90 protein-coding genes and 1 other RNA gene (2 of these 91 running past the window's edge) are annotated in these 115,343 nt (G+C 36.7%); 50 read left to right on the top strand and 41 right to left on the bottom strand.

Annotated features, from left to right (window positions below):
- Positions 1 to 1,671, bottom strand: partial view of a WG repeat-containing protein gene (locus tag QM481_RS07465; RefSeq protein ID WP_283381281.1) — the 5' portion only. 195 nt of this gene lie to the left of the window's left edge; the window shows 1,671 of its 1,866 coding nt (coding positions 1–1,671); it begins with the start codon at positions 1,669 to 1,671; its stop codon lies off the left edge, out of view.
- 429 nt (positions 1,672 to 2,100) lie between these two features.
- Between QM481_RS07465 and fabG the strand changes: the two genes are divergently transcribed.
- The 15 genes from fabG (at position 2,101) to trmD (ending at position 17,691) form a co-directional block, all read left to right on the top strand.
- Positions 2,101 to 2,847, top strand: a complete 747-nt coding sequence (gene fabG, locus QM481_RS07460; RefSeq protein WP_166549048.1) for a 3-oxoacyl-[acyl-carrier-protein] reductase — start codon at positions 2,101 to 2,103, stop codon at positions 2,845 to 2,847.
- A gap of 286 nt (positions 2,848 to 3,133) precedes the next feature.
- Positions 3,134 to 5,218, top strand: a complete 2,085-nt coding sequence (locus QM481_RS07455; protein ID WP_283381280.1) for a vWA domain-containing protein — start codon at positions 3,134 to 3,136, stop codon at positions 5,216 to 5,218.
- A 560-nt stretch (positions 5,219 to 5,778) separates the two neighbouring features.
- Positions 5,779 to 7,182, top strand: a complete 1,404-nt coding sequence (gene leuC, locus QM481_RS07450) for a 3-isopropylmalate dehydratase large subunit (RefSeq protein WP_283381279.1) — start codon at positions 5,779 to 5,781, stop codon at positions 7,180 to 7,182.
- Between the two features lie 70 nt (positions 7,183 to 7,252).
- A complete protein-coding gene (locus QM481_RS07445; protein ID WP_283381278.1) occupies positions 7,253 to 7,606 on the top strand; it encodes a four helix bundle protein in 354 nt (117 codons plus the stop codon).
- Positions 7,607 to 7,667: 61 nt separating this feature from the next.
- Positions 7,668 to 8,264, top strand: coding sequence for a 3-isopropylmalate dehydratase small subunit (leuD, locus tag QM481_RS07440; protein ID WP_283381277.1), 597 nt, complete (start codon positions 7,668 to 7,670; stop codon positions 8,262 to 8,264).
- A 114-nt stretch (positions 8,265 to 8,378) separates the two neighbouring features.
- The gene (locus QM481_RS07435; protein ID WP_283381276.1) at positions 8,379 to 9,875 is read left to right on the top strand and encodes a hydroxymethylglutaryl-CoA lyase-like TIM-barrel protein; all 1,497 of its coding nucleotides are present in this window, start codon (positions 8,379 to 8,381) and stop codon (positions 9,873 to 9,875) included.
- Between the two features lie 95 nt (positions 9,876 to 9,970).
- Complete coding sequence (locus QM481_RS07430; protein WP_283381275.1) at positions 9,971 to 10,342, top strand: four helix bundle protein; 372 nt, start codon at positions 9,971 to 9,973, stop codon at positions 10,340 to 10,342.
- Between the two features lie 84 nt (positions 10,343 to 10,426).
- Complete coding sequence (gene leuB, locus QM481_RS07425; protein WP_283381274.1) at positions 10,427 to 11,497, top strand: 3-isopropylmalate dehydrogenase; 1,071 nt, start codon at positions 10,427 to 10,429, stop codon at positions 11,495 to 11,497.
- Positions 11,498 to 11,642: 145 nt separating this feature from the next.
- A complete protein-coding gene (locus QM481_RS07420; RefSeq protein WP_283381273.1) occupies positions 11,643 to 12,527 on the top strand; it encodes a DUF2279 domain-containing protein in 885 nt (294 codons plus the stop codon).
- A gap of 124 nt (positions 12,528 to 12,651) precedes the next feature.
- Positions 12,652 to 13,644, top strand: a complete 993-nt coding sequence (locus QM481_RS07415) for a Smr/MutS family protein (protein ID WP_283381272.1) — start codon at positions 12,652 to 12,654, stop codon at positions 13,642 to 13,644.
- A 37-nt stretch (positions 13,645 to 13,681) separates the two neighbouring features.
- On the top strand, positions 13,682 to 15,094 hold the full coding sequence (locus tag QM481_RS07410) for a DUF4403 family protein (RefSeq protein WP_166549035.1): 1,413 nt from the start codon (positions 13,682 to 13,684) through the stop codon (positions 15,092 to 15,094).
- A 73-nt stretch (positions 15,095 to 15,167) separates the two neighbouring features.
- Positions 15,168 to 15,564: RNase P RNA component class A (rnpB, locus tag QM481_RS07405), an RNA gene on the top strand.
- A gap of 232 nt (positions 15,565 to 15,796) precedes the next feature.
- On the top strand, positions 15,797 to 16,318 hold the full coding sequence (locus QM481_RS07400) for a 30S ribosomal protein S16 (RefSeq protein ID WP_166549034.1): 522 nt from the start codon (positions 15,797 to 15,799) through the stop codon (positions 16,316 to 16,318).
- Between the two features lie 140 nt (positions 16,319 to 16,458).
- Entirely contained in the window at positions 16,459 to 16,986 is a 528-nt protein-coding gene (gene rimM, locus QM481_RS07395) for a ribosome maturation factor RimM (RefSeq protein WP_166549033.1), read from the top strand.
- An 18-nt stretch (positions 16,987 to 17,004) separates the two neighbouring features.
- Positions 17,005 to 17,691, top strand: coding sequence for a tRNA (guanosine(37)-N1)-methyltransferase TrmD (trmD, locus tag QM481_RS07390; protein WP_166549032.1), 687 nt, complete (start codon positions 17,005 to 17,007; stop codon positions 17,689 to 17,691).
- Between the two features lie 895 nt (positions 17,692 to 18,586).
- On the opposite strand, the gene QM481_RS07385 is transcribed toward trmD, so the two are convergent.
- From QM481_RS07385 to QM481_RS07375, 3 genes are all read right to left on the bottom strand, one after another.
- Entirely contained in the window at positions 18,587 to 19,540 is a 954-nt protein-coding gene (locus QM481_RS07385; protein ID WP_283381271.1) for a hypothetical protein, read from the bottom strand.
- Between the two features lie 242 nt (positions 19,541 to 19,782).
- Positions 19,783 to 21,285, bottom strand: coding sequence for an alpha,alpha-trehalase TreF (gene treF / locus QM481_RS07380; protein ID WP_283381270.1), 1,503 nt, complete (start codon positions 21,283 to 21,285; stop codon positions 19,783 to 19,785).
- Positions 21,286 to 21,313: 28 nt separating this feature from the next.
- Positions 21,314 to 22,576: an MFS transporter gene (locus QM481_RS07375; RefSeq protein ID WP_166549029.1), complete on the bottom strand. Its 1,263-nt coding sequence runs from the start codon at positions 22,574 to 22,576 to the stop codon at positions 21,314 to 21,316.
- Between the two features lie 300 nt (positions 22,577 to 22,876).
- On the opposite strand from QM481_RS07375, the gene QM481_RS07370 reads away from it, so the two are divergent.
- On the top strand, positions 22,877 to 23,722 hold the full coding sequence (locus QM481_RS07370; RefSeq protein WP_166549028.1) for an AraC family transcriptional regulator: 846 nt from the start codon (positions 22,877 to 22,879) through the stop codon (positions 23,720 to 23,722).
- A 4-nt stretch (positions 23,723 to 23,726) separates the two neighbouring features.
- Here the strand turns inward: QM481_RS07370 and QM481_RS07365 are convergent, their stop codons facing one another.
- Both QM481_RS07365 and QM481_RS07360 read right to left on the bottom strand, forming a co-directional pair.
- Complete coding sequence (locus QM481_RS07365) at positions 23,727 to 24,824, bottom strand: serine hydrolase domain-containing protein (protein WP_283381269.1); 1,098 nt, start codon at positions 24,822 to 24,824, stop codon at positions 23,727 to 23,729.
- Between the two features lie 3 nt (positions 24,825 to 24,827).
- On the bottom strand, positions 24,828 to 25,052 hold the full coding sequence (locus QM481_RS07360; protein WP_095162737.1) for a hypothetical protein: 225 nt from the start codon (positions 25,050 to 25,052) through the stop codon (positions 24,828 to 24,830).
- 213 nt (positions 25,053 to 25,265) lie between these two features.
- On the opposite strand from QM481_RS07360, the gene QM481_RS07355 reads away from it, so the two are divergent.
- Entirely contained in the window at positions 25,266 to 26,564 is a 1,299-nt protein-coding gene (locus tag QM481_RS07355; RefSeq protein WP_283381268.1) for an acetyl-CoA hydrolase/transferase family protein, read from the top strand.
- A 68-nt stretch (positions 26,565 to 26,632) separates the two neighbouring features.
- On the opposite strand, the gene QM481_RS07350 is transcribed toward QM481_RS07355, so the two are convergent.
- The 3 genes from QM481_RS07350 to QM481_RS07340 all read right to left on the bottom strand — a co-directional run bounded on the left by QM481_RS07350 (position 26,633) and on the right by QM481_RS07340 (position 31,901).
- Complete coding sequence (locus QM481_RS07350; protein WP_283381267.1) at positions 26,633 to 27,904, bottom strand: sterol desaturase family protein; 1,272 nt, start codon at positions 27,902 to 27,904, stop codon at positions 26,633 to 26,635.
- A gap of 469 nt (positions 27,905 to 28,373) precedes the next feature.
- Positions 28,374 to 29,099 carry a DUF6515 family protein gene (locus QM481_RS07345; RefSeq protein ID WP_283381266.1) on the bottom strand — a complete coding sequence of 242 codons (726 nt, stop codon included), beginning with the start codon at positions 29,097 to 29,099 and terminating at the stop codon, positions 28,374 to 28,376.
- Between the two features lie 369 nt (positions 29,100 to 29,468).
- The gene (locus tag QM481_RS07340) at positions 29,469 to 31,901 is read right to left on the bottom strand and encodes a zinc-dependent metalloprotease (protein ID WP_283381265.1); all 2,433 of its coding nucleotides are present in this window, start codon (positions 31,899 to 31,901) and stop codon (positions 29,469 to 29,471) included.
- A 154-nt stretch (positions 31,902 to 32,055) separates the two neighbouring features.
- Here QM481_RS07340 and QM481_RS07335 point away from each other — a divergent pair, with 154 nt between their 5' ends.
- From QM481_RS07335 to QM481_RS07315, 5 genes are all read left to right on the top strand, one after another.
- Complete coding sequence (locus QM481_RS07335; protein WP_283381264.1) at positions 32,056 to 32,961, top strand: EamA family transporter; 906 nt, start codon at positions 32,056 to 32,058, stop codon at positions 32,959 to 32,961.
- Between the two features lie 254 nt (positions 32,962 to 33,215).
- Positions 33,216 to 34,136, top strand: coding sequence for an alpha/beta hydrolase (locus QM481_RS07330; RefSeq protein ID WP_283381263.1), 921 nt, complete (start codon positions 33,216 to 33,218; stop codon positions 34,134 to 34,136).
- A gap of 96 nt (positions 34,137 to 34,232) precedes the next feature.
- Positions 34,233 to 35,417 carry a class I SAM-dependent methyltransferase gene (locus tag QM481_RS07325; protein ID WP_283381262.1) on the top strand — a complete coding sequence of 395 codons (1,185 nt, stop codon included), beginning with the start codon at positions 34,233 to 34,235 and terminating at the stop codon, positions 35,415 to 35,417.
- 223 nt (positions 35,418 to 35,640) lie between these two features.
- A complete protein-coding gene (locus QM481_RS07320; RefSeq protein ID WP_283381261.1) occupies positions 35,641 to 37,230 on the top strand; it encodes a glycosyltransferase family 39 protein in 1,590 nt (529 codons plus the stop codon).
- Between the two features lie 103 nt (positions 37,231 to 37,333).
- Positions 37,334 to 39,007: a hypothetical protein gene (locus tag QM481_RS07315; RefSeq protein ID WP_283381260.1), complete on the top strand. Its 1,674-nt coding sequence runs from the start codon at positions 37,334 to 37,336 to the stop codon at positions 39,005 to 39,007.
- A gap of 137 nt (positions 39,008 to 39,144) precedes the next feature.
- Here the strand turns inward: QM481_RS07315 and QM481_RS07310 are convergent, their stop codons facing one another.
- From QM481_RS07310 to QM481_RS07280, 7 genes are all read right to left on the bottom strand, one after another.
- The gene (locus QM481_RS07310; RefSeq protein WP_283381259.1) at positions 39,145 to 39,852 is read right to left on the bottom strand and encodes an SDR family oxidoreductase; all 708 of its coding nucleotides are present in this window, start codon (positions 39,850 to 39,852) and stop codon (positions 39,145 to 39,147) included.
- 104 nt (positions 39,853 to 39,956) lie between these two features.
- Positions 39,957 to 41,213 carry a serine hydrolase domain-containing protein gene (locus QM481_RS07305; RefSeq protein WP_283381258.1) on the bottom strand — a complete coding sequence of 419 codons (1,257 nt, stop codon included), beginning with the start codon at positions 41,211 to 41,213 and terminating at the stop codon, positions 39,957 to 39,959.
- A gap of 79 nt (positions 41,214 to 41,292) precedes the next feature.
- The gene (locus QM481_RS07300; RefSeq protein WP_283381257.1) at positions 41,293 to 41,577 is read right to left on the bottom strand and encodes a putative quinol monooxygenase; all 285 of its coding nucleotides are present in this window, start codon (positions 41,575 to 41,577) and stop codon (positions 41,293 to 41,295) included.
- A 375-nt stretch (positions 41,578 to 41,952) separates the two neighbouring features.
- Positions 41,953 to 42,438 carry a YchJ family protein gene (locus QM481_RS07295; RefSeq protein ID WP_283381256.1) on the bottom strand — a complete coding sequence of 162 codons (486 nt, stop codon included), beginning with the start codon at positions 42,436 to 42,438 and terminating at the stop codon, positions 41,953 to 41,955.
- 178 nt (positions 42,439 to 42,616) lie between these two features.
- Positions 42,617 to 44,071: an APC family permease gene (locus QM481_RS07290; RefSeq protein ID WP_283381255.1), complete on the bottom strand. Its 1,455-nt coding sequence runs from the start codon at positions 44,069 to 44,071 to the stop codon at positions 42,617 to 42,619.
- A 162-nt stretch (positions 44,072 to 44,233) separates the two neighbouring features.
- Positions 44,234 to 45,055, bottom strand: coding sequence for a universal stress protein (locus QM481_RS07285; RefSeq protein WP_283381254.1), 822 nt, complete (start codon positions 45,053 to 45,055; stop codon positions 44,234 to 44,236).
- A gap of 71 nt (positions 45,056 to 45,126) precedes the next feature.
- Entirely contained in the window at positions 45,127 to 45,879 is a 753-nt protein-coding gene (locus QM481_RS07280; RefSeq protein ID WP_283381253.1) for an LOG family protein, read from the bottom strand.
- A gap of 308 nt (positions 45,880 to 46,187) precedes the next feature.
- Here QM481_RS07280 and QM481_RS07275 point away from each other — a divergent pair, with 308 nt between their 5' ends.
- Complete coding sequence (locus QM481_RS07275; RefSeq protein WP_283381252.1) at positions 46,188 to 46,769, top strand: murein L,D-transpeptidase catalytic domain family protein; 582 nt, start codon at positions 46,188 to 46,190, stop codon at positions 46,767 to 46,769.
- Between the two features lie 38 nt (positions 46,770 to 46,807).
- Here QM481_RS07275 and QM481_RS07270 read toward each other — a convergent pair whose 3' ends face one another.
- The 4 genes from QM481_RS07270 to QM481_RS07255 all read right to left on the bottom strand — a co-directional run bounded on the left by QM481_RS07270 (position 46,808) and on the right by QM481_RS07255 (position 54,261).
- Positions 46,808 to 47,788, bottom strand: a complete 981-nt coding sequence (locus QM481_RS07270) for a PDDEXK nuclease domain-containing protein (RefSeq protein WP_283381251.1) — start codon at positions 47,786 to 47,788, stop codon at positions 46,808 to 46,810.
- Between the two features lie 285 nt (positions 47,789 to 48,073).
- Positions 48,074 to 49,576, bottom strand: coding sequence for a L,D-transpeptidase family protein (locus QM481_RS07265; RefSeq protein WP_283381250.1), 1,503 nt, complete (start codon positions 49,574 to 49,576; stop codon positions 48,074 to 48,076).
- Between the two features lie 157 nt (positions 49,577 to 49,733).
- On the bottom strand, positions 49,734 to 51,038 hold the full coding sequence (locus QM481_RS07260) for an amidohydrolase family protein (RefSeq protein ID WP_283327409.1): 1,305 nt from the start codon (positions 51,036 to 51,038) through the stop codon (positions 49,734 to 49,736).
- Between the two features lie 148 nt (positions 51,039 to 51,186).
- A complete protein-coding gene (locus QM481_RS07255; protein ID WP_283381249.1) occupies positions 51,187 to 54,261 on the bottom strand; it encodes an amidohydrolase family protein in 3,075 nt (1,024 codons plus the stop codon).
- A gap of 324 nt (positions 54,262 to 54,585) precedes the next feature.
- On the opposite strand from QM481_RS07255, the gene QM481_RS07250 reads away from it, so the two are divergent.
- The 15 genes from QM481_RS07250 to QM481_RS07180 all read left to right on the top strand — a co-directional run bounded on the left by QM481_RS07250 (position 54,586) and on the right by QM481_RS07180 (position 74,372).
- Complete coding sequence (locus QM481_RS07250; RefSeq protein WP_205691039.1) at positions 54,586 to 55,167, top strand: RNA polymerase sigma factor; 582 nt, start codon at positions 54,586 to 54,588, stop codon at positions 55,165 to 55,167.
- A 361-nt stretch (positions 55,168 to 55,528) separates the two neighbouring features.
- Positions 55,529 to 55,795, top strand: coding sequence for a hypothetical protein (locus QM481_RS07245; RefSeq protein WP_166553847.1), 267 nt, complete (start codon positions 55,529 to 55,531; stop codon positions 55,793 to 55,795).
- Positions 55,796 to 55,868: 73 nt separating this feature from the next.
- The gene (locus QM481_RS07240) at positions 55,869 to 58,913 is read left to right on the top strand and encodes a SusC/RagA family TonB-linked outer membrane protein (protein ID WP_283381339.1); all 3,045 of its coding nucleotides are present in this window, start codon (positions 55,869 to 55,871) and stop codon (positions 58,911 to 58,913) included.
- A 58-nt stretch (positions 58,914 to 58,971) separates the two neighbouring features.
- Positions 58,972 to 60,651 (top strand): RagB/SusD family nutrient uptake outer membrane protein, encoded by a 1,680-nt coding sequence (locus QM481_RS07235; RefSeq protein ID WP_283381248.1) that lies wholly within the window; start codon positions 58,972 to 58,974, stop codon positions 60,649 to 60,651.
- A 290-nt stretch (positions 60,652 to 60,941) separates the two neighbouring features.
- Positions 60,942 to 61,982: a DUF6807 domain-containing protein gene (locus tag QM481_RS07230; protein ID WP_166553849.1), complete on the top strand. Its 1,041-nt coding sequence runs from the start codon at positions 60,942 to 60,944 to the stop codon at positions 61,980 to 61,982.
- A 451-nt stretch (positions 61,983 to 62,433) separates the two neighbouring features.
- The gene (locus tag QM481_RS07225; RefSeq protein ID WP_283381247.1) at positions 62,434 to 62,880 is read left to right on the top strand and encodes a DUF2147 domain-containing protein; all 447 of its coding nucleotides are present in this window, start codon (positions 62,434 to 62,436) and stop codon (positions 62,878 to 62,880) included.
- A gap of 132 nt (positions 62,881 to 63,012) precedes the next feature.
- A complete protein-coding gene (locus tag QM481_RS07220; protein WP_283381246.1) occupies positions 63,013 to 63,681 on the top strand; it encodes a 3-keto-disaccharide hydrolase in 669 nt (222 codons plus the stop codon).
- 526 nt (positions 63,682 to 64,207) lie between these two features.
- The gene (locus QM481_RS07215) at positions 64,208 to 64,930 is read left to right on the top strand and encodes a glycosyltransferase family 2 protein (protein ID WP_283381245.1); all 723 of its coding nucleotides are present in this window, start codon (positions 64,208 to 64,210) and stop codon (positions 64,928 to 64,930) included.
- A gap of 134 nt (positions 64,931 to 65,064) precedes the next feature.
- A complete protein-coding gene (locus QM481_RS07210) occupies positions 65,065 to 66,300 on the top strand; it encodes a Dol-P-Glc:Glc(2)Man(9)GlcNAc(2)-PP-Dol alpha-1,2-glucosyltransferase (protein ID WP_283381244.1) in 1,236 nt (411 codons plus the stop codon).
- A 92-nt stretch (positions 66,301 to 66,392) separates the two neighbouring features.
- The gene (locus QM481_RS07205; RefSeq protein WP_283381243.1) at positions 66,393 to 69,218 is read left to right on the top strand and encodes a T9SS type A sorting domain-containing protein; all 2,826 of its coding nucleotides are present in this window, start codon (positions 66,393 to 66,395) and stop codon (positions 69,216 to 69,218) included.
- Between the two features lie 166 nt (positions 69,219 to 69,384).
- Positions 69,385 to 69,966 carry a peptide deformylase gene (locus tag QM481_RS07200; protein ID WP_283381242.1) on the top strand — a complete coding sequence of 194 codons (582 nt, stop codon included), beginning with the start codon at positions 69,385 to 69,387 and terminating at the stop codon, positions 69,964 to 69,966.
- 186 nt (positions 69,967 to 70,152) lie between these two features.
- A complete protein-coding gene (locus QM481_RS07195) occupies positions 70,153 to 70,884 on the top strand; it encodes a 3-keto-disaccharide hydrolase (protein WP_283381241.1) in 732 nt (243 codons plus the stop codon).
- 20 nt (positions 70,885 to 70,904) lie between these two features.
- Entirely contained in the window at positions 70,905 to 72,419 is a 1,515-nt protein-coding gene (locus QM481_RS07190; RefSeq protein ID WP_283381240.1) for a Gfo/Idh/MocA family protein, read from the top strand.
- Positions 72,420 to 72,467: 48 nt separating this feature from the next.
- Positions 72,468 to 73,169 (top strand): galactosamine-6-phosphate isomerase, encoded by a 702-nt coding sequence (locus QM481_RS07185; RefSeq protein WP_283381239.1) that lies wholly within the window; start codon positions 72,468 to 72,470, stop codon positions 73,167 to 73,169.
- A gap of 39 nt (positions 73,170 to 73,208) precedes the next feature.
- Positions 73,209 to 74,372 (top strand): exo-beta-N-acetylmuramidase NamZ family protein, encoded by a 1,164-nt coding sequence (locus QM481_RS07180; protein ID WP_283381238.1) that lies wholly within the window; start codon positions 73,209 to 73,211, stop codon positions 74,370 to 74,372.
- A gap of 56 nt (positions 74,373 to 74,428) precedes the next feature.
- On the opposite strand, the gene QM481_RS07175 is transcribed toward QM481_RS07180, so the two are convergent.
- Positions 74,429 to 75,388, bottom strand: coding sequence for a helix-turn-helix domain-containing protein (locus QM481_RS07175; protein ID WP_283381237.1), 960 nt, complete (start codon positions 75,386 to 75,388; stop codon positions 74,429 to 74,431).
- Between the two features lie 124 nt (positions 75,389 to 75,512).
- On the bottom strand, positions 75,513 to 76,340 hold the full coding sequence (locus tag QM481_RS07170; protein ID WP_283381236.1) for an SDR family NAD(P)-dependent oxidoreductase: 828 nt from the start codon (positions 76,338 to 76,340) through the stop codon (positions 75,513 to 75,515).
- Positions 76,341 to 76,681: 341 nt separating this feature from the next.
- Here QM481_RS07170 and QM481_RS07165 point away from each other — a divergent pair, with 341 nt between their 5' ends.
- From QM481_RS07165 to ilvD, 3 genes are all read left to right on the top strand, one after another.
- Positions 76,682 to 77,551 carry a DUF4261 domain-containing protein gene (locus QM481_RS07165; protein ID WP_283381235.1) on the top strand — a complete coding sequence of 290 codons (870 nt, stop codon included), beginning with the start codon at positions 76,682 to 76,684 and terminating at the stop codon, positions 77,549 to 77,551.
- 349 nt (positions 77,552 to 77,900) lie between these two features.
- Positions 77,901 to 78,488 carry a Crp/Fnr family transcriptional regulator gene (locus QM481_RS07160; protein WP_283381234.1) on the top strand — a complete coding sequence of 196 codons (588 nt, stop codon included), beginning with the start codon at positions 77,901 to 77,903 and terminating at the stop codon, positions 78,486 to 78,488.
- A gap of 6 nt (positions 78,489 to 78,494) precedes the next feature.
- Positions 78,495 to 80,183 (top strand): dihydroxy-acid dehydratase, encoded by a 1,689-nt coding sequence (ilvD, locus tag QM481_RS07155; RefSeq protein ID WP_283381233.1) that lies wholly within the window; start codon positions 78,495 to 78,497, stop codon positions 80,181 to 80,183.
- Positions 80,184 to 80,244: 61 nt separating this feature from the next.
- Here the strand turns inward: ilvD and QM481_RS07150 are convergent, their stop codons facing one another.
- On the bottom strand, positions 80,245 to 81,933 hold the full coding sequence (locus QM481_RS07150) for a DUF262 domain-containing protein (protein WP_283381232.1): 1,689 nt from the start codon (positions 81,931 to 81,933) through the stop codon (positions 80,245 to 80,247).
- A 350-nt stretch (positions 81,934 to 82,283) separates the two neighbouring features.
- Here QM481_RS07150 and QM481_RS07145 point away from each other — a divergent pair, with 350 nt between their 5' ends.
- The gene (locus tag QM481_RS07145; protein ID WP_283381231.1) at positions 82,284 to 82,895 is read left to right on the top strand and encodes a Cap15 family cyclic dinucleotide receptor domain-containing protein; all 612 of its coding nucleotides are present in this window, start codon (positions 82,284 to 82,286) and stop codon (positions 82,893 to 82,895) included.
- Between the two features lie 161 nt (positions 82,896 to 83,056).
- Here QM481_RS07145 and QM481_RS07140 read toward each other — a convergent pair whose 3' ends face one another.
- The 5 genes from QM481_RS07140 to QM481_RS07120 form a co-directional block, all read right to left on the bottom strand.
- Positions 83,057 to 83,911, bottom strand: coding sequence for an SDR family oxidoreductase (locus QM481_RS07140; RefSeq protein ID WP_283381230.1), 855 nt, complete (start codon positions 83,909 to 83,911; stop codon positions 83,057 to 83,059).
- A 383-nt stretch (positions 83,912 to 84,294) separates the two neighbouring features.
- On the bottom strand, positions 84,295 to 85,179 hold the full coding sequence (locus QM481_RS07135) for a helix-turn-helix domain-containing protein (RefSeq protein ID WP_283381229.1): 885 nt from the start codon (positions 85,177 to 85,179) through the stop codon (positions 84,295 to 84,297).
- 107 nt (positions 85,180 to 85,286) lie between these two features.
- Positions 85,287 to 87,701 carry a TonB-dependent receptor gene (locus QM481_RS07130; RefSeq protein ID WP_283381228.1) on the bottom strand — a complete coding sequence of 805 codons (2,415 nt, stop codon included), beginning with the start codon at positions 87,699 to 87,701 and terminating at the stop codon, positions 85,287 to 85,289.
- A 9-nt stretch (positions 87,702 to 87,710) separates the two neighbouring features.
- Entirely contained in the window at positions 87,711 to 88,922 is a 1,212-nt protein-coding gene (locus tag QM481_RS07125; RefSeq protein ID WP_283381227.1) for a PepSY-associated TM helix domain-containing protein, read from the bottom strand.
- Positions 88,923 to 89,067: 145 nt separating this feature from the next.
- The gene (locus QM481_RS07120) at positions 89,068 to 89,514 is read right to left on the bottom strand and encodes a hypothetical protein (RefSeq protein WP_283381226.1); all 447 of its coding nucleotides are present in this window, start codon (positions 89,512 to 89,514) and stop codon (positions 89,068 to 89,070) included.
- Between the two features lie 202 nt (positions 89,515 to 89,716).
- On the opposite strand from QM481_RS07120, the gene QM481_RS07115 reads away from it, so the two are divergent.
- Positions 89,717 to 90,382, top strand: a complete 666-nt coding sequence (locus QM481_RS07115; protein WP_283369093.1) for a CAP domain-containing protein — start codon at positions 89,717 to 89,719, stop codon at positions 90,380 to 90,382.
- A 511-nt stretch (positions 90,383 to 90,893) separates the two neighbouring features.
- On the top strand, positions 90,894 to 92,324 hold the full coding sequence (locus QM481_RS07110; protein WP_166553815.1) for an MBL fold metallo-hydrolase RNA specificity domain-containing protein: 1,431 nt from the start codon (positions 90,894 to 90,896) through the stop codon (positions 92,322 to 92,324).
- A gap of 125 nt (positions 92,325 to 92,449) precedes the next feature.
- On the opposite strand, the gene QM481_RS07105 is transcribed toward QM481_RS07110, so the two are convergent.
- Both QM481_RS07105 and QM481_RS07100 read right to left on the bottom strand, forming a co-directional pair.
- Positions 92,450 to 93,256: a glycine-rich domain-containing protein gene (locus QM481_RS07105; RefSeq protein WP_283381225.1), complete on the bottom strand. Its 807-nt coding sequence runs from the start codon at positions 93,254 to 93,256 to the stop codon at positions 92,450 to 92,452.
- Positions 93,257 to 93,731: 475 nt separating this feature from the next.
- On the bottom strand, positions 93,732 to 95,051 hold the full coding sequence (locus tag QM481_RS07100; RefSeq protein ID WP_283381224.1) for a gluconate:H+ symporter: 1,320 nt from the start codon (positions 95,049 to 95,051) through the stop codon (positions 93,732 to 93,734).
- Between the two features lie 469 nt (positions 95,052 to 95,520).
- Between QM481_RS07100 and QM481_RS07095 the strand changes: the two genes are divergently transcribed.
- From QM481_RS07095 to QM481_RS07080, 4 genes are all read left to right on the top strand, one after another.
- Positions 95,521 to 96,474 carry an acetyl-CoA carboxylase carboxyltransferase subunit alpha gene (locus tag QM481_RS07095; protein ID WP_166553813.1) on the top strand — a complete coding sequence of 318 codons (954 nt, stop codon included), beginning with the start codon at positions 95,521 to 95,523 and terminating at the stop codon, positions 96,472 to 96,474.
- Between the two features lie 119 nt (positions 96,475 to 96,593).
- Positions 96,594 to 97,214 carry an HAD family hydrolase gene (locus tag QM481_RS07090; protein WP_283381223.1) on the top strand — a complete coding sequence of 207 codons (621 nt, stop codon included), beginning with the start codon at positions 96,594 to 96,596 and terminating at the stop codon, positions 97,212 to 97,214.
- The gene (locus QM481_RS07085; RefSeq protein ID WP_283381222.1) at positions 97,204 to 98,391 is read left to right on the top strand and encodes a site-2 protease family protein; all 1,188 of its coding nucleotides are present in this window, start codon (positions 97,204 to 97,206) and stop codon (positions 98,389 to 98,391) included. Before QM481_RS07090 ends, QM481_RS07085 begins: the two co-directional genes overlap by 11 nt.
- Before the next feature lie 171 nt (positions 98,392 to 98,562).
- Complete coding sequence (locus QM481_RS07080; RefSeq protein ID WP_283381221.1) at positions 98,563 to 99,129, top strand: 1-acyl-sn-glycerol-3-phosphate acyltransferase; 567 nt, start codon at positions 98,563 to 98,565, stop codon at positions 99,127 to 99,129.
- Between the two features lie 67 nt (positions 99,130 to 99,196).
- On the opposite strand, the gene lpxB is transcribed toward QM481_RS07080, so the two are convergent.
- Positions 99,197 to 100,303 (bottom strand): lipid-A-disaccharide synthase, encoded by a 1,107-nt coding sequence (gene lpxB, locus QM481_RS07075; RefSeq protein WP_283381220.1) that lies wholly within the window; start codon positions 100,301 to 100,303, stop codon positions 99,197 to 99,199.
- Between the two features lie 77 nt (positions 100,304 to 100,380).
- On the bottom strand, positions 100,381 to 100,800 hold the full coding sequence (locus QM481_RS07070; protein WP_095162818.1) for a 6-pyruvoyl trahydropterin synthase family protein: 420 nt from the start codon (positions 100,798 to 100,800) through the stop codon (positions 100,381 to 100,383).
- An 800-nt stretch (positions 100,801 to 101,600) separates the two neighbouring features.
- Here QM481_RS07070 and rfaD point away from each other — a divergent pair.
- On the top strand, positions 101,601 to 102,566 hold the full coding sequence (gene rfaD, locus QM481_RS07065) for an ADP-glyceromanno-heptose 6-epimerase (protein WP_166553808.1): 966 nt from the start codon (positions 101,601 to 101,603) through the stop codon (positions 102,564 to 102,566).
- Positions 102,567 to 102,827: 261 nt separating this feature from the next.
- Here the strand turns inward: rfaD and QM481_RS07060 are convergent, their stop codons facing one another.
- The 4 genes from QM481_RS07060 to QM481_RS07045 all read right to left on the bottom strand — a co-directional run bounded on the left by QM481_RS07060 (position 102,828) and on the right by QM481_RS07045 (position 107,363).
- Positions 102,828 to 103,838, bottom strand: a complete 1,011-nt coding sequence (locus tag QM481_RS07060; protein WP_283381219.1) for a glycosyltransferase family 2 protein — start codon at positions 103,836 to 103,838, stop codon at positions 102,828 to 102,830.
- A 119-nt stretch (positions 103,839 to 103,957) separates the two neighbouring features.
- Positions 103,958 to 104,326 (bottom strand): hypothetical protein, encoded by a 369-nt coding sequence (locus QM481_RS07055; RefSeq protein ID WP_283381218.1) that lies wholly within the window; start codon positions 104,324 to 104,326, stop codon positions 103,958 to 103,960.
- 102 nt (positions 104,327 to 104,428) lie between these two features.
- A complete protein-coding gene (gene hemL, locus QM481_RS07050) occupies positions 104,429 to 105,721 on the bottom strand; it encodes a glutamate-1-semialdehyde 2,1-aminomutase (RefSeq protein ID WP_283381217.1) in 1,293 nt (430 codons plus the stop codon).
- Positions 105,722 to 105,755: 34 nt separating this feature from the next.
- Positions 105,756 to 107,363 (bottom strand): ABC transporter substrate-binding protein, encoded by a 1,608-nt coding sequence (locus tag QM481_RS07045; protein WP_283381216.1) that lies wholly within the window; start codon positions 107,361 to 107,363, stop codon positions 105,756 to 105,758.
- A gap of 131 nt (positions 107,364 to 107,494) precedes the next feature.
- On the opposite strand from QM481_RS07045, the gene QM481_RS07040 reads away from it, so the two are divergent.
- On the top strand, positions 107,495 to 107,944 hold the full coding sequence (locus QM481_RS07040; RefSeq protein WP_283381215.1) for a GNAT family N-acetyltransferase: 450 nt from the start codon (positions 107,495 to 107,497) through the stop codon (positions 107,942 to 107,944).
- Positions 107,945 to 108,098: 154 nt separating this feature from the next.
- Here the strand turns inward: QM481_RS07040 and yidC are convergent, their stop codons facing one another.
- From yidC to QM481_RS07015, 5 genes are all read right to left on the bottom strand, one after another.
- Positions 108,099 to 109,946 carry a membrane protein insertase YidC gene (gene yidC / locus QM481_RS07035; protein ID WP_166552422.1) on the bottom strand — a complete coding sequence of 616 codons (1,848 nt, stop codon included), beginning with the start codon at positions 109,944 to 109,946 and terminating at the stop codon, positions 108,099 to 108,101.
- A 454-nt stretch (positions 109,947 to 110,400) separates the two neighbouring features.
- Entirely contained in the window at positions 110,401 to 112,053 is a 1,653-nt protein-coding gene (gene pyrG, locus QM481_RS07030) for a CTP synthase (protein WP_166552421.1), read from the bottom strand.
- Positions 112,054 to 112,231: 178 nt separating this feature from the next.
- The gene (locus QM481_RS07025) at positions 112,232 to 113,446 is read right to left on the bottom strand and encodes a glycosyltransferase (protein WP_283381214.1); all 1,215 of its coding nucleotides are present in this window, start codon (positions 113,444 to 113,446) and stop codon (positions 112,232 to 112,234) included.
- 151 nt (positions 113,447 to 113,597) lie between these two features.
- Complete coding sequence (locus QM481_RS07020) at positions 113,598 to 114,887, bottom strand: aminopeptidase P family protein (RefSeq protein ID WP_283381213.1); 1,290 nt, start codon at positions 114,885 to 114,887, stop codon at positions 113,598 to 113,600.
- An 18-nt stretch (positions 114,888 to 114,905) separates the two neighbouring features.
- A protein-coding gene (locus QM481_RS07015; protein ID WP_283381212.1) for a class I SAM-dependent methyltransferase crosses the window boundary here: on the bottom strand, positions 114,906 to 115,343 show its 3' portion. Its footprint extends 330 nt past the window's final position; 438 of the gene's 768 nt are visible here — the last part of the coding sequence; the start codon falls outside the window, past its right edge — the gene reads right to left on this strand; the stop codon is at positions 114,906 to 114,908.

Genomic DNA, 115,343 nt, shown 5'->3' with positions numbered 1-115,343 from the left:
AACGCCTTTTGAAGCTACAGCTAGTCCATTACTAAATGGTTCAAGTGACTGGTATTCAGGATTTACTTGGATTTTCCCTTTTGCGTCTACATATCCGAATTTTCCCTCTGCATTTTGCACTAAGAAATAATCTTCTTTAGAGGGTGCAAATGATTTGAACTGACATTTGGTGATATACTTACCTGAAATGTCTAAAGTTCCCCATAAACCATCTAGTTTTACGAAGAGAATTTGTCCTTGGGCAGTCGTTTGAATACTCTCAAAAGGCTCTGGTGTGATTACCTTAAAATCGTCTTCTCTTACTAAGATAACCTTTGCATTTTTGCCTTTATCCTCTGTCCTAAATGTCTTGATGACATTCATATTTTGCATAATAGAATCTGTAACTGCATAACTGATTTTTCCAGCATCAGGGTATTTTGTTACAGGTTGTACAATAATACCTCCATTAATATCGATGACTTTATCTGCCTTGCAAGTGCCAATCTTACTGCCTTTCGCATCTAAATTACAACTCACGATTTCTTTTACAACCAAAAGACCTTTCTTGTTGATTTTTCCAACGGACTCATACATCAACGGGATTACTTCCTTGCCTTGTAGATTGATAAAACCAAATTTTACTCCTTTACCATCCACGATTTTGCTAACAGAAATAAGGTCAAATTCGCCTAAACTTCCAATGGAGTTAAATTGAGGAGTAATAATAGGTACAAAATCCTTATTGATAAGTCCTAACAAATTATTCTCGTCTTGAACGATTGCCAACCCTCTCGAATCAAAATCACTTATAGCTTTAAAAGGTTTACTCACCTGTAAATTTTGCGTATTGAAAATCTGTTGCTTATTTTCTTCAATACCTTTGATAAAACCCTGTGTATCTGCATCAGTGAGAATACCATATTCTGGTTTTAGAATAATATCTCCATTAATTGTGGCTACTCCGAATTTATCTCCAATTTTCACTTTCATCAATCCTTCTTTGCCAATAGGTGCAATCAAATCAAATGAAGGAATAGGAGCTTGTTTATCTCCTAATTTCATGATACCCCATTTGTTGTTCAATTTAACCGCCAAACTTGTTGGACTGATAACCGTCATATCGTCATAAAATGGAGAAAGATAAGTGCCCGTTTTATCAAAAGAGTTATCAATAATTGAATATTTACCACTTGCTATTTTAACTAAGCTAAATCCATTGGATAATGCCTTTGCAGAAACTACATTTTCAAAAACATCACTCTCCACACCATTATTATCTACAAAGAACCAATTAAATTTTTTGACAAGCGCCTTACCACCATTGAAAGGCTCAGCATCTTCGTATTGAGAAGGAATAACCTCTTCGCCACAAAGATTTAAGAAACCCCATACTTGGTCTTTTTTAATACGCGCCATTCCTTGACGATAGTTTTCAACAAAACCATATCTGACATTACTTCTTAGCCTATCGAGTGGAAATGCCAAAATGTCTTTACCATCCAAATCTTTTGAATTTACGAGAGGAACTCCAGATTTGTTACTGAAGCACATTTGGGCGTTAGCATTTTTGACTCCATCTTTATTTTGTGCCACAGTAGACATGGTAAAAAAGACCATAATCGCTGAGAGAAATCTGGATAGTGGGTAAGTATTAAATCGTGAATTTTGTGTTACAAAATAAGTTTTCATAATAATGTCTTATACAAAAGCAAGGTATAAATTAAGAGTTTGTTAGATTAATGAATATAAAATCGCACACATTTCATGCCATTATCCCTAATAACAAGATTTATGTAAGGTACTTTATGTGCATCGAAGAAAATGCCGCAAATATTTAATAAATGTTGGTGCGGTTTTAAAAGAGAATTGTTGAATACAATAGCTAAGTGAAGTGAACGGCGGTATCAGAAGCTTCAAAAATAAAATGTTTTAACAGATTTTACAATAAAAACCTCTTCAAAAGTAAACGAATTACTATAGGTAAAGTCACCTTATTCTCCTGATTTATTTTGTCATCTTATTTGGTTCTGCTATTTTTGGGATTCAAAAAACTTGGATGTGTCTGGCAGTCTGACATTTGTCGGTAAGCATTCATTTTCATTAAATTATTCAACAACAATGGGTTTACTAGAAAATAAAGTAGCTTTAGTAACTGGGGCTTCTAGAGGTATCGGACGAGCAATTGCTACTCGTTTTGCTCAAGAAGGAGCTCAAGTAGCTTTTACGTATTTGTCATCAGTAGAAAAAGGACAAGCTTTGGAAGCTGAATTGGCCGCTTTGGGTATCAAAGCGAAAGGTTATCGTTCTGATGCTTCTGATTATCAACAAGCAGAAGACTTGATGAATCAAGTTGTTGCCGACTTCGGTAAAATCGATGTTTTGGTAAACAATGCTGGTATCACAAAGGACGGTTTGTTGATGCGTATGACTGAAGAACAGTGGGATACTGTAATTCAAGTAAACTTGAAGTCGGTATTTAACCTGTCAAAAGCAGCTACAAAACCAATGATGAAAGCTAAGTCTGGTTCTATTATCAACCTTACTTCGGTGGTTGGTTTACGTGGTAATGCTGGTCAAGCTAACTATGCTGCCTCTAAAGCTGGTATCATCGGCTTTACAAAATCAGTTGCTTTAGAATTAGGTTCTCGTAATATTCGTTCAAATGCTGTGGCTCCTGGTTTCATCGAAACTGAAATGACTGGCGAATTGAACGCTGCGGCTACCGAAGAATGGAAAAAATCAATTCCTTTGAAACGTGGAGGTCAAGCTGAAGAAGTGGCGGACGCTTGCGTATTCTTAGGTTCAGATATGTCTCGCTATATCACTGGTCAAGTATTACAAGTTGACGGTGGTATGTTGACGTAGGAAATACCCAAATCCTGCTAAAAAAAGCAATAGGTTTTCAAATTCGAATATCTATTGCTTTTTTGTTTTTACCTTATTTTAAAAGTATTCTTACCCTAAATCACCATTTGTCGGGCTGTAACTTTGCAAAATCTTCCTTTTTAGGTTATTTTGAGTAAAATATCAATTGTGGAACGTCGTTTGCTTGATAGACGTGTTACTTTTCCTATTCCTAAAATGTGGTCAAATGACTGAGGCTCGTTGTTTGCTAACGGACATTGTGAGTTTTGCCTAGTACTTTGTTTCTATGAAATTCGACTTTTTATTTCAATCATCTCCTTGGTTTATTTTGCTCTGCTTGCTAGCAGGGGCGATTTATGCATTTGTTTTATACCAAATTTCTCCAACTCCTTGGAACAAATCTACCAATCGTGTATTGGCGGCTTTTCGCTTTATTGGAGTAAGTTTAATTTGCTTGCTGCTACTCAATTTCTTGATTCGCCAAATAACCCAATCTGTTCAAAAACGTACTTTAGTACTAGCGATTGATAATTCGCAATCAATGGGAATTGCCAATAAGCAAATTTTGAGTGGAGTACTTTCTCAATTGGAATCATTGAAAGAAAAATTGCAAGAAGAAGATTTTGAGATTTCATGGACAACGTTGGATGGACAAAATCCAGAAAAGGCAACTGATATTCAGTTTAATCAAAAAAGTACGAATCTTTCAAGTTTACTCTCTGGAATCAAAAATGCCCAAGAAGGAAATAATCTTTCAGATGTGGTGCTATTGACAGATGGTATTGTCAATGAAGGGATTAACCCTAGTAGCGAAAAGTTTACGTTTGCTGTGCATACCGTTGGGCTTGGTGATACTATTCCTAAAAAAGATATTGCTGTAAAGTCCATCTATACCAATAAAATTGCCTATTTAGGAAATAAATTTCCTATTCAGGCAGATATTAGCTCGTATGGTTTTCAGGGAAAGACGGTAAGTATTTATCTAAAACAAGGTGGAAAAACGTTAGAGAAACAAGTCATTAATTTTCAGCAAAAGGATGACCTTAAAACTGTTTCGTTTAATACTTTAGCTTCGCAAAAAGGAGTGCAACACTTTGTGGTTCAGGTAGATGTACTTGGTGGCGAGTTTAGTAGCAAAAATAATCAACAAGATGTCTATGTGGAGGTGATTGACGGAAAAGAGAAAGTCTTGTTGATGGCACTTTCGCCACATCCAGATATTAAGGCCATTAAAAGTATGTTGGATAAGAATGAAAATTTTGAAATAGATGTCAAAATTTTGACCGAAAATCCATTTCCAGATTTGTCCAATAAAAATTATGACGTGTTGATTTTACATCAGTTGCCTGATTATTTCAATTCATATTCAAATATCTATAAACCATTACTTGATAAAGGAATACCAACGTTGTTTGTGTTGGGAAACCAAACGGGAACAACTTATCTCAATCAGTTGAATCAAGTAATGCGTATCAATTCTCAAGCAGGTCAGACCGATAAAGTAACAGGATATTACAATGGGAATTTTAAATCACTCAATTTTGAAGCTGAGTCTTTGGACTTAATCAAACAGTTTCCACAGGTTTCGGTACCTTTTGGAGACATTACTCTATTGCCTAATTCGGAGGTAATTCTTTATCAGAAAATAGGTTCATTACAAACACAGAAGCCATTATTTGCCATTAATACGGGACCGAAGAAATCTGCTATTTTTGCAGGAGAGGGTATTTGGACTTGGCGTTTAGAGGAATTTGATTTGACCGAAAAGCAAGAATTAATAGATGATATATTCTTGAAAGTAGTACAATTCCTATCTGCTAAAGACGATAAACGTAAATTGAGAGTTTATCCCATTTCAAACGAGTTTTTGTTAAGCGATAAAGTTGTTTTTGAAACAGAGATATACAATGGTATTTATGAAAAAATGTATAATATCCCTGTAGCACTCGAATTAAAAGATGAAAAGGGTCGTGTCAGAAAATATAACTATACACCATCTGCTGATAACTCGAAGTTTGAAATTAGTGCCTTGCCTGCGGGCGTGTATCAGTACAAAGCCAATGCAAGTGTGTTGGGTAAAAACGAGCAAAGTACAGGTGAATTTATCGTAAAGGATTTACAAGTAGAATTAAGTAATACTACTGCGGATTTTGATTTGTTACGACAATTATCGGCGCAAACAGGAGGGAAGTTTTTACCAGCCAGTCAGCTTGTACAGCTCGAAAAACAAATTTTAGCGCACAAAGCCCCAGAAAAAATCGAAGCCAACGAAGATCTTAAAGAGTTTATCAACCTCAAATGGGTATTCTTCTTAATCATTGCTTTGCTTACTACTGAATGGGTTGTGAGAAAGTATATGGGAGGGTATTAGTTAGTAATGTAGAATTGTGAGTTGTGAATTTTAAATTTTACTTAATACTATCTTGTATGGTTATTTGAATGGAAAATATCTTCTGCGATATGATTAATTCATTAAGGAAATACTTTCGAATAAATTAATTTTTGAATGATGGGTTTGTTTACAAATTCTTAAAAAAGAAGCTCTCTCAAGGAGCTTCTTTTTTTGTTTAAGATTTTGAAAGATAGAGTTTTACCTTTGGCGATATTCAGGGATTTGAGTAGTTGTCAGTTATAAGTATTTTCACTTAAAATAAATAATTTTAGTCAAATGGATACATTTGGTCTAAAATCGCTATAGTTTGAACTCATGGCGTTATGAGTTATTGGATTATTTTGTGGTAATTTGTTGTGTGATTCAGAGGAATACCCAAATCTTATTTGGTTTTTTCTTTAAATTGCCATTGGTTCTTAGTTTTTGAAGAAAATTATCCTGATTTATATTTTGAAAATAGACTAAATCATGCGTTTTTCTACCTAAGACCTACCGATTATTCTCTATTAGTTACATATTATTTTTTTACAATAAAGTTTATGAGTAATTCAGCAAGTACCTTGTTCGACAAAGTGTGGGATGCACACGTTGTTCGCAAAATTGAAGATGGTCCAGACGTATTTTTGATTGACCGCCACTTCATTCACGAAGTAACTAGCCCTGTAGCGTTTTTGGGTCTTGAGACAAGAGGCATTGGTGTGCTTTATCCAGAAAGAACATTCGCTACTGCTGACCATAACACTCCAACGATCAACCAACATTTGCCAGTTGAAGATCCACTTTCTGCTAATCAGTTGAAAGCATTGGAAACAAACTCTGTAAAATATGGTATCTCTCACTGGGGATTAGGAAACCCTAAAAACGGTATCGTACACGTAGTAGGACCAGAAAATGGTATTACTCTACCAGGTATGACTATTGTTTGTGGTGACTCGCACACTTCAACACACGGTGCATTTGGTGCTATTGCATTTGGTATTGGTACATCTGAAGTTGAGATGGTACTTTCTTCGCAATGTATCATGCAGCCTAAGCCTAAGAAAATGCGCGTTACAATCAACGGTACATTAGGTAAAGGTGTTACGCCAAAAGACGTTGCTTTATTCATTATCTCACAAATTACAGCATCAGGAGCTACAGGTTATTTTGTAGAGTATGCTGGTGAGGTATTCGAAAATATGTCAATGGAAGGTCGTATGACTGTGTGTAACCTTTCTATCGAAATGGGTGCTCGCGGTGGTATGATTGCTCCTGATCAAACAACATTCGATTACTTAGAAGGTCGTGAGTTGGCACCAAAAGGCGAAGCTTGGGAAAATGCTTTGGCTTATTGGAAAACTTTGAAGACAGACGAAGGTGCTACATTCGATTATGAATTGACATACGACGCTTCTCAAATCGAGCCTCAAATCACGTATGGTACAAACCCTGGCTTGGGTACAGGTATCACACAAAAAATCCCTACTGCATCAGCAGTAAAAGATGGAGAAGCTTCTTACAAGAAGTCTTTGAACTATATGGGATTTGCTGAAAATGAGGAAATTATTGGAAAACAAGTAGACTACGTATTCTTAGGAAGCTGTACAAACGGTCGTATCGAAGACTTCCGTGCATTTGCTTCAATCGTAAAAGGACGTAAGAAAGCTGATAATATTACTGCATGGTTGGTGCCAGGTTCTCACATTGTAGAAGCACAAATCAAAGAAGAAGGTATCTTAGACATCTTGACAGAGGCAGGTTTCTTGTTGCGTCAACCAGGATGTTCAGCATGTTTGGCTATGAACGATGATAAAATCCCAGCTGGCAAATATGCGGTAAGTACTTCAAACCGTAACTTCGAAGGTCGTCAAGGTCCAGGTTCACGCACACTATTGGCTTCGCCATTAGTTGCAGCAGCTGCCGCAGTTACAGGTGTTGTTACTGACCCTAGAGAGCTAATGTAATTGTAGCTTTCGGCTGTAGGCTTTCAGCAATGAGCAAATTTTCTACACTTTTATAAAATACCATGACAAAATGAGGGATTTTAGAAAACTTCATATTTGGAAACAGGCACATGAGATATGTTTGGTGATTTATCAGGAATCACAAAACTTTCCAGTAGAAGAAAGATTTGGAATAACCTCTCAGCTAAGGAGAGCCGCGGTTTCTGTCCCTAATAATATCGCCGAAGGTTGTGGTACGATAGGAGAAAAAGAATTTGCTCGATATTTAAAAATCGCTTACAGTTCAGCTTCTGAGATAGACTATCTATTGCTACTATGTTTTGATTTAGGGTTTTTATCCAACTCAAAATATGAGCAATTATTTTCTAATCTCACTTCGCTGAAAAAACAGATTTTTAGTTTTATTACAAAATTAAATGCTTAAGGGAAATTGGTGTTGAACTTCTGCTGAAGGCCGACAGCTAATACCCAACAGCCCTCAAAAAATGGCTTACGATAAATTTCAAATATTAACTTCAACAGCGGTTCCATTGCCATTAGAGAACGTGGATACGGACCAAATTATTCCTGCTCGCTTTTTGAAGGCGACAAAACGTGAAGGATTCGGAGATAACCTTTTCCGTGACTGGCGCTACAATGGAGACGATACTCCAAAGCAAGATTTTGTACTAAACAACCCAACTTATTCAGGTAAAATCTTGGTTGGTGGTCGTAACTTCGGGTCAGGCTCTAGCCGTGAACACGCTGCTTGGGCTATCTATGACTATGGTTTCCGTTGTGTTGTTTCTAGCTTTTTTGCAGATATTTTCAAAGGTAATGCTTTAAATATCGGTATCCTTCCAGTACAAGTTAGCCCAGAATTTTTGGACAAAATCTTCCAAGCTATCGAAGCAGATCCTAAGGCGGAAATCGTAGTGGATCTTCCAGCGCAAACAATCTCTATTGCTGCAACTGGAGAAAGCGAAAGCTTTGCTATCAACGGATACAAGAAACATAATATGTTGAATGGTTTTGATGACATCGATTATTTACAATCAATGAAAGAAGAAATCAAAACATTCGCAGAGAAGAGTTTGTACTAATATAGCACATGGCTATCGGTCATCAGCCGTCGGCATCAGCTTAATTTTTTGCTGAAAGCCGATGGCTGATGGCTGATAGCTATTAGCCATCAGCTAATGAGACATATCGAAATTATGGACACTACTCTCCGTGACGGAGAACAAACCAGTGGTGTATCTTTTTCCGCTTCTGAAAAACTAACAATCGCTCAACTACTTTTACAAGAAGTTAAAGTTGATAGAATCGAGATTGCTTCTGCGAGAGTGTCCGAAGGTGAATTTCAAGCTGTAAAAAAAGTTACAGAATGGGCTTCCGAAAATGGATTTATCGATAAAGTAGAAGTATTGACATTTGTCGATGGCGAAACCTCAGTCAATTGGATGTTGGAAGCGGGAGCTAAGGTAATGAACTTACTTACCAAAGGCTCTCTTAACCACCTAACCCACCAACTCAAAAAAACACCTGAGCAACATTTTGCTGATATTGCAAAGGTTATCGAACTCGCTGGTTCAAAAGGTATTGCTTGTAATGTTTATCTCGAAGATTGGAGTAATGGTATGCGTAACTCTCAGGACTACGTCTTACAATACCTTGATTTCTTGACAAAACAACCCATCAAAAGAGTCCTTTTGCCAGATACTTTAGGAGTCCTAACTCCAAGAGAAACTTTCGAGTATATCGATTTGTTGGTGAAACGCTATTCAACTACGCATTTTGACTTTCATGCACATAACGACTACGATTTGAGTATCGCCAATGTGATGGAAGCCATCAAAGCGGGTGCTCATGGCTTGCATTTGACTGTCAATGGGATGGGCGAACGTGCTGGAAATGCACCTTTGTCGAGTGCCATTGCAGTAATTAATGACTTTATGAAAGAAGAGGCTACAACCTCTGTCAACGAAAGTTCATTATATACAATTAGTAAATTAGTCGAAACTTTCTCTGGATTCCGTATTCCTGTCAACAAGCCTATTACAGGTGAAAACGTGTTTACTCAAACTGCGGGTATTCATGCCGACGGTGATAACAAGAAGAATCTTTACTTCAACGACCTAATGCCAGAGCGTTTTGGTCGTGAGCGTAAATATGCTTTGGGAAAAACGTCAGGTAAAGCTAATATTGAGAAAAATTTGCAAGAATTAGGAATCAAATTAGCGGATGCCGACCTCAAGCTGATTACTCAACGTATTATCGAATTAGGCGATAGAAAAGAAGTGGTAACACGTGAAGATTTACCATACATTATTTCTGACGTACTCGATAGTAATACCATCGAAGAAAAAGTTGTCGTCGTGAATTATGTTTTGACACATTCTAAAAACCTCAAACCTTCTGCTACTGTACAAGTACAAGTAGGTGAGAGAATTTATGAGGAAAGTGCTCAAGGAGATGGTCAATACGATGCATTCATGAATGCCTTGAAGAAAATCTACTGTGTTAAGGGGATTTCATTGCCTAACCTAACCGACTATGCAGTACGTATTCCTCCTGGTGGTAAAACCGACGCCCTTTGCGAAACCATTATTACTTGGGATCATAAAGGTAAAGATTTTAAAACCAGAGGACTAGATTCAGATCAGACTGTATCAGCCATCAAAGCTACTCAGAAGATGTTGAATATTATTTAGTTAGGTTCAAAGTGAATGAGGTACAAAGGCACAAAGTGTTTTTTAGGCTTCAAGTATTACCAATATTATTTTCAGATTAGCATTTATTCTACCCTATGACACAAATAAAAAGTTTTAGAGATTTATTGGTTTGGCAAAAATCAATGAGTCTTGTAACTAGTATATATCAACTTACAAGAGATTTCCCTCATGCAGAAATGTTTGGACTGACTTCTCAATTACGTAGAGCGAGTATTTCTATTCCAAGTAATATTGCAGAAGGATATGGACGAAATACTTCTAAGGATTATCTTCGATATTTGCAAATTGCACTTGGGTCTTTGTACGAAATGCAAACTCAACTTGAGATAGCCAGTAACCTACATTTTCTTGATATTGTTGATTTTAAGAAGATGATAAGTTTGTGTCTAGAGATAGAAAGAATGTTAACAAGCTTAATTGCTAAAATAAGAGCTAAAATAGCTTGATATATAAATTATAGTTAAATCTAAATTAAGGGATTACCCACTTTGTGCCTCTGTGCCTTTGTAACTTATCCCTAAAATTATAAAATGAAAAAGCATATCTTAGTCGTTCCCGGTGATGGCATCGGACAAGAAGTTACCGCTGTAGGTAAAAAAGTTTTAGAGAAAATCGCTGAGAAATTCGGTCATGAATTTACTTATGACGAAGCACTTATCGGTCACGTAGCTATCGAAGCTACTGGTGAACCTCTTCCAGCGGAGACTTTGGAGAAAATGCGTGCTTCGGATGCTATCCTTTTTGGTGCGGTAGGTCACATCAAATATGATAACGATCCACATGCAAAAGTTCGTCCTGAGCAAGGATTGTTGAAAATGCGTAAAGAGTTAGGTTTGTACGCAAACTTACGCCCTATCAAATTGTTTGATGAGTTATTAGAAGCATCAAGCATCAAGCCTGAAATCTTGAAAGGAGCAGATATTTTGTTCTTCCGTGAGTTAACAGGTGATGTGTATTTCGGTAAAAGAGAGCGTATCGAAGACGGAAATTCAGCTTATGATACGATGATTTACAGCAAATACGAAGTAGAACGTATTGCTCGTAAAGCATTTGAAGCTGCGATGACTCGTGGTAAAAAATTGATGTCAGTTGATAAAGCAAACGTATTAGAATCTAGCCGTTTGTGGAGAGAAACCGTACAAGCAATTGCGCCAGAATATCCAGAGGTAGAAGTAACACACCAGTTTGTGGATTCATGTGCAATGATGTTAATCAAAGATCCAAAGCAGTTTGACGTGGTAGTAACAGGTAACTTGTTTGGTGACATTTTGACTGATGAAGCTTCTCAAATCGCTGGTTCGATGGGTATGTTGGCATCTGCTTCAGTAGGTGACAGTACAGGTGTATATGAGCCAATCCACGGTTCTGCGCACGACATCGCTGGTAAAGGTATTGCTAACCCAATGGCTTCGGTATTGTCAGCAGCTTTGTTGTTGGATATTTCTTTTGGCTTGAAAGATGAAGCTAATGTTATCATTAATGCCGTAGACCAAGTGTTGAAAGCTGGTTTCCGTACAGGTGACATCGCTACAAAAGATACTCCTAAAGATATGATTTTAGGAACAGATGCAATTGGCGAAGAGATTTTGAACAGAATCTAATTCTTAGTCATTAACATCTTTTTATATAAAGGGGCTGAAGATTCAGCCCCTTTTCTTTTTATATAAGTTTACCACACATAAAGTGTTACGATTTGGGAGAAAACTAAAAATCCCTGTAGCTTTGCGCATTATTAATGTTGAAGCTATGGTTTTTCGCTCTCTCAAATATTTTTTCTTAGCCTTCTTTATTGGATATTATCCACTTTTCGCCCAGTCGGATACACTGCATCATCAAAGATTACGAAATTTAATTTTGGCTGAATCTGTAGCTTATACAGGAGCAATTGTAGGGTTAAGTTCGGCTTGGTACGGAGAAAAAGCGCAGGGTTTTCGCTTTTTTGATGATAATTCTGAATGGCTTCAGATTGATAAATTAGGGCATTTTTATACCAATTATCATTTGACTAGAGTTAATGCGCAAGCCTTCAGGTGGGCGGGCTTATCTCCACAAAAGGCAGCATTATGGGCAGGTATTTCTAGTTTAACTTTCATGACAACCATCGAAATACTTGATGGCACTCAGCCTGATTATGGATTTTCATGGGGCGATATGACGGCTAATATTTTTGGTCCGAGTCTTTATGTTGGACAACAATATTTATGGGGTGAAACTCGAATACAGCCCAAGTGGTCATTTCATAATACCAGCCTTGCTAGTCAAAATCCTAAACTTTTGGGCAAATCAATGAGTGAACAATGGCTCAAAGATTACAATGGACAAACCTATTGGTTTTCTGGAAACATCAGTAGTTTTTTGCCGAAACCAAGCACGTTTCCCAAGTGGCTCAATCTGGCTGTAGGTTATGGAATTCAAGATATGGTCAATGCAGAAGTAGCTAAGAGCCAGCAAAATGGATTTTTTCCTTACCGTCAATACTACTTGGCTTTAGACTTTAATTTGAGTCATATTAAAACAAAATCAAAATTTTTGAATAGCCTTTTATTTCTTGTAGACCAAATCAAAATTCCTGCGCCAACACTTGAGTTTAGCACGAAGAAAGGAGTAATTTTTCATCCGATCTATTTTTAAAATGAACCAACATCTTAGAAATAGGATTTAAGAGAAAATAACATTTCGTTACCCAAATTGTCTGTAATATTGTATAAAAAATAGATAGCAGCGCTATCATTCAACCAACGAAAACAATTTAAAAATGAATATAGGTGATAGAGTTCGTCTTGTACACGGACGTGAAGAAGGAATAATAACTAAAGTCTTACCCAATAATATTGTAGAAGTAGAGATTGAAGACGGTTTTCGTATTCCTGTAAAAAGGAATGAAGCTGTTGTAATTTCGGAATTAGAGCAAAAGGTATTCAAAGCACCAGTTGCTTCAACACCGACTTTTGAGCCTCAACGCTCTATTTATGACCGTGTAGGTCCAACTACTTCTGACGTCTTGTCAAACAAAGGCATCTATATGGCTTTTGTTCCTGTCAACGACCGTGAACTTTCTCAGTATATTATTAACAATACAGATTGGGATTTGCCGTTTATGCTATCGGTAGGTACTGATCCACATCATAAAGGCCTAGCTTCGGGGATATTGAAGCCCAAAACACAACAAAAAGTACAACATGTTTTAGTACCTGAGTTTGAAAATTGGGGAACATTTACTTTCCAAGCATTTTATTATCGCCCTGCGTTTATGCAGTTGAAACAACCTTTGATAAAGTCGATTAAGTTTAGAATTAATACATTTTTCAAGAATAAACAAAAGGCCCCAATTCTAAATCAAGAGGCACACCTGTTTCAACTAGATATCGAAGACTCAGTAAATCCTGTAAAGATTGAGCCAGAAAAGATTGTAGAGAAAATGTTTGAGAAGTCATCCTCTACGCCTGCGCTTGTAATACCACCAAAGCCAGCTAAAGTAGTAGATTTACATATCGAAGAGTTGTCGGATGACTATTTATTTATGTCAAACAGACAAATGTTAGAATTACAGTTAAGTACTTTTGAAAAGCAATTTGAGGCTGCGATAGCTAATGGTATGGACGAAATTATTTTTATTCATGGCGTAGGAAATGGCGTTTTGAGAAACGAATTACATAAAAAACTTTCTGGACACAAAAACGTCAAATATTTCGAAGATTCACAAAAAGAAAAGTTTGGTTATGGTGCAACCAAAGTAAAAATCAAGTAAGAATTAAAAACATTTTTCATTTAACCCTAATTTCACAATGAAAAAATTGATTGCTGCCTTTGCTTTAGGAACCCTAATTTTACAAGGCTGCGCAAGTTCAAATAATACAGGTGCTAGTACCGCAAACCCAACGGCACCAACTGAATCTTATAATGTAAAAGGGAAACAAGTGGAACGCTATCTATCTACCTTAGGAATACCTTTCGAGATTACAATGGCAGACGTATCTCGTCAGATTAATACCAATGTAAAAGATTTGGTATTTGAGGATAATAGCATGGACGACAACAATTATGATAATTTCATGTGTAAAGTCTGGAAGCGTGAAGATATTACCGTAACTGCCCAAAATGAGACGTTTAATTTTACGGTGCCACTCAAAGTTTGGGTAAAAGTAGGATATAAAGTGATGGGTATGCAACTGCCAGCACAAGAGTTACAGTTTGACTTTAATGTAAAATTTGGTTCAAAATTCTCAATCAATCCTAATTGGGAAGCCAATGTGCAGAGTTTTCCGATGGGTTATGATTGGGTCAAAAAGCCAACCATTAGAATTGCTGGATATGACATCAATGTTACCTCTTTGGTCGAAAAAGCGTTGACATCTAAACAAGGAACTATCCTCAAAGCTTTAGATGATGCTGTGCGTAAAAATGTAGATATAAAGAAGTACGTTGTACAAGCTTGGAATACTTCTATGCAACCATATTTGCTCTCAGACAAGTATCGTACATGGTTGAAAATTAATCCAGTAGAATTGCAAATGACTCCACTGGTTACTACAGGGAATAGCATCAAATCAACGATTGCGATTAAGGCGTATACAGAAACTGTAACTGGAGCAAAACCAACAGTTCAACCAGTAACCTCAGTTCCTGACTTGAAGGTTGTACAACAAATCCCAGAAGACTTCCAAGTAGGAATCATTGCCGAAATTCCATTTAGTGAAGCAGCAAGACTTACTGCTGACACCTTGGTTGGACAAAATTTTTCATTTAAGGAAGGTAAATATAACGTTGGAGTAACTGCTTTGGATATTTATGGAAGCAATGAAAAAGTAGTAATCAAAGCAGGATTAAAGGGTAGTGTAAATGGCAATATATATTACAAAGGTATCCCCACCTACAGTCCCGAGACAAAGTCGGTATATCTAGATCATTTTGACTATGATTTAGAAACCAAAAACCTATTGCACCGTACCGCAAGTTGGATTTTTCAAGGAAAGTTTACTTCAGTAATGAAAAATGCCATGACCTTTCAGATAGGTGGGCAAGTGGACGATATGAAGAAGCAGATTCAGGCAAATTTGAATAAACAAGTTAGCAAAGGAATCAGCTTAAATGGAAATATCACCGACTTGAATCCAGATAAGGTTTATTTGACCCCCAACTCTATTGTAGCAGTAATTTTTGCTAAAGGTAAATTAAACTTAAAGGTCGACGGATTATAGTATTTCGTATGACAAAGAGCTTATGGATTTAAGCTTTTTGCAAACAATCCATAAATTTCGCTACCTTTGTGGCGAAGTAAGTCGTCTTATCGCCTCTGCTTTATGTAGGGGAGGAAAGTCTGGACAACAAAGAGCGTCATGCTTCCTAACGGGAAGGCACGGTTTTGGCGACGAAAACGTGACAGCTAGTGCCACAGAAAATTACCGCCTGTAAGGGTAAGGGTGAAAAGGTAGAGTAAGAGCCTACCGCCCGTTTGGTGACAAACGGGGCAGAGGTAAACCTCATGAGTTGAAAGACCAAATAGGCTGGCGAGAAAAACCTTTGGGTTTGGAAAAAGGGTTGCTCGCCCGATGTCAGTGGGTAGGTTGATAGAGCGTATCGGTGACGATTCGTCGAGATAAATGATAAGACAGTGCAAAATTGGACATTTTGTGACTGACAGAATCCGGCTTATAGATTTACTTTAGGTCTTATGGCTACTCGGAGCTTGCTTCGAGTAGTTTTTTTACTACGTTTTGGCAAAAAAGGTCTTTGTTTGAGGTAATTTTTTATTGATAGAATTATCTTATATAATTTTGAATACTTTTTTGAGATTTTTCCCAAAGAACCTTGCTAACTGCGTAATTTTGATTATCTTTGCACTCCAATTTACAAATACCATAACCGAGGGACGGGTTCCTTCACTAAAAAGTAAATAAAAAATGGCTGTTAAAATTAGATTAGCACGTCGTGGACGTAAAAAATTAGCGATTTTCGATATCGTAGTAGCAGATGCTAGAGCTCCTCGTGATGGTCGTTTCATCGAAAAAATCGGTACATACAACCCAAACACAAACCCTGCAAGCATCAATCTTAATGATGATAAAGCTTTGCAATGGGTATTGAACGGTGCTCAGCCGACTGATACTGCTCGTGCGATTTTGTCATACAAAGGCGTATTGTTGAAAAAACATTTGCAAGTAGGTGTTAACAAAGGCGCTATTTCTCAAGAAACTGCTGACGCTAAATTCAGTGAGTGGAAGAATGTTAAAGATTCTAAAATCTCTGGAAAAGCTGATTCATTACTTTCTAAGAAAGAAGCTGAGAAAGCTGCTCGTTTAGCTGATGAAGCTAAAGTAAATGCTGCTCGTGCTGAAGCTATTGCAAAGAAAAACGCTGTAGTTGAAGAAGCTCCTGCTGCTGAAGAAGCATCTCAAGAAGCTGCTGAAGAGTCTGCAGAGTAATTCTCAAAAGACATTACCTATATTAAATGATACAAATCTATTATTATTCTAGATTTGTATCATTTTTTTGTTTATACTGATTTTAAGGCCTTATACAAACTCATAATTTGCATAAGTTAGCCATACTATAAAATACTACAATGACTAAAGAAGATTGTTTTGAATTAGGTAAAATTACCAAAACTCACGGGGTAAAAGGAGAAGTTATTCTGTGGTTAGACGTTGACTTTCCTGAAGATTATGAGGAAATGGATAGCGTATTTCTTGAAGTAAGAGGTGAATTAGTACCCTTCTTTATGGACTCTTATCAGCTAAGAGGAAACCGCGCTATTGTAAAATTTGAAGATTGTGACACTTTCGAAAAAGCAGAAGAGTTGTTGAATCTTCAAGCATTTTTGCCTTTGGAAGTATTGCCAGAACTAGATGGTGAGCAATTCTATTATCATGAAGTGATAGGTTTTCAAGTAATAGATGAGAAACTAGGCCCTCTTGGTCTTGTGCAAACAGTTTATGCGATGCAAGCACAAGATTTGTTAGTAATGTCATACCAAAATAAAGAAGTACTAATCCCTGTGGATCCAGAAATCGTTTTAGGCGCAGATAAAGAAGCACAAACATTGCAAGTGAATCTGCCAGAAGGCTTGTTGGATGTGTATTTGAATGACTAACCCAAACTCTTACTAAGTATGCGTATTGATATTATTTCGGTTGTACCTAAATTAATGGAAAGCTTTTTTGCTCATTCCATCATCAAGAGAGGTGCTGAGGCTGGGCACGTGGAAGTGGTATTGCACGACCTTCGTGATTATTCATTAAGTAAGCATCGTCAAGTAGATGATTACGCTTTTGGAGGTGGGGCAGGTATGGTGTTAAGTATTGAACCAATAGCTAGATGTATTCGTCATTTACAAAGCCAAAGAACATACGATGAGGTAATTTATATGACTCCTGATGGTGAGCCGTTTAATCAGCGTATTGCCAATACTCTTTCGTTGAAAGGTAACTTAATTTTCCTATGTGGACATTACAAGGGTGTTGACCAACGTGTTAGAGATTTGTTTGTGACAAAAGAAATATCGATAGGAGATTTTGTGCTTTCAGGTGGCGAATTAGCTGCTGCCGTTTGTGCTGATGCCATTATTCGTTTGATTCCTGGGGTGTTAAATGATGAAACTTCGGCGCTTACAGATTCATTTCAAGATAACTTATTAGCTCCTCCTGTATATACTCGACCGGCAGAATTTGAAGGACATCAGATTCCAGAGATATTATTATCAGGTCATGAAGCAAAAATTATTGAATGGCGTTTTGAGCAGGCTATTGAGCGAACCAAACAACGTCGCCCTGATTTATTGGATGACTCGGTTTTTTAATGACCCCAAAAAGTTTAGCACGACTATTGCTATACAAACTATGGTGATTACTACCTAGAAGAAATACAATTGCCTAGCTTCATTGAAGATAGATAATTATACTTATCCGCAAGGCTTCTTGTTAATGTCTATTAAATAAATATTAACGATAAATATACTTTTTTGACTATAACTTTAGGATATGGAGTGTCGAAGAGTAAGACTAGTCGTATAAGTTAGTGGCATCTGTCATAATTCACTAATAATTCTGCATGTAGCATGATTTTTCTATGATAATTAAAAAAATCATAAAGGAGAGTGTATCTAGAAATTTTATAGGGAATTATTTTTATTTCATAGTTATTTAGTATATTGCATCGTAAATAATAGCAACTAGTGATAAAGCTAGCATTTTCATGAGCCCTATCACTGATTTATCAAGGAATATAATTTTTTTTATATAAGGTACTAAAAATAAACAAAGTAAGGATTATAATTCAGAAAGCTCGATGCTCGTAGTGTCGGGCTTTTTTGTTTATATTTATTAGGTTTTGCTCAAAAAATAGCATATTCCTAAAGTGATATATATCATTAAGTAGAACCTGTAAAAGTTTCTTTTCTGAATATACTCAGGATTATGAGGATATATATTACCAAATAACCCTCTTAATTCTTTCAGGAAGTATGGTTTAATATTGATACTCCAATGATTGTCTTGGTAAACTATCTTTCTAAATTGACTTCTATATACACTCATTGGTAAACTCCATACAATCCAAGCCCAAAACAAAACATTATTTATCATTATTAGTTCTTGTTTTAAAGATATACGATTGTTTATGTATTTTGGATTTACCATAAATAAAAAAAAGGTAGAATTTCTACCTTTTTTATTTATCAGTAAGTATGATACAGTCTAATTTAGGCTAAAATTTAGCTGATATAATTTCTTTTTTTTCTTTTTATCCTCTGTTGAGCTAATGTTTAAAGAAACCATATCTTGGTCAGTAGAAGCACTATAACTTAGTTCAGTAGACGGTTGTTCAAGCCAACTTCTAGTTAAAATCTGGAATTGCTTGACCAATTGCTGAAACTGATTTTTTACTTCTTCTTCATTTTCAGATTCCAGAAGCACTGATTTATAGCTAACGCTTTGACCTTCATTCTCTAGTACAATGATTCCCGCTTTGCCCGAAAGAAGCTCAGCTTTGGTATTATATTTATCTTGACCAGTAGCTTTATCCATTGCTTTCTCTTTACGAGCTACCTTGATTTTTTCTCCTAAAATATCTTTAAATTTCCCTTTTTTGGAAGCAAGTAAAGCTTTAAAGTTTTTAGAAAGTGTAGCATCTACCTTCGATTCTAGTGCATTTGGAGCATAAATAGTTTTTCGAATCGAATAACGTCCTACCTGACCTGCGTCCATTGATGTTGCCAGTAAGGTATAGGTGCCTGTTGTAGGAGCTGTAAAATGAAATTTATTAAAACTATTGCCACTAAAAGGATTGGCATCATAACTAAACTCGGTATTTACCGATTTATTAGGACTTTTGAGCCCTAGCATAACTCTAAAATCGCTAGACTGGTGCTCGATAATCATTTCTTCACCAGCATGTAAGGTAATTTTATATGAGTCGTAATATTGCTTTTGCCCATTTTTATTCGAGGATAAATCCTTCGAAATTAAGCTTGCAGTAACATAATCCTCTGACTGTGATTGGTTAGGCTTAAGTGGATTAACATTTAATAAATTGGTTGAATCTACTGCAACAGTGGTTTTGGAATTACCTTTTTTAGGAGCTTTCTTTTTTTGAGCGAATGTGGTTATAGATAGCAATAAAATGCCACCAATAAATAGTACTTTTTTCATTTTTAAAGTTTTAAAGTTTTTCCAATTTGCAAATAGTGACTTTCTTCACAAAGAAGCAAGCAAAAAGTATTTGATTTTGTAAAGGGTTTCAGATTACAACTACAAGAATGTTGATTCAAAAATCTTTGGCTGTAAAGATTTATCTTTCTCTTAAACCAACGTAGTATAAACTTTTCTATTATTGAAAATTTTGTAAACGGTAAAAAGCAAAAGCCTCGTGATTAGAACGAGGCTTTTGAGTATTAAATGTCACTGAGAAGTTTTAAGAATACTCCGTTGGTCCAACCAAAACCATCCTGATTTGGATATTCGCCACCACCACCGTGTAAAGTAGTATTGACGACATTATACTTTTCGGTCATTTTACCTGTTTGAGTATATACTTTTTGGTTGGTTCTTAGCCAAGACTCTCGAATCTTTAAGGCCAGGGCATCGTGTTGGTAAAACCTAAGCCCTTTGTAAGCAATCCACTGAAGCGGAGCCCAACCATTTGGCGAATCCCATTGTTGTCCAGTGTGTAGTGTCGTTGTAACAAGCCCTCCATCTTTTAAGAACTTTATTTCTAGACTCAATGCCATGGCGGAGGCTTGATCTTTGGTAGCTATTTTAAAGAAAAGTGGAAATGCACTTGCCAAAGATTCTACTTGTGTTTGTGTTTGTTGATAGAAATTGTAATCAAAAAAGAGTTGTTTTTCTTGGTTCCAGCATAACTCCAAAATAGCATTTTTACGCTTTTGTGCTCGAATTGCATATTTTTCTTGTTGCTCTACATCTCCTAACTTATGATAGGATTGTTCCAAAATCGTTTCTATATGATAAAGCAAACAATTTAAGTCAATAGGAATAATTTGAGTTGTAATAATTTGTTCCAAATGCTTTCCATCGGCTAACCAACGACTGCTAAAATCCCATCCAGATTCGGCAGCTGCACGGAGATCTCTGTACACTTCGGACGATTTTCTAAGTGAAGCATGGGCAATTTCGATGTCTTCCTTGTATGCTTCAGGTCGTGGAGTATCTCTATCATCATAATAACGATTTAATAGAGCGCCTTTAGGTCCTTTTACAACTCGTCGATGTGCTTGCCACTCATTTTCCAAGGAGTCAACCCCACTCATCCAGAAGTTATATTCCTTTTCAATAGACGATAGATATTTCAAGTACAAATCATGATTAGAATCTTCTTGAAGAAGTTCAACCATTAAGGTGAAAAATGGTGGTTGCGAACGACTGATATAATAAGCTCGATTGCCGTTTGGAATATGACCTAATGTCTTGATGAGAAAAGAGAAATTATCAACCATATTCTCAATCAAGTCAAATCGCCCACTTACTGAAAGTCCTAACATGGTAAAATAGGAATCCCAGTAGTAAATTTCTTGAAAGCGTCCACCTGGGACTATGTAAGGATAAGGTAATGGAATTAAAGAACCGCCCACTTGGTCGGGTTGTCGTGTAAGAACCGCCCAAAGCCCATCTATGTGTTGCTCGATAGGCTTTGCGGAATCACTGGTGTACTCAGTTGCTTTTTGAGTGGTTAGTATAAAATTATGCTCAATAAATTCTTTTAAATCAAATCGTAAAAATAGTTTTTGCTCTCGATAGGCATTCAGAATGTGGTCTTTTTCAAACCGAGGCACACAATCGTTAAATGTTTTGGAATCGGGAAAAATCCCACTCAGCTGTACGTCTTCGAATAACTCTTCGAACGCACTTAACTCCAGATACTCAGCGTGCGTATTCATTTTAAAAGGTATTGTTTATAAAAAATGGTTAATGGCTACCGCCACCTTTGCCAAAGTCAATGGGATTGCTTTGGTAGCGAGATTGTATTTTTTTGAAAAAAAACAAAAGTGTTACTAGAATTCCCATTGGAATCAATGAGAAATAAAAGGCTGTCTGACCTCCAAAAGCTTCGAAGATATGACCAGTAATAAATGAACCAGTTGTACCGCCAAGCGCTGAGAAAATAACAATAAGGCCAGACATAAGCCCATGTTGTTTTTGTGGTAAGGTACTTAGAATAATAGAGTTGATTGCGGGATAGATAGGCGCTATTAAAAATCCAATGAGAGGAAATACAAATGCCACTAAAGGGGCATTTCCCCAGCCAGTAATGGCTTCATTTCCTAAATTTTGTGCAAGCGGTAATGCTAAAATAACAAGACTGCCAGCTGCGATTATACATATAGTTAAGACGAATAACCAAGGGAATTTTCGTAATAAAATTCCTGCAAAAAAGCGACCTAAGGCTGCTGAAGCAGTGAGAATACTTGCCATTTGTACACTCAGTGTTGCAGGTAAATGAAGTACTTTATTGTTGAAAGTTGGCAACCAACTCATAATACTTTGCTCGATAAGTACATAGATAAATGCACTTGCCACGAATACTAGCACCACTGGCACAATTGCCAAACGAAACATTTCGCCAAAAGAACTGCTTTCGCTTTGAGAATCATTATTGGTAGTTTCTGAAACTGGAGTGGTGTATAGTAGCAAAAAAGCAATAATGGCTAAGCCTGCTAACCAATAATATACTTGGGTCCATGAACTTGAACTAGGATTGGTGTCATCAATAAAAAGACTAAAGATGAAGTTGCCTAGTAAGATTCCAATCATAAAAAATGATTCGATGAAGTTCATAAAACTAATGTGTTCTCCTTCGTCTTTGGTTACTAAACCGATAGTGGCATATACTGAAACCTTGATTAAAGCGAATGAAATACCAACAGTGGCAAATAGTAACTTGGTCATCCAAAAGGTATTCATCAAGGGCATGGCAATACTTGCTCCTGCGACTAATCCCAATGCTAGTAACATGGCTTTTTTATACCCTAAACGACCAATAAATGAAGCCATAACAAATGACATGATGGCGATACTCAAATCCTTAAATGCTTCTAAAATACCAGCAGAGGATTCGGAAATATGGTAGGTAGATTGTACCTGCAATATCACCGTACCCACACTGTTGAGTAGCATGGCAAATAAGAAGTAATTAATAAAAAGGGAGAGTTTGAGTCGCCAGTGAGCCATTGGGTGTTATTAGATTGAGAAATAAAAGCGGACTGTGAGTCCGCTTTCTTAGATAAATTATATAAATGGTTAATGACGTACAAATTTAGCTTGTATTTTTAGCGGATAACTACTCTTTTATTACTCATTATTAGTACTGTATTAATATTTTTCTATATAATTTTGAGAAATGATGAATAATCAAGTTTTATTAGAAGTTTTCATTATTCTTTCATTGCTAGAAAATTATTTCATTATGCTTTGGTAATGAGTGCTTTAAAGATAAAAAATGGAACTTCTGTAAAAATTAACACTAAACCAATGAAGACAGGCTACGAAAGAATACAAGCGGATGAAGGCAGCTCATTTAGATTATTACACCAAAGAGTCAAAGCAGAAGATTTTGCATGGGACTATCATTATCATCCCGAAATTGAGATTGTTTGTGTATATGGTGGTAACGGTCGGCGCCATGTGGGCAATCATTTAAGTTATTATCAGGAAGGAGATTTGGTGTTAATTGGGTCAAATGTCCCCCATGGAGGCTTTGGATTTGGGGCTATTGGTGAGCATGAAGAAGTGGTAATACAGTTTATGCCTGATTTTTTGGGGGATGGATTTTTACATAAACCCGAGATGAAAAGCATCAAGAAACTATTAGAACGAGGCTTACAGGGTATCAAATTTGATGGCGCAACTAAGCAAATAGTTTCAGAAGAACTACTTAAAATAAAAGAGATACCGCCCTTTCAACGGATGGTTTATCTGTTGAATCTGTTGGAATTTTTGTCTAATTCGAAAGAGTTTGAGCTATTAAATAAAAGAGAAACGCGCTATGATTTTGGAATGCGTGATCAACTTCGTTTGCGCAAAATCTATCAGTTTGTAGAAGAAAATTTTACTACAGAAATCGAGATTCAAAAAGTGGCTGAATTAGCCAACTTGACTGTGCCTGCTTTTTGTAATTATTTTAAGAAAAACCTTAATCAGACATTTACTGATTTTGTGAATGAATATCGTGTCAATTATGCCTGTAAGTTACTCAATGAAGGGCGTACGGTAGCCGATGCTTGTTTTGAAAGCGGATTTAATAATGTATCCTATTTTGGACGGGTATTTAAAAAACTAAAGCAAGTACAACCTTCCCAGTTTGCTTTGCAGAAATAGGGCTCTATCGGGTAAGAGACAGGGCTTTACGAAAATCGAAAGTGTTGCTTAAGACTTTATGAACTTTAAGAACTTGCATGATTTTTTCCTCAATGACATGATTATCAGCAAGATTGGTTAGGTATACCATTAAGATTTTTTTCTGTGGTAACCATAGTACACCATTGCTGAAACCCGAGGTACTGCCTGAATGGTACAGCTCCCAAGTTTTATCTTGCTGGGTAAAAAACCATCCCAAGCCATACTTTAAAGGACTATTGGGGAGAGCGTTTGCTTGTACTTTTTGAAGTTCTTCGAACAAATTAAATAAAGTATTATTAACCAAAGATTCATTCCAAATCTGAAAATCTTTTAAGTTGGTATAAATGCAGCCATCGCCCTTGGTGGCGCTTGTAACACTTTGGTCTGCCAAAATTACTTGATTGCTGGGGTTGAGGGCATATCCTAAAGCACGAAGAGGCATTTTGGAATGAACATTATAGTAATAGGTATTTTTGAGTTTGAGAGGTTTGAAAATATTTTCTGTAACAAATAAATCAAAAGGGATTCCAGTGGTCACTTCGATAATTTGTGCCAATAGACAATATCCAGAATTACTATATCTGAACTCTGTCCCTGGCTCAAAGTAGAGCTTATTTTCTGTCGCTATTAAACTTACTACATCCGCATCCTTAATTTGTATCTGACGATTGGGCGGTATTAAGCTCTCGTAATCTAATACCCCCGAACTATGAGTAAGTAAGTGTTTGATTTTGATGCGATTGGAAACTACTCCGTCGAATTGAGGGAAAAATTTACTGAGCTTATCCTCATAACTTATCAATCCTTTTTTTTCTAATAAAACAATGGCAGCAGCCGTAAACTGTTTTGACATTGAGGCTAATCTAAAATTCGTGAAGGGAGTATTGGCAAGTTTTTGAGATATATCAGCGAAGCCAAAACCTTTTTCATAAAGAAGTTTAGTGTTTTCAATAATCATGAATGCACCGCCCGCCTCTTTTCCTGCAAAATGATGAGAAATCGTTGAATCCAAACTTTTTTTTAACGATTGCCCCAACACATTTTGAGCCAATAGTAAACATAGAAGTAGAATGAATCTCATAGGCTATCGCTGTTGTTTAATATTTCGAATTAAAGTTTCACAATATTGAATATCGGGTTCTGGAATTTTTACTTCTCCACGCATGATTTGGTAGAAGTATTCATCAGAAGTGATTCCCAAATGAAGTTTATACATTTCCCTAAAACGATTCCTTTTTCTTCTTGAACCTTGACCAGCAATATTCTTCCAAAGGCGAGTGATATGTAAGGGCATGTAGTTGGTTTCCATGTCAAATTTACGGTTTCTTGGTTATTTATTGATAATAAATTAGCGAATAGGTTCAAAATTAAGCTGTTAGGTAAAATAAATATCGGAATTGTACAAAAAATAGCTGATAGAAAAAGGTATTTTAAATGACCAAAGTCATTCTGAAGACCAAACTATTCCTCCAACTTGCCATCACAAAATTAATTTCTATCCCAACCTCAAAATTACATACTTATGTCGATTACATCTGCTGAACACGCTCTCAAAGTTATTAAATCTGGTGATAAAGTTTATGTGCATAGTGTGGCAGGAGCGCCACAACACCTGCTTCAAGAAATGGTGAAGTTGGCCGATCACCTCCAAAATGTTGAAATATATCATTTACATACCGAAGGCGATGCACCCTATACGAGACCAGAATTTGAAGGGATTTTTCATACCAATGCGTTCTTCATCGGTAAAAATGTTCGTAAAGCTATTGCCGAAGGGCGTGGTAGTTATATACCCGTTTTTTTGTCTGAAATACCTCGTTTATTCCGTCAAAAAATTATCAATTTAGATGTAGCTCTTATCACGGTTTCAACACCTGATAAAAATGGATTTTGTTCATTAGGTACATCTCTTGACGCAACTTTAGCTGCTCTCGAATCGGCTAAAGTGGTCATTGCGCAAGTCAATCGCTTTATGCCTAGAACCTTAGGTGATAGTCAAATTCATGTGAGTAAAATTGATTATTTGGTACCATTTGACCAACCACTACATCAAGTAACTTGGGGAACACCGTCGGAAATAGAGCAAAGAATTGGAAATAATGTGGCGTCTTTAGTGGAGGATGGCGCAACACTTCAAATGGGTATTGGGAGTATTCCTAATGCTGTATTGGCAGCTTTAGAAAATCATAAAGATTTAGGGATCCATACCGAAATGTTTTCAGACGGCATTATTCCTTTAGTTGAAAAAGGGGTAATAACAGGTCGTTTCAAGAAAAAACATCAAGGGAAAATTGTGTCGACTTTCCTTTGTGGTACTCAAAAGCTCTATGATTTTGTGGATGATAATCCTTTGATTAATATGTTACCAGTTGATTATGTAAATGATACTGCCATTATTCGTCAAAATCCTAAAGTTACGGCTATCAATAGCGCTATCGAAATTGATATTACAGGACAAATCTGCGCGGATAGTATTGGTTACAGAATGTATTCTGGCGTGGGTGGACAGATGGATTTTATGCGCGGTGCAGGTTTATCAGAAGGAGGAAAACCTATTATTGCCATGGCAGCAGGTACAAAGGACGGAGAATCCAAAATTGTCTCACATTTGAAAGAGGGTGCAGGCGTAGTGACTACCCGTGCACACGTACATTATGTTGTTACCGAATTTGGTATTGCTTATTTATACGGAAAGAATTTGGTGGAAAGAGCTAAAGAGTTAATTAAAGTGGCTCATCCCGACCATCAGGAACGTTTGGAGCAGGAGGCTTTTGAACGTTTTAAACATCAATATTCTCAAGGAGTATATATGTATGTTTAGTAGGTTATTGTCTATCAGCTTTCGAGTAAAGTCTCTTTACCTGAAAGCTGATAGACAAAATCTGAAAGCTAGTTAGCGTAGATTTTTTGCTGAAAAACCTTTTTCTCTGAATATACTAAGTAAGCTGTAATCACGGTAGATAATACGAAATAAATACCAACAAAATATCCAACTCCGACCCAATATTGGTTCATCCCAAACCAATCTCCCAAATAGGCTATAAGCCCTAATCCGATAATATTTTTGAACAATTCATACCAAAAAGAATGTGGATTCAAATCCATCATTTCGGTGTAAGAATATATGCTCAAAAAAATAAAACCTCCGTACACAAAAATCAAAGGGGAACCTATTTGTGCCAAATGTCCGAAGAAATATACAATTAAAGCAAAGGTGAAAAAGAATTGGATAAAAGACCAAGTAACCAACTTACGAGAGGTCTCTGGGGTATATTTTTGAAAATGATAAACATCCTCAATTTTGGACAAAGGAAATTTATCCTTTACGTCATCAGGACGCCAGCCTGTAGGCATAAACCAAATTCTGGCTTTATCTATCCAATTTTTTGTATGCCAAGCATCTTGTATCAAAATCCAGATATGATGAAAATTGATTTTGATGGGATTCCAAGTCCGAACAGGAACAGTAATGCCATAAACGCATGGAACAGATGGTAATTCTTCCTGAAAAGTACCAAACATTTTATCCCAAAAAATAAAAATCTGCGAATGGTTTTTATCAATGTACTCAGGATTAATAGAATGATGAACTCGGTGGTGAGAAGGCGTTACCAAGATATACTCTAACCAACCCATGCGATTAATATAAGTCGTATGATACCAAAATTGAGCAAACAAATGCAAAGGCGCTACTGTGGCAATCACAATACTTGGCACACCCAAAAGCGCTGCGGGTAGTAAAAATATAGTAAAGAAATTGATAAAAGTCGAGATACTTTGTCGTAGAGCGCAAGCCAAATTAAATTCCTCACTACTATGATGAATCAGGTGTTGATTCCACAGGAAATTAATCTGATGGCTCAATCTATGTCCCCAATACCCTGTAAAATCTAGGGCAATAAAAGCCGTTATATAAATTGCCCACGTGGATTCTAAATGGTAAATCGCCCAATGTTTTACCATCCATTCGTAGGTAATAATGGAAATACTGATTCCCAGAACATCTTTGATAATGTTAGTATAGCCCGAACTCAAACTCGAAAGCATATCCATGGGCTTGAAGGTATCCTTGTATTTGAACCAACCGTAGGTTTTTTCTAGTAATACCAACAATAAAAAAATTGGCATCGCAAAATTTAGAATCTGACCATACCTTTCCATAATCAATACTATTTAGGGAGTTGATGAACGATGTTTAGTGAATAAACGCTAATTTATTGAATAGTTAAATTTTTTCATAATATTTTACCATTTATTGAATTGTTGAAAAAATGAGGTTTAGATAAATAAAAAAGGCAGCCTTGAAAGACTGCCTCGTTATATAAAGTATTAATGATGAATTATGAGTTATGAATTAGGACTTTACGAAGGACTTGCAACTATTGCGGATTTGGGATTTCTGATTTCGGAAATAAAGAAAATCATCATTGTTTTTTACAAAACACAGAAGGTTACAGTTCCGAAATTCAACATCTGATATCCGAAATTTTTTTTTAATCCTTCGTAACTAGTTATGAAATATAAGATTCCAATTTTCAACACTTTGATTTCACCATCACTTAATTTTTATTTTGCACGATTACTTGAGTGTTTCGCTTCTTTTAGAACTTTTTTGCCTACAGCAACACCATTACATGATTTTGATTACTTCGTACCAGATTTCGCCACGGTTTAAAACGGCTCTGTATTGAATGCCATCTACTACATAATAGGTTTCACCGTTAATCATGAGTTTTTCGTATCCACCAGGAATACTCTCCACCAACGCACCAATGGGAGGGGCTACAGTAGCGTATTCATTGCCATAAGGACGATAGTAAGTTCCATTATAGTAGTAATAGTCAACATTTCTGATTACGACTCTACGGTAATCTCTTGGTAATACATTGACACGAATCCCTACTGGCGCTTGACAAACAACGTATTCTGAATTGTAAGGTTTGTAAAATACCCCTTGATGATAAGCAAATCGGATACCACCAAAGTTTATACTTAAATGACCTGTTGGTAAAGCATTGTAATGTGCATTGCGACTAGGAATATTAGCATATTGCCAGTTTGGACGGGCACGATCAACTACCACTACACGGTCTGGACCACGACGGTCATCACGACGATACTCATCGCGACGATTATCGTTTCGGCGGTTATCGTCACGTCTATCATTTCCACGATTGTCACGATCTTTTTTGTCGTAGCGATAATCAGAATCACGACGATCTTCATGACCGCGTTGTGCTTGAGCTGAAGTCAAGGTGCTTATTAATGCACCAGTTAAAACGAAAGTAAGAATAGGTTTTAAGAAAGACTGCTTACCTACTGTAGGTTTTGCAATGTTAACAAAGTTTGGAGTCATGGCTTTATAAAAATTATGGATTATTACTTGTTTTAATTTTGAGATATTTAGCTCTCTAACGCTGTATTTTGTCTCTTTGATATGTCAAAAGTCTGAGGGTTTAGTGAAAGGCTTAGCATTAACAATCATTAACAAAAAGAGAATTTTCTGCACTCAGCGGAGTCTATGGATAGATTATTAGTTTTGAGTATGATTAAATGGGCAAAAAAAAAGCCCTAACATTTCTGTCAGGGCTTGGGTAATAATAGGGAAATAGCCTAGTTAATAATCTAAAATGCGTTTTACTAGACTAAGCTAAAATTTATATAAAAGTGCTGAATTAGTATTGCTGATTCAGCACTTTAGTTTAATACTCAGTATTTATTAACCTTATTCTTCATCACAACCAATTGGAGCGCCAGGAGCCATTTCTTTATGAGTAGCTACTTTTGCTGCCGAAGGATTTTTCATTCTTTCAACAGCATAGTCCAAATGCGCAGCATAGTCACTTTCTTTCGTATTCTTCTGTGACTCGATATAGGCTTTCAAATCTTTGATAGCTTTGCCACAAACCGCACGAACTTGATAATTAGTTGCTTCGTTTACACTCAATGCCAACAAATGCGTTAACACGATTTGTTCGGTTTGAAACTGTACTTTACGAGCCAACCCTGTGGTTTTAGGCGCTTTCCAAGTTTTTTCAACTAATTGATTTAACATTTCTTCCAATCCCAAACTACTATATCTTGCTTCGTATTCGACCATACGACTCGTACGTTCTGGTTGTAGTAAGAATTGAAGTGGAAAATCTGCTGCTGATTCTGCTGCTGCCAATGGGTCAAAAGCACGACCTGTACGTTTTTTAAACAGTTCACGGTTTGGCCAATAACCAGCAGGACGTGCAGGAATCAATTGGATAATCAATTCAGGAATTGTCAAGGTTTCGGATGAAAGAGTCTGTAATACGGCATCCAACGCTTTTTGTTGTGTTTCTTTACTAACCAAAGTATTAGGCTTTTGTCCGTCACCACGCAAAGCATAGCGATAATCTACTGAACCAATAATTTTGGCAGCTGCCTCTACTTGATAACGGTGGTAATTGTAAATTGGCACCAAAACATCTTCTAAATGAGACATTGGCATGCCTTTACGAATGGTATTTTCTCCAAAAGAACTCAAGGCTTTTTGACGAACAGCCAAGGTATTGTTTAATTCATCAACTGGATTTTTACCATTATCCCAAAGGTGAGCCGTAGGGCTATGGCTTCCTGCTGGACGAGCGTCAATATCTGTCAAGAACAATAATCCTTTCGTATTTGCCTCATCAATAATTTTGTTCAAAGCCGTCTTTTCATCTGTACCTTGAGGAAAATCTTGGTACCCAAACGTAATAGAATATTTATCCCAATCACCGATACCCAAAGCATAAGCATCAGAAAGGTCTACTTCTCCTTTGCTATTGAGTTTGACTGTTGGGTGAGGATAATCCATTACCGAAGCTCTGTTGTTGATACTTGCCGAGTAGTTGTGCATCAAACCTAAGGTATGTCCTACTTCATGCGCAGCTAATTGCTTCAAACGAGTCAATGCCATTTTGAGCATTGGGTCTTTTTCAGGGTCGAGTTTTTCACCCTTTTCAAATGGAGATAACAAACCTTGTGCAATCAAATAATCCTGACGAACACGCAATGAGCCTAATGTTACATGACCTTTGATAATTTCACCTGTACGTGGATCGATAATAGAAGCACCATAAGACCAGCCACGAGTGCTACGGTGTACCCAGTTGATGACATTATAACGTGCATCCATTGGATCGGCATCGTCTGGCAATAATTTTACTTGGAAGGCATTTTTGTAACCAGCCGCCTCATACGCTTGATTCCACCATTGTGCACCTTCCATTAAGGCAGAACGAATGGGTTCTGGCGTACCGTTGTCGAGATAATAAATGATGGGTTCAACTGCTTCTGAGACTTTAGCTTTCGGGTCTTTTTTCTTTAATCTATGACGAACAATATAATACTTGTCGATAGGCTCAGATACTGGCGTCGAATAATCGAAATAAGAAATAGCATTGAAGCTTGAGCGAGGATCAAATACTCTTGGCTTATAGTCAGAATCAGGCAATTGCAAAAAACTATGGTGCACACGCAATGTCAATGCTTCTTGGCTTGGAGCAACTGAGCGAACAAACTCTCCTGCATCTTCTCCACCTACAAAAGTCATGGTAACTTCAAATTCAGAGTTGAGAGGGAAGTTTTTTGTATTGGTCAAATACATCGCAGAACGAGATTTGTCAAGAGAATAACTCCCTTGCTTCATTCCTTTTATACGGTCGGCAATACCCGTAACATCGCTCATGAGAAAGTCTGTAGCGTCAACCAAAACTTTTCCATCTTCTTCTGCTTCTGCCACAAACCCCCAAATAGTTGATGAAGCAAATGATTGCTGCACGGCACGTTTTTCGTTAGCATCATTGGTTAGCGCACGATACTTGTAGTTTGGTTGCGTAAGCAGAATTTTACGACCTATTTTCTGGAAAAATACTACTTTTTCATCGCCTAATAATCCACGGTCTAAGCCAATATCATTAGAACCTAATCCAGCAGGCAACGAAGAATAATACAAAAATTCTTTATCGAACTTGTCGATTTGTAACCAGATTTTTCCTGCATCTTCATCCCAATAAAAAGGTAAAAAACCTTCATATTTCTTAAGACCTTTGGTTTTTTCGGAGATACTCGGAAGTTTTTGAGCAAGAGACGAATAAGTAAAACTTACTAGAAACAATAAAATACTCAATAGTGAAATTTTTTTCATGCGAAAGGTAGTTTGTTGAAAAATACAATTTAGCAGGTAATGACCAAATGAATGTTTTAGTAAAGTGGCGTTCTTGAAAAAATTCATTTGAGTAAATATAAACAGCCAGCATAAGAATTCACAAACTTTCCAGAAAAATCACCAACTTCGCAAGATGAAAGAACAAAATCAACAGCTAAAAATTTGGGGAGGTTTAGGTATCCTTTATTTTGTTTGGGGCTCTACCTACTTGGCAATTCGTTTTATGGTGCAAAGTTTTCCGCCTGTCATGGGCTCTGGAATCAGAAATGTATGTGCGGGAACAATACTGTTTATTTGGGCGATAGTCGCTAAAAAATATACTAAGCCTAGTAAAAAACACTTACTCACCATGACACTCACAGGTACATTAATGATTACCTTGGGAAATGGATTTTTTACGATTGCAGGCAAATGGATTCCGTCGAGTTATGCGGCGCTGTTTTCAGCATTAGGTCCTGTGGTGTTGGTGCTAATGCTTTGGTTTTCGAATATTGAAAAACCACAACCCAAAGTCATTCTGGGTTCGCTACTAGGTATTGTTGGGGTGGGTATTTTGATTAGTTTAAAAAAGCTGGCGCTCAAAGGCTACGAGCAATACTATATGTATGGAGTGGTATTGATGTTAATCGCAACGATCGCTTTTAATGCCAGTATGGTCATTCTCAAAAAAGCCAAATTGCCTTATTCAACACCGCAAGTATCTGGTATCCAAATGATGATTGGAGGAGGTTTGTCGTTAATAATAAGCTTCTTTTTAGGTGATTTTCAGCATTTTGCTCAAATAGAAGTAACCTCAACGGCAATTTTTGCCTTATTATATTTGATTGTGATTGGCTCAATTGTAGCCTTTAACGTATTTAATTGGCTTATCAAGGTGGCTCCGCCAACTTTAGTGTCAACCTATACTTATGTGAATCCGTTGGTAGCAATGTTGTTGGGCTGGTTATTGGCAGGAGAGGAGTTACATCCTTTGATGATTGTCGCAGGTGGAATTATCGTAACGGCAGTTGCATTGATTACTACTTCAAAAAGAAAATAGCTTCTCTTTTCTGAGGGCAAAAAGTACGAGTAGATTTTATATGAAATTTAGTTTAAAATACTGGTAAAGATAGATAGAAAGCCAGCGTATAGGCTCTCACTAACCTTACTGCTGTTTCCTCAAACATTTTTTTAACCGAAGTGTAAGGGTAGATTAAATTAATAATCATCCTGTACTTCTATTTATTGAATCATTTTGATTATGAGTCTATTCAGATAGCTGATAATCCGTTAACCAATAACTTCCATTTACCTATGATCAAAAAAGTTTTATTTTCTATTTGTTTAGCGACCATGATGCAAGTGGCACAAGCACAAACTCAGGAGTTTCCTTTGTATGAAGGAAAGGTTCCTAATACCAAACCCCACAAAAACACAGAAAGCTCAGCAACTGATGCAAACGGTATTTTGAGGATTTCAGAGGTTTCAATACCTTCTATCACTGTCTATCCTGCGCCAAAAGAAACGGCTAATGGAACGGCTGTTATTGTATTTCCAGGCGGAGGATATCGTATTTTGGCTGCCTCACATGAAGGTTCAGATGTGGCAAAGGAGTTAAACAAAATCGGCGTGACAGCCTTTGTTTTAAAATACCGTATTCCTGACTCGACTAAGCAAGTCGACAGAACAATTGCACCTTTGCAGGATGCGCAACAAGCTTTGAGATTCGTGCGTTCGAAGGCTGAATCTTTTGGTGTTAACCCCAATCGTATAGGTATTTTGGGCTTCTCAGCAGGTGGACATTTGGCAGCAACAACAGCAACACATTTTGCCCAACCTGTAGGCGAATTAGCAGATAAAAGCAATGTACGACCTGATTTTGCCGTATTATTATATCCTGTAATCACGATGAAACCTTTTGGACATAGAGGTTCACAGGAACAATTGATTGGCAAAAATCCATCAGAAAGTTTGGTTGCGTTATATTCTAACGAATTGCAAGTGACCCCACAAACACCTCCGTGTTTTTTGGTGCATGCCCAAGACGATGGCGGTGTTCCAGTACAAAACTCTTTGAGATTTTATGATGCTCTGGTAGAAAAGAAAGTCCCTGCTGAACTACATATTTATCCGAAAGGCGGTCATGGATTTGGTCTGAATAATAAAACTACTCCAGATAAATGGTTTGAACGTTTGAAAAGTTGGATGGATTCAAATGGATGGTTGAAGAAATAACCATTTACCAAACAGCTTCTTTGATAAGTACAAAAATAGCCTCAATCCGAGGCTATTTTTGTATCTTTGCACTTTGAAAGTTTAAAGACGATTCTAGTGAAAAATCAGATAGCACAATTTTGTGAACAAATTCAACAGGCAGTTGAGCAAAAGTCTTTGGTAAAAGTCTCTTTGGGCAATTATCAGGGCAATGAGCCTGCTTTGAAGAACATTTATATACGTTTAGTTTTAATTAAAAACATTGAAAAACTAGCGTTTACTTTTCGATATAAAACCAAGGATATTGTTAAAAACTTCGATTTGGCAGAGGGCTACAAATCCATTGCTGAATGGCTGGAAGAAGGTTTTAAAGTAGCAACACTCATGAGTACCGAGTCTGATTGGCAATATGAGGCACTGAAAAATGGAAAAGTTATCCTTAAGCAAAAAACAGCAAGTGTGATAGCAAAACCATCTTTGGAGCATGACAAAGAAAAGAAAAGATTGATAAAGCCAACAGAAAAAGCCTATCTGGTAGATTTGAAAATTACGGATGAGCAAGGTAATGTTTTCAAAAATGCTCAAGATAAATACCGTCAAATCAATCACTATGTAGAGATTTTGAGTTCTTTGATTAAGGATTCAGCTATCGAAAACTTACACAAAGTGGTAGATATGGGTTCAGGAAAAGGGTATTTGACCTTTGCTTTGTACGATTATTTACACAATACTTTAGGCTTAAAAACTCAAGTTCAGGGAGTGGAATATCGTCAGGATATGGTTGACTTATGTAATCAATTTGCCCAAAATGCAGGTTTTGATGGTTTGAGTTTTACGCAAGGAACCATTTTAGATTATGAGCAAAAAGACATTAGTATGTTGATAGCCTTACACGCTTGTGATACCGCTACTGATGACGCCATTTATAAAGGATTACAGTCTAGTGCCGAGTTGATTGTTGTAGCACCTTGTTGCCACAAACAAATCAGAAGAGAAATAGAGAAAAACAAAGCACAAAATGAATTGAAGTTTTTGACCAAATACGGCATCTTTCTCGAACGACAAGCCGAAATGGTAACAGATGGAATTCGTGCATTGATTTTAGAATATTTTGGTTACAAAACCAAAGTTTTTGAATTTATCTCAGATGCACACACCCCCAAAAACGTTTTGGTTGTAGGTATTAAATCTGGTATTAATCCAAAACGTCAAGAAGAAATTTTGCAAGAAATTGCGCAGACCAAAGCCTATTTTGGTATCGATTATCACCATTTAGAAAGGCTTACGCAATTAAGCAAATAGGTAAGAAGAGGTTATAAATTAATAGTATATTCGTTATTTGAAGGGGTTTATAATCAGATAATTACATCCCAATAGCAACATAAAATACTATTGACATAACCGTTCTCTTTACATAGCTAAAACAGGAACAGAATCCTTAGAGAACTCAGGTGGTTGAAAATTGCAACCTGTTTTAACAAATTACCTTTACAATTAAAACTCATTGACCTCAAAATAGAAATAAATGTCTAAGAATACTGCAAATATCGCCTTCCTATTCATTTTTGTTTTTGCAACAGTCCTACGCTTTTACCATATTAATAACTATGGAATTTTTGGCGATGAAAAGCAAGGAATCATGGTGGCCGTCGGAAATGTGAACATTGGCGGAAAAAAGGCCTTGATGGCTCCAGACAAAACATTTACGCCTAGAGATTTCTGGCAACCCAAAACCATTGCTGAATTATTGGATGCCAACGCACGTGGCGATACCAGCGGGAACGCAACCGTTCATTTAATCACGATGAATATCTTTGGGCATTTGTTTGGGCATTCGGATGGTGCTTTAAGAAGCGTTTCGGCTATCTATAACCTACTCACCATTCTGTTTATCTTTTTGATTGGGCGCAATATTTTTAAGAATGATAAAATTGCGTTGATTGCAGCATTTTTGGCGGCTATCGAACCGTTTTATATTATTTTTAGTCAGCAAGCTCGCTTTTATACCACTTGTATTTTCTTCGGAACAATGGCGTCTTATTACTTTTTACAAATTATGGTAAATGGTAAAAGTTCGTTAAAATATTATGTTGCCTATACTGTCTCGATTATCCTAACTATATTTTCTAACTACCTCACCTTCACAGTGTTTTTAGCACATGGCTTGTATTGGCTCATAGCCGATCGCACATGGGTAAAGCTTCGTAGTTTTATGATTTGTTATGGGATTATGGCTATTCCTTTTGGGCTTTGGATGACCAAAGGACCTGGACAATATGCACTGTTGTATATTAAGGATGCCACTAATTTGTACAATTCTATTTTGAAGAACCCTAAGCTTGCTGCTTCTTATCAAGGATTTATAGATTTGGCTTCAGCCAAAAATCTATTTGTTCGCGGAACATCTATCGTGTCAGATTATTTTATTTTTACAAATGGTTGGTATGAAAAATTTGGCAATAAAATAGCAATCATGCTGGTTGTAGGCTTTTTGTTGGTGGTTACGTTTGTTGTTCTACAAAAAGCAAAAAAGTCTGAATATCAGTTGTTTACTTTTGTGATGCTAATTGTATTTATTCCTTTTGTTTTCTCTGTAGTTTCTGCCTACAAAGCGGGTTTAATGACAGGATTTTACTTTAGATACACCAGCTTTGGTTTACCATTTGTATCAATTTTGATGGCTTGGTTTTTAGTCAAAATGTTTGAAAACCATAAAATACTTTTGGCAGGCTTTGCTGTGATGTTACTTATTCAGTTATATTCATTTGCCAAAATTATCAAGCATTTTTATGCCGACGGACAGCAAAAGTACACGAGTTCACGTAATCGTGTGGCGAATCCATATATCATGGTAGCAGATAAAATCAAGTCGATGTATATGCCTGGCGATACCATTGTTTATCCTTCTTTCTACGCCACAGGTTTTAGTAAAGCAATCGACCGTCCAAAAGGTGAGTTTGATAATCATGATGCACAGTTGGTAAACTTATATCTCCCCAAAGATGCAACATATACTCAACGAATTGCCTTTGAAGAAACAGATAGGGTTTTACTGAAAAGAAAAGGACAAACCATCGTATTGTTCAATTTTGAGGGCATGAAATACCGATACTAGATGTAATTATTGAATTGTGAATATTTAAATATTCACAATTCATCATTCACAATTCATCACTCATACTTAGAAAGCATTTTCAAAATATTAAAATTGATAGATAGTGAAAGAACAAAAAGTCCTGTCGAAATTTTGGTTTTGGGGTTTACTAATCTTACCCATTCTACTGTATTTCCTATTGATTGAGCTTTATGGCATGAATATTCCTTACGTGGACGACCACGGCTTAAAAGGTTTTTTAGTAAAATTCCAAGATAGTAAAACTTGGACAGAAAAAATTGCAGCCATTTTTGCCCAACATAACGAACACAGAATTGGACTTACTCGTATTTGGTTTTTGTTGGTTTATGGGATTTATGGAAGTATTAATTACAAATGGTTAATGTGGTTTGGCAATATCCTGTTAGTAGGTGTGTTGGGGATATATGTTGCCTATTTCAAGAAAAATAAAATATCACTTTTGTACTTTTTGCCGCTTCCTTGGATACTATTAACCTCTATTAATCAGGAAAATACCTATTGGGGAATGGCTTCTATCCAAAATTTTGGAATCGTTTTCCTAAGTCTTTGGGCATTTTGGGAATTAGAGGAGGAAAGACTCATCAGTGCGCTAGTTTTGGTATCCATTGCAGTGTTTACCAGTGGCAATGGTTTTGTTACCTTAGCAATTATGGGTGGTTTTTTATTGTTGAAACAGCGGTGGAAAAACTTGGGTATTTTGGTTTTGTTGGGAGTCTTGCTTGCCTATCTCTATTTTGCAACTTACCAAAAACCTCCAGCAACGCCTTCTGCAACTTTGGCAGACTTGAAAAAAGTTCTTTTAGCTTTTGTCTCTTTTGCTGGAAGTGCCGCCGATGTATCACTCGATTCAGCGATTTCGGCACGAACTATTAAGGCGATTTTGTTGGGAGGTATATTGTTAATACTAGCATTGATTTGTGTTGTTAGAAATATTCCTTTTGATTTTAGATTGAAAAAATATTCCACTCCTAAAAACTGGCCTGTTTTTATTTTAGCAACCATATTATTAATTGTTTTATCATCGTTTATGGTGGCATGGACAAGGGTTGTGGGATACGGAATGCCAACCATCTTGACGAGCCGTTACAAGATTTACAGTCTTTTGTTTGTGATTACGATGTATGTTTGGCTGTTGCGAGTGCTAGAAGAAAAGCATCGTTGGCGTATGTTTTTGTTTGCTTTACCGTTTTCAATACTGACTTATGTCAACGGATTTTGGCAAAGCGTTTCACAGATAGATTATCACTACAAAGGGTTGATTTGTAATATGTTCAATTGGACGTATGAAGATTTGTCGGGAAAAACTAATAGTCCAACACAGTTTAGATACTATAATCCTGCGACAGTATTTGGGAGTTTGACGCCCATTTTGTTGACCAATGATTTTAGTCATGACCCACAAATCAAATTAGAAGAAGCCAAAGTGCAAGATGGTAATGTCGTGATTCGTGGTGTTGGTGATTTCCATTTTCCTTGGCTCGACCCTGATAATGGAGTCTATTTGATTGCTAAATCAGAAAAACGAGTATATGTGTTTCCTCTTCGTTCGGTGAAAGCAGGCGTACGGTTATTGATAGGAGGGCATGCAGTTTTTGGACCTTATTTTGAAAACCAAATTCCAACCTTTGAGTTTGATGCAGGTACTTACAAACTAGCTATTTTGGCAGTTGAAGATACTCAAAAACGTATTTTGAACACGCAACAGAGCATTACCATAGAGGCTGATAATAGAAAAGCCGTGGAGACGAATTGGTAAATGGTGAATTGTGAATGACGAATTGTGAATCGTCCTTGCTTAAAACTTAGGGTATTTGATTTTCGACGAGGATATTTTGTTCATTTTCTTGATTTCTCAAAATTCACAATTCGCAATTCATCATTCACAACTCACAATTACTTCGGTGAGGTTGGTCTTACTTCGATTTTACTTGGTAAGGTACGTGCAGGAAGTTTGATTAGGTCCGCAACGATTTGACCGATATCCTCTGGTTGGATTTTCCAAGCATCTTGTTCATTTGGTGTATGACCATTGAAATACGTTGCTACTGACCCTGGCATAATCGTTGTCACTTTGATACCCTCGCTACGCACGTCCATCATAAGCGCCTGTGTAAATCCTACCAAACCAAATTTGCTGGCATTATAAGCGGTTCCTTTGGCGAAGAAATTAGTTCCTGCTAAGCTCGAAATAGAAATAAAATACCCTTGTGTAGCTTTTAAAGCCTCAAGTGTAGCTTTTGTGGTAAAGAATACACCTGTCAAGTTGATGTCAATTGTTTCTTGCCATTGTTCTTCGGTCAAGTCCTGAACAGGAGCAAAGTGACCTACACCAGCATTGGCAACTACATAGTCGATTCTTCCCCAAGTGGCTAATACTTTCGCTACTGCGGCCTCTTGTGATGAAAGACTTCTTACATCCGACTCCAAGCCCAGTGCGTATCCTTCTTTGATTTCGTTTAATGTTGCAGCAGCTTCCTCAGCGCCAGCCAACGAACGACTGGTGATAGCAACTTTGATACCTTCTTTGATTAATACCTCGGCGATTCCGTAGCCAATACCTTTCGAACCTCCTGTAATAAATGCAGTTTTGATTTCAGACATAATTTTTGTTGGGATATAGGTTATTGGGTAGCTTTTCGTAAAAAATCACTACCCAATAACCTTGTGTGATAACCCTTTTAGAACTGATATTTTGACAAAATAGTTTAGTCAATAATCGACTGATAAATCATTTGTTGTACCTGTTTTTCAATTCCTCCGTCTTTTTTCGGCCAAACTTGGAACATTACTACCAGTAATAAATCCTCTTTTGGGTCGATGGTATAATGTGTGTAATACATACCGCCCCATTCGAAGGCTCCTTCCGAACTAGGCAAAGATGCTTTTCCTTTTTGGGTATAAATTTCAAATCCTAAGCCAAATTTATTGGTGTTATCTCTGATATTGAGTTCACCAATTTGGTTGGTAGTCATCAGCTCGACAGTTTTACGACTCAACAAACGAGTTTTGTTAAAAGTCCCACCATTCAAGAGCATTTGGCAAAGTTTGGCATAATCTAAAGCGGTAGAGGTCAAACCAGCACCGCCAGAAAAGTATTTTCTTTCGCCCGAAATAGGGTAATCAGTCCATTGTGAACGAGGCTTTGGTGTAATACCTTTTTCTTTTCCTATTTCTTCATAAACTGTCACCAGTCGATTTTTCTTGGCATCGTCGATATAAAAACCCGTATCATTCATGCCTAGTGGCTCGAATATTTTTTTCTTCAAAAATTGGTCAAAAGGCATTCCTGAAACGACTTCGACAAAATAGCCCAAAACGTCGGTATTGAGTCCATAAGTGAATTTTTCGCCTGGTTCATGAAACTTAGGTAAAGCTCCCAAGCGATTCATTGTTTCGGCAATCGTTTCGTTTTGAGTAGAAAAATAATAAGGAATTTTAGCCTTTCCGTACAAAGCATTTTGATAAGGAATACCCGCAGTATGGCTCAATAAATGTCGAATTGTAATTTCTTTTTTAGCAGGATGCGAGGTATAAGTACTATCCTGAGGATTGATTTGGTCGACAATTTGCCCATTTTTAAAAGCAGGAATATATTTAGAAATAGGGTCGTCCAAACTAAATAAACCTTCTTCATAAAGCATCATGACCGCCACCGAAGTAGCCGCTTTGGTCATAGACATGATACGAAAAATATCATCTGTTTTTTGGACTTTTTTAGCTTCAATATCACTCATTCCATAGGCCTTATGCAATACCAATTGTCCATGACGAGCAGCTAATACCACTGCACCAGGAATACGCTTTTCAGCGATTTTTCGATTGAGTAATTGCTCTATTCTATTCAAACGCTCGGTAGACATTCCTACTTTTTCGGGAGCTATTCCTGCAGTAAATAGTTGAGGTTTTTGAGCAAAAGCAGTAATTGTAAAGAGAAATAGGTAAAAAAGGAAGAGCTTTTTCATGTTATAGTATCGAGAGATTATGTGTTTGATTTAGTGAGAGGTAAGCAGGTCAAAGAGAAAAATCTCTTTGACCAATAAATTATAGTTTTGTAGCTAAAATTAGCTCAGCAGGACCTGCCAAAAACTCTCCAGAAGTTTTGCCAAATTCTACTAAATGGGTATTTGCCAAGTGTTTATCTAAATGCTCTTGACTTTCCCAGTTTTCGTAAAAATAGAAAATAGGAGCATCTTCGTTAGATTGGTGCAATACATAATCAATACATCCTTCCTCTGCAACAGTAGGAGGAATAAGTCCTAATAAAGCTTGTTTAGCAATCTCTTCTTTGCCTGCTTGTGCTGTAATTTTTGCGATAACGGTTAACATACGTTGGTTTTTTTTTTAGTAAAATTGTATTTCTATGCTATAGGCTTTAAGCCCTAAGCCAAATGCTTAAAAGTGTTCCTGAGAAAAGAATAGGAATATTTTGCTGAAAGCTCAATCAGACAAAAAAATAATTACGGATATAAAGTGTTGACAATTAAAAATTTAGATTTACAATTCACAACTAGTACTGTACGGAGGTTGGAGGTTAAGCTTTATCATTCAATAAAATTGGTGTAGCGGTAACTCTTGCAGTTACCGCATTCAAAATGGCAACCGCAAGGGTTGCTGCTACATCCAAAAAAACAATAAATAAGAACTCTTTTGAACAAAATAAAAACCTTCGTACAGTCCTAATTCACAACTCAGCACTTATATCTATTTGCCACAGCATTTTTTGTATTTCTTTCCACTTCCACAAGGACATGGAGCGTTTCGGTCAATTTTTTGATTGACAGGTGGTTGAAATTTACCTGATACGTAATACCAACGATTTTGCTCTTTTACAAAACTTGAATATTCGTAATGCGTGCGAGCAATTCCATCAGCATCTTTAAAAGAAGCTCTGAACTCCACTTCTCCTTGCGTATCAGTACTTTTTCCATTTTTTGTTGAAAGTACTTCGAGTTTAATCCAGTTATTTTCGGTAGCCCACTCACGAATTGACGACGGATCAAAATCACTTCTTCGGCTTGGATGGGTGGTTTCGACAAGATAGTCAACATTTATTTTGCTATAAGCAGTATATCTGGAACGCATCAATTGTTCTGCGGTCGGAGCAAATTCTTTACCTTCAATAAAAGGCTCGCAACATTCAGTATATGCTTTTTGAGAACCGCAAGGGCATAATTCGGCTAGTGACATTGGGGCAATGGAAATATGTTTTGAATAAATACAAAGATAGTACCCCTTGAGGTTTTATGACTAGGTATCGAGATGTTTTTAGAAATACGAAAAGCGCCATAGATATCACAAAGCACAGAATCAACTGTATATTGTCATACCTATGGCGCTTTAATTTTCTTCGAAAAGAATTGTTAATCTACTCTTCGGTTTTCTTTTCCATTTTTTTCCAAATATAGAAAACAGGAATGCCTAACGCTACAATACCAACACCCGCCCACGAAGGAATAGGTTTATAAATCAGCAAGTTAACGCAAAGCCCTGCTGCAAAAATTAAATAGATTGCAGGAATCAATGGATAACCAAAAGCTTTGTAAGGACGTGGGGTATCTGGTTGTTTTTTTCTTAGAATAAATACGCCACCGATAGTCAAGATATAAAATACCAGAATCGAGAATACTGTATAATCTAATAAATCACCGTAAGTGCCTGATAAACACAATAATGATGCCCAAACTCCTTGAATTATTAATGAAAATCCTGGGACGCCATTTTTATTGATTTCGCCTGCTTTTTTGAAAAACAAGCCATTTTTTGCCATGGCATAATATACACGAGCACCCGAAAGAATGATACCATTGTTACAACCAAAGGTCGAAATCATGATAAACACTGCCATAATAATAGCGGCAGGATTCCCGAAAATCATCTCGGCAGCAGCCGTTCCTACTCGGTCGTTGGTAGCAAACATAATACCTCTCGAAAGCGTATCGGGTGCATTGGGATGACCCTGTACTGGCAGTAACATCAAATAGGCCACATTGGCTAAAATGTAGAGAGCACTCACGGTCAAAGTTCCATATAGCAAAGAGAGAGGAATATCTCTTTTAGGATTTTTCATTTCGCCAGCGATATAAGTAACGTTGTTCCATGCTGATGATGAAAATAACGGTCCAATCAACGCCAAACCAACAGCAGACCAAAGACCAATACCCGATAGGTATTCGTAGTCAATGATTTTTCCTTTTTCCCAAATAATTTTAACAGGACTCCAGAAGTCGATCGCATTAATTGCCCATACGCCTTTGTCTGGATTTAGCCCTACGATAATACCTACGACAGCCAAGCCAAGCAAAGCGCCGATTTTAGTTACAGTGAAAATGAGTTGAACAATTTTAGCATTTTTTACGCCTTTGAGGTTGATAAAGGTAAGAAAAGCAATAAGCGCAATGGCTAAGAATTGTTGAGTACTAAAGAAACCCAAGAAAGGTTGGTCGTTGATAAGGTCGGGGAGGAGTACGCCAGTGTATTTGGCAAAAGCCACCGCTACTGCGGCAATCGTACCAGTTTCGATAACCAAAAAGGTCGTCCATCCGAACAAAAAACCTACTAAGGGATTATATGCCTCACGAAGATATACGTATTGTCCGCCAGCGTTGGGCATCATGCCTGCGAGTTCGCCATACGATAAGGCAGAGATGAGTGTAATAATACCAGTAATAATCCAAGTGAGGAGGAGGTATCCTGGCGATCCAAGGTTACGAGTTACATCTGCCGAAACGATGAAAATCCCCGAACCAATCATAGAGCCAATCACAATCATACTGGCATCTAGCAATCCTATTTCTTTCTTTAGTTGTTGATTTTTTTCCATACTCAAAGAAAAGAAAAAACCTTCAACCAAACAAGAGGGCTTATACCGCCAAAACGTATAGATAGGTGTCTTATTCGACAAAATAAAAGCTCATTCCGACAAATATGCCAAAATGAGCTATAGTTTTTATATGAACAAAGTAAGGAAATGCAACAAAGTGAATTATTTAGGTAATACTAGCAGTGGCATATTGAAGTTCTGAATAAAATGTTTAGTCACGCTAGTATGAAAAAGGTTGTCAAAGAAGCCTCGGTCTTTCATGGCCAATACCAACAAGTCTCCTTGATTTTTCTGAAGATAATTCTCAATTCCTTCGATGGGATTACTACCCAAGGTAAGGTGGCTTTCGATATTCTCATTTTCAAAAAAAGTCAATAACCAATCTCCTAAGGTTTCGTCATCAGCCAAATTAGATTCTTCGACATCATGGATATGAAGAATATTAGTTTTTGCTTTAAAACGTTCTGCTATATCAACAATTTGTCTGACAATTGTAACTTCATTATTCGTATAATCTGAGGCATAAATAATATGCTTCATATCTTGAATATGGGCATTATCTGGGATGACAAATACAGGACAAGTCGAATTTTTCACAACTTGATAGGTATTACTTCCTATGATATTGCTCCAAATATCTTTAGCCCCTCTAGTGCCCATAACGATAAACTCGGCGTTTACCTGTTGGGATACCTGCTCTATTACATCTGAAATAACGCCATAGATACTCAAAAGCTTCACCTCATTTTTAAAGTCCTTTAAGTACTGACTTTTGACCGTGACTAACTGTTTATCTGAGGCTTTCTGAGCTTCATGGATTTCCTGCTCGATTTGAGAAGGGGATTCATAAGGCAAAGACCCAGTAAGATTAAACACATGCAATAGCACCAAGTCAAGGTTAAGGTTTTGAGCCACGGTACTAGCAAATACAAGCGCTTTTTGAGCTGTATCACTAAAGTCGGTAGGTACTACAACTGTTTTCATAGAGTTTGTTGTTTTGTTGATACAAATTTGACAAGATTTCGGCTCTCTATGAATGAGGCTCGTTAGGCGCACTACTGTTTAAAGTCATGATTTTTTATGCGATTAACTCTTTTTTCAAGCAATAATCTCCAAGGTGTCAGATGTTTGTAGTCATTTAAGCCAAAGGCTTCTACTGCATTTTTGTGGATATGTTCTTTTGCTTCTTTCAAAGAATCTGTAATTAAAAAAAGAGAAAGATCCTCTGACGAAATGGTTCCTGCTTTTTCCATTGCTACAATTTGTTCGTAGAGTTTTTGATAAAACTCCTTGCCAAATAGGACAATTGGAAATGGACTCATTTTATGAGTTTGTATCAAAGTGATAGCTTCAAACATTTCGTCGAGTGTTCCAAAACCTCCTGGCATGACAATAAAGCAATATGAATATTTGCTTAAAAGAACTTTTCGAACAAAGAAAAAATCGAACTCGACAACTTTATCCAGATATGGATTGGGGGCTTGTTCGTGAGGCAAAACAATATTACAGCCTACCGACAAACCTCCTGCCTCTTTAGCTCCGCGATTGGCAGCTTCCATGATTCCACCACCTCCGCCAGTCATGACGGTAAAGCCCATATTGGCTAACATTGCACCAATTTTTCGGGCTTGTTCATAATATGGCGTACCTTCTTGCAAACGTGCAGAGCCAAATACGGTTGCACATGGACCTACAAAATGCAGTACTCGAAAGCCTCGGATAAACTCAGCGAGTACTTTTAATACATACTTCAACTCATGCCATCGTGAGTTTTTGTGGGTCAGAAAACGATGTTCGGATTTTGACATGGGATTAATTTTTATTCGTGAAATAGCGTATTTAGGAGATAGTGCTTAGGCATCAGGTTTTAGTTTGTAGGATTGCCTTTTGTCAAAAATATCTTAATCTCCCAGTCTTGTTCTTGATTGCCGTCAATAGTTGAGTTGATTTATATCATTATTTATAGAAAAACTTTAATTGTCATAAATGAAAAGTGGCGTATTGCCGTTATGTAGAATAGGAATATAATTATAGAATTGATAGGAAGAAATAGTAAAGGTCTTAATTGTAATCTATTGATAAACAGATGTTATAGTTGAAGTTTATGACTGTATTTATGAATATTTTTTTGTTTGTATCCTTGCTTTTCCATTTGGGTAAAGTTGATACCAGAAAGGATGAAACGACTTTTCACCTACCTAAATTTGTCGCCGAAAAATTGCAACAAATACAACAATCAGATGCACGAATCCGAGGAAAGAAAATAGCCTGTTTTATCGATTTTTCACAGCCTTCGTTCGAGAAAAGGCTGTATGTGATTGATTTGCAAAAACAAGTGTGTTTGATGAATACGTGGGTGGCGCATGGAAAAGGCTCAGGCAGAAATGCAATGGCAGAATATTTCTCGAATGATTCGGGAAGTTTATGTTCAAGCTTGGGCGTATTCGAGCCAATTGGTCAATTTTATGGAAAGCATGGCTTAAGTATCCGACTCAAAGGATTGGACAAAGGCGTAAACGACAATGCCGTTGATAGAGGAATTATCGTGCATGCCGCAGACTATATTTCTGAAAAGAATGCAAGTTTTTACAAACGTCAAGGTAATTCTTTCGGTTGTTTTGCTGTCATGCCAACGATGATTGAGTCTTTGGTGAAATTAGTCAACCAGCCAAACGCAGTGATTGTGGCAGTTAAGTGAAAAAATGGGAGTAATGAAATTAAAGTTTTAATTATATCTTATTCTTCTATTATTTTTTTCAACTCTTCTACCTTTGGTAAATACAACAAGTATTTACTCGCAAATATCTGTTTGTTATCTTTTGGTAGCGTGATTTCAACCATGGCATCTTTCTTGTCTTTGCACAAAATGATTCCTATGGTAGGTAATTCATCTTCTGTCTTAACAAATCGATCGTAATAATTTACATACATTTGCATTTGACCTAAATCCTGATGTTTCAATTTCCCAATTTTTAGATCAATTAGAACAAAACATCGCAAAAGTCGATTATAAAAGACTAAATCTACTCGAAAGTGCTCTTCATCAAATGTAAATCGTACTTGCCTTCCAACAAAAGTGAATCCCTTCCCGAGTTCAAGTAAAAAATGCTCTAGACGGTCTATTATTGCTTGCTCAAGTTGTGTTTCAGAATAATTGGACTGTTCCTTTAAATTCAGAAACTCTAAAATATATGGGTCCTTTAAGGTCTCCAAAGGATTAGTGACATTTGTTTCTACCGAACGGTCTTGGTTATTAGCGTTCTTCGAAATCATTAAACGATGATATACAGCGGAGTTGATTTGCCTTTCTAATGTCCTAACGCTCCATGTGTTTTGTTCAGCTTCTTTTTGATAATAAGCTCGTTCATCTTCATCCTCTATACGCATTAAGTGTATGTAATGTGTCCAACTTAAGTTTTGCGAAATCGGTGATTTCGCATTCTTGAAAATAATATAAAATTTACGAATTAGCTCAAGGTTTCTTTTAGAATAGCCCTTGCCAAATTCAATAGTTAATCTTTCAGATAGCTCTGAAAGAATAAAGGTTCCGTAGTCTGCATAGCTTTTCCCTTTTTGCTCTTGTTCAACAATTTGTTTTCCCAATTCAAAATAGGTATAAACCATAACGGAGTTAACTTGCTTTAGTAAAGTATCTTGAGCTTTACGTAAAAGCAACCTAATATTCTCAAAAAAAAGATTATCTAATTTTGTGTCCATCTTCAATGTGAAAAGCTAAAGTGATTTAAAACTCTATCCTCGTAGAAATGAAAATTATGTATTTGGAGTAGTGATCTTGTATTGAATTAAGTTAAGCTCATTTTAAGAGTAAGTACATCACACAGAGGCAAATATAAGTAAATGTTAGTGTTTATCACGGTTTATTTATATTTGGATGGAATAGTAATCGGAATTTATTTTGGGTGAATATATCAATATGCCTAGTCCAAGACTTTGTCTCGAACTAGTGATTACACTTTCAAATAACGAATTAAAGAGTTTCCTCTACCTCACTTTCTGATAAACATCTGAGTAAAAGACCAAATCGCCTTTTTCATTAATTCCAGAACACAAATAGCTAATCAATAGCGGTACATTGGGTTGAACTTGAAAATAAATAGGCTTCAAATCTGGTTCATGCTGCTGGGCAACTAGCTTTTGAATCAATGAAGGATTTCCTAATAGTTTCTCGGCTAGTTCTGTTGGTTTTTCTAAACGAATGCAACCGTGACTCAACCAGCGGCTATTTTTCTGAAAGAGCTTTTTGGCGTTGGTATCATGTAAGTATACCGTAAATGGGTTGTCAAAATCAAACTTTATAATCCCTAAAGAATTATCGCATCCTGCCACTTGTCGTAATTTATAAGGAAAGTTTTTGGCATTAAAACTCGACCAAGGAAGTGTTGTTTCATCTAACACATTCCATTTTTGGTCAAGCACTTGTATGCTGTTATTGCTCAAATAATTGATATCTTTTTGAATTTGAGGTAACATTTCTTTGATAGCAATACTCGATGGTACAAACCAATAAGGGAAGAAAATACATTGCTTAATCGTACTCATCAAACTTGGTGTTGGCGTTTGGGGGTTGCCAACAATCACTCTCATCGATAAGACTTTGGTTTGTGCTTCAATCATCGAAAACTCAGCAGAGGGAATATTGACCCATAGATATGTTGGATAATTCCATGCACTCAAGAAGCGAATATAATTGAGGTCGTACTTCAGTTGATTTAGAAGTTGAAACTTATTAGTATTTAGTACTTTAAGCGTATTGTTACCTAATTTTCCATCTGCTTCAAGATTGAATTTTTCCTGAAATTTCTTTAATGCTTCTATCAAAATAATTTCGCTATCATAAATCGTAAGCGACTCTATACATTTCCAGAAGACTAACTTTTGTTGAAGACTTTTATTTTCTACTAATGTTTTAGTCAATTTTGTGGGAATAAATAGACTGTCTGGCACATTTAGTAATCGTTGGTATGTTTCTAATACCTTCTTGTAATGTTGACTTTTTACCTCATATATTTCGAGAAGTTTAGAGAAAGATCCATATTTGATATTTTGATGAAGGACTTGAGGAGTGTTTACAGGCTGATTTTGATATTCAATACCATTAAATGCTAATGTTTTGGGCTTGATTCCAGCGGTAAAATCACTGAAATATGACAGCATCGCATGAGTGCATAACAGCTCATATTCAAGCTGGTTGACGTTTGGCTGAATAAGATAGTCGAAGTGATATTCTTGCGAGTTTAGCCCATATTGTACGGCTTTGCGAAGTTCTTCTATAAAACTTTCTTGAAATGCCTTGTTTTGATGCCAAATAGGTTGAAAGTTATTGTCTTTATAAAAAGCCTGTAACTCCGAGGGTTCAGTAATACTGAGTTGTTTGGCAAAAACAGGGTCTTCGCACAATTGTTTTAATAAGCTTTCAATGTTTTCTTGGGCAAAAGTAGTTGCCGAAACAAGAAGTAAGATAATTGAGAAATAGACCTTTTTCATAAAATAAATAGCTTGTTGTGGAAGACTTTTACAAAGGTCGCTTGGAAAGGAGAGGAGTAAACTGAGTAGTTCAAGCTGAAAAAATGATAATTATCATTCATCAAAAAAGCCATCCCCTAAGGAATGGCTTGTATACTATTTGCAGATGATACAGCGCTTATTTTGTTCCGTATTTTTCTGAATACTTTTTGTACAAACGTTTTTGCTTGTCATCCAAGTCGATTTTTTTACCTTGAATGAATGCGTGCTCAACTTTTGCTGAACGCATATCTAACAAATCGCCTTGTGATACAACCAAAGTAGCTTGTTTGCCAACTTCCAAAGAACCCACATATTTGTCGATGCCCAAGATTTTAGCATTGTTGATAGTTACCAACTTCAAAGCATCGTCTTTTGACATACCGTGTCCAGCAACAGTACCTGCCAAGAAAGGCAAGTTACGTGTGCGCCAGTGCATACCAATATATGCCAAACCAACCGTTACACCTTTTTGAGCCAATAATTGAGGCAATTTGTAAGGCAAATCTGTATCGTCGTCAATACTATTTGGCAAACGGTGTGTACCTGATACAATCACAGGAACGTTGTTGTCACGCAAAAAGTCTGCTGCTAAAAGAGACTCTTCACCACCGATAATTACTACACTTTTAACACCTTTTGATTTAGCAAACTGAACAGCTTCGATGATTTCTTTACCATAATCAGCCGAGATATACAATTTTTTAGTACCATCAAAAAGCCCTTTCATTGCCTCCAATTTTACATTGATAGGATTAGGGTTTTTGATTTGAGCATAAGCTGTTGCATCGTCGAACAACTGGGCTAATTCACGAATTTGCTCTTCTTTTTTATCATTTTTCTTGGTTGTTGAAGAAAACGTTTCGAAGTTGAATTCACGTTTGAAATAACCAACCCAGTTAAGGTGAACACCATCATCTTTCTTCAAAACGGCATCTTCCCAGTTCCAACCATCCAAATTCATGATGGAAGACATACCAGAAATAATTTCACCTACTGGTGTAACTTGTGTAATCAAAACGCCATTACCACGAACTGTAGGAATCAATTCTGAGTCAGTGTTATAAGCAATCAAAGCACGAACGTGAGGGTTGATAGCGCCAACTTCTTGTTGGTCAACTGTAGCACGAACTGCTTCGATTTCTACCAAACCTAGTTGGTTGGCAGGAGCGATCAAGCCAGGGAAAACGTGTTTTCCTGTTACATCGATTGTTTCTGTACCAGTTTTATCATAAGCAGTTCCCGCAGGACCAACTTTAGTGATAACACCTTTATCAAAAACGATTACACCATTTTCAATCACAGGACCTGCTGCGGTGTGTATAGTGGCACCCGTCAAAGCAATAGGCTTAGACTGAGGGGTAGCAGCCGCTTGGTTTTGAGCGAAGGTCGTCTTCACACCCAAAAACAAAGCTAGCGTATATAATAATGCTGATTTTTTCATTTTGTAATAAAATTTTAAGTCATGAAAAATGCCTTTTGGGGCATTTTATCTTAAAACATGTACTGAATTTGAGACAAATAATGCTTCGATAACGTAGCAGAGTAGTAAATGTGCGATATTCACCATTCACAACTCACCATTCAACACTCTATTTGTCACAGTTGTCTTGTAACTGCAATGTACCAAATGCACGAGTTTCACCTTCTTCTTCAGTTAAACCGCCCAAAGAGTTACAAACGAACAATCTTGGTTTGCGCATTTCTGGTCTAGCAGTAGGAGCACCACTTGCTTTTGAATTCAACATTTTTTGAATCAAACGATTACGTTCAGCAGCGATATTAGCACGCAATTCTTTGTCTTTTTCGATGTCGAAGTAAACAGCACCTTCAATGATCGTTTTTTCTGGTTTTGCGTAAACCGAAAGTGGGTTTTCGTTCCAAAGTACAACGTCAGCATCTTTACCAGCTTTAATACTACCCAAACGGTTGTCAAGGTGCATCATTTTAGCAGGGTTCAATGTAACCAATTTCCAAGCTTCTTCTTCAGTAAGACCACCATACATGACTGTTTTTGCAGCCTCTTGATTCAAACGACGAGCCATTTCAGCATCATCAGAGTTGATCGAAGTATTGATACCAACTTTTGTCATCAAAGCAGCGTTGAAAGGAATGGCTTCTTTTACTTCCATTTTGTATGCCCACCAGTCAGCAAAAGTAGAACCACTTGCTCCGTGTGCTTTCATTTTGTCAGCTACTTTATAACCTTCCAAAATGTGAGTAAATGTATTTACTTTGAAACCTAATGAATCAGCTACTTTCAACAACATGTTGATTTCTGACTGTACATAAGAGTGACAAGTAATAAAACGTTTCTTATTCAAAATCTCAGACAATGCATCTAATTCCAAATCACGGCGTGGAGGCGTCAAAGTAGCTTTGTTCGCTGCTTTGTTGTATTCAGCCCAAGCTTTATCGTATTCTTTAGCACGCAAGAAAGCATCCATCATGATTTGCTCAACACCCATACGAGTTTGCGGGAAACGGATACGAGCGCGGTCACCCCAGTTAGCTTGTTTTACGTTTTCACCTAGAGCAAACTTGATATATCCATCCGCATTTTGAATTTTCATTACTTCTGGCGCTTCACCCCATTTCAACTTTACAATTGCAGACTGACCACCAATACAGTTAGCCGAACCGTGTAATAATTGAGAAGAAGTAACTCCACCCGCTAATTGACGGTAAATGTTTACGTCCTCAGAGTTTACCACATCTTCCATACGAACTTCAGCCGTAACCGATTGAGAACCCTCATTTACTGAAAGTAAACCAATATGCGAGTGTTCGTCAAAAATACCATTGGTCAAGTGTTTGCCTGTACCATCAACAACTTTTGCTCCTGTTGCAGACAAGTTTTTACCCACTTGAGCAATTTTACCATCTTTCAATAATACGTCAGTATTTTTCAAAATACCATCCTTTTCGTTTGTCCAAACGGTAGCATTTTTAATCAATAAAGTCTCTGCTTTTGGTTTGGTTTCTGCACCATAACCATTGAAAGGATATACGATTTTGCCAATAGTTGGAACAGGCTTCTTAGTAGTATCTGCTTTTGCTACAGCTTCTTTGAAAGCTTCTTTGAAAATAGCATCAAATTTTACAGGAGTACCTGCTGCATCAAAACCATCGCCTTTGATATTTTTGCCATCGTAATAAGCACTAATACGAGTATCACCTTTGTCTTTTTTAGCATCCAATTTGAAAGATAAAGTCAACAAATCACCAGTTCTTGTCACTTTAGGAGAAACTTTAACTGAATCTGATACTTGGATTTGGAACTCTGGCTTATCTACTTTACCTGTTACGTTCAATTTCAAGCCTGATTTGCCTGCTAAGCTCAAATCGTAAGTAGCACGCATATCAGTAATGTTCATGTTGTTTACAACGTAACGCTTACCTTTTACCCAGTTTTCATAAATTACATTACTTTCCTTGAAAAGATTATCAGATGTAATCAAGAAGTTAGCTAACATACCAGGTTTCAAGCTACCTACCAAGTTATCTACTTTGTTGAATTGAGCAGGAACCGAAGTCAAAGCTGCCAAAGCTACTTTCTCATCCAAACCATATTCTACAGCTTTACGCAAATTTGCCCAGAAATCCGATTTGCTTCTTACGTTAGAAGTTGTGATAGCAAATGATACACCTGCTTTAGCCAAAATAGCTGGGTTGGCAGGAGCCATTTCCCAGTGTTTCATATCTGATAAAGAAACAACACCCGCATCAAATGGGTCTTCTACGTCAGGAGTCGTTGGAAAATTCAATGGAATAATCAATGAAACGCCAGCAGCTTTTACTTCATCAAGACGTTGGTATTCGTCGCCACCACCTTTGATAATGTAATTTACACCAAACTCTTTTCCGATTTTGTTGGCTCTCAAAATACCCAATTTATCAGATACCTCAAATACTTGTGGTACCGATTGGCTGTTGTTGAAAGATTCCAACGAGATATTATATTCTGTATGATTCTTACTTTTTTTGTACCAATCAGCATCCAAATACGTTTGACGCAACAATGCCACCGAACCCATTAATGAGTTTGGATAGTCTTGAGTAGACGAACCTTTTGAAAGAGAATAGTTGGCAGAAACGTTCGTTTTCAATAATGCTTCTTGGTCACGACCGTCGATTAAAGCAACTAATGCTGAGGTTCCACGAACGATACCGTCCTGTACGTGTGTGATGGCAGCACCAAAACCAGCTTTACGCAATTCATCAGCAGCAGTTGGATTGCCTGTATAAATTGTAGCTGCATTTACTTCTGGCAAAACGGCTTGATTCCAGTTGTAAGCTCCTTGTTTTTTTGATTCGAACTGAGGGTCACCTCTGAAGCTACGTCCTTCTCTTTTCAATTCAGGCATACCGTAACTACTATACGCTTCAACGAGTGAAGGATAAATACGCTTGCCTTTTAGGTCGATTACTTGTGTGCCAGCAGGAAGTGTAATGTTTTTGCCTACTGCTTCAATCACCGAGCCCTTAATTACTAAGGTTGCGCCTTCTAAAACAGTGTTTGCATCTGAAACGATGGTGGCATTGACAAATGCGTAAGTGTTTGGACGCTCATCCTGCACGCCGTTTCGAGGAAACGTGGTGGTTTGAGCTCTAAGCACCGTTCCAAACATGATGATGTTGATGAACGTGTAAAGAATCTTCTTCATAAAAAGAAATTTAGATTAAAGGTAGTTTGTGTAAAGTGATATGGCAAACTAAAGGATTTGCCCAATGAAATATTACATCATGTAAAAATTGTATGATAATCTCGAACTTCCAACAAGTTTTGACCAAATTTAGACCAAGTCAGGAATTCTATCGCTTAAATACAAAGCCGTAATTTTTTGGGTAGGATAATAAATAGTTTTTATGATATTTTTCTCGTAAACGTTTCCGTAAACGTTTACGGAAAAATATTCAATAAAACCCTTGAAAAGTGCTATTTTGTTTGTATATCTTTAGGAAAGAATCTCAGAAAACAACTCATTTTTATGATGACTGCAAAAAGAATTACGGATGAAGTAGCTTTATGGAACGCGTTTCGTGGAGGGGATCACGATGCTTTTACGTTAATTTACCGTAGCTATGTAAACCTCTTGTATAACTATAGTACTAGTATTACCCAAGACCGTGAGTTAATCAAGGACTGTTTGCATGATTTGTTTGTAGAGCTTTGGAAAAATCACCAAAATTTAGGCGAAACGACTTCTATTCGTTATTACCTAATGGCTTCTATAAAAAGAAAGTTGGTTCGTCATTTAGAAACCCAACAACGTCAGACTTTACATCATGAAGGGTATTATGTAGAAAACCCAGACTTTGTAGGCTCGCACGAAAACCGTTTGGTGGCTTTTGAAGAAGAGCAGAAGTTTAATCACGTGCTAAATGAGTCTTTTCGTTTTTTGACAAAAAGACAAAGAGAGGCGCTATCTCTGAAATTCTTTCATGATATGGATACCGACCAGATTTCAAACAAAATGAATATCAATCCTCAGTCGGTTTACAATCTTATTTTCGGTGCTTTGAAGACTTTGAAACAACACATTGGCGCCGAGCAAATTGCTTTTGCATAGGGATTAGATTAAATACATAACGATTACAAAAACCTGTCACAAAAATTTGTGCAGGTTTTTTTTATTTTTTTCAGTAGAAAATTACACAATGTGACTTATGTGGTTAAAATTCAAAAAATAAATAGAATAATTATATATCTTTTTTCCATCTACCTCAAAGAAAATATTTCCATTCTTAAACCTACGATTGCCTCATTGTATCCCTATGTTATGATTAATACTCATTGTTAAGTAATTGATAATCATTGTATTGAAATTAAATTGAAAAAACTGTCCTTTTTCGTCTGTAAAATCGAGTAGAAAAAAAGAAATTGTGCCTTGTGTAGTAAAATTGCAAAAAATACTTTCAAAAGTTCAATTTATGGCGCGCCTCGACAACATTCTAAAATATGAGTTTTTTCATGCTGAAGATTTTATCTCAGATACCTTTTTTTTAGAATGGGTAGCCTCACCAAGTAATCGGGAATACAGTGCATTTTGGAACAAGCTGATAGAAATATATCCTGATAAATGTGTAGAAATCGAAATAGCTAAAGATATTCTTCTGAATACCTGCCAAGGTCAAGGCCTCAACCCATTGGAAGAAGAAGAACTCTGGCGAAAAATCAATAAATCTTTATTATCCTAATCAATCAGTTTCATTTTAAAACCAATAAACTATGCTAATTAAACCTTTACTATTGAAAAGAGGGCTATTTGGAATGTGTGCGGTGCTTACCTTTATGTTGTTAAGCTTCACAGGACTAGCCCAACAAGCAATTACAGGGAAAGTGACTTCTTCGGAAGACGGACAGGGTGTTCCAGGAGTAAGTGTTATGATTAAAGGTACCAACAAAGGTACAACCACAGATGCAAACGGTTCTTACAAAATTAACTCGTCGTCAGCTAAGGATGTTTTGTCATTTTCAGCGATTGGTTATACGACTACTGAAGTAGCAGTAGGTTCAAAAAATACAATCAATGTTGTGTTGAATGTTGAAAACCAAGCCCTTTCAGAGGTAGTTGTAGTTGGTTATGGTACTCAAAAGAAAAGCCAGTTGACAGGTGCTATTTCGCAGGTATCTGCTAAGCAAATTTCGGAAATGCCTATTACCAACTTAGGTCAGGCACTTCAAGGTAGAACTGCTGGGGTTGACGTTTCACAGTCAGGTTCAAAACCAGGTCAAACAGCTAAGATTTTGATTCGTGGTCGTCGTTCATTCAATGCTGGAAACGACCCATTATATGTTGTAGATGGTATTCCATTGTCGGCTGGTTATGAGGATTTTAACCCAAATGATGTTCAGTCGATGGAGGTGTTGAAAGATGCAACAGCTACAGCGATTTATGGTGCTAGAGGTGCCAATGGTGTTGTTTTGATTACAACAAAAAGAGGTGCTGTAAAAGGAAAAACTACGGTAACTTATGATATGTACGTGGGTCAATCTCAGGTATTAAACAAATTGAGATTGTTCAACGGAACCGAATTTGCGGAATATGTACGTGAAGCTTACAGAGCAACAGGTATTTACAAAAACGCAGCAGGAGCAATCGTTCCAACTGGTCAATCAGATCCTGTTGCAGATTCGAAGGTAGCAGTATTAGGTGGTGACCCTAACGTAGTTGAAGGTTTGGCTCAAGGTAGAAGTACAGATTACCAAGATTTGCTTTTGAAAAATGGCTTCCAACAAAACCATTCAATTGGTATCCAAGGTGGCAATGACAGAACTCAATTCTATATTTCAGCTGGTTACTATGTAGATAAAGGGGTAACAGAAGGATTAGATTATTCTCGTTATTCGTTACGTGCTAATATCGACCATGAAATTAATAAGTGGTTGAAAGTGGGTATTTCATCTTACATGATGTTTAGCGATCGTAATGGTGAAAACTTGAACCCATATAGTTTCACAATTCAACAAAACCCACTTGGTGCACCTTATAAAGCAGATGGTTCGATCAACTTTACACCAACAAACGATGCGTTGTTGACTAACCCATTGGCTGAAATCGTACCAGGTGCTCAGGTAGATAACACGAAGAAATACCGTATTTTCAACAGTATTTATACTGAGGTAAAATTGATGGAAGGTTTGAAATACCGTGTAAACTTTGGCCCAGACTTTACTTTGTCTCGCTGGGGTAGATTTATCGGAGCACAAACAAATGCTAGAAAAGGTGGTGATCCTCAGGCAAGTACACAAAGTAACTTCGGATTTAACTGGACTTTGGAAAACATCATTAATTATTCAAAAACAGTTCAGAAGCACAACCTAAATGTGACTCTCTTGCACTCTATTCAGAGAGATCGTTACGAAAACTACGCTGCCAACGTGCAAGGCATTCCTGCTGAAACTCAACAGTTTTACAATTTAGGAAATGCAAGTTCTGTGCTAGGTGTTGGAAGTAACTTGACTGAATGGACTATCAATTCATTAATGGCGCGTGTTAACTATGACTACAACGATAAATTCTTGGTAACATTGACAATGCGTCGTGATGGTTCTAGCCGTTTTGGTGTAAACAGCAAATATGGTAACTTCCCTGGAGTAGCTGTAGGTTATAACATTAGCAACGAACCATTCTTGAAAAGCGTACAATGGTTAGACTTATTAAAAGTGAGAGCAGGTTGGGGTTCAGTGGGTAACCAAGGGGTGTCTCCTTATCAAACACAAGGTTTGTTGAACCGTACTGCTTATGCTTGGGATAACACAGCAGCGTTTGGCTATCGTCCAAATACTATCGGAAACCCAGATTTGAGATGGGAAACTTCAGCAACGAAAAACATTGGTTTTGATTTCAGTTTCTTGAAAGGACGTGTTCAAGGTTCATTAGAATTGTACCAAACCAACACAACAGATTTGTTATTGTCTGACCAATTGCCAGGTTCAATCGGCTTTAGTGCTGTAACTAAAAACGTTGGTGAAACGCGTAACAGAGGTATCGAGCTAAGCGTATCTACTGTAAACGTGGATACAAAAGGAGGTTTCAAATGGACAACAGATTTCCAATTTACTAAAAACCAAGAAGCAATTGTTTCACTTTACAACGGTGCAAAAGATGATATCGGTAACAAATGGTTTATCGGACAACCTTTGAACTCATTCTTTGATTACAAAAAAGTAGGTATCTGGCAAGTAAGTGAAGCAGAACAAGCTAAAAAATATTACCCTGGTGATAATGCAAACGCATTGGGTGCTGGTGTTGGTCAAATCAAAGTACAAGATACAAATGGCGATGGCGTAATCAATGCTGACGACCGTGTATTGCTAGGTTCGGACGTACCGACATTCCAAGCGGGTATCACAAACCGTTTCTCTTATAAAAACTTTGACATTTCATTCTTCTTATTCGGTCGTTTTGGACAAATGATTGTAAGTGGTTTCCATCAAGACAACAATGCTTTGGCTGGTCGTTACCAACAAATCAAAGTTGATTACTGGACTCCAAACAACCCTAATGCTGAGTTCCCTCGTCCATTTAGTAACCAAGAGTTCCCTCAGTACAGACAAACGTTGATTTATTTTGATGGTTCATTTATCAAAATGCGTAATATCAACTTTGGTTATACTTTCAATTCAACTGTTGCTAAAAAATTCGGCATGGAATCATTGAGACTATTCTCAAGTATCCAACAACCTTTCATCTGGTCTAGCTTTATTTCTAAGTACAATGGCGTAGACCCTGAAACTTCAGGTACTTCTGTAAACAATGGTGTTACACCATCTACAAGAGTATTTACAGTTGGTATCAATGCTAAGTTCTAACCACAACTTAGTAGAAATTTCTCAACGAAAAACAGTTTAACGAAAACAGATTAATAAGATGAAGATTAACAATATATTAAAACATGCAAGAGTACTAGGGGTAGCAGCATTGATGTTGACCGGTCAGTCTTGCTCTGATGTCTTGAACGAAACAGTTGTATCGGGTATCGGTAACGACTATATGAATACCACCAAAGGGTATGAAGATGCAGTGAATGCAGCATATTCTTCTCTTCGTAACTATTATGCCACACAGCCTGGACTTACCATGACTGAATTTGGTACAGATATTTATGCAACTGGTGCGGATGGCTCATACAAAGGTTTTCATTTTTATGATACACAGTTAAACCCTACGGTAGATTACCTTGCTCAAATCTGGGATGAATTATACCGTGGTATCAACACATGTAATGCTATTATTGAGCGTGCACCAAAAGTAACTTTGGCAGATGCTACTAAAAAAATCAGAATTGCTGAAGCAAAATTCTTGAGAGCGCATTATTACTTTATTTTATTCCAGCAATACGGTGGTGTAGATTTGAGATTGACAGAAACATTGGCTCCAACGAAGCAAACCAAAAGAGCTACTGACGCTGAGATGTATAGTGCCATTATCAAGGACTTGACAGAGGCTATTCCTGATTTACCAAACTCATCAACACAATATGGTCGTGCTATCAAGCCAGCTGCCGAAATGTGTTTGGCTAAAGTATATCTAGCAAAAGCTTATTCGTCGGTAAAAGCTTCAGATGATTTTTCTAAAGCAGCAACACTTTGTTCAAGCGTAATTTCTAATTATGGATACAAATTGTTGGATGATTTCGCTAGTGTATTTGATGAAAATAACCAAAGAAATTCTGAAGTAGTTTTTGCGGTTCAGTACACTGCTGATCCACTAACAAACCTTACAAACAACACAGGTGCTGTGAATGGAGGTAATAACCTTCACTTGTTCTTTGGTATGCAGTATGACGTACAAGCAGGTATGCAACGTGATATTGTGAATGGTCGTCCTTTCAAACGCTTACGTCCTACGACTTACTGTACAGATGTAGTATTTGGAGAAAGAGTAAACGATTCGCGTTATAAGAAAACTTTCAAAGACACTTGGTATAGCAATAAGCCAGGTACTTATGCAACTGCATTTGATGATTCAAAAACGTCTGTAACATTTGTAGCTGGTGATACTGCTATCTTTATTCCAGGCTACGAAATGTCTAAAGCTGATCGTGCTAAGAAAAAATATCAGGTATTGGTGCCTAGTAAATATTCGGAAGCGTTGTTCCCAACGTTAAGAAAATTCTTCGATACCAAACGTCCTGATATGACTTACGAAGCAGGTAGCCGCGATTATTTTGTGTATCGTTTAGCAGATACGTATTTGATGTTGGCCGAGGCACAAGTGGGGTTAGGCAACAAACAAGCTGCTGCTGATGCAATCAATATGGTACGTCGTCGTGCGGCTTGGGCTGGTAAGCAGTCTGCCATGGAAATTACTTCAGATCAAGCTACATTTGATTATGTAGTGGAAGAAAGAGCAAGAGAATTGGCTGGTGAACAAACGCGCTGGATGGATTTAAAACGTTGGGGAATCTTGGTTGACCGTGTGAAAAAATACAATCCACAGGCAGCAGCCAACATCAAAGATATTCACAACCTACGTCCAATTCCTCAGACACAGATTGACCGTACTGAAGGAGGTAATACAACATTCCCACAAAACCCTGGTTTCTAATAGCTACTTAGGTTTTAAATAATGAAGAAGATGAATGTCTCTTAGGATTGGTTCATCTTCTTTTACCACTAAAAGCATAATTATATACTTGACCCTAATACCAAACCAAAGGGGCGTTTCGAGAGAGACGTCCCTCTTTTTGTTAATATATCCAACTCAAACAGCCGAATCAACGCAGGATGGTCTCCGTTTTTTGAAAATTTTGAGTAACTTTTGGATTTTAAAGGCTTTTATCTCAAAAAATAAGTAAGCGATTGTGGAAACAATCCTATTCGACTAGAAAAATGATTATGAAAAAAAGTATGATGATGATGGGGCTAATGCTGATGAGTGCAGGTGTTTTTGCCCAACAAAAAACAGATAAGGTACAGTTGATAGTGAAAAAAAATGAAAGAAAAGTAGATGTTCTTGTCGATGGACAACCATTTACATCTTACTTCTATCCGAGTGATTCTATCTTAAAAAAACCAGTTTTATTCCCTATTCGTACGGCGCAAGGTACGATGATTACACGTGGGTATCCTTTTATTAAAAAAGCTGGCGAACGTGTCGACCACCCACACCACGTTGGTATGTGGCTCAATTACGAATCGGTGAATGGTTTTGATTTTTGGAATAACTCAACAGCAATCAAAGACCGTTCGAAATATGGAACTATTCGTCACACAGGTATTGAAAAAGTTGTAGGTGGACATGGAAAAGGCGAATTACAAGTAACAGCCGATTGGATTGATACAGACGGAAAAGGTAAAACTTTACTAAAAGAAGAAACAACCTATATTTTTACAGCAAAAGGTAACCAACGTATCATCGACCGCATTACAACACTAACAGCTGTAGAGAATGTAACTTTTGCGGATGTCAAAGACGGAATGTTTGCTATCCGTGTGGCTCGTGAATTAGAACACCCTTCCGACAAACCCGATGTTTTTGTAGATGCCAATGGTATTGAAACCAAAGTTGATAAACTAGATAACACAGGTATTTCGGGTAAATATCACGGAAGTAATGGCGTAAATGGTGAAGAAGTTTGGGCTACTCGTGGCAATTGGATGAACCTTTCTGGTAAAATCAAAGACGAAGATATTAATATCGTGATTATTGATCACCCTAAAAACATTAGCTATCCAACTTACTGGCATGCACGTGGATACGGTTTGTTTGCTGCCAATCCGCTAGGAGTAAATGTATTTTCGAAAGGAAAAGAAACCTTAAATTATAAATTGGCACCCAACCAATCAGTGACTTTCCGTTATCGTACAGTAATTACTTCAGGAAAAGTAACAGATAAGGAATATGATGACTTGGCAAAAGATTTTGCTAATCAGTAGCATTATTGAATTTTGCGACGCAAGAGAAAATATTGGATAATATATCGATGGTGTACTTTGATAGTGTCCATTCTGATGTCTTAACTAATATTATTAACAAGTAAAAAAGCTCAACTATCTTATCATAGTTGAGCTTTTCTTATTTTAACCGATTGACTTCGGTCTTTAAAAATCGTTGTTTGGCGTAATAATATCCATAGAGATATGAAATTATTACGGATGAGAATGCGAGTAAGCCCATGATTAGTAGCTTAAGAGTAACGTTTCTTTTCATGATAGGTATAAATGGTTGATTTTAAGATAGAAGAAGCAATTTTATTCAAAGATATATGCTTTTGTTTTATAGCGTATATCTTATTTTTTTAATTGTATAAACGGTAGTGATTTTATCAGATTAGTTTTTTTCATAACTTCGGAAAACCAATTTCTATAAAAATCTAAATAATTTAACATGAAAAAACTTCTATACGGAATCTCAATGGGATTCCTTGCCCTCGCTTGCACATCTCAATCGCAGGAAGCATCTCCAATTGTTGGTACTTGGCAATTAATCTCTGGAACAACCATCAAAGGTAAAGACACTACTTTTACAGATTATACGAAGGGACAAGAAATGATTAAAATAATTACCCCTACACATTTTTCTTTTTTACGACATGACCTCAATCATGGTAAAGATTCCACCGCAGATTATAGCGCAGGAGGAGGCAGAGTCAAAATAGATGGTAATAAGTACAAAGAATATTTAGACTATTTCAATGTACGAGAGTGGGAAGGAGGCGAATTTGAATTTGATTATGAGGTCAAAGGAGACACCTTAGTAATCAAAGGAATTGAGAAAGTCGAAAAACTTGGAGTTAACCATATTAACATCGAGAAATACCTTAAGAAAAAATAAAATGAACCATTCTGGTAGTGTTAGTCAGCTCAAACTATGGCTAACACTATTTTTTTGATAGGTAAAAAGTAGAATGTATTGTCTTTTACTGCTACAGTAATCAAATCAATCAAACACTAAACTTATCTTTTCATGAGTACTAAGTTGAAATGCACTTTTATCTTCCTTTTGTTCTTGACATCGAGTACGATTTTACATGCTCAAAGTAAGCTTTTTAATGGTAAAAATCTAAAAGGCTGGTACGCTTACGAACCCAAAACAGGCAAGCATTCAAACGCATCGGACGTATTTAAGGTAGAAAACAATATGATTCGTTTGTACGGAGACAAACTAGGGTATGTAATGACAGAAAAATCGTTTAAAAATTTCCAGCTTACGGTAGTTTTTCGATGGAATACTGATTCTACGATTACTCGTAAAAGTAGTAAAAGAAACAGTGGAATTATGTACTTGGTACCTACAGCAACAAAAGATACTCTTTGGCCTAAAGGAATTCAATATCAGGTAAAAGACGGAGGCACTGGTGATTTTGTATTGCTACAAGAGGTAACGTTACTGGTAAAAGGCAAACAAACAGAACCAGGAAAAAGCGTCACTTCGCCAAGATTTGCTGATGCCGAAAAACCTGTAGGTGAATGGAATACCGCTGTTATTACCGTAATAGATGGTAATGTGAAACAAGAGTTAAACGGAAAGTTAGTAAATGAAGGAACATTAACAGAGGCAAGTGAAGGTAAAATTTTATTACAATATGAAGGATATCCCATTGATTTTTCAAAGATTGCCTTGAGAAAATTGTAGCAAACTATTACAAATTCATTATTAAAGAAGGTGTTCGGAATAACGGACACCTTTTTATTTTTTTAGAGGAAATGGATTGGGGAAATATGGAAAATTAGAACTAGTATTTGCTTTAATCTAAGGCTGTGTTGGTTAATAATATTTTGTCATGGTAAGAAATTGCTATATATTTGCTTCTAAATAGAATAGGTAATTTAGTTGAAATCCTCCTGAGCGATAGTAATAACTGTTTTGAAATAGATTATTATTTATAATAAAATAAAACTAAATATCTCATATTTATGCTACATTAAACTCTATTTTAGCACTTTTAGAGTTTTAATAATAGCTTATAATCTGTTCCCGAATTATCTCAGGAACCTTTATTGTTGCAAATTCAAAAAATTATTAACATAGTTGTTTCATATAAAAGCAGAGTGTTGTAGTAGATATTTCTGCTTAAAATTTCTACTTATAATTAAAATAGTTAAATCATCTCTTAGAACATAGAGAGATAAAAGAAAAAAAAGTTAAACTAAACAGTCAAATGTATCTTTTTCAGAAACTATCAGTTGTAATCCCTGCCTATAACGAAGAGAAGACGATTAAAAGTGTCCTAACCAAGCTTTCCACGGTAGAACTTATTGAAAATATTCAAATGGAGCTTCTTGTTGTAAATGATTGCTCAAAAGACAACACCGAAAAAGAAGTAGATTCTTTTATAAAAGAGAACCCTTCCGTTGATATAAAATACTTCAAACACGAAGTAAATAAAGGTAAAGGAGCAGCGCTTCATACAGGTATCAAAAATGCTACTGGACAATACTTAATTGTACAAGATGCTGACTTGGAATACGATCCTCAGGAGTTTAATATTCTGATAAAGCCTATCACCGATGGTCACGCTGATATTGTGTATGGATCTAGATTTATGGGTGGTAATGCACATAGAATTTTATTTTTTTGGCATACCATTGGAAATAAGCTTTTGACATTTTTATCTAACATGTTTTCTAATCTAAACCTAACAGATATGGAAACTTGTTACAAGCTATTTAGAACAGATCTTATTCAGTCTTTGGCCCTCAAAGAAAAGAGATTTGGATTTGAACCTGAAGTAACAGCGAAAATTTCGAAAATTAAAGGAATAAGAATTTACGAAGTAGGCGTTTCGTATTATGGAAGAACTTACGAAGAAGGTAAGAAAATCAACTGGAAAGATGGGTTTAGAGCACTCTACTGTATTGTAAAATATGGTCTAATGGACTAATTTTTTCTACATTTTAATAAAAAATAGTTAATACCTAGAGTTTTCGACAAACAACTTACTCATATCGATTGAGATTGTGTTTAATTTTAAGGTGTTGATTGATAAAGTTTTTAGTTTATAAAATTTCTCTAACAGTGAAAGCACTAGCAAGCAGTCAACGCTTTAAATTTATCGTTTTTTTCATCTTTATATATTTGATTATGTTTGTTTTTAAGGACAAACTTAATGTTACATTATATCAGGATGAATTTCACTTTTTCGAAACTACCCAAAAATTTAGTAACTATATTATACCTCCAATTAGCTATTTAGAACACTATCCTGAATTGAATACACCTTTGCCATTTATGATTGGGGGCTGGTGGATAAATCTATGGGGAGACACTATTCAAAATTTAAGAATATTAACTTTTCTATTAAGTTTTGCAATAATAGCATTATTTATTTGGGAAAGCCCAAAAGAGTCTAACAAGTTATGGGTATGCGTTTTAGGTTTGTGGCTATTCCCTAATTATTATCTCTGTACCGTTTATTACTACACAGATATGTTTGCAATATTATTTTTATTGGGTGGTATTATTTCATACTTGCAAGGACGGCACTTTCTGAGTGGTTTTTTAATGGTACTAGCCATCTGCTGTAGGCAGTATATGATAGCTTTTCCTATTGCAATATTAGCAAACGAAGTTGTAGGAATCTTTCTTTCTCAAAGATACTCTTTGAAAAAATCATTAAAAGAACTTCTATCAAAAAAGTATCTTATGGTTTATATACTGGCATTTCTAAGTATTATTCCATGGGTTATTTTATGGGGAGGATTTGCTCCTGCTGATGAAATGAAAAGACAACATTATGATAGTACGTTAACATATAAAGGAGGTTTTGTTTTATATTCCTCAGCTGTTGTCGCTTTTTATTTTGTTATACCAGAAATATTGTTGATGCGTAAAATAAATGTATTATCACACTTTGTTCGAAGCAACCGCGTTGTATCTGTTTTGTGCTTGTTAGTTGTAGGGTTTTTGGTTTGTTTTACGCCAGCTGTACAAACATATAATCCGTATTTCACTTGGAAATTTTTAGGATACTTAGACATGGGTTTAGTCAAAATAGGTGTTCCAGAATTTATAAAGCAGATAATATTTGGATTATTAATGTTTCTAGCTCTAATTCGCTTTTTATCAGGAGGCTTAAATATTTCTACTTGGGTATTTATTATTAATGGAATATTATTAGGTAAGGCTCAATTATCTTGGGATAAATATTCATTACCTACAGTAGTTATTTTGTGGTTTTTAGTACTTGTTGAAGAAAAATATTTTAATCAGCCTAGTAATCTAGACAAGAAATATGAGATATCTCATGTTTAATATATATTGAAATTTTACGATAAAAAGCCCTGTAGATATTCACTAAGTGAGCATCTACAGGGCTTTTATTATGAACGAAACATTAATAGGTTATGAGTAATTTTAATAAAGTTTTTGCGATAACATTTTTTTTGCTTTTCGCAATTGGGCTGACTGAAAAGCTTCAAGCTCAACGAGTTTATTCGGTAATCTTTAATGATTTACCCCAAGACTCCCAACTTTTTCCAAGAAATAATAATAACATTGCCAATATTCCAATCAAAGGAATTATTGAAGTGCCAGGATGGACATATTTGTCAGTAATTCTCACAAGAGAGGGAAAAAACTATGGTTATTCAAGAGGCTATATCAATTATACTTCAAGTACATTAGGAAACTTTTCTGTACCTAATGTCAATATAAAGGCAGAACCTGCTGAATATGAAATTTCAATTTATGCAATGAATGCGAATGGCAAAGACTCTTTATTTATGGCATCTCGTCAACATCTTGTTGCTGGAGATATTTATGTATTAAATGGCCAATCAAATGCCTATGCATTCAATATTGGAAATGAACCTTTTTTTTATGATAACAAATACATCAGAACGTTTGGGAAGCATTTAGGTCAGGTCTCTGATACACTGTGGGTAAACCCAAGCCCTCAAGTGGGGGCTTTAGCACTCTCATTTCAAAAATATATTTTTGAGAATACTGGTATTCCAACGTGTATTATTAATGGTTCTGTTCCAGGTACAGGAATCTCTCAGCACTTTAAAGATGAAAGCTATCCAACAAACCTAGGTACTATTTATGGTTCTCTTTTATATCGAATACAAAAATCAAGGGCTATAGATAAAATAAAGGGATATATCTGGATTCAAGGAGAAAACGATATATTCGATAACTCAACGACTTATCCAGACGATTTTAAGAAATTGTTCAAATCTTGGCAGATAGATTTTCCTGCTATTGAACATTATATTGTTGCACAAAGTAATGTTTATCCAATCCCTACTATAAATGCTGCTAGTATTAGAAATTTTCAACGACAAACCCCTTTATTATCTAATAAAATAGAGGTTTTAGCTTTAAATGGATATGAAACTTTAGATGGTGTTCACCACACTAATAAAGGGTATTTTCAGATTGCAGCTCGTCTTTATAAACTATTCGGAGCCCAATATTATGGGGTAACTGATGATATTAATAATCATTCTCCTAACGTAAAAAGAGCATACTTTACCTCATCAAAACACGATGCAGTCGCTCTTGAATTTCCTGAAGGTACCGAAATGGTAGCTGTTCCTGATACAGTTTTAAAGAGCCCATATACAGGGAATATCGTTACCTTAGGTATTAAAGATTATATCTATTTTGACAACGATGAGTCTCGTACCGCAACTATCACAAGAATTGACTATTCAGGAAATAAAGTAATATTTAATTTTAATGCTCCAATCTCGTATAATAAAATAGCTTACTTACCTGGACGTTATTATACTTTTGATTTTACTAAATATATGGGTCCAAGTATGAGGTCTAAAAATGATTTACACGCGTGCTCATTTTATGACCTTGCTATTGAAAGTGAAAATACAGCTCCATTATTATCTCCTAGTCTGACTGCAACTGCATTATATTTTGATAAGGTTAATCTAACTTGGAATAAGGTTGATAAGGCTGTTAACTATGTTTTAGAAGTACAAGATGGAGGAATTTATCAGGTAATTGCAACTCTTGATTCGTCGATGACCTCTTGGATACATCAAGGTTTATTACCTAGTACGTTATATACTTATAGAATTAAAGCCATAAATGCTATTCAAACTTCTTCATATAATGGAACAACTGTTACAACCACAGCTCTATTAGATTCACCTGTAATAAGTGCTTCTCAAGTTGCTATTGGTGAAGTAAAAGTTGTTTGGGGTGCTGTAAAGGGTGCAAATTCATATCTTTTAGAAAGAAGTATCAATGGAACAACTTTTTCAGGAATAGGAACATTTAACTCAACAACGTTTTCTTATGCTGATACAAAAGTGGCTTATGGACTGAGTTATACTTATAGATTGAAAGCTTTTGGTACAGGAACAGAGTCTCCATTAGTAACTACTTCCATAAAAGTAGTAAATGAGCTTGTAACACCAGTTTTAAAACAAAATGCCATTTATACCTACGGCTCTGGAATAGCATCCCTTGAAATAGGATGGAAGTCTGTTGATGGCGCTACAAGTTATCAACTTGAAAGAAAACAAGCAGGGCAAACTTATCAAATTTTAAACAATCTTGATAACGCTAAGAATAGTTATAACGAACAATCACTTGCTGCTAATGCCAGTTATACCTACCGAATCAAAGCCAAAGGAAATTTTACAGAATCTAAATACGACTCCTTGACTGTGTTAACCCCCAATGTTTTAACTACTCCAACTTTAGCAGTCGAAGAAAATCTTACTAATAAAACGTTGTTAATTAGTTGGAATAGTGTAGCAGGAGCAAGTACGTATCAATTTACAAGAAATATTGAGGGGCAAAGTACAAGTATGAAGACTACTTTATCTACCAATAAATTAGTAGATTCTACCTTTATTCAAAAAGCTAACTATACTTACAAACTACAAGCTTTTGGCGCAAATACAGAATCAGCCATTGCTACAAAGACTTTTACAACTTCTTTAATCTTGGGGAATGAACCACTAGCCGTTGAGTCTTTGGTTTATCCCAATCCATGCCACGATTTTGTATGGATCAGGTTGCCGTATTCTACTTCGGGTGGGGTAGATTTTATCGATACTCAGGGTAGAATTGTCAAGTCTGTTGAATTTAAAAATCAGGAATTACTAGAAGTTTCATTGCAAAATCTTCCTGCTGGCATATACTTCACTAGAGTCCAAACCGCAAAAGCCATTTGGAATACGAAAATTCTGGTAAACTAACAGGCATTTTTACTTTAACATAAATCCTAAAAGGAGCATTGAGCATTACTACTCAATTCTCCTTTTTTTGTTGGTTTTTTGAGGAAATTAATTGAAAATGAGCATGTTGTTTGGTAATTTGTCAGTTATTCAACTTCATTAATTTACTATCTCAAACCTACTGCTCATGATTCAACCAATATTTGTATATGGTCAACACATACTAGAACAGCCTTGTACAGATATTCAATTAGAAAGTCCTCAACTTCAGAACTTAGTCAATAATTTGTGGGATACCATGCGAAATGCCCAAGGTTGCGGTTTGTCAGCCCCACAAATAGGTTTGCCCTACAATGTATTTGTCATAGATAGCCAAAATGCCTTTCAAGCAATTGGGAAAGGTTTTCGGAAAAGATATTTTGATGCCGAGGACAAAGGAATCCAAGGGATATTTATTAATCCTCAACTCTTGGAGGTGTCTTCAAAAATGTGGAAAGCAGAGGAGGGCTGCCTCAGTTTGCCAAGTTTAATCAAAGGGGTTAGTAGGCCGTGGCAAATCAAAATCAGTTACTACAACGAACAATTAGAATATCGCATACAAGAATTTTCTGGCCTTACAGCGAGAATGATTCTACATGAATTAGATCATACCAATGGGATTTTGCTCATAAATCACATGGGATTGTTGATCAAGAAGTATCTTTACTTTAAGCTTAAATCTATCAAAAAAGGTCGAGTGAAAGTATCTTATCCTATTTCTACTCGCTAATTTTTCCTTTTTCCTTCTTTTCCTCTATCAGGTTCTGTCCAGAGCAGAACATGGTAAAGTTTTGTTTTTTAGAAAAAAAGTTCAACATTTATTCCCGCATCATTGAAGTCTCGCAAGACAAGTCCTCTAATGTGCTTGACATCTCACAATTCTGCATAAATACGTAATTCAAACTATCTATTTAATATGAAAAACTCTTCCATTATAGTGGCCTTATTGGCTGTAAGTACAAGTTTCTATCAATGCCAATCTCCCAAAGAAAGCTCGAACGAATCAACGAAAGTAGCTTGGAAAGAGCTTTTCAATGGCAAAGATTTAAGCGGTTGGAAACATGTAGGACCCGGTGCGATGGTCGTAGAGGATGGTATGCTTCATGGCGAAGGAGGCATGGGTTTGCTATATCGGGAAGGTGAAAAATATGGTAATTGTGTGTTTCATATTGAATGGAAAATGCAAAAGGAAAATAGCAATTCAGGGGTTTTTATTCGTATTCCTATCGAACCTTTAGAGGAAATGATGCCTGTGTTTTATGGAAATGAGGTACAAATCGATAATAAACCAGAACTTTCGGGTGAAGACGAATACCATTATACGGGCACCTTATATTCATTTTCGAAACCTCTGGCAAAACCCGGAAAACCTGGTCCCGAATGGAACTCTATGGATATTTACCTAGATGGTCCACGAACAGTAGTAATGGTCAATGATGTGAAGGTAACTGATTTTAAAGATGGAGACCCTGTGCCAAAACGGAAATTTGATTTTGAGCCTTTTCATGGAGCAAGACCTGATTCGGGTTATTTCGGATTACAAAATCATGGAAAAGAAGATATTGTCTACTTTAGAAAAGTAGCTGTAAGACCTGTCACCAAAGAAGACCGTGAAATTGGTAATTTGAAAAGCAGAGCAAGTAAGTAAAACCTTTAAGGCTATTTTCTATGGATACTACTACAGAGAAAAAACTCACTAATCGAAGAGATTTTGTCAGACAGACTTCCTCTGCATTGTTTGGATTAACGATTGTTCCTAGTACTGTGATTTCGGGGCTTGGGCATGTTGCACCAAGTGATAAATTGCATTTGGCTGCTATCGGCTGTGGAGGCGAAGGTGCGGCAGATATAGATGCACATATCAAAACGCCCAAAAAAAATGTCGTGATTTCGCATTTATGTGATGTCGATGACCGTATGGCCAATCCGATGAGAAAACGTTTTCCTAAAGCGCATTTTTTTCACGATTGGCGAGAAATGTTTGAGAAAGAGCATAAGAGCTTTGATGCCGTTACCGTGGCAATCCCTGATCATAACCATGCTATCGTAGGATTAGGCGCGATGCAATTGGGTAAGCATTTGTATTTACAGAAACCCCTGGCTCATGATATTCACGAGGTTAGAATTTTGACTGAGGCTTCCAAAAAATATAAAATTGTTGCTCAAATGGGCGATCAAGGGGCATCAAGTGAAGGATTGCAAACTTTGCGTGAATGGATAGAAGCTGGAATTTTAGGAGATATTGAAAAAGTGTATTGCTGGACCGACCGTCCCGTCTGGCCTCAGGGTATTGCTTGGCCTAAAAAAGCAGCCAAAATTCCCAAAGAGTTGCGTTGGGATTTATGGCTCGGAACGGCTAAAAATGTGAACTATATTGATAATTTAGTGCCATTTAACTGGCGTGGTTGGTGGGATTTTGGAACGGGAGCTTTGGGAGATATGGGTTGTCATATTATTGGCCCTCCTTTCAAATTACTTGAATTAGGCTATCCTACTGAAGTTTCTGGCAGTGCGAGTACAGTTTATAATGGAATTTTTAAAGAAGGAATTTATCCAGAAAGTGGACCTGTTTCGAGTTCGTTGAAATTTACCTATGAACAAAAAAATGGAAAGAAATTAGAGCTTTATTGGATGGACGGAGGAATCACCCCCGAAAGACCTATTGAGCTAGATAGTAAGGAAAACATGAATGATGTCATGGGCGATTTTACCAAACTCAATGATTTTGAGGGAGCAACTCTTTTTGTAGGAACAAAAGGCAAAGCTGCTTGCGGATGGGGAGGTAGAAGTCCAATTTTATTACCGCTTTCAAGAAATGAAGAAGTACATGTGCCAAAAAAATATCCACGTGTGGTGGGCGATATGGATGGTCATTATTGGCAATGGATAGATGCATGTATTGCAGGTTATGGGAAAAACGAATTAAGCTCGCCCTTCGAAGGATATGCAGGACCTTTGACAGAGACTGTTTTGATGGGTAATTTGATTTTGAGAAGTTTTAATATTCGTCAGAAGGTAAAAAGAAACGATCCTGTTTATGGCGATATGGAGGCTTTTACCTTTCCTGGAAGATATATAAACTACAAATGGGATGGAGCAAATATGCGTATTACCAACTTTGAAGCAGCTAATCAATTTATTAAGAGAGAATATAGAAAAGGCTGGAACGAACTAAAATTATAAATTATTGGAGATACAACCTATCTCCAATAACACCCTAAAAGCGCCAAAATGCACATTGAATATTTTTCGGATGACCTAGCCATGAGCGAACGCGCATGTGACCTCATACTTCAACAAATTGAAGAAAATCCTCAAACTTCACTCTGTCCTGCTACCGGAAATACTCCACTCAAAACATATCAATTATTAGCACAAAAGCTTTTGGAAAAACCAACAGAGCTTCGTCTGCTTATGTTAGATGAATGGTATGGTTTGGACAAAACACAGGAGGGAAGTTGCTATGCTTTTTTACAGAAGTATTTGGTCGAACCATTACAAATTCCCAATGAACGTTTTTTCATATATGATTCTCAGACCTCCAGCCCTGAGGAGGCGTGTTTACGTATGCAATTACGCTTGAAGCAAGAAGGACCTATCGATTTAATGATATTAGGAATTGGTCTCAATGGGCACCTTGGTTTTAATGAACCCAACGATTTTTTAAGTCCAGCCTGTCATGTAGCAGAGTTAGAGGAGCAAACCAAGCAACATACCATGATTGGAGAGTTGTCCATTAAACCAACTAAAGGTTTAACTTTGGGTATGGGAGAAATTTTACAAGCTAAAAAAATCATCTTATTAATTAACGGAGCGCACAAAAAAGAGATTACTAAGGCATTTTTGAAGGGAGAAATAAGCACTCATCTACCAGCCTCATTTTTATGGTTACACCCCAATGTGACCTGTTTGATAGAAGCAAACGCTTTATGAAACCACTATTATAACCCGAATTTATACTAAAACTCATCAATGAACATTCACTTATCATTTGGCATAGACCAACTTATTCAACATTCGAACCCAGCACAATATGGTCGTATTGGTTTGGTAACCAACGACGCGGCATATACAGCCATGGGGCAACAATCTCGCTTAGCTTTGTTAGAGGCAGATTTTTCTATTCAAAAGCTCTTTTCACCTGAACATGGTTTGTCTGCCAAAGGTCCAGATGGTGCATTTATTCCAAATGGTGTAGACAGCCTTACCGCTTTACCAATTGTAAGTTTATACGGAGAAAAATTAGCCCCCAACTCAACCGATTTAACGAATATTGATACCGTTTTTTTTGATATTCCAGATATTGGGTTGAGATATTATACCTATCTCTGGACACTAACTCATGTATTGGAATCGTGTGCAGCTCATCAAAAGAAATTAGTGATTTTGGATAGACCTAATCCTCTATCTGGAAGCATAGAAGGACCTATGTTGGAGGAAAATAATTGTTCCTCGTTCATTGGACGATGGAATATTCCTGTGCGACATGGTTGTACCTTGGGTGAGTTAGCCATGTTCTTTAATGCAGATAAAAATCTTCAGGTTGACTTACAAGTTGTCTCATGTAAGGGTTGGAATAGAAACCTTATTTTAAGAGATTATGGAATGCCATTTCAGCCAACTTCGCCTGCAATTGTTTCATGGGAATGTATGTTGGCGTATCCCATCACTGCCTATCTCGAAGCAACCAATCTAAGCGATGGACGTGGTACCAATGCGCCATTTGCACAAATTGGTGCTCCTTGGCTACAAGGATTTGACCTATCAAAACTCCAAGGACTGACCGAAGATGTAGTGTTTGAAAACTGCCAATTTGTACCATCTGAAGGCAAGTTTATGAATGAAGTTTGTTATGGTCTTAAAATTAGGGTAAAAAAAGCCCAACATTATCCATCAACTTTGTTAGGGCTGTGCCTTATAAAACTCATCAAAGCTCAATATTCTGCTTATTTTTCTTGGAAACCTTATCCAACTCGTGCAAACCCTACAGGTCTGCGTCACTTGGATTTATTAACAGGAATTTATCAATCAGAAAGACTTCTTGAACTGACGTGGGTGGATTTCCTTTCGCAGATTAAAGACTTTACTCAAATCACCGAGTGGCAACGAAAAGTGTCTCCATATCTTTTATACTGAGAATCTAATTGGAAATTTTGATTTTTTATCCACAAAATCATTAAATAAACCCAAGCTTAATTTTGTAAAAAAGAGAGTTTGAATTTTTCTCTAAACTCCATGGGACTCTCCTGTGTTTTGTTTTTGAAAAGCTTGCTGAACGATTGAGGATGTTCAAAACCTAGCTCATAGGCAATTTCAGAAATTGTTAAATTCGTAAGAGAAAGTTTTTCTTTGGCTTTCTCAATAAGTTTTTGGTGAATTAACTGCTGAGCGTTTTGTCCTGTCATCGAACGGAGCATATCACTCAGATAACTCGATGAAATATTGAGTTGGTCTGCCAAGAATTTTACCGTTGGAATACCTTGATTTAAAGAAGCTTGTTGGTTGAAATAGGCATCTAATAACTCTTCCAATTGTTGAAGCATATCATGACAAACGGGTTTTCGGGTTATAAACTGTCTTTTGTAAAAACGATTGGCGTAGTTTAACAATAACTCAAGTTGTGAAATGACCACTTCTTGACTAAACTCATCGATTCTATTGTTTAACTCAGATTCAATCATTCTGAAAATGGATAAGATTACTTCTTTTTCTTCATCAGACAAGTGAAGCGCTTCTCTCGAAGAATAGGAGAAGAAACTATATTGTTTAATTTTCTTGGCAAGCGGAAAATTCCATAAAAAATCGGGGTGAATCAAAAGAATGATTTGTTGATTAGCGCAAGTGCCTTGTGGGATAGCATTTAATTCCTCCTCGCTTTTGCCGATAATTTGATTTGGTGCAGCAAACAGCAAACCACCTTCGTCAAAATCAAAATAGGTTTGTCCATATTTTAACTTACCACCAAAGTAGGGTCTAAAAGATATTTTATAAAAACTCAAGGCATGTAAATGTGGACCTAATTCCAGAAAAATCTTTTCGTCGATACCGTTTACAATACTGATAAGAGGGTGCTTGGGTAGCGGTAAACCAAAGGTTCGATGCGCTTCGGATAGAGAATCGAATTTGTAAAAGGGAATATCTTCTTTTTTCATACTTAAAATTTTTACTGTTATAAAACCACAAGCCTTGAATTAACAAAGGAATAGTAAGATAGATTCAAGAATAGAAGAATAGAATTGGGATGAATGCACTTTTCATCCCAACTCTACTAATGAGTTAAAAGTCTTGAGCAGCACTTGATACCGCTTCCCATTTCTCCCATTCTGCTAATCTTTCTGCATAAGTTTCACGTAAATGAGGAAGATTGTATTTCCCTAATAAAAAGCGAAGAGGAGGGTTTTCTGAATCAACAACTTGGAATATTGCCTCAGATGTTGCCAATGGGTTTCCTCTATCAAGTTGTCTTAATGAATCAACAAATTGAGATTTGAATTCGGTATATTCCTCCATGCCAGCTGAAAACTTCAGAGATTCAGGACTTCCAAATTCAGTGGCATAAGCACCAGGTTCAACAATAGTCACCTTAATGCCGAATTGTTTCACTTCCAACGCCAAACTCTCATGAATCGATTCAAATGCCCATTTGGATGAACAATAGTAGCCAATGACAGGTAGGGTGATATGTCCTAAATTGCTAGACGTACCCACAATATGTCCGTATCCTTGTTTGCGTAAATACGGCAAAGCCGCTTGAATTACAGCTACAGGTCCCAAAACATTGGTTTCGTACAGTGCACGAATTTCATCAGCCTTTCCTTCTTCGATGGTTCCTACGAGAGAATAACCTGCGTTGTTGAAAATAATATCTATTTCACCAAAATGTGCAAAGGCTGTATCAATGGCCGATTTGACTTGGTCAATTTTGGTAACATCCAAGGCTAGTGGCAGTACATTATCCCCGAATTTTTCACTCAAATCTGCGATACTTGATAACGAACGAGCAGTAGCAACTACTTTGTCTCCACGCTGTAAGGCAGCTTCTGCCCAAACACGACCAAAACCTCTTGAAGCACCTGTAATAAACCAAACTTTTGTATTTTTCATGACTATTTTGTTTTAAATCTTAACGATACAAAGTTCTGTTTTACTTTGAAGTTCGGCGTAGCCAAAATGAGGAGGTTTGTAGTCAAAATGAGGAAGTTGTGGAGAAAGCATAGAATTGAAAGCTAATGACTTCCAATGTTTTGGGTTGTAATATGAAATAATGAGTCAAAATCAAATATCAAGTTATCAAACCGTCATTTATTTGTAGTGTTTCATGAGTACCTGATAACGTATTATTTATATAAGCTGGACAGATTTTTAAGCAAAATAAATTAATATTGAAGATATTTCATTCATATCTAACATTTACCCCGTCACTCTAAAATCTGTACTCATAACTTATGGGATTATTCGATATTTTTAAAAAGAAATCACAGAATTCTTCTTCAGGGTCAACGCAGGAATTTCCACCAAACAACCCAGAAATGCAAACGGTTTGTTTGTTTTTTGAAAACGAACCATTATTGGATAAAGCGACTATTTTATCTGAGTTAAAAGCCAGATTTACAAATGTAGAAACGGTAGATGATGATTTGTCAGATTCACCATTGGTCTTCTTTTTTCCAGACTATTTAGTGCCTTTACAAGAAGGGGCTGTTCCAGCACAAGGTGCTATAATCACGATGGATCAACAGCTACAATTGGATAGATTTACTACGGCTTTTCGTCAGTCATGGCATTGGGATAATGCGGAAAAAATCATGGCAGCTTGTAAATATGAAATCAACCTGACCGATCTGATGTCACGGTCTTTACCTCCAATGGCTCGATTAGCGTATTTTCAAAAGTTTGTATCTGCTGTGGTAAAGGCAACTAATCCACAAGTAGTGTATTTTAGGAATAGCGATAAACTTCTTGATCCAAGTGATTTTTTAAAAACTTGTGATATTGCTCAGAACGATTTTTTGCATGCTGCTCTAAACGTGAGGTTGTTCAGTGTAGCCAACGGTAGTGAAAAAGAACTATTGATGGATACGCTAGGACTACATGCTTTTGGGCTAACTGATTTTGAATGTAGATTCACCGATTATGACCCAAGTGATATAGCTAAGGTGTTGCAAAATTTGGCTTATTATATCTTCGAAACAGGCGATACCATCAGAAGTAATACGACCGTGGAGGGTATTGGGAAAAATCCGATTTGGAAAACACAATTTGCCAATGCTAAAGTCGAACCTGAACGACTGGTGGTCGAAATAATTCCCCGATAAAATCCTTAGACATTTGAAATTTAGTGATTGAGTGTTTGAGTGAATGAGTGATTATTTTTAAATGAGTTAGTGGGTAAAATAGAAATAATTTTACCCGTATTAAGCTTTATGCGGTAGGTTAAAAGTTAAATAGTATTTCTCATGAAGTAATAGAAACTTTTTGTGCCTAATGCCTACAGCTTACTGCATAAAGCGTATTAATGCAACAGAGGCATAATCACTCATGCATTAAATCACCACTTACTAAATTCAAAATGAGTCATATTTTTTGATGCCACAATCGATTTTGACCCAAGTCAATGCTTTTCCATTTTATTTCATTTTATTTTGAATCCATAATAGAATAAAGATGATGAAAACGGAGCTTGCTAGGTTAATTCAGAGGAAAACGGCACTTACCGAAGAGGAGCTTGCTTCTATCTTGAAGTGCTTTAAATTGGTAAAAGTTAACAAACATGAGCATCTTCTGGAACAAGGAGAGGTGGCTGACCAACTATTTTTTATTCAAAAAGGCTGTCTGAGATTATATTACAATACCGAAGAGTTTGGGATTGTAACCCGTTTCATGGCTTTTGAACATACCTTTCTGACTTCTCTCGTGAGTTTTATTGCTCGTGATCCTTCTACGGAGTTTATCGAAGCCGTTGAAGATTCGGAGGTACTATCTATTTCACATCATGATTTTCTTCAATTAAGAGAAAGTATTCCCGCATGGGACAAAATTTATATTTACATCTTAGAATACGGTCTAACTGTAATCACAGGACGACTAAGTAGTATACTCACGCAAAATGCTACAGAGCGATATACTTCTTTACTCGAAAATAATCCAGAACTAATCCAAAGACTCTCAAATGCGAATCTGGCGTCTTATCTTAATATTTCTCCCGAAACTTTGAGTCGACTAAAATCTCGCATTTTCAAACAGAAAAAATAACTAAATATGAGAAGTGATGAAGTAAAACGTGGGTACCAACGTACGCCACACAGAGCCTTATTGCGTGCCACTGGACTCAAAGACGCAGATTTTGACAAGCCTTTTATTGGTGTAGCCAACTCTTTTATTGAAATTATTCCAGGGCATTTTTTCCTTAATAAAGTTTCTGAAATTATTAAAGAAGAAATACGTGCCAATGGTTGTGTTCCATTTGAATTTAATACCATCGGAATTGACGACGGTATTGCCATGGGGCACGATGGTATGTTGTATTCGCTACCAAGTCGTGAATTAATTGCTAATTCTATCGAAAGCGTAATGAATGCCCATAAATTGGATGCTATGATTGCGATTCCGAATTGTGATAAAATTGTCCCAGGAATGATTATGGGAGCATTGAGAGTGGATGTTCCTACCATTTTTGTCAGCGGAGGCCCTATGGCAAAAGGATACAAGAAAGACGGTTCACCAATCGATCTAGCTACAGCATTCGAGGCTGTAGGAAGGCATGAGGCTGGGACTATTAGTGCTGAAGAATTGAAGGATATAGAATGCAATGCTTGTCCGAGCGGAGGGAGTTGTTCGGGAATGTTTACAGCAAATTCAATGAATACTCTCATGGAAGCCATGGGTATTGCATTGCCCGGTAATGGAACAATTCTGGCACAAACCAAAGAGCGTGAAGAGCTTTATCGTCAAGCTGCTAGGAGGATTTGTACAATTGCAAAGGAGGATGCATTGCGGGGAAAATTCAAACTTAAAAATATTTTGAATCTTAACGCTGTAAAAAATGCCTTCGCAGTTGATATGGCTATGGGGGGAAGTACCAATACGGTTTTACACATGCTTGCCATTGCCAACGAAGCTGGTGTGGATTTTCAGTTGAAGGATATCAACGTAATTTCTCAGAGAGTTTCACACATTGCAAAAATCTCACCTAGTTTGAGTACCATACATATGGAAGACATCAACCGTGCTGGGGGAGTAAATGCCGTGATGAAAGAAATGACCAAACGAGGGGACGATGTTTTGTTGGATAACCTCACAATCGGAGGAGAAACATTATTTGAAAAAATCGCCGATGCCGAAATCAAGGATACCAATGTCATTCGAAGAATCAATAACCCTTACAGTCAAGTAGGAGGGTTGGCTATTTTGTATGGTAATTTGGCTGAACAAGGGGCGGTTATCAAATCGGCGGGATTAACGGGTAGTCGTGTATTTACAGGAAAAGCCGTTTGTTATGACGGTCAGGCAGAGGCAGTTGCAGGAACCTTGGCAGGTGAAGTAAAGGCTGGTGATGTAGTTGTAATTCGCTATGAAGGACCTAAGGGTGGACCTGGAATGCAAGAGATGTTGAGTCCTACGAGTTTATTGATGGGTATGGGGCTAGGAGCTTCAGTAGCATTAATCACTGATGGGCGTTTCAGCGGAGCAACCAGAGGAGCCTCCATTGGGCATGTATCACCAGAAGCAGCTGAAGGAGGAATGATAGGTTTGTTAAAAAATGGAGATGAAATACATATCGACGTTGACCAGTATATTCTTTCGGTAAATTTATCTGACGAGGAAATTGCGGAGAGGAGAGCAGCATTTGTACCAATCAAAAAGCCCTTAACATCAAGATGGTTGAATCAATATCGAGCCTTAGTGACCAATGCGAGTAATGGAGCGGTGTTGAAGACTGATTGGTAAGATAAATTATTGAAAGGAGTTGATATTTTCTATTCAACTCCTTTATTATTTAGGTCATATTCTAGTTGCTTAATTCCTGAATTTTCCAGATAGCCTTAGCATGTTTTGCGAGCATTCTTTGTCTAGTAGCTATTTTTGCTTCGTCCCACGTACTAAACTTTGTAGGAATTGAATTGGTAAGTTTAGATTGTGATTTTTCAAATAATTTACATTTTTCTGCAAAGGATTTTTGAGCGGCTTCTCTATTGAATTTTTTTTCAAGTAGGGTTAAATTTCCTATCCTAAATCTTGAACGATTAATTTCATCAAAAGAAAACTCTCCCCATTCTTCATCGGCATTTTCTGGTAAAATATGCTCAATCGTAAATAAATCACTATCAACATCAATTTCGCTATTATACTCATATATTTCAATCTTTGCCAAAAGGTATTTGACTATCTTATGATTTCTGGTGGTATTTTTAAATTCTTTAGTTGAGAAATCATTTTCAAAACTATTATCTTGAACGTAAATCGATTGAAAATCAGAAGCTGAGAATTTTTTTTGTGATTCAATTTTTAAAGCTACCGCATTATATACGTCTTCTTGAGCATTTGGGTTTAATCCTCCTATTATGTTGTATCTTAATGAGATAATAGAGCAAGTTTTGGTTAATTTACTAAACCCTTCACTTGTAAGATTTCTATACCCTGACATGAAAAGGGAGTATGTTTGACGAATTTGAAAAAGTTTAAGCTCTCTGAGCGCTTTTTGAATTTCAGGTTTGTCTCTCCATAGGTCATCTTCTGGATTTTGAATAGCAAGAAATATATCAGCAGTATCGTTTAGATTTCTAATCAAACCAAAGACTTCTTGTTTGGTTTTAATACTACTTTTAATAGTTTTAAACAGATTTTTCTTACCAACAGATTTGCTTATGCTGTTCCAATAATATCTTAAGTAATCTTCAAATTTTTGCTCGCCCAATTTGCCAACTATTTTACTCCAGATATTTTCTAACTCTTCAATTTCTGAAATATGCGGTTGTGTTTCATCAACCACTGAAAATAAGTGGTTTTTTAATAAATCCGAAGATGATAATTGAACACCTCTAGCATTTAAGGTTTCAAATACTTTAAAGGCGTTAAGCTGGTCGGTAACTTCAATAACCGTAAAAAAAAGCTTATCTACAATATTGTCAACAAAACCAGCTAGCTCTTCTCCTGTTTTGTACTCTTTTTTGATTCTATCATAATACCAATTAAAACATTCTCTCATGTGTTTTTCTGAGGTATTGGTATTGCGAAGAGGTAAATCTTTTAAGAGTACTAAATGCTGTTTGTAGTAGTCATTACTATTACGATTTAGCTTAAGTTTATTGTTAGAGATTAGTGTAACAGGGTCTATATAGCCGATATAGCTATTGAGTAAATTGTTTTTTCTCAATTGGTTACTTTCTGGGTCAATGTTTGAATCAACCAAATCGTTTAGGCATTTGAGCGTAGACAGAATTAAAATGCTCATTGTAGTCAGCCTTTGTTGTCCATCAATTATCTGAAACTCTTTGTTATTTGAAGTTTGAAGAACCAGATAGCCCATATAATGCTCCTCGTCCTCATTAGACATAAGAGCCTTGATGTCCTGCCATAAATCATCCCATTGTTCAGTATCCCAAGTATAGTCACGCTGAAATTTTGGAATTTCATAACGCAAACCATTTCCCATTAATTGTCTATAAGTTTTATTGGATGTTCCTTGAATACCCCTCATGATATTAAAATTTTGCCTCAAAAATTAACAGTTGTTTTCTATAAATTCATGAAACTCATTCATAAATCAACGAATCTATAGTAAAGTCAAAAGTAAAAAGTTTTCACGATACATTTGGAAGAATTGACCATTAAAATAGATATGGATAGGATTTATCTTTTAGGGGTAATCTTATATATTTTCAGAAGACTAAGGAATATGAAATCTCTGAATAGTTTAGAGCTAGTGACGATAACAATTCACAATCTATCTTTATAAATCACCATTTATGTATTAACACTTGGTTAAGTGTATCTCATAAAAGTAATTTTATCCTAAAAGAAAGTTCAAAAATAGCCAGAAAAGATATTATGAGAATAGGACATTACAATGTAGCAAAATTAGTACCATTCATTATCATAGAATTAATGATAATTTCAAGTTTACCTAAATTTATTGGGACTCAGTTAGTGAAATTCAACTTCAGTTCAGAACTTATTGAGTTTCTTAAGATTCTGTCTCCTACAACTATCATTGTGGGTACTTTATATGTCATTAATAATTTCTTGTGGAAATACCCAGTTATAAACCCATTTTTGATAGATGTTCCAGTTATTGAAGGTAGCTATGAGGGCTTAATACAAATTGAAGATTTAAGCGATTTGAATAATAGTGATTCTTCAAGTGTAACAGTTGATATACGACAAACAGGAACCTCTACCTACATTACGCTAAGTTCACTCAAAGGAAGTGATTCCGAATCTAAAGTCGCACATTTTGTAGAGGAGAATGGAAAGTGGTCATTAATATTTTACTATTCAAATAAGAATTCGAAAATTCCTGGAAATATTAACAGATACGAAGGAGCAGCTAATTGGAAAATTCAAATGGAGAAATGTAAGAAAATAAAGATTGTTGGTCGTTTTTTTACTGATGAAACAAGAAAAACTTACGGTACAGTTGAGTTAGAAAAAGTAGACTAAAATAAGTCTAAATCAATAAACAAAAAAAGGTTCAAACCTATCCAGTCTTGAACCTTTTTTTGTAATGTTATTTGTGATTAAGTAAGAGAACGCAATTTGACTACAACCATTTGATTATCTTCAAATAACGAATATACTATTAACTAATAACCTCTTCTTACTTATGACAAACTTGCCAATGTCTCTTTCACTGTCTCAGCCAAAGGAGTAGTTGGGCGACCGATTAAGGCTGATAATGTTTTAGAGTCATCAAACAAATCTCCTTTCGATGCACTTACATCCCAACTAGCAATAGCTTGTGCCAAAAACTCAGGTAAACCGAAGCTAGTCAAAATCTTAGCATATTCTGCCTCAGGAAGATTAGCATAAGGAAGTGTTTTGCCAGTTTGTGCCGAAATTTCAGCCGCTAAGTCTGTCAAAGTATATGATGTATCGCCTGCCAATTCGTACACTTTTCCGTCATGACCTTCTGTTGCTAATACGGTAGCTGCTGCTTCTGCAAAATCGATACGGGCTGCTGATGAGATTTTGCCATCACCTACACTACCGATAAATGCACCACCTGCCAAAGCGCCACCAATTGAACCTGCATAATTTTCAGTGTACCAACCGTTACGAAGAATTGTATAGGTTAAGCCTGATTCTTTCAAGTTTTTTTCTGTTGCAATGTGTTCAACAGCCAAACTCAAAGTTGAAGTATCTGCATGTAAAACACTTGTGTAAACAATTTTTTTCACACCAGCTTCTTTAGCTGAAGCAATTACATTGGCATGTTGTGCTTCACGTTGTCCAACTTCGCTACCTGAAATCAACAAAAGTGTGTCAATACCTTTCAAGGCTTCCACTTGTGACTCTTTGTTACTGTAATCAAATGCTTTTGCTTCTAAACCTAAATCGCTTGCTTTTTCAGGTGTACGAACCAATAATACAATATTTTCTGAAGCTACTTTTTGTTTTAAACTCTCTACAACTAATTTACCTAATTGTCCTGTAGCTGCTGTAATTCCGATTTTCATTTTCTTAATCTGTTTAAAGTTTTAAATGAGCAACTGACTTAAATTTTTCTTCAAATCAACTGCCGAATTGATATGACAAAGGTAGTATGACGCTCTGTAGCATTCATTATCAAAATAAGCGTATATAGTGTAAAAATCGGAAAGTTGATTTTGAGATGGATTGAAGTGAGATAATCTTTGAATTTTTCTATTGATAAATAAACAAAATCTATTTGGTGAATTGTAAAGATTTTAGAATAATGATTTTTGGCAGAGATTATCAAGAAAGATATTTGAAATGATATTTGCTCTAGTATTGGAAAAACAGAGTTTTGAAGGAGCCTAGGAAATTGAAAGATTCAATATACACAAGTAAACTGGTAGACTAGTGTTAAAATAAGAATTTATAAAAAAGCTTTACTACAAGCACCTCTGAAAGATTCAGGCGTGTTTTGGACATATTTTTTGAAATACTTATAAAAATTAGTGGTTTCCTCAAAACCAGCTTGGTAGGCAATTTCTTTGATAGACAAATTTGGATTTGTCAGTAGGCGTTTGATTTGCAAAATCACAATCTCATCTATAAACTGTTTCGCTGATTTATGAATGATTGTTTGAGTAATATTATTGATTGTTTTGGTACTGAGATTCATTTTTTGTGCATAGTCTTCTACCTTCTTTGTCTCCAAACAATGTGCCTCCACTAAGGCTTGCAATTTCACAAACTCAGGCAGATATTTTCGATTCTGTAATTGTAATGCAGAGAGTGATTTTTGACGAAGTAATTTGTTGAGAAAAATATGCAATAAAGAACTGACGATAGGAAGGGCATACTCGTCTTGTAGGTTATTATACTCTTGCGCTATTTCAGCGATTAAAGGAACAAAAAGCTCATATTGCTCACTATCTAACTCAGTGAGAGGAGCTGTAATCAATTCATTAAAAAGCTGTAAGCATTTAGTAGCCTCTGATTTTTCGAAAAACTGGATAAAGAAATCCTCGGTAAATACAAACAGAAATCCAGTACTGTCAGAATAATGATAACGATGAATTTGATCTTTTCGAATCGTTAAAACGGTACCTTTTTGATAAGAATAATCCACGAAGTCGATCGTATGTTTACCAACACCCGAAGTACAAATCAGAATAGTATAAAAATTATTTTTCTGATAATTGATTAAAGATTCTCGAATTTCATCTAGTTGAAGTAGATATTCCAAATTTAACAAGTCAAACTGACTTGCATTGCGACGGTTATCGTAATTGATAAGTTGGATGTTTTGTTTCATTAGAAATTGGTCAATATCTTACTCAATAACTCAAATTTAGTAGAATTGATTTCAAGATGCTAAACAAAATCCAAAACAAAAATCCCCTCGTGAGAGGGGATTTACACTTAAAAACTAAAACTAACATTTGCCATTAATCGTCTTGGCATTTGTGGTTCGATAGTGGTCCAACCACTGAAATATTGTTTGTTGGTGAGGTTGTCTAGTTTGAGTCCGAAACGCATTTTTGAAATGCCATAAAATACTGAGGCATTCAATACGGTATAGCTTGGTAGCGTAAACACGCCCGTTACCGAACTGTTGGTAATGAGGTTTTCGCTTGCGTAGTTTCCACCAAAACCAAAACCTAAGCCTTTTGCTTTGCCATTTAGTAAGGTATAACTCGCCCAGAAATTGGCCAAATCTGCAGGTCCAGCGCTTACTGGACGACGGTTAAGTAAACTTTCGGCAACTTTTGTCTGCTTACTATCATTGTGCGAATAGCCCAAAATTACATTCAGCCCTGGCATTGGGTTGGCAATCAAGTCAAATTCGATACCTTTACTAATCTGAGTGCCATCTTGAACAGTGATATTGTAAGTTTTTCCATCACGAACAAGTACATCCGCACGAGTCATGTTGTTGACTGTAATGTCATAGTAGCTAGCTGTAAAATTGATACGGTTTTGCCATAAATCAACCTTAATACCACCTTCAAATTGGTTAGCCTGCTGAGGTTTGAAGGTTCCACTAATGTCTGCCAATGGTTGTGTTACTGGCGCCACATTTCTGAAGCCATTCATATAGTTTCCAAATACAGCAATTTTATCTTTGATGACCTGATAAACAACCCCTAGTTTTGGCGAAAAAGCATCTTGGTTATAATTACCTGAGGTTACACCTGTAGCAAAGTTGGTAGTTCCGACGGTTTCAAAATGGTCATAGCGCAAACTTGCCATTACCATCAATTGCTCTGTGAGGTTGAATACATCAGAGGCATAAATCCCATAGGTATTGCTCACAGCCTTGGTTTTGGTTGGTGCATTGTTGGCAGCAATTTTGGCATCCAAAGCTTGTTTGGTCAACAAAGGATAGCGAGGGTCGTTGCTTTTACTCGTATTTACTTGGTCAAACAGAATATAGGCAGTGTTGTAATTGAGTGCTACTTGTTGTAAATAATCAAATCCAAACAGGAATCTATTTCTGATTTTACCAATATTGAAATCACCAATAAAGTTTTGCTGTAAATTGGTTGTAGTAACCGTTGAGGTCAAGTCTGCGATGTATCTGCTTACCAAGGTGTCGTTATTTGCTTGCAAATACATGATGTACGAATAATACCCGTCTGACTCTCTTACACTTTTGGCTATATTGGTTTGAGATGTCCATTTATCAGAAATTTTATAATTCGCCTGACCGAAGATATTCAGCGTGTTGTTGGTAATGGTAATATCATTGCTTGTGTATGAGCGGTTGTAGTCAAATTGTAGTTCACTAGGATTGGTAGCAATGAGTTTACGAGAGCGGTTCAAGAAAATCATCAGAGGGTTTGTACCCGTTTGAGTCATGTACTCGGCCGTGATGTTGACATTTAATTTATCATTTACCTTGTAGCTTAAACTAGGAGCTACAAAAGTACTTTTTCTAAATCCAGCATCCTGAAAACTTCCTTGATATTGATGTGAACCATTGACACGCATCAACAGCTTATTTTCTTTATCGAGTGGCGTATTGACATCCAAACTGAGTCTACTCAAATCATACCCACCAATCGAATAGGATACCTCTCCACCAAAAGTCTCATAAGGCTTTTTGGTTACGATATTTAAAAGACCGCCAAACGAAATCAAACTACTGCTAAAAAGCGTTCCTGATGGTCCTTTAATACTCTCGATTCGTTCGATATTAGCTGGGTCAATACCACCATTGGTTTGTCCTGCAACGCCATTCACCATGGTCGGCTGTACGGCAAAACCACGCATCGAAAAGTATCCAGCACCATCGCCACCACGACCTGTTGCCGACCACAGACGATTCACTCCTGGGGCATTTTTAAGGGCATCATCAAAACTTATAATCATTTGCTCTTTTAATAATTCCTTTCCGATACTGTTGTACACTTGAGGATTCTCCAAGTTTTTTAGTGGCATTCTTGCAATATAATCTGTTTCTTTTTGGGCAAATTTATTCACTCCTCCCGAAACAATGACCTCATCTAATTGCTCTGCGCTTTCTTTTAAGGTAAAGTTTAGTCTTGAATGTTGACCAGCTTTAAGTTCAATTTTTTGTTCTTGCGTTTCCAAACCAATCAAACTTAATTTCAAGGTATATTTTCCGGGTTTAATACGCTCAATACTATACGTGCCACTCGCATCTGTTAAAGTACCACGGTTAATTTCAATGAGTTGGACACTTACATACGCTGCTGGCTTGCCATCAGAGGTTTTGATATTGCCACTGAGTTTTGCACGTTCATTTTGGGCAAAAGAATGCCCAAGGCTTAGGATACCTAAGACCAAAAGATTTAAAAGTACTTTCATCATTTTGTTACATTAGTGAGTGACAGTTTCTGTCAAAATTTGTTTTTTGCTTGATGTTACATTTTTCTTCTTTCGACGACCCCACCAAATGAGGAATCCGCTTATGGGTAGACTCGCACAAATCAGACTTACCACAAAGGCCAATATTTTAGACCATATTCCAAAAATTGACCCTACATGGACATCGTAATTGGCAGCAATGGCTTTTTCTCCTAGATTTTTGTCTTGATGTTTGTGCACATGTAGGAGTTTACCAGAATTTTCGTCGAAAATAAGATTATGATTTTTATGGTAAGAGTAGGATAATTCTTTCACAAAAACCGATAGATTTTCATGTTTATGGTCGTCTAAATGGGCTTGCCCCAAATCAATGCGATAGCCATAAGCATGAGGAAAGCGTTGTTCGACTTGTTGTGAAATTCTGTCGATAGTTTGAGCACTTCTCTGCTCAATCGGTGCCGAAGTTTTGTAATTTGAAAAATCAGGATACTTGATTTGTCCTCCCGAAAATGTAAAATAGATTAAGGCTTTTACCGCAAAGAATGAATAGAAAATACCCGTTATCGCAATAATTAAGGCAAAAAAGGAAGAATAAAACCCTAGGACATTGTGCAAGTCATAATTTTTGCGACGCCAGTTTTTGACATTTTTCCAAGAAAACCAAAAACGCTGTTTAGCGGCTGATTTGTTTTTGGGCCACCACAAAATAATCCCCGAAATCAAGGAAATAATAAAGATTAATACTGGAATACCGACGATGTATTTGCCCCAATCATTTCTCAATAATAAGCTCCAGTGAATGAATTTTACGATATTAAAAAAGCCATTTTTCTCGTCAAAGACCGCCAGTACTTTTCCCGTAAATGGGTTGACGTATGCAGTTTTATATATCACTAATCTGTCAAAGTAATTCCAACCATTCTTATTGGATTCATGATAGACAAACTTATAACTCTGCGCTTTATTCAGTGGAATTTCGACCCAATGTAAAGGATACCTTTCATGCGTTTGCTGATTGACCAGCGCTTCTATTTTGCGGAGTGGGAGCGTATGCTTTTGGGCAATGTTTGGCTCATGGTGATATTTATACTCCTTCCGAATGATGCCTTGTATTTCCTCCTTAAATACATACATGGCTCCAGTAATGCTTACAATAAACACAATAAGACCAGTGCTTAGGCCAAGCCAAAGATGAAGTTTCCCAATAGTTTTTTTGAAAGACATGATAGATTTAGTTCAAAAGCATTGTATTTATTTAGACTTATTAAAAATAATAACACAAAGTAAAGGTGCTAATTTTTAAAAAGCAATAATTATTTAGAATTATTATAAATAAAAAAAGTGCAATCTGAACGTATTAGGATAAATTTTAGAATTGTCTGACTTCTTCCTTGATTTTAATCCATTCTCCTTGTTTTTTTTGATAGGTAAAAATAAACCACTTTTCGACAGAGTGTACAGTTAATTCAATATGGGCATTGTTTTCTGCTATTTTGAATGAATCAACTGAGATATAAAATTTTGGATGACGCCAATCACTTTTCCAACTACCTAATTGTGTAGAATCCTTGAGAGCTATGCCAATTCTTTGATTTTGAAACAATATATTTTGAGCCGTCTTTTTATCAACAATAGTATCTAAAACCAAAATTGGAGGAGTATTATGGAAAGTAAAAGAAAGCTCTTTTCGAAATACTTCATCATTGAGTGATTGATTTAAAATGTTGATTTTATCATCACTTTGCTTCCCTTTGGAACAACTCCAAAGAAATATAATTATCAGGCTTGTGATTGACTTTAATATTACCGTGTTCATATCCCGTAGCTTTTCATAATGATAAACTTACTTGTTTTTAGTCAAATTTGAATTTCTGAACAATGGGTCTATAAGTTTTTCAGAAGAAATCCGTTTTGAAAGAAGCGGTTCTTGAAGTTTAGATGTATAAAAGATAGATAAGAGCTAACGATTGATACATTAATATTTTTGTCTCAATACTTTCAATTCACGACATAGACAAATGATAAGCCTTCTCACATTTTTCCTAACTCACTTTTTATTTACGGAACCAACGCAATATTACCAACTATCTGCCGAGGCTTTCAGTAAGTTGCCCCAATTACAAATGCCCATAAATCCTGTTACTCCTGACTATGAATTGTTAGATGCCGCGATTTTTCATCAGACTAATTTGATACGGAAAAAATATGGTTTACCTCCATTCAAACTAGGAGAGGGGCTTTATCGTGCTGCCCGAAATCATTCGGAGGCAATGATTAATAAAGATTTTTACGACCATCAAAATCCTTACAATAAAAGTCTTCGAAATTTGGATGACCGAGTGGAACAATTTGACAGGCGCTACTTTGAATTAGCCGAAAATATTGCTGAAATTGATTTGATAGATACTCCAAATGATTTTTGCCCCGAAAGGATGTCCAATGGCGAATATCGATATATGGATTGTCGTACACATCGACCTTACAAAATGATGTCTTATGGGACATTTGCTGAAGAAGCACTTCGTTTGTGGATGGAGTCAAAACCTCACAGACGTAATATTTTACACCCCGAAATGCGCCTTATTGGATGTGCTGTGCAAATCTGTAAACGTCCCTACTCGACCGAAGAAGGTCCTTTTGCTAGACTCACCCAAGATTTTGCTTCAGAACCCTTACCCGAATAAAAACTTTAAGTAGTGCCAAACTATGCGGGTATTTCTTGTGTTATCCAAAAATAGACTTAAGTTGCAGGAAGTTGTGCTATCTTTTGAAAAAGTGACCAAAAAATGCCTGTTTTTAGGTATCTTTGTCAGATAGCACCAATAAAAATACAGTTTCTCTGCATATTGGCAAAGCCCGCTTTCCCATAAATTACGAATAAAAGGTTCTTCATTGTTGGCATTTGCTGACAGAAAAATCGAGAGGTATTTAGTGGTTGGATTCGAAGAACCAAATGTTTGATAAGTCCATCTATCTCATCCTCTGTTTATTGCAATTATTGATTCGTAACTTTTTGGGTTATTTATAGAGAATTGTATCAAAATAAGTAAACCACTGGTGCGAGATAAAAATGACTTTTGGCAAAATTAAAATGTATTTGTGCAGGAGATAAAGAAATATTTGCCCAATAAGGAAAAAAGTCATTTTGTTATATCTCAAAATTGATTTGATATACGAAGACAGAAATATAGACCAATGAAATTAACATTTTGGGGTGCTTCGAGACAAGTAACAGGTAGTATGTACCTGCTTGAACTCGAAGACGATTACAAGATTCTGATTGATTGTGGTACGGACATGGAGCGTGAATTGGATTTTACGCAACCCGTTACTGGTTATCAACCGTTCTTCCCCTTCGAAGCTGCTCAGGTCAATTTGGTTCTGTTAACTCATGCACATATCGACCATTCAGGAAACATTCCCATGTTATACCGTGAAGGTTATGAAGGACAAGTGCTATGTACGCCTCCTACGGCCGAATTAGCGGAGATTCTTTTGTACGATGCGGCGAGTTTGAACTACAAAAAACTGAAGCAAGCTGAAGGAGATAGTAAGAAGAAGAAGAAAAAAATGGACCGCTTGATGGTAAAGGGGGATCTTTACCTACAGAAAGATGTCGAGGATACGATGAGTAATTTTGTTACGATTCAGTTTAACCGACGCTTTAAAGTCAAAGATGGTGTGTGGATTACCTTTGTCCCTGCAGGACATTTATTAGGAGCAGCCCACATTATATTAGAGACATTAGATAACGGAGTAAAGAAAAGTATTTGTTTTTCTGGAGACATCGGTAGAGATAATTACCCTCTTCTGTTAGACCCGTCAAGCGAGTTGCCTGAGACTGATTATGTGGTTTGTGAAACAACCTACGGTGCGCGTTTGCACGAGGATAAAATCAGCCCAGAAGATGCTTTGGCTAAAGTGATTCAACGAGCTTGTATCGATTTGCCAGGACGTTTGATTATCCCAGCATTTTCTGTAGGACGTACACAAGCTTTGCTTTACACGCTCAATAAGCTTTATACCGAACGAGGTTTCAAGCCTATCAAAGTATTTAGTGATTCGCCTTTGGCGTATGCGAGTACAAAGATTTATCAGAAGAATGTTCGTCAGTTGAACAAGGCTGCTCAAGAGTTTTATGAAGAAAACGACGGTTTGTTTGACTTCGAAAACCTACAGTATATTCAATCTGAAAAAGCAAGTAGAGCTATTTCGAATTATACCGAGCCTTGTATTATCATTTCGGCATCTGGTATGGTGTCGGGGGGACGTGTCGAACAACATATTGCTGCCAATATCAATAATGTGTACTGTACCATTTTATTAGTTGGTTTTGCTTCTGAAGGTACTTTAGGATGGAAATTGATGCACGGACAAAAAACACTTCGTATCAAAGACGTTGAATTGCCTGTTTTGGCAACAGTCGAGAAAATCGATGTATTCAGCGGACATGGCGACCAAAATGATTTATTAAAGTTTGTTGGAAAGCATAAACCAGAGCGTGTGAAAAAGGTTTTCCTTGTGCACGGCGAAGAAGAAAGTATGGTGACCTTCAAAGGAATTTTGGAAGAAAAAGGTTATTCAAATGTAGAAATGCCTGAAAAAGGACAATCTTACGAGCTATAAAATCAGTTTCTGATTTGAGTTGTCGAATCAGAATAATAACACATATAAAATTATATAAGGCGGTCGAAATAGGTTTTTCGATCGCCTTTTTTGTAGTAAAATCATGCTGAATTATTAGTGGTGCATTAACTGCCACAACCGCTACATCCACCACTACAACCACTGCATCCGCTACCACAGCCACTGCACCCGTGCCCACCACCGTCACCTGCATGTCCAGCGTCGCCACTATCGGTAAAAAATGTAGCTCCACATCCTGAGTCTACTTTCGCTCTTTCATCATGATTTGTGTTTGAGCCTTGTTGTGAGGCTAAAACAATAGCTACTAGTATTCCTATGATACCAGAAATTGCCCAAAAGATACCAGAACCTGATGCACGAACAAATAAGAACAAACAACCAATTATGAAGAATGAAATAAGGATAGGGTTAATCGAATTGAAGAAGGTGTTTTTTGGAATCAACCAGTAGTTATTGGTATCTAATCGTTGGAATTGTTGTTTCCCAAATCGCTCTTGATGTGGTCGCCAAATATCTTGTGGAGGAGCAATATCGAATATTTCTTGATAAAATTGTAAACTTTTACTGTAGTAGTTATCGAATTTGTGGGCTTCTTGATTGCCACCTTCTGTAGGGTTGTGGTGTATTTGTTTGTGTAGGATGTTTTGACAAAAATCTATCCAATAAGATTGCGTGTAGGTCAGGTGTAAATGCCAAGCTTGGTCAACTTCATCAGATGGGGTAATAGGAGTGGGACTAATACAACAGAGAAAGATAAATTTTTTGTACTCTTCAATGACTTTTAATGCATAGCCATGCGTCCAACCATTTTCCCGTGCAAGCCTTTTTGAAAAGGGAAAAGCTACATTTGGAATATCCAATTCAAACTGTTGGATACGTTTCCATAAATCCAGGTTTTGTTGAGGAATCATAAACAATAGAGGTTTTATTTCTATATAAAATATATAGATTATATTCGGTATTTCCAAATGTTTTACTTAATTTTTGTATAGGGGAAATAAGCATAAATCATTCCTCATTTAGCAATTTAGTGATTTAGCAGATGTGTGGTTAGGTGAAAATTTGTATTCTGGCAGTAGAGACGCAATGATTGCGTCTTAAGCAGTGTTATTTTAAAATATAGCATCAAAACATGAGTCATCCCAAATTTTTAGGATTGGGATTATTCTCCACATTTTTATCAAAAAAGCGGTCGAAAAATATTTTTCGACCGCTTTTTTGATGCTACTATGCATGATTTTACTCAGCTTAAGACGCAATCATTGCGTACAAATTTTCACATAATCACTCACTCGCTAAATCACTAAATTCGGGATGACTCATGTTTAATATAACCTAATCCTTAAAATTCAGAATGACTCATATCTGATTAATTAAGGTTAAGCTTTATACTACAAAAGAATTAAGAACTAATACGCCTATCAAACCCATAATCCCAACAATCGTTTCCATTACCGACCAAGTTTTGAAGGTATCCTTAATGCTCAAGCCAAAGTATTCTTTAAACATCCAAAAACCTGTATCGTTAACATGCGAGCACATCAAGCTTCCTGCACCAATCGACAGAACCATCAACTCAGGGCTTACTTGTGTGGTAGCCATCAACGGCTGAATAATACCTGCTGCTGTTAAGCCTGCGATAGTCGCCGAACCTAAAGCTATTCGGATAATGGTGGCAATTAACCAACCTAAAACTAAAGGAGATAAAGTCGAGTCTTGAAAGGCAGTAGCTATATCTGTTCCGATGCCACTATCAGTTAATACTTGTTTGAATGCGCCACCTGCTGCAATAATCATGATAATCATTGATGCCGAACTAATAGCTCCTCCTGTTTTTTCCATTAAATATTCCATCGTTTTTCCACGACGAACGCCTAAAAATATCAGAGCAAAAGTCACAGCAATCAACATAGAAATACTCGGGTCACCCAAGAACTTCAAATAATGGTGTAAAGCTGAGTTGGTGTCCATACTCAACTCGCTTGCGGTCGCCATTCCCATTAAAACCACAGGAATCAGGGCTGTCAAGATACTCAAACCAAAGCTGGGCATCTCTTCTTCTTTGAATTGTTTGGTTTCGAACAAACCTTTTGGAGGATTTGAAGAGATATTTTTGATAAATTCTGGAAAAACTAAGCCCGCCATAATCAAGGTAGGAACGGCTACCATTAAGCCATAAATTAGCGTTTTGCCAATGTCTGCCTTGAACAACACAGCAATCGTCGTAGGACCAGGGTGAGGAGGTAAAAAACCATGAGTAACCGATAAAGCTGATGCCATGGCGATACCTACATAAATCATAGGCTGACCAGTGTTGAGTGCTACGGAGAATACCATCGGCATCAAAATCACGAATCCTGCATTATAAAACATGGCAATACCCACCACAAAACCTGTGAGTAATACCGCTAGTTTGACTCTTTTTGCTCCAAAATATTGAATAAGTACTTGACTAATTCGTTGAGCAGCCCCACTTTCTGAAAGTAAACTACCCAGCATGACTCCTAAGCCAAGAATTAGAATCAGTGAGCCAAGCGTACTTCCAATTCCTTTTTGGATAGAGGCTAGAATATCAGCCAAAGGCATTTGTTTGGCAATACCCACCAAAATCGCTGAGAAAATTAAAGAAAGAAACGCATTGAGTTTTCCAAAAGTAATGAGGATTAGAAGTAATAAAATACTTAATACTAGGATTAAAATAGACATGTTTGAAGGGTTTTATGTATTTACTGGGATAGTAGGCCAAAAATAACATAAGTAGCGTATTTTCTCTAAAAAATAGAACTTTTTTAATAGGGTCTTAGACGAATAGCGCTAATTGTCCAAAAATGTTAATTTTTGAGAAAAAGCACTTCTTCACATTATTTGAGAATTGTATAAAAACTAGAGAAAAAAATGGTTGTTTCATGAAATTATCCTAAATTGCCCAAACGATTTATCAAAAAAATAAAAACAAATCAGTAAAATACATTTTGTAAAATACTAGATAAGTGCTTCATTATGAGGTGTTAATATAGTTTGAGTTAGATTAGCTACTTGAAAAATATGATTATTTCGTGTTGCGAAAGGTCTTTTTGACTAACTTTGAGGGCTAAAAATCTTCCTAACGTAAGGATTGTTATTACTTAATCTATGCTCAAGCAAAACTTGGGTATGCGATAAATTCAACAACAAAATGCGAACTCTCTTGGATTTTGAAAAACCGATAGCCGAATTAGAAGCCAAATTGGCAGAAATGAAAAAATTGGCGATTGATAATAATGTAGATGTATCGACAGCTGCGGCTCAATTGGAAGCTAGCATTGAAGAACTCAAAAAAGAAACTTTCTCAAACTTGACTCGCTGGCAAAGAGTTCAGCTGTCTCGTCATCCTGAGCGCCCTTATACCCTCGATTATATCGAGCACATGTGTGATGAATTCATCGAGTTGTTCGGAGATCGTACAGTTGCAGATGACAAAGCCATGGTTGGTGGTTTTGGTAGAATTGGTGAGGAAACCTTTATGATCATTGGTCAGCAAAAAGGTCGTAACACCAAGCAACGCCAGCTTCGTAACTTTGGTATGCCAAACCCTGAAGGTTATCGCAAGGCTTTGCGTTTGATGAAAATGGCTGAGAAATTCAATAAGCCAATCGTCACTTTGATTGATACTCCAGGCGCATTCCCTGGTTTAGAAGCCGAAGAACGTGGACAAGGTGAGGCAATTGCTCGCAACATCCGTGATATGTTTATGTTGAAAGTACCTGTAATCTGTATTATCATCGGTGAAGGTGCATCGGGTGGTGCTTTGGGTATTGCGATTGGTGACAGAGTATTGATGTTAGAAAATGCTTGGTATTCTGTAATTTCTCCAGAAAACTGTTCAACAATCCTTTGGAGAACATGGAATTTCAAAGAGCAAGCGGCAGAGGCATTGAAATTAACAGCCGAAGATATGAAAGGCAATAAGTTGGTTGACGGTATCATTCCAGAACCACTTGGCGGTGCTCACTTAGATTTCGAGCAGGCTACACAAACCGTGAAAAACGTAATTCTTGAAACTTACAAAGAGCTTTCTCAACTGACACCAGAAGAAAGAATCGACCAAAGAATTGAGAAGTTCTCAGCGATGGGTGTAGTAACAGAATAATCAGTAAGCAAAAATGCAACTAAAATAAGCATATTAATAAGAGGTAAAACGATGATATTACAGCGTTTACCTCTTATTTTTTTGTCTACAAAACTTCGAATCAACCGTTTATTTATTTTATGAAAAACATCATTTTTGACTTAGGAAACGTTGTTATCGACATTAACCTGAACGAAACATACAAAGAATTAGCAAAGCTTTCAAAGGACTTTTCTTGGGAAGATGGCGAAAGATTATTGAAAGAAAAGCAGATTTGGACAAACTACGAAAGAGGGCATTATTCTGACGCTGAATTTAGAGATTTACTTAGACAAGAGTTGAACATTTCAGCCTCTGATGAAGAGATCGATAAAGCTTTCAATGCTTTGTTGTTGGATATTGACCCAAATAGAATTGCTCTGATTAAGCGTTTAGGACAAAAGTATAATACCTATGTTTTATCCAATACGAGTAATATTCACATTATCGAAGTAAATAAGATTTTGGAGCGTTGTACTGGTGAAAAACGCCTTGAGGATTTATTTACTAAGTTGTTTCTTTCGTACGAAATGGGCAAAGCCAAACCTCATACTGATATTTATGAAGCCGTTCTGGCGGAGGCAGGTCTCGATCCAGCCGAAACCTTATTTTTAGACGATATGTTACCAAATTTGGAAGGAGCCGCTAAAGTGGGTATCCAAGTAAAACAAATTATTCCAAATGAGTTTACGATTTTAGATATGTTTGCAGATGAAGAATAAAACGATAGCGATTCAGTTAGTGCTGTTTGTGGTAACAGTAATAACCACAACATTGGCAGGAGCGGAGGCAATGACAGGACGCTTTTTTTTCTTTTTACCAGAAAAGGATATTCTTAAATTTCCTCAGGATTTTTGGCAGGGATTTGAGTTCTCGATTCCTTTTTTAGCGATTCTCACCTGTCATGAATTTGGTCATTTTTTTATGGCTAGGTATTATAAAATCCGAACGACATTGCCTTATTACATACCAATGTGGCTAAGTGCTTTAGCCATGAGTATTGGAACATTAGGTGCTGTTATTCGAATTCTTGATAGAACTAGAACACGCAAACAATATTTTGATATTGGGATTGCAGGTCCTTTGGCTGGATTTGTAGTAGGTTTTGGAGTGTTGTGGTATGGATTCACTCATTTACCTCCCTTGGATTATATCTACAAAATTCATCCTGAATATGTTAAATATGGAGCAAACTACGCCCATGAGATGTCTAAAAATGCAAATTTGCTTAACGGACAAATGACATTAGGAGACAATTTGTTGATGCTTTTTTTCAAAAACTATGTGGCGGATTCTGCTTTATTACCACCTAATTTTGAGTTATCGCATTATCCACTGCTTTGGGCTGGTTATCTATCTTTGTTTTTTACTGCTCTAAATTTATTCCCAATTGGACAATTAGACGGTGGACATATTTTGTACGGTCTTATTGGCAAAAAGAAGTTTAACACCATAGCACCGATAATCTTCGTTGGATTTTTGTTTTATGCGGGTATAGGAATGTACACCATTGAGGACATTCAGTCGATTGGATTTGAAGGTAGTGCTTATACCTCTGATTTAGATTTCTTCTTGTGGTTGGGTATCTATATCTTTTTCTTGAAAACTTGTCTCTCCCGAATATCTACCAACCCTCTAACTCCTTGGGTTATTAGCTTGAGTATGGTGGTTGTTCAATTTGTCATGAGTGCAACGCCAGTGGTAAAGGATTTTCAAGGGTTCTCTGGTTTTTTTCCATTTGCTTTTTTACTAGGAAGATTTTTAGGCATCTATCATCCAGATGTGGAGGAGGACTCGCCACTAGATACTAAGCGTAAAGTTTTAGGGTGGATTTCTTTAGGAATATTTATCATTTGCTTTACCCCCCATCCTTTTATGTTGATTGATATTAGTAAGTAAGCATAGAGGAAATGGCACAAAGGCACAAAGTGTTTGTTTGAATCTGATTTAGACAAATACTTTGTGCCTTTTTTCTTCCAATATTCCTGACCTATGCAATTTTTACAGTGAAATTATTTCTGTTATAGTTTTTTACTTATTTTCACTTGAAATATTAATTCACTTAAAATTATGCTAAATAAAATATTTATAATACTATTCAAGCTGGCTGGTTGGAAAGTTGAAGGACACATTCCAGTGACGCTAAAGAAAAGTATCGTAGCGGTAGTGCCTCATGCAAGTTGGGTAGATTTTCCTGTTGGGCTAGGAGCAAGGGCTGTAATTGGTAAAAAAATTGTATACCTCGGCAAAGCAGAATTATTTAAGCCTCCATTTGGCTGGCTGTTCAGGACTTTGGGAGGAATGCCTGTAGATAGGTCTAAAAATAACAATTTGGTTGATGCAGTAGTCCAAGTTTTTAATAACAATGAGACTTTACACGTAGCATTAGCGCCAGAAGGAACACGGAAAAATGTCGAGAAGTTAAAAACAGGATTTTATTATGTCGCCAAAGGAGCTAATATTCCAATTATTTTAGTCGGATTTGATTATCCAAGAAAGACTGTTTTTGTGCGAGAACCTTTTTATCCTACCAGCAACGTTGAGGCTGATTTTAAAGAAATTGCAACTTACTTTAGTCAAATACAAGGTGTCCAAAAATCTTGGATTAAGAATTATTTGGACGGGAAAAATCTCTAATTGAGTGCATGAGTGATTGAGTAATAATTTTTAGAATGACTCAATCACTCAAGCGCATAAGCTCCAACTATTTCAATAGATAATCAACCATTAAACTGCCAGCTTTTGCAGAAGCTCCTTTGTCTCCTAGCAACGCCCTCACCTCAGCATATCCTTCCAATTGCGCTTGACGTCCTTCTGGAGTTAGTATCTTCTTCAGTTCTTCTTGAACCGTGATATTATTCAAATCACTTTGAATTAATTCTGGAACAATTTTTTTCTGAGCAACCAAATTTACCAAAGAGATATATGGTACTTTAATAACCATTTTGGCGATCGCAAATGAAATACCACTGGTTTTGTAGCAAACCACCTGCGGAACATTCAACAAGGCAGTCTCCAGAGTTGCTGTTCCAGATGTCACCAAAGCAGCATCAGCCACAGAAAGCAAATTGTAGGCATCGTCATAGACCACTTTGATCGGAAAAATAGACTGCCAACGGGCATAAAGCTCTTTTGGTAAGTTGGAAACCCCTGCAATAACAAACTGATAATCTGGAAAATTATAGGCTTGCGCTACCATCAATGGTAGGATTTTAGCTACCTCTTGTTGTCGCGAACCTGGAAGAAGTGCAATAATTGGCTTTTGACCTACACGAGCTTCTTTTCTAAAATTAGCTTTAGGCTGAAAGTCTGCGATAGCATCAAAGAGCGGGTTGCCTACATAGTCTACGTCGTAATCATATTTTTTGAAAAAGTCTTTTTCGAAAGGAAAAATCACAAACATTCGGTCAACAAATTTTTTGATATTGAGCGCACGTGATTGATTCCAAGCCCAAACTTTTGGCGAAATATAATAAAATGTTTTGATACCAATAGACTTGACAAACTTAGCCACACGCATATTAAATCCTGCATAGTCAATCAGAATGACCACATCAGGCTGGTAAGCTTGAATGTCTTTTTTGCAAAACGACAAAAGTCCAAGAATAGTAGGAAGATTTTTGATGACCTCGGCAAAGCCCATAAAGGCAATGTCCTTGTAGTGTTTAACAAGCGTAGCGCCTGCATCCTGCATCATATCACCGCCCCAAGCACGAATTTGGGCGTTGGCATCCTTTTGAAGGATTGCTTTGATGAGATTAGAGCCGTGCAAATCGCCAGAGCGTTCGCCAGCTATGATATAGTATTTCATGGATGTGGGCTTTAGGCTGAGAGCTTCAGGCTGCTTGAGGAGCCAAGAATATCAGCCCAAAGCTTCACATAGTACAATTATTCGCCGTAATACTTCACTGAGTTTTTAGGCGTTTCGATTAGTTCGATGCAGTGTAGCTGTCCGTGTGGAATTTGCTCATTGAGTTTTGGCGCTAATATTTTCCAAATTTCCATGGCAAAAATTTCGCAACTAGCCATTTTACCTTGCATAAAATCTACATCGAGATTTAAGTTTTTGTGGTCAACACGCTCGATGATTTCATCTTTGATAATTTGGCTCATCACTTTCATATCAATTACAAAGCCTGTATCAGGATCTGGAATACCTTTTACAGTAACGATAAGCTCAAAATTATGTCCGTGCCAGTTGACATTTGCACATGGACCAAATACCTCACGATTCTTTTCCTCTGTCCAGTTAGGATTATACAGCCTGTGAGCGGCATTGAAGTGTTCTTTACGAACTACGTAAACCATTTGTTTTCAGTTAATTTATTCGTTTTGCGTAAAATCTTGATAATGTGTGCTAGCGGGATGTTAGTTATCAGAGAAAAATGAAAATAGAAAACAGTAATTACATTTTCTAAGTAAAAACTACTAATAACTAACCTTAGGCCAACCTTAGATTATACAAGCACAAAACTACGAGTGATGACCAGCAAAATCGCCGTGATTGGAGTTGGGAAAACGTAGCAAAACCAATCTGTGGATTAAGAACACAAAGTTAATGGCTTTTAGTTTCACAAAAAAGAAAGCTGAAAACAATCATTTTACGAAAGTCTTTAATTTGTTCAATTTATTTCATTATTTTTAGATAAGATATTTCTGTAAATCAGCCTATTACTCTAACCTCGCATAATACCCTACAAGTGTAATCTTGAAAAGTTTATATTTTTTCAAAGTTAAGTGTATTGGTTTTTCGCAAAGCTTTAGGTACTTTTGCTTACTTTTTCTAGGAATAGTTCGATTTTAAGTCTGTTTCACTAAACTTCATGATATGATTTTTGTCATAGAAACGTAGCTCTAAAAACAACTTAATTATTCTTATAAAATTACTTTGCTCCTTACCTGCATATTGGATTTTGACAATATAGATTTAATAAATAGACAGGTTCATAATAGAACCACGTAGTCGAGATACTACCTTTCGGAATTATTTATTATCCAACATGATTGACCATATCTTCCGAGTGGATTTTTCTCGATTCTCAAGAGAATCATTAGTTTTTATTCATAAATAACACATTCCAGAACCACTCAATTTTAGTTTCTATTTTATGATTATTGTTACAGGTGCCGCTGGGTTTATTGGAAGTTGCCTTATTCAACGCTTGAATGAGGACAATTTTAACTATATCATTGCTGTTGACGATTTTTCCGATGAGCAAAAGAACAAAAATCTTGAAGGGAAAAAGATTCAAGAGCGTGTAGACCGCGAACACTTTTTTGAGTGGTTGGATGCAAACTATCAAGAGGTTGAATTCTGCTTTCACATTGGTGCTCGTACAGATACGACAGAGTTCAATATCGAGATTTTCAACAAATTGAATTTGAATTACTCAAAGAAGATTTGGAAAAAATGTCATGATTACCAAATTCCATTGGTATATGCTTCTTCGGCAGCTACTTATGGTTTGGGTGAGCATGGCTACGATGATAATGAGTCTTTGATTCCTCAATTGAAGCCTTTGAACCCTTACGGAGATTCAAAGAATGATTTTGACATTTGGGCATTACAACAACAAGAAAAGCCTTTCTTCTGGGCTGGCTTGAAGTTCTTTAATGTTTACGGACCAAACGAATTCCATAAAGGTCGCATGGCATCAGTGATTTGGCATACATTTAACCAAATTCAGAAAACTGGCGCTATGAAATTGTTCCGTTCTCATAATCCTGAATTTAAGGATGGCGAACAAATGCGTGACTTTGTGTATGTAAAAGATGTTGTAGAGGTTTGTTTATTCCTAATGCATCACCGTCGTAACTCAGGTATTTATAACTTGGGTTCTGGTAAGGCAAGAACCTTCTTGGATTTGGTGAAAAATACCTTCTACGCATTGAATCTCGAGCCAAATATCTCATTTATCGATACTCCAGAAGACATTCGTGATAAATATCAATATTTCACAGAAGCAAATATGTCAAAATTAAAGTCGATTGGTTACGAAAAACCTTTCCATACTTTAGAAGAAGGCGTAACTGATTATGTGAAGAATTATTTAGCAGATCAGAAGTATTATTAGATATTAATTGAGTGATTATTTTTATTTGTAGTTACGTAATGCTTTGCGTCTTCTGAAAATGTATCATTCGAAAACATATTAAAAAAGCGGTCAAAAATTTATTTTTGACCGCTTTTTTTGATACTACCATGCTAGATATAACTGGTTTTAAGACGCAATCATTGCGTCTCTACTGCTAGAATATTTAAAATAATCACTCAATCACCACTCACTCATCCACTAAATTTTTCAAAACTCCACACACAAAACTTATCACTTCAATCAGGATGGATATTCGATGTTATCGCCTAGCTGTTTGTATCCTTTTTCTTCAAAAAGTTTTTTCCAACCTTCTGAAATAAACCCGATACCATAGCCTACTAATTGAACATAAACAGCAATAATACTAAGCAAGCCAACTTGTAGACTTTTATTCTTCAAAGTCGAATCAATGAAATTTAGTAATGTATATATTGCAAAAGCCCCAATAGCCAGATAGAAAAATGGTTTGAACACCAACCACCATAATGGAATACTAAACAAGGCAAGGGTAAAGACCATAGGGAAAGTATGCACCAATTTGAGTTCTTTAGGAAAAAAGCGACTGATATTGATTCTTGCTTTCCCAAAAAATCTCAACTGTTTATAAAACTGCACAAAACTGGTTCTTCTTTTATGATAAATAAAAGCTTCAGGAATAAGTCCAGACTTAAAGCCAAGACTGATAGCACGAATTGAAAACTCAATATCTTCGCCCATTCGGGTAATAATGAAGCCTTGAGTTTTGCGATAAACTTCCTTCGACATACCCATATTAAAGCTTCGTGGATGAAATGTTCCACCAAGATTTTTTTTACTTCCTCTAATTCCCCCAGTTGTAAATAGTGAGGTCATTGAGTAGCTAATGGCTTTTTGGATAGGCGTGAAATTAGGATGGTCGCGGTCGGGACCTCCGTAAAGGTCAAGGAAATTGCTATTGAGCTGTTTTTCTACGATTTCCAGATAGTTAGGTTCTATCAGCGCATCGGAGTCTAGAATGATAAAATAATCGCCATTGGCATGCTTAAAACCTGTATTACGTGCAAACCCCTGACCTGTGTTTTGTTGTTGGATATATGTTATCTCTAGTTGAGAATGGTATTTCTCAACAATTTTATCAGCTTTTATAGCAGAGCCATCCTCTACTACGACCACTTCAAAAATTTTGTAGGTTTGTTTTGTCAGACAAGCTAGCAGTTCATCTAATTCGTCGGGACGGTTATATACAGGAATAATAATGGAATAATTTCGCATGGAAAAATCGCTGTGCTCAAACAACAGTTATTTTTAATTTTTGTGTTGAAAAAAGAAAAGTGAGAGTTCAACAAGTTTATAGTAGTTGAGTAACCTTACATTTCAGACCACAAAATTACTCATTTTACATATTTTTTCTTCACTTTCAGCTCCCAATCACCAAAGCTTCCGTATAAAACCATTGAGCCAAATCTGAAATTATCAATAATTTCTTGTCCTTCTTCTACACTATCATAAAACTCTTTGTCAACTGGAATCTCAAAATCTACTGCGTTCATGGCATCTTTGATATGCTTTTTGATGCTTAATGATAAATGCGATTGTTTCAAACGGAGTTTGAGGATATACTTATGTGAATCACCACCGTTTTGGGCAGTGCGTAATTGCTCTTTCAAAACACGATTTTCTTCACGAAGTTTATCTACTTCAGAATTTCCACAAGAAAAAAGTAGTAGACACACAAAAAAGGAAAGGAGATAGGGTTTCATATTGAAAGGAGAGGTTTGAAAAAAGGTCAGCAACTGCTGACCTTCGATGGAAAATATGAGCGTATTCTAATAGCCAATATGCTATTAACAAATCACTTTTACTTATGCTAAGATTTCTTGGAAACTCTCGTAACTCGCATCCAAGATTTGAGCTACGTGTTCGTCTGTCAACGCAGTAGAGATAAACATCGCTTCGTATTGTGAAGGAGCCATATAGATACCTCTTTTCAGCATCGCGTTAAAGAATTTACCGAATAGCGCTGTATCTGATGATTTTGCATCTTCAAAATTGTTTACAGGCTTATCCGTAAAGAATAAAGTAAACATTGAACCAACATGGTTGAGTGTATAGTTCAAACCAAGTTTTTGCATATTGGCACGAATACCAGATGTTAAGGTATTACCAACCGTTTCGATTCGCTCATATACTTCTGGATGCTCGTTCAAGTAAGTCAACATGGCTTGACCAGCCGCCATCGCAATGGGATTTCCTGAAAGTGTACCTGCTTGATATACAGGACCCGCAGGCGAAACACAATCCATGATTTCTTTTTTACCACCGTAAGCACCAACTGGCATACCTCCGCCGATAATTTTACCCATGGTCGTCATATCAGGTGTTACACCACAACGTTCTTGGAAGCCGCCTTTCGCCAAGCGAAAACCAGTCATTACTTCATCAAAAATCAATACAATACCTTCTTTATCACAAATTTGGCGAAGTCCCTCCAAGAAGCCCTCTGCTGGTTTTACGAGCCCCATATTACCAACTACTGGCTCAAGGATAATACAAGCAATTTGACCTTGATTCGCGTCCACTAGCGTTTGTACAGCCGCTAGATCGTTATAAGGAGCCGTTAGCGTATCATTGGCTACACCTTTGGTTACGCCTGGACTGTCAGGATGTCCAAATGTAATTGCCCCAGAACCTGCTGCAATCAAAAATGAATCACCATGACCATGATAACAACCTTCGAATTTGATGATTTTGTCACGACCTGTATAACCACGTGCCACACGAATAGCCGACATTGTAGCCTCTGTACCAGAGTTTACCATACGTACTTTTTCAACAGAAGGTACGATTGAAGTAATGAGTTCTGCCATTTCTACTTCACGACGAGTAGGGGCACCATAAGAAAAACCTAACTGAATAGCATCGGCAACTGCTTTTTCGACCAACTCATTAGCATGACCCAAAATCATAGGTCCCCATGAGTTAATTAGTTCGATGAATGCGTTTCCATCTTCATCGTAAAGGTAGGCACCTTTAGCAGATTTGATGAAAAGAGGATTTCCTCCAACGGCTCTAAAAGCTCTTACAGGTGAGTTTACACCGCCAGGGATGTAGTTTTTAGCTTTGTCGAAAAGTTCTTGGCTGTTTTTAGTAGTCATTTTGTCAAAAATTAATGCGATGGTAGCCCATGCACTATTTAGCTAATACAAATTTATAATTTTGGAAAGTAGTAATGGGTACTACTTGGTTATCTTGAGATTGCGTGTAATCGTATCCTGACGTTGAAAAAGATTGTTTGTAGGTATCTAAATCGTCTAACCCTTTTTTGAAGTTTATACCATATTTAGAAAGAACTCTACCCCAAAACAAAGTCATATCATATCCACAGAACGAATAATAGGAAGGAATGCTTCCATATTTGGCAAAATATTCTTTTTTAAATTTATCTACTTCTGGATTTTCGTTGTCGATAAACTCAGGATCGATACAGTAAATTTCTCTACCTGCTACGGTAGCGCCACTCAAATTACTTGATTGAAAAGCCTCAGCAGTGGTAACAAGCGGGGTTGATAAATCTTTCTGTAAAGCTGTGAGCATTGCCAAACCTGCTTTTTTGTCAGAAGTTGCCAAAAAAACATGGCTAAGTTTTTTATCCGGAATTTTGCTAGCAATCACTTCTGAGTTGGCGGTTACTTTCACAAATGCTTCAATATCGTAACCCTTTTTAACGAGTACTTGTTTATACGCTTCTGCTAACAGAGAGTCTGTGCTTGATGAAGTATAATAAATAGCAGCATTGCGTCCTAAAAATGCCTGTTTTGTCACATATTCCGCAGCTTTGATGGCTTGCATTTTGACAGATGGTTGCGCTAAAAATGACTTATCGAAGATATCTAATAGCTTTTCATTATTAGAAATAGGGTTGATAAGCGGTATTTGATAACTCTCACAATAGGCATTTGCCAACTTGTTACTTTCAGCGTACAACGGTCCAATCAGTAAATCGGTAGTTTGGAAATACGCATTATTCAATACTTCGAGCATTTGATCACCTTCGTTGGAAATATCATATACCTGAAGGTTAACATTAATTTTTTCCTTTTGTAATTGTGCTTTTGCCAGTTTTGCTCCTTGATACATATCTAAGACATATTGGTTGGAGCGACGTGGATGGTCAGGCGATAGTTCGTCGATGTTTACTGGGAGTAAAAAAGCAAAATTAAGAAATCCCTTATTCAAGCGATATTGCTGTAGGTCTTTGGTTGAAGACATTTCAGAAGATTTGGCTTGGATACGTTCTTTTAGCAATATTTCTTCAGGAAATTGTTCACTCAATGAGGTTAATTTTTTGGGGTCAGTAATTTCTGAAAGGAAATTTCTCTTCAGATCCTTTAAATCATTTTTAAGAGAATCGGAGTTAATGGCATTGGCAATCTGAAGTCCTTTTGCATAATCTTTATTCTCAAACGCAATGGTTGCATAGAGATAGGCTACTTCTTCATTTTTCTCCCAGTTTGGGTATCTTAATTGAAGATTCTGTAAACTAGATTCTGCCTCGGCATATTTTCCGACTTTGATGGCAGCCAAAGCTTGAAAATAGTAAGAATAAGGAACAATAGGATTATTAAAACGAAGGTTACTTAGCTGGCTAAAGGCGATTCTAGCTTTTTCAAAATCATTGTTTTGATAGAAAAGTAAGGCTTTTTGATACTGAGCTTCATATTCTGACAGATTATTTTGTGCCTGACTGAAGCCGTAGGATGATGCCACAAGTAACACTCCTAACAATAATTTCTTCATAATTCATGGAATTTGTGATTGTACAAATATAATAAACTTTGACGAATGCCGATTAAGTTGGGGTAATTGATGACATTATTATTAAATTTACTATTGTCAACCTAAAATCACAAACTATTAATTATCCTCTTATGAATTTGAACTGGTACTATAAACATTTTAGAAATCTCAGCACGACAGAACTTTATCAAATCTTGCAGTTACGTTGCGAAGTGTTTATTGTGGAGCAAAATTGTCCGTTTCAAGATCTTGATGATAAGGACTTTAAATGTCATCACCTAATGGGATTTGATACTGAAACTCAACAGATTGTAGCCTATACTCGCATCGTTCCTCCAGGGTTATCCTATGAAGAGGCGTCTATTGGACGGGTGGTAACTTCTCCTAGAGTAAGAAAATATGGCGTAGGAAAGGAATTAATGAGAAATTCTATCGAATTGGCTGAAGAACTTTACGGCTCATCTATCAAGATAGGAGCACAGTTGTATCTAAAGGGATTTTACGAATCTTTTGGCTTTGTTCAAACAAGCGAAATTTATCTCGAAGATGGTATTGAGCATATAGAAATGCTGAAAGATTAATTTGGAAATTTGGGGATTTGAAGATTTGAAAATTGTAGAATTTAAGAAAAAAAGAATGTCTTCATTGAGAAACAATTTAGTTCTCAATGAAGACATTCTTATATTAATTAATAATTTTCAAATTATCGAATTTTCAAATTCTCAAATCAGATAATTATTTTTTCTTCTTCTTATCATCGTTTTGCTGTTTCTGCATTTCTTCAGCAGCTTTCATTTGCTTTTGCAAATATTCTGAGAAACGAGATTTTTTACCTCCACCAGCAGCGATTTTCTTACGGTTGTCTTCCAAAATCTGTTTGATTTTATCTTCGTCAACAAACTTACGAATACCGATTTGTTGTAAAATCGTTACTAAGTTAGAGACAAAGTAATAGAAGCTCATACCTGCAGGAAGTGAGTTCATCACGAACATAAAGATTACTGGCGTGATATAAGCCATTTTCTTCATATCGATTGGCTGACCTACTTGATCTGGTGTATTTTGGTTGTTGTAATAACCGTATGCAATACTCGAAAGGGTCATCAACAAAGTAAACAAACTGACGTGGTTACCGTAAAAAGGAATGCTAAATGGCAAATCCCACACAGAGTCATAAGTAGAAAGGTCATTTGCCCACAAGAATGCCTCCTGACGAAGGTTAATCAAGTTAGGGAACAACATAAATACCGCCATCAAAATTGGCATGGTAGCTAACACAGGCACGCAACCACTCAATGGACTTACACCTACTTCACCATACAATTTCATTTGAGCTTGTTGCAATTTAGCTGCATCGTCACCTATCTTTTCTTTGATAGCATTCAATTCTGGTTGAAGAATACGCATTTTTGCCATACTTACATACGATTTGTATGTCAATGGCAACAAGGCAAACTTAATCACCAACACCAAAGCAATAATCAATAAACCATAATTGCTAAACACTGTTTCAAGGACATTGAACAATGGAACAAAAACATAACGTGTAATTGGTAAGAAAATATCATAACTCAATTTTACGTTACGACCAAATGCAGGAGCAATTTCTTTGATTTTGTTGTAGTCGTTTGGACCAAAATACCATTGATATTGTCCTTTACCAGCTTTCATATCTGCCAAAGAAACCTCCATGTTAGCACGCAATGTTTTGATATTAACCGAATCTTGTGGATTTGGTGTTGCCCAAATTTGTGCTTTAGTAATAGGGGTGTTTTTAGCAATAAAACCTGACAAGAAGTACTTTTTCTTGAATGTCAACCAATTTAATGGCTTTTCAACTGTAGCATCGTTGGCACTTGTAGGGTTTTCTGTCAACTGGTCAAACTCTTCACCTTCAGCGATTAGGTAGTTAACAGTAGCCTTACGGTTTTCGTTTAAATCTTTTTCTGTTGGACGAACCTCTTCAATCCAGTTGATTTTAGCAGTTTGGCTTTTCAACAAACCGTCCAATCCTTTGATTTGAGTGTTTTGGTCAACTAAGAAACCTTCACCAGCCAAAGTATAAGTCTGTTCGATAGACTGACCGTTTGCTAGAGCCAATGTAAACGTTACAGATTGTTTTTGACCCTCAGCTACCACACCACCTTTTGATTGGGTAGTAAAGAACAACTTGTTGATGTCTACATTACCTTTTGTAGTAGCTAGTTCGAAAGAAAGTTTGTCGAATGCTTCATCATAAATAGTCAAAGGATTTTCTTTATGAGCCGCAAAATCATTATATGTTTTGTAGTGCTTGAGCAATACTTGTTTTACTTTACCACCTTGCGTAGAGAAAGTAACTTTGATGTCTTTGTTTTCAAGAACCACATCTTGCGCTACACCAGTAGCCGCCGTCGCAAAATCACCCGCTGCGGCCTTCAAAGCTACAGTATCAGTAGTTGGAGCTACTGTTTTGTGTACAGTAGTTTGTGCAACTTGCGCCTTTTGTGCTTGTTTTGGTTCTTCTTTCGGAGCAAAGAAAAACTGGTACCCCAGCAACATCCCCATCAGCAATAATAGCCCCGTGACTTGATTTCTATCCATTTGGTATTTGTTTAAAAGTGCCTTTCATTTTTAAAAGGCTAGTTATTTTTGGAATTGTAGTATTTAAAAGTTTGACCTTGGTATTTTGTGGCAAAAACAAAAGTAACTGTTGGCTAGTCTTTTCGTATTGAGAATAAGGTTAAATAAATGTTTAGTTTGTATATAAATACTATTTTTTCTCTTCGCAAAGCCCTACTTTTCTTGTCTTGACACAAGAAAAGTAGCAAAAGAAAGTCAAGAATTTATAATCGGTGTGGCGTTCCACCTCGATTCGCTCAAATAGTAACAGTATAAATTCATTGCTTACGCAAGCAATTTCCCAAAGTTTAAACAGCCTCAATATATTTAAAATCGTCAAAATCGAATGGTAAAGAAATAAAAATGCACCGCCTCGACTTTGGCGGTGCAAAATTACAAAGAACTTGGCTTTTTAGCTGTATTTTTTTACAAAAGGTTATTTACTTGTTCCTTTTGTTACTGGAGAAGCATTTTTTAAAGCCGCTTTTACAAAATGTACGAACAACGGAGCAGGATTTACCACCGTTGATTTATATTCTGGGTGGAATTGAACACCAATAAAGAATGGATGATCTTTGATTTCAACAATCTCTACCAAACCAGAGTCTGTATTGATACCTGTAGGAACCATTCCAGCCGCTTTGATTTGTTCAAAATAATTATTGTTGAACTCATAACGGTGACGGTGACGCTCTTGGATATTCAATTTTCCGTAGATACTATGAGCCAATGAGCCTTTTTCGATTTTACAACCATAAGCACCCAAACGCATTGTACCACCTTTGTTGGTAATATCCTTTTGCTCAGCCATGATGTCGATTACAGGATGTGCTGTTTCAGGATTCATTTCTGAAGAGTGTGCCTCAGCAAGACCCAATACGTTACGAGAAAACTCGATTACGGCACATTGCATACCCAAGCAAATACCAAAGAATGGAATTTTGTGCTCACGGGCATATTTTACAGCGTTGATTTTACCTTCGATACCACGCTCACCAAAACCTGGCGCTACCAAGATACCATCCAAGTTAGCCAATCTGCTTTCATAACCAGCATCGATTAGCGTTTCAGAAGAAATCCAACGAATATTTACTTTTGTTTCACAAACCGCACCCGCGTGAATAATTGCTTCAGCAATAGATTTATACGAGTCTTTCAATTCTACATATTTACCAACCAAACCGATCGTGATTTGTTCTGTAGGGTTTTTCAATTTACCCAAGAACGCTTTCCATTGGTCTAAGTCTGCATCACGGTCATTGTAAATATCTAATTTGTACAATACTCTTGCGTCTAATTTTTCTTTACGCATCAATAAAGGTACATCATAGATAGTCTCAGCGTCCATAGCCTCAATCACATCGTTGGCAGATACGTTGCAGAATAGGGCAATTTTGCGACGCATATCTTGTGGAAGAGGATGCTCTGTACGACATACCAAAATATCAGGCTGAATACCAGATTCTGACAATTGACGTACTGAGTGTTGAGTTGGTTTTGTTTTAAGCTCACCCGCTGATGCCAAATATGGAACCAATGTTAGGTGGATAAACAACGTGTTTTTCTCACCTAAATCCCATTTTAATTGACGAGTAGCCTCAATAAATGGAAGTGACTCGATGTCACCCACGCAACCACCGATTTCAGTGATTACGACGTCGTATTCACCAGTTTCGCCCAACAACAAGATGCTTCTTTTGATTTCATCCGTGATGTGAGGAACTACTTGAACGGTTTTACCCAAATAATCACCACGACGTTCCTTTGTGATTACATTGTAGTAAATACGACCAGTTGTAATGTTGTTTGCTTGTGAAGTTGGTACGCCCAAGAAACGCTCATAGTGACCCAAGTCAAGGTCAGTTTCAGCGCCATCGTTGGTTACATAACACTCCCCATGCTCATAAGGGTTAAGTGTACCCGGATCGATATTGATATACGGGTCAAATTTTTGAATAGTTACCGATAATCCTCTGGCTTGCAGAAGTTTTGCTAATGATGAGGCAATAATACCTTTGCCTAATGAAGAAGTCACACCGCCCGTAACAAAGATGTATTTCGCGGTTTTAGGTTGCCCTTTACCTGACATTGTAAGAAATGATTGATTTGTGAATTTTCCGATGAACGAAAGTTCATGGACGTTTCAGATTTCCCAAAGAAGATTTCATTTTAGAAAATCCGAAACTATGGTTACGGGATACAAAGGTAAGAAAATTACTTAGAACTCTAAGTGTAAAGGGGCTAAGTTTTTTTGAAGTGCCTGATTTTCAGGATAATATTTTTTTATTTTTTTTGAAGATACATTCTGCGAAAAATTTTACCTGATGATGGTCAGAAAACTCTTTCATCATGGTCTGATTTCCGACAGTTTTTGATTGACTTATCAAAAATTGTATTTTTTCTTGTAACTCTTCTTGATTATTTGGCTCTACGGTAATTCCCAGTTGATTTCTTCGGGTAAGTTCTCCCATCAAACCGTAATTATAAGTTAAGAGCGGTTTTTGAGCAAAAGCCGAGCGCACCATGATACCACTCATACCGATATGTTTTTGATACAAGCCCATAATTACATCAGAAAGGGCAAAGAATTGTTGAATTAGTTCGGGCTCCACGAAATAATCAACTTTAACAATTTGTAAGTGTTTTTCTGCTCCAACTACTTTTAATTTTTCTTCAAAACGATCTTTTTCTTCCGCAGTCCAGCCGCCTACTAGCAGTAGGCAAGCATCTTGTTGCTGTTTTTGGGGTAATTGAAGCAATGCCTCCAGTGTTGGAATGATTCCTTTTCTTTCATCCAAAAAACCAAAAATAAGAAATACCTTACGATGCGGTTCAATACCTAACTGTTGTCGGAGCAAAGCGGGAGCTTCCTCTGGAAATGGATAGGTTTTGACTGGGTCAGGCAAATACAATGCTTTGTTACTATGCCATTTTTCTTGAATATATTCAGCTGCAAAGGGGTCAAGGCAGTAAAGATTGGTTAACTTTTTAGAAAAAAGTAACCCACGAAGCATCCATTTTTTACGAATAAAATTGATACGTTCTTTCCAAGAATCAGGACGATAATTGGTCAGTGTAGTTCTAAAAAATATGCCAGAAAAAGTACAAGGAGCTTGATTGCCTTTTTGTAAAATCGCCAATTGTAAATGGTCCAGATACATCAAAACACCATGTTGGGCTTGAAACACTGAAGCGTATTTACAGAATAATCCCCATTCAAAATCTCCACGTTTAATGACATTATTTTCTGTTTGATACTGCTGAAATTCTTCCTCAGAAATATATTTCCACTCAAAAATCGAAGTGTCCACCGATGTTCTTTGGGTAAGATTGACGTGTTTTTTAGCAAAGATTGGACTGACCAAAGCTATTAACTTGATAGGTAGACGATGTTCTAACTGATATTCAATCAAATGTGCTAGATATTCAGAATGATGACCAGAAGCATCTAAATCAAATAATAAAATAGTCGGGAAAGGCATTTTGAGTGCTGAGTGAAGAGTTTTTAAATTATTGCAGATTTGGGATTTCTGATTTCGGAAAAATATTTCAAACACTTCCGAAATCAGAAATCTCAAATCCAAAATAACAAAGACACTTTGTCCCTATGTGCCTTTGCCACTTTGTGCCTTTTTAGGCATTCATTAAGCTTTCGATTTCGTCAGCTTCCATTGGAATGCTTCCCATCAAATCGATATTACCATCCTCAGTAACAAGGATATTATTTTCGAGACGAACTCCCAGACCTTCTTCTTGGATATAAATCCCAGGCTCAATTGTAAATACCATTCCAGCCTCAAAACGACGGTAGCGACTCCATACATCATGCACATCCAAACCTAAGTGGTGTGATGTTCCGTGCATAAAGTATTTTTTGAATAAAGGAGATTCTGGATTTTGATTTTTTACATCAGTTTTATCAAACAAACCTAATCCAATCAATTCAGATTCAATGAACATTTCTACTTCGTGTTGGTATTCACTCCATAAAACACCTACCTGCATGATAGATTTAGCGAATTTGAAAGCACGATGAACAGCATCATATACCGCACGCTGACGAGCTGTATAACGACCATTGACAGGAATAGTACGCGTTAAGTCCGCATTGTAGTTAGCATATTCGGCTGCTACGTCCAACAACAACAAATCTCCATCTTTACAAATACGGCTGTTTTCGATGTAGTGCAATACACAAGCATTGGCACCTGAAGCGATAATTGGCTGATATGCAAATCCTTTTGAGCGATTTCTTACAAACTCATGGATAAGTTCTGCTTCTACTTCGTATTCTGTAACACCAGGTTTTACAAAATTCAAGAGTCTTCTAAAACCTAATTCTGTAATACGAATAGCTTCGTTGAGTTGCGCAATCTCTACAGGATTTTTGATAACACGTAAATGGTGCATCAATGGAGCCACACGCTCAAGACGGTGTAAAGGATAACGGTCTTTTACCCAGTTGATAAACTTCGCATCGCGTGTTTGTACCTCAGAGCTATTACGGATATGTTCGTTGGTATTGAGATAAATGGCTTCTGCCTCAAATACCAAGGTAGTCAAAACTTGCTCGAATTGGCTAGTCCAATAGATCGTCTCAATGCCAGAAACCTCTTTTGCATGTTCTTTTGTGTATTTGTATCCTTCCCAAACCGCAATCACATCTGAAGTTTCACGTAGGAATAAAATTTCTCTCATAAGTGGGTCTGGAGCATCTGGAAACAACAAAAGAATCGTTTCTTCTTGATCGATACCACTCAAATAAAACAAATCAGAGTTTTGTCTGAAGCCCATTGTACCGTCAGCATTGGTCGGCATAATGTCATTTGAGTTGAAAATCGCTATACCTTTTGGTTTCAATAGCTGGTTTAATCTAGCTCTGTTTGTTACAAACAGTTGACTATCTATTGGTAAGTATTTCATTGATGAGTGTTGTTGGTGTTATTTTTTTTCGCACAAATAAATAATCTCCTCCTTCGGAAGAGCATAGCGTTCTACTTTGTCTTTGGGCATTTCCATCACAAAACGGTCTTGTGTAACATGCCAACCACCTTGTTCGAGGCGTTTATGGTAGTCACGACCAAAAATACGGAAGTGGTCATCTTGTTTGAAAAGACGCTCACGCTCTTTTGGGTCGGTGATGGTTTTATCCTCAAAAGTAGTTTCCAAGTTCCAGTCTTGTGGTGATTGCATAATACCCCAACCGTTTGGTTTTAGCACACGACGCATTTCTTGCATACAACGAATATCATCGTCGACGTGCTCCAATACGTGATTACAGAAAACTACATCGAAAGTATTGTCTTCGAAAGGAATATTGTGCAAGTCCATTTTTACTTTTGCCAAAGGCGACTCAATATCAGCGGTGATATAGTCCAA

Origin of the sequence: Flectobacillus rivi (genome assembly GCF_030056655.1) — a bacterium.
GTDB classification, from domain to species: Bacteria; Bacteroidota; Bacteroidia; order Cytophagales; family Spirosomataceae; genus Flectobacillus; species Flectobacillus rivi.
This window is presented reverse-complemented; position numbering and strand designations above follow the sequence as displayed.

Excerpts from the sequence above, each read along its gene's own strand:
- QM481_RS07150 (WP_283381232.1), bottom strand. The coding sequence starts at position 81,933 with ATGAGGGGTATTCAAGGAACATCCAATAAAACTTATAGACAATTAATG.
- treF (WP_283381270.1), bottom strand. The coding sequence starts at position 21,285 with ATGAATACGCACGCTGAGTATCTGGAGTTAAGTGCGTTCGAAGAGTTA.
- QM481_RS07070 (WP_095162818.1), bottom strand. The coding sequence starts at position 100,800 with ATGGTTTACGTAGTTCGTAAAGAACACTTCAATGCCGCTCACAGGCTG.
- QM481_RS07045 (WP_283381216.1), bottom strand. The coding sequence starts at position 107,363 with ATGAAGAAATTATTGTTAGGAGTGTTACTTGTGGCATCATCCTACGGC.
- leuB (WP_283381274.1), top strand. The coding sequence starts at position 10,427 with ATGAAAAAGCATATCTTAGTCGTTCCCGGTGATGGCATCGGACAAGAA.
- QM481_RS07020 (WP_283381213.1), bottom strand. The coding sequence starts at position 114,887 with ATGAAATACTTACCAATAGATAGTCAACTGTTTGTAACAAACAGAGCT.
- QM481_RS07285 (WP_283381254.1), bottom strand. The coding sequence starts at position 45,055 with ATGAAAACAGTTGTAGTACCTACCGACTTTAGTGATACAGCTCAAAAA.
- QM481_RS07185 (WP_283381239.1), top strand. The coding sequence starts at position 72,468 with ATGCACATTGAATATTTTTCGGATGACCTAGCCATGAGCGAACGCGCA.
- QM481_RS07090 (WP_283381223.1), top strand. The coding sequence starts at position 96,594 with ATGAAAAACATCATTTTTGACTTAGGAAACGTTGTTATCGACATTAAC.
- QM481_RS07310 (WP_283381259.1), bottom strand. The coding sequence starts at position 39,852 with ATGTCTGAAATCAAAACTGCATTTATTACAGGAGGTTCGAAAGGTATT.
- QM481_RS07225 (WP_283381247.1), top strand. The coding sequence starts at position 62,434 with ATGAAAAAACTTCTATACGGAATCTCAATGGGATTCCTTGCCCTCGCT.
- QM481_RS07125 (WP_283381227.1), bottom strand. The coding sequence starts at position 88,922 with ATGTCTTTCAAAAAAACTATTGGGAAACTTCATCTTTGGCTTGGCCTA.
- QM481_RS07430 (WP_283381275.1), top strand. The coding sequence starts at position 9,971 with ATGACACAAATAAAAAGTTTTAGAGATTTATTGGTTTGGCAAAAATCA.
- QM481_RS07055 (WP_283381218.1), bottom strand. The coding sequence starts at position 104,326 with ATGAAACCCTATCTCCTTTCCTTTTTTGTGTGTCTACTACTTTTTTCT.
- QM481_RS07040 (WP_283381215.1), top strand. The coding sequence starts at position 107,495 with ATGAATTTGAACTGGTACTATAAACATTTTAGAAATCTCAGCACGACA.
- QM481_RS07255 (WP_283381249.1), bottom strand. The coding sequence starts at position 54,261 with ATGAAGAAGATTCTTTACACGTTCATCAACATCATCATGTTTGGAACG.
- QM481_RS07135 (WP_283381229.1), bottom strand. The coding sequence starts at position 85,179 with ATGAAACAAAACATCCAACTTATCAATTACGATAACCGTCGCAATGCA.
- QM481_RS07385 (WP_283381271.1), bottom strand. The coding sequence starts at position 19,540 with ATGAAAAAAGTACTATTTATTGGTGGCATTTTATTGCTATCTATAACC.
- QM481_RS07275 (WP_283381252.1), top strand. The coding sequence starts at position 46,188 with ATGAATATTTTTTTGTTTGTATCCTTGCTTTTCCATTTGGGTAAAGTT.
- QM481_RS07190 (WP_283381240.1), top strand. The coding sequence starts at position 70,905 with ATGGATACTACTACAGAGAAAAAACTCACTAATCGAAGAGATTTTGTC.
- QM481_RS07205 (WP_283381243.1), top strand. The coding sequence starts at position 66,393 with ATGAGTAATTTTAATAAAGTTTTTGCGATAACATTTTTTTTGCTTTTC.
- QM481_RS07120 (WP_283381226.1), bottom strand. The coding sequence starts at position 89,514 with ATGAACACGGTAATATTAAAGTCAATCACAAGCCTGATAATTATATTT.
- QM481_RS07100 (WP_283381224.1), bottom strand. The coding sequence starts at position 95,051 with ATGTCTATTTTAATCCTAGTATTAAGTATTTTATTACTTCTAATCCTC.
- lpxB (WP_283381220.1), bottom strand. The coding sequence starts at position 100,303 with ATGAAATACTATATCATAGCTGGCGAACGCTCTGGCGATTTGCACGGC.
- QM481_RS07270 (WP_283381251.1), bottom strand. The coding sequence starts at position 47,788 with ATGGACACAAAATTAGATAATCTTTTTTTTGAGAATATTAGGTTGCTT.
- QM481_RS07415 (WP_283381272.1), top strand. The coding sequence starts at position 12,652 with ATGAATATAGGTGATAGAGTTCGTCTTGTACACGGACGTGAAGAAGGA.
- QM481_RS07200 (WP_283381242.1), top strand. The coding sequence starts at position 69,385 with ATGATTCAACCAATATTTGTATATGGTCAACACATACTAGAACAGCCT.
- leuD (WP_283381277.1), top strand. The coding sequence starts at position 7,668 with ATGGCTTACGATAAATTTCAAATATTAACTTCAACAGCGGTTCCATTG.
- QM481_RS07445 (WP_283381278.1), top strand. The coding sequence starts at position 7,253 with ATGAGGGATTTTAGAAAACTTCATATTTGGAAACAGGCACATGAGATA.
- QM481_RS07215 (WP_283381245.1), top strand. The coding sequence starts at position 64,208 with ATGTATCTTTTTCAGAAACTATCAGTTGTAATCCCTGCCTATAACGAA.
- QM481_RS07320 (WP_283381261.1), top strand. The coding sequence starts at position 35,641 with ATGTCTAAGAATACTGCAAATATCGCCTTCCTATTCATTTTTGTTTTT.
- QM481_RS07105 (WP_283381225.1), bottom strand. The coding sequence starts at position 93,256 with ATGATTCCTCAACAAAACCTGGATTTATGGAAACGTATCCAACAGTTT.
- QM481_RS07080 (WP_283381221.1), top strand. The coding sequence starts at position 98,563 with ATGCTAAATAAAATATTTATAATACTATTCAAGCTGGCTGGTTGGAAA.
- QM481_RS07295 (WP_283381256.1), bottom strand. The coding sequence starts at position 42,438 with ATGTCACTAGCCGAATTATGCCCTTGCGGTTCTCAAAAAGCATATACT.
- QM481_RS07130 (WP_283381228.1), bottom strand. The coding sequence starts at position 87,701 with ATGATGAAAGTACTTTTAAATCTTTTGGTCTTAGGTATCCTAAGCCTT.
- QM481_RS07350 (WP_283381267.1), bottom strand. The coding sequence starts at position 27,904 with ATGGAAAGGTATGGTCAGATTCTAAATTTTGCGATGCCAATTTTTTTA.
- QM481_RS07365 (WP_283381269.1), bottom strand. The coding sequence starts at position 24,824 with ATGAGATTCATTCTACTTCTATGTTTACTATTGGCTCAAAATGTGTTG.
- QM481_RS07340 (WP_283381265.1), bottom strand. The coding sequence starts at position 31,901 with ATGAAAAAAATTTCACTATTGAGTATTTTATTGTTTCTAGTAAGTTTT.
- QM481_RS07230 (WP_166553849.1), top strand. The coding sequence starts at position 60,942 with ATGAAAAAAAGTATGATGATGATGGGGCTAATGCTGATGAGTGCAGGT.
- QM481_RS07145 (WP_283381231.1), top strand. The coding sequence starts at position 82,284 with ATGAGAATAGGACATTACAATGTAGCAAAATTAGTACCATTCATTATC.
- QM481_RS07370 (WP_166549028.1), top strand. The coding sequence starts at position 22,877 with ATGAAGACAGGCTACGAAAGAATACAAGCGGATGAAGGCAGCTCATTT.
- rfaD (WP_166553808.1), top strand. The coding sequence starts at position 101,601 with ATGATTATTGTTACAGGTGCCGCTGGGTTTATTGGAAGTTGCCTTATT.
- hemL (WP_283381217.1), bottom strand. The coding sequence starts at position 105,721 with ATGACTACTAAAAACAGCCAAGAACTTTTCGACAAAGCTAAAAACTAC.
- QM481_RS07290 (WP_283381255.1), bottom strand. The coding sequence starts at position 44,071 with ATGGAAAAAAATCAACAACTAAAGAAAGAAATAGGATTGCTAGATGCC.
- QM481_RS07140 (WP_283381230.1), bottom strand. The coding sequence starts at position 83,911 with ATGAAAATCGGAATTACAGCAGCTACAGGACAATTAGGTAAATTAGTT.
- QM481_RS07060 (WP_283381219.1), bottom strand. The coding sequence starts at position 103,838 with ATGCGAAATTATTCCATTATTATTCCTGTATATAACCGTCCCGACGAA.
- QM481_RS07280 (WP_283381253.1), bottom strand. The coding sequence starts at position 45,879 with ATGTCAAAATCCGAACATCGTTTTCTGACCCACAAAAACTCACGATGG.
- QM481_RS07355 (WP_283381268.1), top strand. The coding sequence starts at position 25,266 with ATGTCGATTACATCTGCTGAACACGCTCTCAAAGTTATTAAATCTGGT.
- QM481_RS07435 (WP_283381276.1), top strand. The coding sequence starts at position 8,379 with ATGGACACTACTCTCCGTGACGGAGAACAAACCAGTGGTGTATCTTTT.
- QM481_RS07410 (WP_166549035.1), top strand. The coding sequence starts at position 13,682 with ATGAAAAAATTGATTGCTGCCTTTGCTTTAGGAACCCTAATTTTACAA.
- QM481_RS07360 (WP_095162737.1), bottom strand. The coding sequence starts at position 25,052 with ATGGAAACCAACTACATGCCCTTACATATCACTCGCCTTTGGAAGAAT.
- QM481_RS07420 (WP_283381273.1), top strand. The coding sequence starts at position 11,643 with ATGGTTTTTCGCTCTCTCAAATATTTTTTCTTAGCCTTCTTTATTGGA.
- QM481_RS07455 (WP_283381280.1), top strand. The coding sequence starts at position 3,134 with ATGAAATTCGACTTTTTATTTCAATCATCTCCTTGGTTTATTTTGCTC.
- leuC (WP_283381279.1), top strand. The coding sequence starts at position 5,779 with ATGAGTAATTCAGCAAGTACCTTGTTCGACAAAGTGTGGGATGCACAC.
- QM481_RS07330 (WP_283381263.1), top strand. The coding sequence starts at position 33,216 with ATGATCAAAAAAGTTTTATTTTCTATTTGTTTAGCGACCATGATGCAA.
- ilvD (WP_283381233.1), top strand. The coding sequence starts at position 78,495 with ATGAGAAGTGATGAAGTAAAACGTGGGTACCAACGTACGCCACACAGA.
- QM481_RS07260 (WP_283327409.1), bottom strand. The coding sequence starts at position 51,038 with ATGAAAAAATCAGCATTATTATATACGCTAGCTTTGTTTTTGGGTGTG.
- QM481_RS07220 (WP_283381246.1), top strand. The coding sequence starts at position 63,013 with ATGAGTACTAAGTTGAAATGCACTTTTATCTTCCTTTTGTTCTTGACA.
- pyrG (WP_166552421.1), bottom strand. The coding sequence starts at position 112,053 with ATGTCAGGTAAAGGGCAACCTAAAACCGCGAAATACATCTTTGTTACG.
- QM481_RS07375 (WP_166549029.1), bottom strand. The coding sequence starts at position 22,576 with ATGGCTCACTGGCGACTCAAACTCTCCCTTTTTATTAATTACTTCTTA.
- QM481_RS07335 (WP_283381264.1), top strand. The coding sequence starts at position 32,056 with ATGAAAGAACAAAATCAACAGCTAAAAATTTGGGGAGGTTTAGGTATC.
- yidC (WP_166552422.1), bottom strand. The coding sequence starts at position 109,946 with ATGGATAGAAATCAAGTCACGGGGCTATTATTGCTGATGGGGATGTTG.
- QM481_RS07245 (WP_166553847.1), top strand. The coding sequence starts at position 55,529 with ATGGCGCGCCTCGACAACATTCTAAAATATGAGTTTTTTCATGCTGAA.
- QM481_RS07085 (WP_283381222.1), top strand. The coding sequence starts at position 97,204 with ATGAAGAATAAAACGATAGCGATTCAGTTAGTGCTGTTTGTGGTAACA.
- QM481_RS07305 (WP_283381258.1), bottom strand. The coding sequence starts at position 41,213 with ATGAAAAAGCTCTTCCTTTTTTACCTATTTCTCTTTACAATTACTGCT.
- QM481_RS07180 (WP_283381238.1), top strand. The coding sequence starts at position 73,209 with ATGAACATTCACTTATCATTTGGCATAGACCAACTTATTCAACATTCG.
- rimM (WP_166549033.1), top strand. The coding sequence starts at position 16,459 with ATGACTAAAGAAGATTGTTTTGAATTAGGTAAAATTACCAAAACTCAC.
- QM481_RS07240 (WP_283381339.1), top strand. The coding sequence starts at position 55,869 with ATGTGTGCGGTGCTTACCTTTATGTTGTTAAGCTTCACAGGACTAGCC.
- fabG (WP_166549048.1), top strand. The coding sequence starts at position 2,101 with ATGGGTTTACTAGAAAATAAAGTAGCTTTAGTAACTGGGGCTTCTAGA.
- QM481_RS07110 (WP_166553815.1), top strand. The coding sequence starts at position 90,894 with ATGAAATTAACATTTTGGGGTGCTTCGAGACAAGTAACAGGTAGTATG.
- QM481_RS07115 (WP_283369093.1), top strand. The coding sequence starts at position 89,717 with ATGATAAGCCTTCTCACATTTTTCCTAACTCACTTTTTATTTACGGAA.
- QM481_RS07345 (WP_283381266.1), bottom strand. The coding sequence starts at position 29,099 with ATGACTCCAAACTTTGTTAACATTGCAAAACCTACAGTAGGTAAGCAG.
- QM481_RS07175 (WP_283381237.1), bottom strand. The coding sequence starts at position 75,388 with ATGAAAAAAGAAGATATTCCCTTTTACAAATTCGATTCTCTATCCGAA.
- QM481_RS07165 (WP_283381235.1), top strand. The coding sequence starts at position 76,682 with ATGGGATTATTCGATATTTTTAAAAAGAAATCACAGAATTCTTCTTCA.
- QM481_RS07095 (WP_166553813.1), top strand. The coding sequence starts at position 95,521 with ATGCGAACTCTCTTGGATTTTGAAAAACCGATAGCCGAATTAGAAGCC.
- QM481_RS07235 (WP_283381248.1), top strand. The coding sequence starts at position 58,972 with ATGAAGATTAACAATATATTAAAACATGCAAGAGTACTAGGGGTAGCA.
- QM481_RS07400 (WP_166549034.1), top strand. The coding sequence starts at position 15,797 with ATGGCTGTTAAAATTAGATTAGCACGTCGTGGACGTAAAAAATTAGCG.
- QM481_RS07170 (WP_283381236.1), bottom strand. The coding sequence starts at position 76,340 with ATGAAAAATACAAAAGTTTGGTTTATTACAGGTGCTTCAAGAGGTTTT.
- QM481_RS07025 (WP_283381214.1), bottom strand. The coding sequence starts at position 113,446 with ATGCCTTTCCCGACTATTTTATTATTTGATTTAGATGCTTCTGGTCAT.
- QM481_RS07195 (WP_283381241.1), top strand. The coding sequence starts at position 70,153 with ATGAAAAACTCTTCCATTATAGTGGCCTTATTGGCTGTAAGTACAAGT.
- QM481_RS07160 (WP_283381234.1), top strand. The coding sequence starts at position 77,901 with ATGATGAAAACGGAGCTTGCTAGGTTAATTCAGAGGAAAACGGCACTT.
- trmD (WP_166549032.1), top strand. The coding sequence starts at position 17,005 with ATGCGTATTGATATTATTTCGGTTGTACCTAAATTAATGGAAAGCTTT.
- QM481_RS07300 (WP_283381257.1), bottom strand. The coding sequence starts at position 41,577 with ATGTTAACCGTTATCGCAAAAATTACAGCACAAGCAGGCAAAGAAGAG.
- QM481_RS07250 (WP_205691039.1), top strand. The coding sequence starts at position 54,586 with ATGATGACTGCAAAAAGAATTACGGATGAAGTAGCTTTATGGAACGCG.
- QM481_RS07265 (WP_283381250.1), bottom strand. The coding sequence starts at position 49,576 with ATGAAAAAGGTCTATTTCTCAATTATCTTACTTCTTGTTTCGGCAACT.